This is a genomic window from Salipiger mangrovisoli (genome assembly GCF_015223355.1).
GTDB lineage: Bacteria > Pseudomonadota > Alphaproteobacteria > Rhodobacterales > Rhodobacteraceae > Salipiger > Salipiger mangrovisoli.
On the sequence record NZ_JADFFK010000007.1, the window covers coordinates 56,306 to 169,460 of the forward strand.

Here is a 113,155-nt window from a genome sequence, read left to right on the forward strand (position 1 = left end):
GCGCCAGCTCGACGTGCTGGACCGCAACCTCGCGGAGCGCCGGTTCATGACCGGCGACGACTACACCATCGCCGACATCGCGATCTGGTGCTGGTACGGCAACCTCGCGCTCGGCCGCGCCTACAGCGCCGGCGAGTTCCTCGAGGTCGAGAGCTACAAGAACGTCCAGCGTTGGGCGCGCGAGATCGATGCCCGCCCGGCGGTGAAGCGCGGCCGGATGGTCAACAAGGCCACGGGTCCTCTGGAAGAGCAGCTGCACGAGCGCCACGACGCCTCGGACTTCGAGCTGCGCACGCAGGACAAGCTGGAGGCCTGACAAGGGGGAGGGGCAACGTCCTTCGAAGGACGTTGCAAATCTCTTCAAAGAGATTTGGCCCCCGCCGCGGCGGGGGCCTTTTCGTTGATCAGACGCCGAGCATCTCGGTCAGCATGCGCAGCGCCTCGCGATCGGCCTCGGTCATCTTGGCGGTGCGCGAGCGGAAGAGCGTGGCCTGCGAGCGCAGCACCGGCTCCTCGGCCAGCACCTTGAGGTGGTTGGCGCGCAGCGTCTCGCCGGTCGAGGTGATGTCGGCGATGGCCTCGGCGGTGAGGTTCTTCACCGTGCCCTCGGTCGCGCCCTGGCTGTCGACCAGCTGGTAGTCGGCGACGCCGCCCATGCGCAGGTAGTCGCGCACCAGGCGGTGATACTTTGTCGCGATGCGCATGCGGAAGCCGTGGCGCGCGCGGAAGGCGGCGGCGGCCCCGTCGAGATCATCAAGCGTGTCCACGTCGACCCAGGCGGCGGGCACGGCGACGATGAGATCGGCCTGACCGAAGCCCAGCTCGGCAAGCTGCTCGACCTTCTGGTCCCATTGCACCAGCTTCTCGCGGATGAGATCGGTGCCGGTGACGCCGAGGTGGATGCGCCCGGCGGCCAGTTCGCGCGGGATTTCCCCGGCCGAGAGCAGCACCAGCGACACGCCGCCCACGCCCGCGACCGCGCCCGCGTACTCGCGGTCCGAGCCGGTGCGCGACAGCGTGACGCCGCGCGCGCCGAACCAGTCGAAGGTCTTTTCCATTAAACGGCCCTTGGAGGGCACACCAAGCTTGAGGGTCATCGTGCCACCTCCAGAAGGATGCCCGGCCGGATCACCCCGCCCACCGCCGGGATTTCCTGACCGCCGCCCAATCGCCGGGTCAGCGCGTCGTAGCGCCCGCCGGTGGCGACGGGGGGCAGATCCGGGCGGCTCTCGCAGAGGAAGCCGAAGGCGAAGCCGTCGTAATATTCCATCGAGCTGCGGCCATAGCTGGCCTCGAAGTCGAGTTCGCTGACATCGATGCCGCGCGCGGTGAGCGCCTCGCAGCGGCGCTCGAAGCTCTCGAGCGCGGGCAGCAGGGCAGGCATGTCCACGGCGATGTCATGAAGGTGCTCAAGCGCGAACGAACAGGTCTCGCGCACGGCGAGCACGGCGTCGATCAGCTCGACCTGTCCACGTGGCAGGGCCGGCTCGTCGGCATCGGCGCGCAACGCGGAAATGCGGGCCGCGATCTCGCGCTCGCTGCGCACGCCGATCACCGGGCCTGCCTTGGCCATCGGATCCGCCTGCGCCAGCATCGCCGCGCGGGTCGCGGGCACCGGTGTCTTGCCCGAGTAACGGTCGAGCAGGGCGCGGAAGCGGCGCGGCCGCCAGATGTGGCGCAGGAGCGCGTCGCGGCGTTTCTGCGAGGTTTGCAGCCCGGCCACTGCGGCGGTCAGAATGCCGATGTCGCCGGTCACCGGGCGCAGATTGTAGGGTTTCAGCACCTCGGCAAACAGCGCGAAGACCTCGGCGTCGAGATGCGCCTGGTCGCCGCGGTCAAACACCTCGTAGCCGACCTGGTAATATTCCGACGGGCGCTCGGGGTGCTCTTCCTGGCGGCGGAAGACCTCGCCCGCGTAGGTGTAGCGGGCGGGGTCGGCGCCGTGCGACATGTGCATCTCGACCACCGGCACGGTGAAGTCGGGACGCAGCATCATCTCGCCGCGGCTCGGGTCGTGGGTGACATAGGCGCGGGCGCGGATGTCCTCGCCGTAGAGGTCCAGCAGCGTCTCGGCCGACTGCATGATCGCGCAGTCGAGCGGCTGCGCCCCAGCCTCGGCGAAGACCGCCCTCAGCCGCTCCGCCTCGGCCTTCTCGGCGGCGAAACTCACGCCCATTGGCTCAGGATCTCGCGCACCTTGGCGACCAGTTGGTCGCGCGTGACCTCGTATTGCGAGGGCCGTTCCTTCCACTCCTCGAGGCTGGCACTCTGCGCCAGCTTCGCGCCGAGGATCAGGTCCTTGATCTGCACCACACCGCGCGCCTTCTCGTCGCCACCTTCGATGACGGCCACGGGGGATTCGCGCTTGTCGGCATACTTGAGCTGGTTGCCGAAGTTCTTCGGGTTGCCGAGGTAGACCTCGGCCCGGATGCCGTTGTTTCGCAGCTCGGCGACCATCGACTGGTAGTCGGCCATACGGTCCTTATCCATCACCGTGACCACCACCGGGCCCTGCGCGGTGCCGCCGATGCGGCCCTTGGCGCGCAGCGCGGCGAGCAGCCGGTCGACACCGATCGAGACGCCCGTCGCGGGCACCGACTGGCCGGTGAAACGCTTGACCAGATCGTCGTAGCGCCCGCCGCCCGAGACCGAGCCGAACTGCCGCTTGCGGCCCTTCTCGTCGAGGATCTCGAAGGTGAGCTCCGCCTCGAACACCGGGCCGGTGTAATAGCCGAGGCCGCGCACGACCGAAGGGTCGATCTCGATGCGGCTGGAGCCGTAGCCGCCCGCGTCGAGCAGGGTGGCGATCTGTTCCAGCTCATCCACGCCCTCGGCGCCAATGGCCGAGCCGCCGATGGCAGCGCGCAGGTTGGCCAGCGTCGCGGCGGCATCCGCGCCCTTGGAGGTCAGGAAGGCCAGCACCGGCGCCGCCTGATCGTCGGACAGGCCCACGCCGTCGATATAGGCGCCGGAGGCGTCGAGACGCCCCTTGCCCAGAAGCTCGCGCACGCCGCTTTCGCCGACCTTGTCGAACTTGTCGATGGTGCGCAGGACAGCCTGCTGCTGCGCGTCATCCGACAGGCCCATGGTCTCGAGCACGCCGTTCAGAACCTTGCGGTTGTTGACCCGCACCAGATAGTCGCCGCGCGGGATGCCGACCTCTTCCAGCGTGTCCGACAGCATCGCGCAGATCTCGGCGTCGGCGGCCACCGAGGGCGCGCCCACGGTATCCGCATCGCACTGGTAGAACTGGCGGAAGCGGCCCGGTCCGGGCTTTTCGTTGCGCCAGACCGGCCCCATGGCATAGCGCCGGTAGGGGGTGGGCAGGTCGTTGCGGTGCTGGGCGTAGACCCGCGCCAGCGGCGCGGTCAGGTCGTAGCGCAGCGCCACCCAACCGTCGTCATCGTCTTCCCAGGCAAAGACACCCTCGTTCGGACGGTCGACGTCCGGAAGGAACTTGCCGAGCGCCTCGACGGTCTCCACGGCGGAGCTTTCCAGCGCCTCGAAGCCGTAGCGATGATAGACCCCGGCGATGGTATGCAGCATATGCGCACGCTCGGTCACTTCCGTGCCGAAATAGTCGCGGAACCCCTTGGGCGTTTGTGCCCGGGGGCGGGGGGCTTTCTTTTCCTTGGCCATGGCCTCGCTCCGGCTGTCCAGATTGCGCGCATCCCATAGCCGCTTGACCACCAAGGAGCAAGCAAAGGCCTTGGGGTCCGAGGCTTTGGCGAGCCTGCCCGTGCAATTGTGGCCGCCGGGGCGCGGGCGACGGGGACGCGGGAGTGGGGTCTTGCCGAGACTGAAGCGGTATGCGCAGCCTTGCGGCTTACGGGGAGGACTATTGCGAAGCCTCCGTCGCGCTGGAAGACGAAGGAGCACCGATGGCCAAGCAGGACGACAAGGCGCTGCGGCAGAACCCCCACGCCCTGCGCGAGCAGCGCGAGAAGAATCTCGAGGTGGCGATCGGGCGGCAGGTGCGCGATCTGCGCAAGCGGCAGCGGATGACCGTGGCCGATCTGGCCACGCAGACCGGCCTGTCGGTGGGGATGCTCTCGAAGATCGAAAACGGCGTCATCTCTCCGTCGCTCACCACCATCTCGACGCTCGCCCATGCGCTGCGCGTGCCGCTGGTGCAGCTCTTCTCCGGTTACGAGGAAGAGCGTGGCTGCATGCACGTCAAGGCGGGCGAGGGTGTGGAGATCGAGCGCGCCGGCACCCGTGCCGGGCACCAGTACCACCTGCTCGGCCATATCGGGTCGAACAACTCGGGCGTTGTCGTCGAGCCCTACATGATCAGCCTCGACAGCGAGAGCGACCAGTTCCCAACCTTCCAGCACGAGGGGATCGAACTGCTCTACATGCTCGAGGGCGAAATGGGCTACCGCCACGGAGACCGGCTCTACCGCATGGAGCCGGGCGACTCGCTGCTGTTCGACTCCGACGCGCCGCACGGACCTGAGGAACTGATGTCCCTCCCGATCCGCTACCTGTCGATCATTACCTACCCACAGCAGCGGTGACTCTGCCCAATCCGCGGGCAAAAATTCCAGAGAGGAAAATATTCTTCCCCACGAGGGCGGTTTTCTTCGGGAGAATAAAGTTTTCTCTATAGTGATATTGAGCAAAGGGCGGTCCCGCCCGTTCCAGACACTATGGAGGATCCATGTGCGGCATCGTTGGCCTGTTCCTGAAAAAGGATGACCTGCGCCCCCGGCTGGGCGACATGCTCACCGACATGCTTATCACCATGACCGATCGCGGCCCGGACAGCGCCGGCATCGCGATCTACGGGGATGCGGCATCCGGCCTGAAGATCACCGTCCAGTCCGACACGCCGGACGAGGACTTCGCCGGCCTCGACGCGGCGCTTTCCGAGGCGCTCGGCACCGAGGTGACGATGCGCGTCGCCAGCACCCATGCCGTGCTGACCCTGCCGGTCGCGACGGAGACCGAGGCGCTGGCCTTCCTCGAGGCGCGCGGCATGCGGGTCATGGGCTCGGGCGAGAGCATGGAAATCTACAAGGAGGTCGGCCTGCCCAAGGACGTCGCCGCCCGCTTCGGCATCCGCGAGATGGGCGGCAGCCACGGCATCGGCCACACCCGCATGGCGACCGAAAGCGCGGTGACCACGCTCGGCGCGCATCCGTTCTCCACCGCGGGCGACCAGTGCCTCGTGCACAACGGTTCGCTGTCGAACCACAATGCCATGCGCCGCAAGCTCGCCAAGAAGGGCGTCTTCACCAAGACCGAGAACGACACCGAGGTGGGCGCGGCCTATATCTCCTCGCGCATCGCCGAGGGCGCATCGCTGGGCGAGGCGCTGGAAGGCACGCTGAAGGACCTAGACGGCTTCTTCACCTTCGTCACCGGCACCAAGAACGGCTTCGGCGTGGTGCGCGATCCCATCGCCTGCAAGCCCGCCGTGATGGCCGAGACCGAGGATTACGTCGCCTTCGCCAGCGAATACCGCGCCTTTGCGGATCTGCCGGGGATCGACGCCGCCCGCGTCTGGGAACCCGAGCCCGCCACCGTCTACTTCTGGGAGCGTTGATTCATGCCCGTTCTGGATATGCTGAAAACCGAGCTGCGCGAGGTCAACGCCACGCTCCAGTCCGCCGCCAAGGCCAAGGGCAACGAGGCCTACACCATCGAGAACCCGCGCGGCGCGCATGCGATGGCGGTGGGGCTCGACGGGCCGATCTCGGTCACCGTGAAGGGCTCGACTGGCTACTACTGCGCCGGGATGAATAAGCTTGCCACCGTGCATGTGACCGGCTCTGCCGGTCCGGGCGTGGCCGAGAACATGATGTCCGGCGAGGTGATCATCGAGGGGGATGCCAGCCAATACGCCGGGGCCACCGGCCATGGCGGGCTGCTCAACATCAAGGGCAACGCCAGTTCGCGCTGCGGCATCTCGATGAAGGGCATCGACATCGTCGTGCACGGCAACATCGGCCACATGTCCGCCTTCATGGCGCAGAAGGGCAATCTGGTCGTTCTGGGCAATGCTGGCGATGCGCTGGGGGACAGCCTCTACGAGGCGCGGCTCTTCGTGCGCGGCGCGGTGAAATCTCTGGGCGCGGATTGCGTCGAGAAGGAGATGCGCCCCGAGCACCTAGAGATCCTGCGCGGCCTGCTCGAACGCGCCGGGGCGGATGCCAAGCCCGAGGAGTTCAGGCGCTACGGCTCGGCGCGCAATCTCTACCATTTCAACATCGACCACGCCGACGCCTACTGAGGAGCGGACCATGGACAAGACACCCCAGACAACGCCCCAGACCGACCCGCGCCAATCCTGGACCTTCTCGCGCGAGGTCAACTCCGAGATCCGCCGCGCGGCGGCGACCGGCATCTACGACATCCGCGGCGGCGGGGCGAAGCGCCGCGTGCCGCATTTCGACGACCTGCTGTTCCTCGGTGCCTCGATGAGCCGCTACCCGCTCGAGGGCTACCGCGAGAAGTGCGACACTTCGGTGGTGCTCGGCACGCGCTTTGCCAAGAAGCCGATCGAGCTGAAGATCCCGATCACCATCGCCGGCATGTCCTTCGGCGCGCTCTCGGGCAACGCCAAGGAGGCGCTCGGCCGCGGCGCCACGCTCTCCGGCACCTCGACCACCACCGGCGACGGCGGCATGACCGAGGAAGAACGCGGGCATAGCGAAAAACTGGTCTACCAGTACCTGCCGAGCCGTTACGGCATGAACCCGGACGACCTGCGCCGCGCCGATGCCATCGAGGTGGTCGTGGGGCAGGGCGCCAAGCCCGGCGGCGGCGGCATGCTGCTCGGCCAGAAGATCACCGAGCGGGTTGCCGGGATGCGCGATCTGCCCGTGGGCATCGACCAGCGCTCGGCCTGCCGTCACCCGGACTGGACCGGGCCGGATGACCTCGAGATCAAGATTCTCGAACTGCGCGAGATCACCGGCTGGGAAAAGCCGATCTACGTGAAGATCGGCGGCGCGCGCCCCTATTACGACACCGCGCTGGCGGTGAAGGCCGGGGCCGACGTGGTGGTGCTCGACGGCATGCAGGGCGGCACCGCCGCGACGCAGGACGTGTTCATCGAGCACGTCGGCCAGCCGACGCTGGCCTGCATCCGCCCCGCGGTGCAGGCGCTGCAGGATCTGGGCATGCACCGCGAGGTGCAGCTGGTGGTCTCGGGCGGCATCCGCAGCGGCGCGGATGTGGCCAAGGCGCTGGCGCTCGGCGCGGATGCGGTGGCCATCGGCACCGCCGCGCTGATCGCGCTCGGCGACAACGATCCCAAGTGGGAAGATGAGTATCAAAAGCTCGGCACCACCGCCGGGGCCTATGACGACTGGCACGAGGGCCGCGACCCGGCGGGCATCACCACGCAGGATCCGGCGCTGATGGCCCGGCTCGACCCGATCGCCGCGGGGCGGCGGCTGCGCAACTATCTCAACGTGATGACCCTCGAGTGCCAGACCATCGCGCGGGCCTGCGGCAAGAGCCATGTGCACAATCTCGAGCCGGAAGACCTTTGCGCGCTGACGATGGAGGCCGCCGCCATGGCGCAGGTGCCGCTTGCCGGGACAAACTGGTGGCCGGGCAAGGGTGGCTTCTGACGGGCCGACACCTGGACGCAAACCGGCGAGGGCGGCCAACGCCCCGCCGATACCCACAGGGAATGAAAGGGACCTCCATGGCTGATCTGGCCGAATTCGCCCGTGCGCGCGGCGTGAAGTACTTCATGATCTCCTATACCGACCTCTTCGGCGGGCAGCGTGCCAAGCTGGTACCGGCGCAGGCGATCGCGGACATGCAGGAGGATGGTGCCGGTTTCGCGGGTTTTGCCACATGGCTCGACCTCACCCCAGCGCATCCGGACATGCTCGCCGTGCCCGACGCGGAGGCCGCGATCCAGCTGCCGTGGAAGCCCGAGGTCGCCTGGGTGCCCGCCAATTGCGTGATGGAAGGCGAGGATGTCGAGCAGGCACCGCGCAACGTGCTGCGCAAGCTGGTGGCCGAGGCGGCCTCGGAAGGGCTGCGGGTGAAGACCGGGATCGAGGCCGAGTTCTTCCTGCTGACCCCCGAGGGCGAGCAGATCTCCGACCCCTTCGATACCGCCGAGAAACCCTGCTACGACCAGCAGGCGGTGATGCGCCGCTACGACGTGATCGCCGAGATCTGCAACTACATGCTGGAGCTGGGCTGGGGCCCGTACCAGAACGACCACGAGGATGCCAACGGCCAGTTCGAGATGAACTGGGAGTTCGCCGACGCGCTCACCACCGCCGATCGCCACAGCTTCTTCAAGTTCATGGTGAAATCCGTCGCCGAAAACCACGGGCTGCGCGCCACCTTCATGCCGAAACCCATCGAGGGGCTGACCGGCAACGGCTGCCACGCGCATATCTCGGTCTGGGATGCCGAGGGCAAGGTCAACGCCTTTGCCGACAAGGACAAGGAACTGGGCCTGTCGGATCAGGGCCGGCACTTCCTTGGCGGCATCATGAAGCATGCCGAGGCGCTGGCGGCGATCACCAATCCCACGGTGAACAGCTACAAGCGGATCAACGCGCCGCGCACCATGTCGGGCGCGACCTGGGCGCCCAATACCGTCACCTGGACCGGCAACAACCGCACTCACATGGTGCGCGTGCCCGGCCCCGGACGCTTCGAGCTGCGCCTGCCCGACGGCGCGGTGAACCCCTACCTGCTGCAGGCGGTGATCATCGCAGCGGGCCTGTCCGGCATCCGCTCCAAGGCCGATCCGGGCAAGCGCCACGATATCGACATGTACGCCGAGGGCCACTTGGTGACGGATGCGCCGCGCTTGCCGCTCAACCTGCTGGATGCCATCCGCGCCTATGACGCCGATGCCGAGCTGAAGGGCATGATGGGCGACGCCTTCTCGGCGTCCTACAGCAAGATGAAGATGCAGGAGTGGACCTCCTTCGTCTCGCATTTCTCCCGCTGGGAACGCGACAACACGCTCGACATCTGACCCATCTCCCATTGCACGAGAGCAGAGCCATGCATTTCTCCGGCCTCCGGGTCATCAAGGAAGCCCTCACCGGGCACAGGGGTTGGAAACCGCTCTGGCGCGATCCCGAGCCCAAGCCGGCCTATGACTTCGTCATCGTGGGCGGCGGCGGGCACGGGCTCGCCACCGCCTTCTACCTCGCGAAGACCTTCGGTCAGGCGAAGGTGGCGGTGCTGGAGAAGGGCTGGCTCGGCTCGGGCAACATCGGGCGCAACACCACGATCATCCGCTCGAACTACCTGCTGCCCGGCAACGAGCCCTTCTACGAGTTCTCGATGAAGCTCTGGGAGACGCTCGAGCAGGAGACCAACTTCAACTCGATGGTCAGCCAGCGCGGGATCATCAACCTCTACCACTCCGACGCGCAGCGCGATGCCTACCGGCGGCGCGGCAACGCCATGCTGCTGGCCGGGGCGGACGCGCAGCTGCTGGGGCCCGAGGAACTGCGCGCGCGGCTGCCCTATCTCAACTTCGACAACGCCCGTTTCCCGATCAAGGGTGGCCTACTGCAGGCGCGCGCCGGCACCGCCCGGCATGACGGCGTCGCCTGGGGCTACGCGCGCGGCGCCGACATGCGCGGCGTCGACATCCTCCAGAACTGCGAGGTCACCGGTTTCCGCATCGAGGGCGGCGCAGTCAGGGGCGTCGAGACCACGCGCGGCTACATCGGTGCGGGCAAGGTCGGCGTGGCGGTGGCGGGCTCGTCCAGCCGGGTCATGCAGATGGCCGGGATGCGCCTGCCGATCGAGAGCCACGTGCTGCAGGCCTTCGTCAGCGAGGGGCTGAAGCCGCTCATCGACACGGTGATCACCTTCGGCGCCGGGCATTTCTACATCAGCCAGTCCGACAAGGGCGGGCTGGTCTTCGGCGGTGACATCGACGGCTACAATTCCTACGCGCAGCGCGGCAACCTGCCGGTGGTCGAGGACGTGGCCGAGGGCGGCATGGCCCTCATGCCGATGATCGGTCGGGCGCGGCTGCTGCGCAGCTGGGGCGGCATCATGGACATGTCGATGGACGGCTCGCCGATCATCGACGCGACGCCGGTGGACGGGCTCTACCTCAACGCCGGCTGGTGCTACGGCGGATTCAAGGCGACGCCGGCCTCGGGCTACGCCTTTGCCCATCTTCTGGCCACCGGCCGCCCGCATGAGACTGCAAGGGCCTACCGGCTCGACCGCTTCGCGCGCGGGCATCTCATCGACGAAAAGGGCGCGGGCGCCCAGCCGAACCTGCACTGAGGCCCACTCATGCGTGCCGCCCATATCCACCCGCTCGCCCCGCGTCACGCCGGGCGGCCCCACAACGCTTCACCGGACAGGCCCCAATGCTGATCCCGCACCCGCTTCTTGGCCTGCGCGACGCGCAGGAATTCACCTACCTCGGCGACGCCGCGCTGCTGGACCGCCCCTCGCCCGAGGGGGAGGGCGCCGAGGCCGCCTTCTGCGACTACGTCTTCCTGAGGGGCAACCCGGCGGGCGTGCACCGCGAACTGTGGTTCCACGAACACGGCGACCGTTCCTGGCTGGTGGTGACCCGCAACACGCTGACCCATGAAATCCTCGGGGCCGAACTGGCGTCGGAGGTGGCAAAGGCCCTGAGGGGAGCCGCCGAATGACCCGCATCCCCGGCGGCCTGATCGACCGCAGCCAGACGCTTACCTTCAGCTTCAACGGCAGAAGCTACACCGGCCACCCCGGCGACACGCTGGCCTCGGCACTGCTGGCGAACGGCGTGCGCCTGATGGGCCGCAGTTTCAAGTACCACCGCCCGCGCGGGCCGGTCTCGGCGGGCTCCGAAGAACCCAACGCCCTCGTCACCCTGCGCAGCGGGGCCCGCGCCGAGCCCAACACCCGCGCCACCGTGGCCGAGCTCTACGAGGGGCTCACCGCGCGCAGCCAGAACCACGTCGGCCCGCTCGGTTTCGACGCACTGGCGGTGAACGATCTGCTCTCGCCCTTCTTTGCGGCGGGCTTTTACTACAAGACCTTCATGTGGCCCCGCGCCTTCTGGGAAAAGCTCTACGAGCCGATGATCCGCCGCGCGGCGGGTCTCGGCGCGCTCTCGGGCGAGGCCGATCCCGACGCGTACGACCGCGGCTACCTGCACTGCGACCTCTTGGTCATCGGCGCAGGTGCGGCGGGGCTGTCGGCGGCGCTGACCGCCGCCCGCGCCGGTGCGCAGGTGGTGCTGGCCGACGAGGACTTCCGCCTCGGCGGTCGCCTGCTGGCCGAGAGCGATCCGCTGGACGAGGCCCCGGCACCCGACTGGGTGGCGGCCGTGGACGCGGAACTGCGCGCCCTGCCGAACGTGCGCATCCTCTCCCGCACCACGGTCTTCGGCGCCTATGATCATGGCATCTTTGGTGCCGTGGAGCGCGTCGCCGATCACCTGCCCGAACCGGGGGCGCTGGTGCGCCAGACGCTCTGGCGGATCACCGCGAAACGCAGCGTGCTGGCGGCGGGCGCGACCGAGCGGCACATCCCCTTTGCCGCCAACGACCGCCCCGGCATCCTGCTGGCGGGCGCCCTGCGCGCCTACGCCAACCGCTGGGCGGCGCTGCCCGTGGCAAGGCCGCAGGACCGGATCGCGGTCTTCACCAACAACGACGACGGCCACCGCACCGCGCTGGATCTGCTGGCAAAGGGTGCCAACCTGCTCGGCGTGATCGACCCGCGTGTGGATGCCCCGCGCTTCGGCGACTACCAGCTTTTTGCCGGGGCGCAGGTCACCGGCACACACGGGCGGCTGGGATTGAGTTCGATCGAGATCACCCGTGACGGCCGCGCCGACTGGCTCGAATGCCATGCGCTTGGCGTCTCGGGCGGCTGGAACCCCAACCTGCATCTCGCCTCGCACCACCGCGGACGCCCGGTCTGGAACGAGGAGCTTCTGGCCTTCGTGCCGGGCGAGGGCGGGCCGCGGGGCCTCATCCCCGCCGGTGCCTGTGCCGGGCGTGGCTCGACCTCTGCCGCGCTCAAGGATGGCGCGCGGGCGGCGCAGGCGGCCCTGTCGGAGCTTGGGATCAGCGCGGCGCTCCCCCGCCTGCCTGGGGCCGAAGACAAGCCCCTGCGCCAGTCTGCCTTCTGGCACGTGTCCGGCAAGGCGCGCGCCTGGGTAGACTTCCAGAACGACGTGACCGTCAAGGACATCGCGCTGGCCCACAAGGAGAACATGCGCCCCGTCGAGCACCTGAAGCGCTGGACCACGCTCGGCATGGCCACGGACCAGGGCAAGACCGCCAATGTCACGGCGCTCGCGGTGATGGCCGAGCTGACCGGCAAGAGCGTTGCCGAAACCGGAACCACCATCTTCCGCCCGCCCTATACCGGCGTCTCGCTCTCGGTCCTCGGCGGCGGCGACACGGGCAAGGACTTCCGCCCGACACGCCTGACCCCGACCCACCATTGGGCCGAGGCACAGGGCGCGGCCTTCACCGAGGTCGGACCGTGGTTGCGGGCGCAGTATTTCCCGCGCCCCGGCGAAACCCATTGGCGCGAAAGCGTCGATCGCGAGGCGACGGCCGTGCGCAGCGCCGTCGGCCTCTGCGACGTGACGACGCTGGGCAAGATCGACGTGCAGGGCAGCAATGCCGGGGAGTTCCTCGACCGGGTCTATTCCAACATGATGGGCACGCTGAAGGTCGGCCGAGTCCGCTACGGGCTGATGCTGCGCGAGGATGGGCATCTCTACGACGACGGCACCTGCGCGCGGATGGCCGAGGATCACTACGTGGTCACCACCACCACCGGCAACGCCGGGCTGGTCTACCGCAACATGGAGTTCGCGCGGCAGTGCCTCTGGCCGGAGCTCGACGTGCAGATCCTCTCGACCACCGATGCCTGGGCGCAAATCGCCGTGGCAGGGCCGCGCTCGCGCGAGCTGCTGTCGCGGATCGTGGACGGGTTCGACCTGTCGAACGCGGCCTTCCCCTTCATGGCCTGCGCCTCGCTCACCGTCTGCGGGGGCTTGCGCGCGCGGATCTTCCGCATCTCCTTCTCCGGCGAGCTGGCCTATGAGATCGCCGTGCCCGCCCGCTACGGCGCGGCGCTGATGCAGCGGCTGATGGAGCAGGGGGCCGACCTCGGCGTCACCCCCTATGGCACCGAGGCGCTCGGCGTGCTACGCATCGAGAAGGGCCACGCGGCGGGGGCCGAGCTGAACGGTCAGACCACCGCGGCGATGCTCGGGCTCGGCCGGATGGTCTCGGACAAGAAGGATTCGATCGGCGCGGTCATGTCGCGACGCGAGGGGCTGGCCGGAGACCGCCGCCGCCTTGTCGGGCTGCTGCCCGAGGACCCGAACGTCCCGGTGGTTCCCGGATCACATCTCTTCACGCCGGGCGCGCCGCAGGACATGGCCCATGACCAGGGCTGGATCACCTCGGCCTGCGTCTCGCCGCATGTCGGCAGGTCCATCGGTCTGGGGGTGCTCGAGGACGGCGATTGCCGCATCGGCGAGCTCATTCTCGCCGTCAACCCGCTCGAGGGCACGAAGGCCGCGCTGCGGGTCGTGCCGCCGCATTTCGTCGATCCCGAAGGAGCGCGCCTGCGTGACTGACCTCATTCCCCTCACCGTCTTCGGCGCCGAGACGCCGCGCCAGACCGCGCCAGGCGCGCTTGCCCTGGCCGAGCGTCCGGACATCGCCATCGCCTCGCTGGCCCTGCGCCGCGGCACCGCCGGGGCCGCGCCCTTCGGTCTCCTGCTGCCCGGCCCCGGTGGCCTGGCGGCGGCGCAGGCCCACCTCGCCTTCTGGACCGGCGCGGGCCAGTGGATGGTCCTCGCCGAGGGGTTGGCGGACACGGATTTCGCTGCGGCGCTGCGCGATGCCGCGCCCGGATGCTCGGTGACCGAGCAGACCGACGGCTGGACCGTGGTGGATGTCACGGCCCCCGAGCCGCTGATCGCGCGGCTCCTCGAGCGTCTGGTCAACCTGCCGCCCGAGGCCCTCGCGCCGGGCCGCGCCACGCGCTGCCAGATGCACCACCTGCCGGTACATGCGCTCCGGCTGTCGTCGTCCCGGCTCCGGCTGCTTGCCATGCGCTCTGCCACCGCCAGCCTGTGGCATGCGCTCGAAACGGCGGGACAACGGCTGGCACTGCCCTGACGCGGCGCTTTCTTCTAGGTCCAAGTATCCCCGGGGGAGGCCGCGCAGCGGCCGGGGGCGGAGCCCCCTCGGCGCGCTCCCGCAAACGCGAACCGGCCACCCCGTCGGGATGGCCGGTGCAGCTTTCCTGGACCGGGCGGCGCTCAGATCTGGCGCACGGCACCCTTGGCGGCCGAGGTGGTCAGCGCGGCGTAGGCCTTCAGCGCCTTGGAGATCTTGCGCTTGCGCTTTTCCTCCGGCTGCCAGCCCTTCGCCTCGCGGACGGCGCGGCGCTCGGCGATCACCGCGTCGTCCACCGCGAGGTGGATCTTGCGCTTCGGGATGTCGATCTCGATCAGATCGCCCTCTTCCACGAGGCCGATGGTGCCGCCTTCCGCCGCTTCCGGCGAGACGTGGCCGATCGACAGCCCCGAGGAGCCGCCCGAGAAACGGCCGTCGGTGACAAGCGCGCAATCCTTCCCGAGGCCCTTCGACTTCAGGTAGGAGGTCGGGTAGAGCATCTCCTGCATGCCCGGACCGCCGCGCGGACCCTCGTAGCGGATCAGCACCACGTCGCCCTTGTGCACCTTGCCGGTCAGGATCGCGCTGACCGCGGTATCCTGCGATTCAAAGATGCGCGCGGGGCCGGTGAACTTCAGGATCGACTCGTCCACGCCCGCGGTCTTCACGATGCAGCCGTCCTCGGCGAGGTTGCCGTAGAGCACCGCAAGCCCGCCGTCCTTCGAGAAGGCGTGCTCGGCGTCGCGGATCACGCCCTTCTGCCGGTCGAGGTCGAGGCTGTCATAGCGCATCGACTGCGAGAAGGCCGTGGTCGAGCGCACGCCGCCCGGCGCGGCGCGGAAGAAGTCGTGCACCGATTCCGAGTTGGTGCGCGTCACGTCCCAGCGGTCGAGCGCATGGGCCATGGTCTCGGCGTGGACGGTGTAGACCGAGGTGTCGAGCAGCCCGGCGCGGTCGAGCTGGCCGAGGATCGACATGATGCCGCCGGCGCGGTGCACGTCTTCCATGTGCACGTCATCCTTGGCGGGCGCGACCTTGCACAGCACCGGCACGTTGCGCGACAGCCGGTCGATGTCGGTCATGTCGAAGGGCACCTCGCCCTCGTTGGCGGCGGCCAGCAGGTGCAGCACGGTGTTGGTCGAGCCGCCCATGGCGATGTCGAGCGTCATGGCGTTCTCGAAGGCCTTCACCGTGGCGATCGAGCGCGGCAGCACCGAGGCATCGTCCTGCTCGTAGTAACGCTTGGCCAGATCGACGATCAGGTGGCCGGCCTCGACGAAGAGGCGCTGGCGGTCCGAGTGGGTGGCCAGCGTCGAGCCGTTGCCGGGCAGCGAGAGGCCAAGCGCCTCGGTCAGGCAGTTCATCGAGTTGGCGGTGAACATGCCCGAGCACGACCCGCAGGTCGGGCAGGCGGCTTCCTCGATCGCCTGGACCTGCGCGTCGGTGTACTTGTCATCGGCGGCGGCGACCATGGCGTCGACCAGGTCGAGCGCCCTCTCGGTGCCTTCCCAGTTGACCTTGCCGGCTTCCATCGGGCCGCCCGAGACGAAGACCACGGGGATGTTGAGCCGCATTGCGGCCATCAGCATGCCGGGGGTGATCTTGTCGCAGTTCGAGATGCAGACCATCGCGTCGGCGCAATGCGCGTTGACCATGTATTCCACCGAGTCGGCGATGATCTCGCGCGAGGGCAGCGAGTAGAGCATGCCGTCGTGGCCCATGGCGATGCCGTCATCGACCGCGATGGTGTTGAATTCCTTGGCGACACCGCCGGCCTTTTCGACCTCGCGGGCGACCATCTGCCCGAGATCCTTCAGGTGCACGTGGCCCGGCACGAACTGGGTGAAGCTGTTCACGATGGCGATAATGGGCTTGTTCCAGTCGCCATCCGTCATGCCTGTGGCGCGCCACAGGCCGCGGGCGCCGGCCATGTTGCGGCCGTGGGTGGTGGTGCGGGAGCGATAGGCAGGCATGGGGCATCCCCTCGGAGTTTGGATTACCGGGGGTGTTTAACGCTCTCGGGGGGCAGCGGCAAGGGCAAGGGGATGCCGCACTGCGGCGTTGCGCAAGAAGGTTGCGCCGCGTGGCTGTGTCTCTGCCCTAAAGTTCCCGTCGGTATCGGCGAAGAGGTGGTTTCTTTCCGGGTCTGCCGCGGCGGGTCTGCGCGGCCCGGACACGCGCCGGGCCCGGGGACCGCGCCGCATTACCCGGCGCTACGCTTGCCCCGGCTCTTGGCACGCGCCGGCTTGGGGGCCACCTTCGCCTCGATATGCTCGATGATCAGCCCCGAGATGTCCTTGCCCGAGACCTTCTCGATCCCTTCCAGACCGGGCGAGCTGTTCACCTCCAACACCTTCGGCCCATCGGCGCCGCGCAGCAGGTCCACGCCCGCCACGTCGAGCTTCATCGCCCGCGCCGCCTTGATGGCCACTTCGCGCTCGGTCTTGGAGATCCGCACCGGCTCGGCGGTGCCGCCCTGGTGCAGGTTCGATCGGAAGTCGTCGGGCTTGCCGCGGCGGCGCATGGTGGCCACCACCTTGCCGCCGACCACGAGGCAGCGGATGTCCTCGCCCGCGGCCTCCTTGACGAAGCTCTGCACGAGGAAGTCGGCCTTGAGCCCCTGGAAGGCGCTGATAACGCTCTCGGCGGCCTTCGGGGTCTCGGCCAGCACCACGCCCTTGCCCTGGCTGCTCTCCAGCAGCTTCAGCACCAGCGGCGCGCCGCCCACGAGATCCACAAGGTTGCCCGAATCCTTGGGGCTGCGGGCAAAGGCGGTGGTCGGCATGCCGATGCGGTGGCGCGCCAGCACCTGGTGCGCGTGCAGCTTGTCGCGCGAGACGGTGATGCCCTCGGAGCAGGCAAGGCAATAGGTGCCCATGCTCTCGAACTGGCGCACCACGGCGGTGCCGTAGCTGGTGATCGAGGCACCGATGCGCGGGATCACCGCGTCGTAGTGCGGCAGGCGGCGGCCGTCGTAATGCACCTCGCCGCCGACCGCGCGGATGTTCATGTAGCAACGAGAGGTGTCGATCACCTCCATCGTATGGCCACGGTGTTCGGCAGCCTCGATCAGCTTGCGGGTGGAATAATTGTCGGGCTCGCGGGTGAGCACCGCGAGGCGCAGGGCGCGGCGGTGCTGCTTGTGGCGCGGGATGCCGTGGTAGGCATCGAAATCGAGCTCCGGCTGCTGCAAGCGGTGACTGGGCGAGACCACCATGTCGTCAAGCAGCGCGCTGCGGCCGAGCAGCATCCGGTAGGCCATGCTGCCGCGGTCGGTGAGGGTGATCTCGATCGGCCAGCTGCGTGTGCCCATGCTGACCTCGGTCTCGATGACGAAGCGCAGCTCTGTCTCGCCGTTGGACGAGGTCACCTCGCGCCGGTCCTTGAGCGGGGCCGAGCAGATGATCTCGAGACCCGGCTCCTGCGGATCGGGGTGGATGGCGAAGCGCACCATCGGCTTGTCGGCGGAGCCGAAGGGCTCGATCGCGAAGGCGTGCAGCGCCGATGTCCGCGCGCCGGTATCGACCTTGGCGCGGATCGCGGGCAGGCCGAGGCCGGGCAGGGCAAGCCATTCTTCCCATCCAAGCGTGAACTGCGTCATGTCTACCTCCTTCGCGGGCCGGGGTCGGATTGACGGCCTCTATCCGCGCAATGTGACAGGCGCAATACGGCACGCGGCGCTCCCGCAAGGGAACGCTCAATTCGACGGTCCTTGACGTAGCGGCGGTATGGCAGAGGGCAACGCGGGCGGCACGATGTCCTTGCCGGGACCGCGCCCGCGGCGGCTCAGGCGCTGGCGATCATCTCGGACTGGCGCACGATCACCTCGGCCTGCTTGATCGAGGCGATGTCCACCAACCGGCCCTTGTAGACCGTCGCGCCCTCGCCCTTGGCCTTGGCGGCCTCCATGGCGGCGAGGATCTCGCGCGCCTCGGTCACCGCGCCCTCGGAGGGGGTGAAGACCTCGTTGGCCAGTGCCACCTGCTTTGGGTGGATCGCCCATTTGCCGACCATGCCCAGCGTCGCCGAGCGCAGCGCCTGCGCGCGGAAGCCCTCGTCATCCGAGAAATCGCCGAAGGGCCCGTCGACCGGCAGCACGCCATGGGTGCGGCAGGCGGCGACGATGGCGGCCTGCGCCCAGTGCCACGGGTCGGACCAGTGCTTCGCGCCGTCGTGCAGCATGTAGTAATTCTCCTGCGTGCCGCCGATGCCGGTGGTCGCCATGCCCATCGAGGCGGCGAAATCCGCCGCGCCGAGGCTCATCGCCTCGAGCCGGGGCGAGCCGGCGGCGATCTCCTCGACATGGGCGATGCCGGCGGCGCTTTCGATGATCACCTCGAACTTGATCGGCTTGGTCCGGCCCTTGGCGCGTTCCACCGCGGTCACCAGAGCATCGACGGCATAGAGGTCGGCGGCGCAGCCCACTTTCGGGATCATGATCTGGTCGATCCGGTCGCTGGCCTGCTCCAGAAGGTCCACCACGTCGCGGTACCAATAGGGCGTGTCGAGCCCGTTGATGCGCACCGACAGCGTCTTCTTGCCCCAGTCGATATCGCCGATGGCCTCTATGATATTGGCGCGGGCACTATCCTTGTCGTCCGGGGCCACGGAATCCTCGAGGTCGAGGTTGATCACATCCGCGGCCGAGGCGGCCATCTTCTCGAAGATCGCCGGGCGCGAGCCGGGGCCGAAGAGCTGGCAGCGGTTCGGACGGGCAGGCGCGGCGGGCTGGATGCGAAAGCTCATTCGGTGGGCTCCTTTGGGTAATGAAATTACACATGTGGTGATGCGAGGGTTATTAAATTGCGCGGTGCCGCGCAATAGAAATTTGCCGCGCTGCGGCGCAAGCGTTGCGTGGCGCGACCGGAGACCATGCACGATTCTTCGGCGGCAACGCAGAAAAGCGTGGAATTTTGGCGTCACGCCGGGTGCTGGCGTTCAAATCGAGACGAATTTGCGCGCCACACAGGGCAGAGTGAGCGTCGAGAGCCAAGGCGGGGCCGCCTCCCATCGAACGCCCCGCGAGACAGCATACACGAGTACAGGGAATACAAGAATGATCGAGACGCCGTACCTCCTCTTCCTCGGTGACGCTCCCGACGGCCTGGCCGCCAAGGTGGCCCAGGGCATCAAGGACTGGCGCCCCGAGAACTGCGTCGGCCAGTTCCGCCTCGACGGCTGCAAGGCCGACCTCGGGCTGCAGGACATGACCCTCGCCGAAGCCAAGGCCGCCGGTGCCAAGACGCTGGTGATCGGCGTCGCCAACCGCGGCGGCGTGATTTCCCAGACCTGGAAGAAGGTGCTTGTCGAGGCGCTGGAAGAAGGTTTCGACCTTGCCTCGGGCCTGCACAACCTGCTGCGCAACGAGGAAGACCTTGCCGCCGTGGCCAAGGCCACCGGCCAAACGCTGCACGACGTGCGCATCCCCTCGGTACAATACCCGATCGCCAACGGCGAGAAGCGCACCGGCAAGCGCCTGCTGGCGGTGGGCACCGACTGCTCGGTTGGCAAGATGTACACCGCGCTCGCGATGGACGCCTGCATGCGCGAGAAGGGCATGAAATCGACCTTCCGCGCCACCGGCCAGACCGGCATCCTGATCACCGGCGACGGCGTGCCGCTCGACGCGGTCATCGCCGATTTCATGGCCGGCTCGATCGAATACCTCACCCCCGACAACGATGCCGATCACTGGGACATCATCGAGGGCCAGGGCTCGCTGTTCCACGTCTCCTACTCGGGCGTGACGCTTGCGCTGATCCACGGCGGCCAGCCGGATGCGCTGGTGCTCTGCCACGAGCCGACCCGCACGCACATGCGCGGCCTGCCGGGTTACAAGCTGCCGACGCTGGAAGCGGTACGCGACACCGCGCTGGCGATGGCCAAGGTCGGCAACCCCGACTGCAAGGTGATCGGCGTGTCGATCAACACCCAGCACATGGGCGACGAGGAGGCCAAGGCCTATTGCGCCGAGGTCGAGGAAAGCCTGGGGCTGCCCTGCGTCGATCCGTTCCGCCACGGTGCCGAGCGCCTGGTCGAGGCGCTGGCCGTGGTCTGAGCCGTCTGGCAGACTGATCAAATCACCCCCGGCGGCGGCGCTTCCGGCGCCGGGGGTTGGCGTATTTATGGAACAATGAAAGGGGCAGGGTTTGAGCATCGAGGTCACCCGCGACACCTTCAGGCTGGCGCAGGTCTTCACCATCTCGCGCGGCAGCCGCACCGAGGCACATGTGATCACCGTGAAGATCAGCCGCGGCGGTTTCACCGGCTACGGCGAATGCGTGCCCTACGCGCGCTACGACGAGACGCTGGACAGCGTCGAGGCACAGATCCGCTCGCTGCCGCAGGATGTGACCCGCGCGGCGCTGCAGGAGCTGCTGCCCTCGGGCGCGGCGCGCAACGCCGTTGACTGCGCGCTCTGGGATCTCGAGGCCAAGACCGCCGGCAAGCGGGTCTGGGAGCTGCTGGGCCTGCCTGCGCCGCAGCCCGAGGTGACCGCCTACACGCTGTCGCTCGCGGCTCCGGAAGAGATGCGGGCGCAGGCCGCGAAGAACGCCTTCCGTCCGCTGCTGAAAGTCAAGCTCGGCACCCCCGAGGACCTGCCGCGGCTCGAGGCCGTGCGCGCCGGCGCGCCCGACAGCACGATCATCGTCGACGCCAACGAGGGCTGGACACCGGAGGTCTACGCCGATCTTGCGCCGCACCTTCAGCGCCTCGGCGTCGCCATGGTCGAGCAGCCGCTGCCCGCGGGCGCGGATGATGCGCTTCTCGGCATGGACCGCCCGGTGCCGATCTGCGCCGACGAGAGCTGCCACGACCGGGCCTCGCTGCCGAAGCTCAAGGGCAAGTACGACATCGTCAACATCAAGCTCGACAAGACCGGCGGGCTGACAGAGGCGCTGGACCTGCTCGAGGCGGCCAAGGCCGAGGGTTACGGCATCTTCGTCGGCTGCATGGTGGGCAGCTCGCTCGCCATGGCGCCGGCGGTGATCGTGGCGCAGGGCGCGGACTACGTCGATCTCGACGCGCCGCTGCTGCTCGGCGAGGACCGCGAGCACGCGATGCTCTACGACGCGGCGGGCGTGCACGCCCCCGAGGCGGCGCTCTGGGGCTGAGCCGAGGCGCCATAAACCCGACCGAGATGACGGGCGGTCCGCGCGGGGAAAATTGACCGGGCGGGCTTGACCCCGGGTCCGCTTTGGCGGAACTGACCCACAGCGACTTATGGAGAGAGCTGCAATGCGCACCGTTTACGTCAATGGCGAGTACCTGCCCGAGACCGAGGCCAAGGTGTCGATCTTCGACCGGGCCTTCCTGATGGCCGATGGGGTTTACGAGGTGACCTCGGTTCTTGGCGGCAAGCTGATCGATTTCGACGGCCACGCCAGGCGTCTCGCCCGCTCGCTGGCGGAGCTGGACATGAAGGCGCCCTGCACCGAGGACGAGCTGCTGGCGATCCACCGCGAGCTGGTGGCGCGCAACGAGATCACCGACGGCCTGGTCTACCTGCAGGTCACCCGCGGCTCCGCCGGCGACCGTGACTTCGCCTTCCCCGATCCCGAGACCACCGAGCCCACGCTGGTGCTCTTCACCCAGAACAAGCCCGGCCTCGCCGACAACCCGGCGGCCAAGGCCGGCATCAAGGTGATCTCGATCGAGGACATCCGCTGGGGCCGCCGCGACATCAAGACCGTGCAGCTGCTCTACCCGTCGATGGCCAAGATGGCCGCCAAGAAGGCCGGCTGCGACGACGCCTGGTTCGTCGAGGATGGCAAGGTGACCGAGGGCTCGTCGAACAACGCCTATATCGTCAAGGGCGGCAAGATCATCACCCGCGAGCTCTCGACCGACATCCTGCACGGCATCACCCGCGCCGCCGTGCTGCGCTGCGCCAAGGAAGCGCAGATGGAGGTGGAGGAGCGGAGTTTCTCGATCGACGAGGCCAAGGAAGCCGATGAGGCTTTCGTCACCTCGGCGTCGAGCTTCGTGATGCCGGTGGTCGAGGTTGACGGGGCCAAGGTCGGCACCGGCACGCCGGGCCCTGTCGCCGCGCGGCTGCGCGAGATCTACCTCGAGGAAAGCCTGAAGGCGGCGGTCTGAGGTTTCGCCTTCTGATGTGCGAAGGGCGCCGTTCCGCAGGGGGCGGCGCCTTTTCCATGTGAGGCTGACAACCGGTGGCGGCCGGCGGGAGCGGCCGAACGCGGAGATGACCTGCGGCGCTCACGCCCCGGAGCCGGTGCCCCCGCGGTACATGGTGATGCGCCGCGAGGCCTGGAAGCCGAACTTCCGGTAAAAGCGGGTCAGCGCCTGATCCTGCTCGGCCTGCGGCGTGATCACCAGCACCGTCTCGCGTGCGCCACGGTCGTGCGCCCAGTCGAGTACCGCCGCGACCAGCAACCGCGACCACCCCAGTCCCCGGTGACCGGGGCTCACGTAGAGGTCCTCGAGCTCGGCCGACCAGCCGAATTCCACGCCGAAGGTGAGGCTCCCCGAGGACATGCCGGCCAGCTCGCTGCCTGTGTCGGCCACGAAGATGCAGGCCCGCGGATCGCCGAGCATCACCGACAGGTTCCCGGCGATGGCGGGCGGTGGTGTGGCGATGCCGTCCTCGCGGAAGAAGGCGGTGTAGAGGGCGCGGAGCGCGGCGAGGTCGGACGGCTTGGCGGGCCGGATGATCATGATCTGTCCCGGGGCAAGGGCGGAAGGGGCCCGCGGAGCGCCGGGGCAGGCGCGACCGGAGCCGCGATCATGGGCCGGGCGGCGGGCAGGCCGCCAGCCTTGCCGCCGCGGCGCGCCCGGCCCAGAGGCCGGTGGCAAGGCAGCCGGTCAGCAGGTAGCCGCCGGTCGGAGCCTCCCAGTCCAGCATCTCGCCGGCGACGAAGGTGCCCGGCCGCTCCCTCAGCATCAGGCCCTGGTCCAGCGCCGAGAAGGGCACACCGCCGGCCACGGAGATCGCCTCGTCCATCGGGCGCAGGCCGGCATGCGGCACCGGCAGCGCCTTCAGCAGCGCCGCCAGCGCGGCGGGCTGATCGGGCAGGGGGCGGGCGCATTCCATCAGCAGGGCGCGGGTCGCCGCCGAGAGGTTGACGACCTTGCGCAGGTGGTTCGACAGGCTTTGCTTGCCGCGCGGCCGCGACAGCCGCTTGGACAGCGTCGCGAGGTCGATGTCGGGGCAGAGGTCGATGGCGAGCGGTGCGCCCTCGCGCAGCGCCGGCGACAGCGGATAGAGCCCGCCGCCTTCGAGCCCGCGCGCGGAAATCACCGCCTCGCCGCGCGAGACCAGATCGCCCGCGTGGAAGGCCACGCCCTTCAGCGGTGCGCCGAACTGCGGTTTCATGTGGGTTGACCATTGCACGCAGAGCCCGGCGTTGGCCGGGGCGAAGGGGGTGACCGGAAGGCCCGCGCGCGCGAAGATCTCTGCCCATTGTCCGTCCGAGCCGAGCCGCGCCCAACTGGCTCCGCCGAGCGCCAGCACGGTGACCGGGGGCGTCAGCCGCAGCGCGCCCCCCGGCGTATCCATCAGCACCGCCTCGCCGTCCCAGCCGGTCCAGCGCCAGCGCGTGTGCCGCTGCAGCCCCATGCCGTCCAGCCGCGCCAGCCAGGCGCGCAGCAGCGGCGAGGCCTTCATCCCATGCGGGAAAACCCGGCCGGTGGAGCCGGTGAACAGCGTCTGCCCCAGCCCCTCGGCCCAGTGCATCACCTCCTCGGGAGGGAAGGCCGAGAGCATGGGGCGCAGCGCGGCGGCGGCGGGGCCGTAATTCGACAGGAAGGCGGGAAAGCCCTCGGATTTGGTCAGATTGAGCCCGGACTTGCCCGCCATCAGCAGCTTGCGGCCGAGCGAGGGCCTGGCCTCGGCGAGCACCACGGGATGTCCGGCCGAGAGCAGGGCATCCGCCGCCATCAGCCCGGCGGGGCCGCCGCCGATCACGAGCGCGCCGTTCATCGCCTGCCGTCCGGGTCGCGCCATGTGCACATGGAAGATCTCCTGTCTCGTCTGCTCTGGTCTTGCCCTGCCGCGCCGCCGGGCACAAGGCCGCGGGCCGAGCGGCGCCGGCGGCGCGGCAGGGCCGGACGCAGAAGCCGTGCGTGGCCGAAGATGGCCCGCGACACTGAGCGCGATCAGAAGTTGTTGATTCTTCGAGTGAGGAAGCGTTCCTATTGCTCATGTTCTGATTGAATTCGAGTCGCCCCCGCAGGAGCGAGTCACCATTGACCTGACGATTTTTGAAATGTCTTCGCAACCGGAAGGACGACCCATGATGCGACGCATGGTATCCCTTGCACTGTCGACGAGCCTTCTCGCCTCGCCACTGTTCGCTCAGGTGACCACCGACGCGGGCACGATCTACCCCGAACAGATCGAGCGCTTCTTCAACCAGCCGGGATACTCGCCCTATGCCGGCCGCGCCTTCCCGACCCGTCCGCTCTGGGGCGAACAGCACCTGCACACCGCGTGGTCGGCCGATGCCTTTGCCGGCGGCACCCGCGTCGGGCCCGATGACGCGCTGCGCTATGCCAAGGGGGCCGAGATCACCTCGAGCACCGGCCAGCAGGTCAGGCTGTCACGGCCCTATGACTGGATGGTGGTCACCGATCACTCCGATGCGATGGGCGTGGTGGCCAACATCTACGAGGGGGACCCGGCGCTGCTGGCGGACCCGCAGATCAAGAAGTGGCACGACGGCATGCTCGAGGGCGGCGCCGCCGCCAGCGCGGTGATGATGGAGATGATCGCGGCGCAGGGCAACGGCGAGCTGCCCGAGGCAATGACCGACAACGAGGTGCAGTTCGACATCTGGAAGAAGATGACCGAGATCGTCGAGGGCCATAACGAGCCCGGAATCTTCTCGGCGATCCTCGGCTACGAGTGGTCCTCGAACTACGGCGGCGGCAACAACCTGCACCGCAACCTGATCTATCGCGATGACAAGTATTTCGCCGACCAGGTCCGGCCGCTGACCACCTTCGACACCGAGCAGCCGCGCGAGCTTTGGGACTGGATGCAGGCCTATGAGGACAAGACCGGCGGCCGCATCCTCGCCATCCCGCACAACGGCAACCTGTCGAACGGGCTGATGTTCGCGACCGAGACCCCCGACGGCAACCCGATCGACGCCGCCTGGGCCGAGAAGCGCGCCCGCTGGGAACCGCTCTACGAGGTGACACAGGGCAAGGGCACCTCGGAACAGCACCCCTCGCTCGCGCCCTCCGACGAGTTCGCCGACTTCGAGATCTGGGACAAGGGCAACCTCAATGTCGTGCCCAAGGAGCCGGGCATGATCGAGTATGAATACGCCCGCGAGGCGCTGAAGCGCGGGCTCAAGCTGGAGGACGAGTTCGGCACCAACCCGTTCAAGTTCGGCCTGCTCGGCTCGACCGATGCGCATACCGGCGTGTCCTCGACCGAGGAGAACAATTTCTGGGGCAAGTTCCCGGCCTCCGAGCCTTCGCCCGAGCGCTCGACCGGCAATGCCTTCGACTTCGACGGGCGCACGGTGAAGGACTGGAAGCTCGGGGCCTCCGGCCTCACCGCGGTCTGGGCCACCGAGAACACCCGCGCCTCGATCTGGGACGCGATGAAGCGCAAGGAGGTCTACGGCACCACGGGCACGCGCATCGGCCTGCGCTTCTTCGGCGGCTGGGACTTTGCGCCCGAGGATGCGCTGGGACGCAACCCCGGAACCATCGGCTACGGCAAGGGTGTGCCGATGGGCGCCGACCTGATGCCCGCACCGGAGGGGGCCAGCGCGCCGAACTTCCTCGTCGCCGCGATCAAGGACCCCTATTCGGGCAATCTTGATCGCATCCAGATCATCAAGGGCTGGGTCGATGCCGCGGGCGAGATGCAGGAAAAGATCTACGACGTGGTCTGGTCCGGCGACCGCGCGCCCGGCGAGGACGGCAAGCTGCCCTCGGTGGGCGACACGGTTGATGTCGAGCACGCCTCCTTCACCAACACCATCGGTGCGCCCGAGCTGATCACCGTCTGGACCGATCCCGAGTTCGATCCGGCGCTCGACGCCTTCTACTACGCGCGGGTGATCGAGATCCCGACGCCACGCTGGACCGCCTTTGACGCGGCCTATTTCGAGGAGGCCGCCTTCACCGACGATGTGCCGATGACCGTGACCGAGCGCGCCTACAGCTCGCCGATCTGGTACAGCCACGGGGAGTGATGATGACGGGCTTCGGAACAGAGGTGCCGCTCGGCCGTCCCTTCGATGGGGCGGTCGAGGCGGTGACCAGGGCGCTCGCGGCAGAGGGCTTCGGCGTGATCTCCCGGATCGATCTCGACCGGGCCTTCGCCGAGAAGCTCGACACGGAGTTCCGCCGCTACACCATCCTCGGGGCCTGCAATCCGGCGCTCGCGCTTCGCGCCGTCACGGCGCGGCCCGACGTGGGGCTTTTGCTGCCCTGCAACGTGACCATCGAGGAGGCCCCTGGCGGCGCGCTGGTCCGGCTTGTCGATGCCGGGCAGATGATGGCCATGGGCGATCTTGGGCAAGTGCCCGAGATCGCTGATCTGGCTGCGGATGCCGGGTCGCGTCTGGCCCGCGTCGCCGAGGCGCTGCGCCGGGAGGACGCATGAGGTTCGGTGCGGTCCTCCGTTCGCCGCTGCTGCATTTCTTCGTGCTCGGCGGGCTGGTTTTCGGACTCTACGCACTGATGTCACCGCCCGAGACCCGCGCGCCCGACGAACATGTGCTGCACCTGTCCGAGGCCGAGATGAACCGGCTTGCGGACGGCTTCTTCGCCGCCTGGGGCCGCGTGCCGACCGAGGCGGAGTCGCGCGGCCTGGTCCGCGACTGGGCAATCGAGGAGGTGATGGTGCGCGAGGCGCTGACGCTTGGCCTCGACAAGGGCGATGCGATGATCCGCAACCGCATGCGCGCCAAGATGGAATTCCTCGCCGAGGCCCCCGCCGCGGCCATGACGCCGGCGGAGGATGTCCTGCAGGCGTTCTACACCGAGCAGGCTGCACAATACGCCCGTCCGGCACGGTTCAGTTTCGCACAGGTGCTGCTGCCGCAGGACGCGACGGAGGCAGCGCAGGCCGCGCTGCTGGCAGAGCTCGAACAGGGGGCAGATCCGGCGGACCTTGGCCAGCCGACGATGCTGCCGCCGCGGCTCGACGACATGCCCGGTCCCTCGGTTGCGCGGGTCTTCGGCGGCGGTTTCGTCGCGGCGATCGACGCGCTTCCCCTGGGCCGGTGGTCCGGTCCCATCGACAGCGGCTACGGGCGTCATCTTGTCAGGATGGACACCCGCGAGGAGGCAGAGCTCGCACCGCTCGACAGCCTGCGCGACCGGGTGCTGGCCGATTGGCGTGCGGCCCAGGCGCGAAAGATGCGCACCGCGTTCACCGACGAGCTTCTCAGTCGCTACACGCTCGATCTGCCGCGCGAGGGGGCAGAGGCCGCGCAATGAAACCGCTCGCCCTGCTGCTGCTCGTGCTGACCTGCCTGCTGAACCCCCTGGTGGCTTCGGCCCACGCGCTTGATCCGGGGTTCCTAGAGATCTCGGTGATGGAAGGGACGCAGTGGCGGGTGAGTTGGCGCATGCCCGATGTTGAGGGGCGGCCGATGCCGATCACCCCGGTGCTGCCCGAGAGCTGCCAGAGCACACCCGCGCCGGCTCCGGCGTTCGACGGGCGCGCCTGGGTGACCTCGTTCCTTGCCAGCTGCCCGGAGGGTCTGGCCGGTGGAAAGATCAGCATCGCGGGGCTGGCGAGCACGCGCACCGACGTGCTGGTGCGCTACGAGCTGGAGCCGGGTCAGGCGCAGACCCAGCGCCTGACCGCCAGCGCCGCGGAGTTCACCGTACCCGTCGAGCCCGCCGCCGGGGCGGTTTTCACCAGCTACGTCTCGCTGGGTGTCACCCATATCCTCGAGGGGGCGGATCACCTGCTCTTCGTTTTCGCGCTGCTGCTGCTGGTGCGCCAGCCGCGGCGGCTGCTCTGGGCTATCACGGCCTTTACGCTGGCCCACAGCCTGACGCTCGCCGCCGCGACACTGGGCTGGCTGCGGTTGCCCTCGGCGCCCGTCGAGGTTGTGGTGGCGCTGTCCATCGTCTTCCTGGCCTATGAACTCGCGCTGCCGCCCGAACGCCGGGACCCGGTCGCCGAGCGCTTTCCGGCGCTGGTCTCCTTCGGCTTCGGGTTGATCCACGGGCTGGGCTTCGCGGGCGCGCTGCGCGAGATCGGCCTGCCGCAGGCCGACATTCCCCTGGCGTTGCTGTCGTTCAATATCGGCGTCGAACTCGGCCAGCTGATGTTCATCGCGCTGGTGCTGGGCTTGGGCTACCTCGCACGGCGCATGGCGCCGGTGCTCGCCGATCATGGGCCGCGCCTCAGCCGCCTGAGCAGCTACGGCATCGGGAGCATTGCCGCATTCTGGGTGATCGAACGGCTTGCAGCCTTCTGAGCCGGGCGCGCGGAAGCCGCGGCTGGCAGCGTGTTGCCGGTCTGCCCATCGCGCGCGGCGACTGACCGGCAAGGGGCGGCGTGTCGAAACAAGTGAAACACGGGCCGGCATCGGGCTGAAACCGCCACGCGCCAGGGTGAAGGGGTCGAAACACTTTGCGAAAGGCCGACCCGATGACCAAGCAAGAGACCCCCAAGCGCTGGACACCGCCGCAACCGGGCCCGCGTATGCCGACAAGCTGGCGCTTCACCGACTGGGCCTCGATCTGAGCGCCCGGGACGTCGCGCGCAGCGATCAGACCTGCGCGACGGCGAAAAAGGCGGGCGCTTCGAAAGAGATGGTCCCATCGCTGTTGCGATACTGGCCAAGCACCTCCGGGGCCCGCGCCTTCAGCGCCGCCATGGTCTCCGGAGTCGCCAGAGAGGCGAGCGTCCAGCCGCCGATCTCGGTATCGAGCCAGGCGTCCATCGAGGCATGGCGGATCTGTCCGGTCTTGTGGATGATCTGCGCGTCCTCGAGCCCGCCCTCCCGCAGCACCTTCTCCAGCGTTGCGGGGTCGCCGAGGCTGAAGGGAGGCTTGAACGCCTCGGCCGCGGCATCGCCCATGATCTCTCCCAGCAGCGGGACAAGATCGCGATATCCCGGCGAGTTTTCCCATGTGTCGAAAACCGAAACGGCCAGGTGACCGCCGGGGTGGCAGACCCGCGCCATCTCGCGCAGCGCCTGTCCGCGATCGGCAAGGAACATCAAGGCGAACTGGCAGGTCACCGCGTCGAAGCTGTTGTCCTCGAAGGGCAGCGACTCGGCGGCAGCCAGCTGAAAGCTTGCGTGCGGAGCCTTCTCGCGCGCGATGGTCAGCATGCCCTCGTTGATGTCCACGCCGGTCACGCTGGCGCCGCGCGCCAGCGCGGCGCGCGCCACGATCCCGGTGCCGGTGGCCACGTCGAGCACCCGCCCGCCGCCTCGGATCCCGGCGGCTTCCACCAGCCACGGCGCGAATTGCCCGAACAGCGCGGGTACGAAGAACTGCTCGTACACCCGCGCTGCCGCGGCGGTGATCTGGCCCGTGGCGGCGTCTTCCTGTTTCATCCCTGGAGTATCCATGCCCATGACCTCCTCCCGTGTTCAGAGCAGCGGCCCTTACAGTATAGCACAGCAGGGCGGTTTAGGGCGGACCGGCATGGCGGTGTCCGCGCGGGCGGCGCGACGAAGCGCAGCCTGCGCGGCGTGGGTCAGCGCGCGGTGTAGCCACCGTCGACCAGGTGGTAGGAGCCGGTGATGAAGCTCGCCTTGTCCGACAGCAGGAAGAGCGTCAGGTTCGCCACTTCCTCGGGCGTGCCCATGCGGTTCTGTGCCGCCTGGCTTTCGAGGAAGGCCTTGGTGTCATCGTCGAGGTTGGCATCGAGCAGCGGCGTCTTGATGAAGCCCGGCCCGATCGAGTTGATACGGATATTGTCCTCGGCGTGTTCCAGCGCCGCCGACTTGGTCAGCCCCACCACGCCGTGCTTGGCGGCGACATAGGCCGAGGAATTGGCGATGCCCACCGAGCCCAGCATCGAGGCCATGTTGACGATGGCGCCGCCGCCGGCCCGCTTCATCGCCGGAACCGCGAAGCGGACGCCGTAGAAGACGCCGTTGAGGTTCACGTCGATCACCGATTTCCAGCTGTCGAGCGGGTAGTCGCCGGTCTTGGCCGCGACACCGCTGATCCCGGCGTTGCTGACCAGCAGATGCAGTGCGCCGGTCTTCTCCTCGGCGAAGGCGACCATGGCCTCGACGCTGGCGGGATCGGCGACGTTGCCGGCGAAGCCGTAAGCCGTGCCGCCCTTGGCGGTGATCGCCGCGGCTTCTCGGTCGGCATCTTCCTGCTTGAGGTCCGCGACGATGACGGTTGCGCCCGAGGCTGCCAGCGACTCGGCGATCGCGAGGCCGATGCCGGACGCCGCGCCGGTGACAATTGCGGTCTTGCCACTGAAGAAAATGTCCATGTCAGGTCCTTTCTCACTATGGCCTGTAACTTGTATACCTTGGGATGCCGAGACAATTTGCGCCTTTGCACAGAGGCTTATGCAAAATTGACCATCACGTTTCCGAGCGTCGGGCTGGTCCTTGAGGCGCGATGCGGCGGGTGGTGCCCCCCTGCATCGCAGCCTTTCCGGCGCGACACCCTCACATTTTCGGCAGAATGGGGATAAGGCGGCGGGCAGAGAGAATCTTCCCAGGAGAGAGCGATGTCCTATTTCCCGCGATGGCGTGTCGGCACGGGCCAGGTGATCATGCCGGACGAAAGGCTGCCCGGTGCCGCGTCGCTGCCGATGGGCATCCAGCACCTGCTGGCCATGTCCGGCTCGACCATCGTCGCCCCCATCCTGATGGGCTTTGATCCCAACGTCGCGGTGTTCTTCTCGGGGATCGGCACGCTGCTCTTCTTCATCCTGACCGCCGGGCGGGTGCCGAGCTACCTCGGCTCTTCCTTCGCCTTCATCGCGGTGGTCCTGTCGGTGCTCGGGCAGGAGGGGGCGACCATTGCCCATGCGCTCGGCGGCATCATCGCCTGCGGCGCGCTCTATGCGCTGATCGGTGTCATCGTCATGTTGGCCGGCTACGGCTGGGTCGAAAAGCTGATGCCGCCGGTGGTGACCGGCACCATCGGCATCGCCATCGGCCTCAACCTCGCGCCGGTCGCGGTCGACCAGCTCAACGCCTTTGGCACGCCGACGCCCTCGCATCTGACGGTGGCGCTGCTGACCGTGCTCTGCATGGCGATGGTGTCCTGCTACGGCCCGTCCCGCACCCGGCGGCTGTCGGTGCTGCTGGCGCTGCTCTTCGGCTATGTGCTGGTGCTGGTGCTGGGCAACATCCTCGGCCTCATGCCCGCAATCGACTTCTCGAACGTCGCCGCCGCCGACTGGTTCGGCCTGCCGCACTTCCAGACGCCGGAATTCCACTGGTCGGCGATCACCCTGATCGCGCCGGTCGCCATCGTGCTGGTTGCCGAGAACCTCGGACACATCAAGGCGCTCGGGGCGATCACCGGGCAGGACATGGACCGCTACATCGGCCGGGGCTTCCTGGCCGACGGTCTGGCGACCATGGTCGCGGGCTCGGGCGGCGGAACCGGGGTGACCACCTACGCAGAGAACATCGGCGTCATGGCGATGACCAAGGTCTATTCCACGCTGGTCTTCGTGATTGCCGCCTTCGTCGCCATCCTGCTTGGCCTTTCGCCGAAGTTCGGCGCGCTGCTGCAGACCATCCCGGCGCCGGTGCTGGCGGGGCTCTCGGTGGCGGTTTTCGGGCTGATCGCCTCGGCCATGGCGCGCATCTGGATCGAGAACAAGGTGGATTTCTCGGACCCGCGCAACCTCTTCACCGCGGGCATCGCGCTGATCTTCGGGGCGGGGGACTTCACCCTGCACATCGGCGCGTTCTCGCTGGGTGGCATCGGCACCTCGACGCTGGCGGCGCTGCTGCTCTACCAGCTGCTCGGCATCGGCCGGAAGGCCTGAGCCAAGCACGGGCTCCGTGCCGCCCTGCGCGGCGCGGAGCAGGCCGCTGCGCCGGTCAGAGCCTGACCGGCTGGCCGGTGCGAATGCTCTCGTCCGCCGCGAGGCAGATGCCCAGCGAGGCGACGGCGTCGCTCATGTGCCGGGTCAGGTCCTCGTCGTCCACGATGGCGCGGTAAAGGTAGTCCTGCTCGCGGTCGCAGAGCGCCTGGTGATCGGGCTCCCCCTCCATGCTCAGCCATTCGTCCTCGCGCAGCAATGCGCCGTCCTCGCCGGTCTCGGCATGGTGGACCCGCAGGCGCGAGGTCTGGGTATGCGCGTTGATGTCGGCCGAGCCGGTCTTTTCCTCCATGACGATGGACACCGCGCCGTTGGGGGACATGACGTCCTTCACGAAATAGGCCGTCTCCGAAATCATCGGGCCCCAGCCCGCCTCGTACCAGCCGACGCTGCCGTCGTCGAAGAGCACCTGGAACTGGCCGTAGTTGTACATGCCCTCCTTCAGCCCCTTGGCGAAGGGCACGCCCATGCCGCGCACCTCGACGGGGGTGCCGTCGGTGATCTGGCACATGACATCGACGTAGTGCACGCCGCAATCGACGATGGGCGAGGTGGTCTTGAGGATCTCCTGGTGGATCTTCCAGGCGGTGCCGCTCGACTGCTGGTTGAGGTTCATGCGGAAGGCATAGGGGCCGCCAAGCCCGCGCGCCTCGGAGATCAGCCGCATCCACGAGGGGTGATGGCGCAGGATGTAGCCGACGACCAGCTTGCGGCCGTGCGCCTTCGCTGCGGCCACGACACGTTCGGCATCGGCAACATTGGCGGCGAGCGGCTTTTCCACGAAGACATGCGCACCCGCTTTGATGGCGGTGACGGCGTAGTCGGCATGGGTGTCGGTATGGGTGGCGATGGAGACCACGTCGGGCTTCAGCTCGGCCAGCGCCGCTTCGAAGTCTTGGTGCAGCGGATAGCCCGAAAGCGCCTCGGGCAGATCGCGTTTGGAGCGGTTCACCAGGCCGATGATCTCGAAGCCGGGGTGGGCGTGGTAGGCGAGGGCGTGGCTCTGGCCCATCTGGCCGAGGCCCACGACCATGACGGAGAGTTTCTTGCTGGCTTGATCGGTCATCGGGTCTGTCGTCTTTCCTGCTGCGCGGACTCGCGGAGGGGCGCGCGCCGCCGGGCCATCGCGGCCGGGCGGCGCGGCAAGAGTTGATCAGGCTGCGGCTTCGGCCACGCTGCGGCGCGCTTCGGCGATCTTCTGCGCGCCCATGCTGGCCAGCGCCACGATGAAGGGCGTGGGGTTGGTGGCGGTCACCGTGGGGATGATGCCATTGCCCGCGACATGCAGGTTCTCGAAGCCCCAGACCCGGCTGTAGCGGTCGCAGACGCTGGTGCCGTCATCCGTTTCGCCCATGCGCATGGTGCCCTGGTAATGCAGCGAGTTGCCGGTGGGGATGCGGACCGTGGCGAAGCCGTCGAGCGGCGTGCCGAGGGTGGCGGCGATCTTCTCGGCCACGGCCTTGCCCATCGCGATGCGCTCTTCGTCTACCTCGTTGACCGGCGCGTGGATCGAGAAGCTGGGCAGGCCCTTCCAGTCGAGGGTCTCGTCGTCGAAGATGATGCGGTTCTCGGGGCGTGGATCGGCGGCGACGAAGAGGCCCATCCCGACCAGCGTGCCCTCGACCTGCTCGGGGAAGGGGAACTTCGCAGGATCGTTGCCGTGGATGGTGACCGAGAAGGGGAAGTCCTCGTTGTCTACGCGCGGGATCCAGGACATCGAGGTGAGCGGTCCGGGAATGTCGGTGACGAAGAAACGGTTGATCAGGTAGTGATCGTTGATGGTGCGCCCCAGCGCCTCGGGGCGGATGCCCGACCCGTAGAGCAGCTGCGGCCCGTGCAGCGAATCCGCCGCGACGACGACCGTGCCCGCGCGCACCTGCCAGCTCTCGCCGCTGGTCATGCTGACCAGTTCGACGCCGGTGGCGATGCCATTCTCGTGCAGCACGCGGCGGCAGGCGGTCTCGGGGAGGATGCGGAACATCTCCTCGGGCTCGTTCACCATCTCGCCGAGGATGTGGTCGGTGCCATGGGTGATGACGCCGTCTTCGGTGACCGTGTAGGCCAGCGGCATGGGCTGCACCTTGCGGTCCTCGGGCCGGCCGGGGTTGAACACCTCGCCGAGCCGCCGGCGCATCTCCTCGGAGCCCTTGCAGCCGGGGAAGGGGTGTTTGTTGGAGCCGAGCAGTTCATCGGCCAGTTGCAGTGCCGCTTCCATTTCATCGGGGTCGATGAAGGGCACGCGCTCGGATTTCGACGGATGCGGGCAGCCCGAGGTCCATTGCACGCCCATGCCGCCCACCGAAGCCGCGGCAAAACCCGCAAAGGCGGTCTCGTCCGGCGTGTCGGTGTTGGCGAAGAAGAGGCCCGGACGGCGATGCAGCGAGGCATCGTGCCCGCCCGCCTTGCGGGCCTGCCACTCCTCGCGGGTGATCGGTGCGTAGGTCACGCCGCGCTTCGGACCCTGCGCCAGAAGCTGCGCCTCGGTGCGGGCTGGGTCGGGCAGGTTGTCGAGGTGTTTGCCGATCTCGGGCGTGGTCTTGGGGCCGGCCTCGACCATGAGGATACGCGCTTGCGGCCAGTCGCGGCGGATGATCCGCGCATAGGTGGAGCCGGTGGGGCCGCTCCCCACGATGACGACATCTGCGGCACGGGTGGTCATGGTCGGAACTCCGAGTGAACGTAAATTCTTTTCAGTTTGGCTGGCATGAGCGCCCGTAAATGCCGTGAAGTCAATAAGGTTGTGTAAAATTTTTTCGGGTGTTAGCGTCCCGAGAAAGCCCGCTTGCACGAGCTGCGGGCGACATGTGTTTCCATATGAAAACAGGGATTTCCCATGCAATTCGGCGTCAGCTCCTACAGTTTCCAGCCGCTGCTGCGGCGGCAGGAGATTACCCTCGAAGGCGTGTTCGAGCAGATCGCAGCGTCGGGTGGAACGCACATGGAACTGGCCACGCTCACGATTGGTCACGACCTTGAAGCGATGATGGACTACGAACTCTACGAAGATGCCGGGACGAGGGGCAGGCTGGAGGCCGCTGCCGCAAATACGGGCATTGTCCTGTCGGGCCTCTGCATCCCGGCGAGCTTCATCGGTGAGGAGACGGGCACACGGCGCGCGCAGATCGACCGCGCCAAGCGCTACGTCGATCTCTGCGCTGACATGGGCGTTGGCTTTCTGCGCACGGACGTCGTGCCCTGGGCCTTGCGGCCCGAGAGCTACGCGCAGGTCGAGGCGCTGTTTCCGGTGATCACCGAGGCCTGCATCGAGCTGGCCGATCACGCGGCGGCGCGGGGCGTGGTGACCAGCATCGAGAACCACGGCTTCCTGATGAATTCGAGCGAGCGCTGCCGCCGGCTCGTCCATGCGGTGGACAGCCCGAACTTCCGCATGACGCTGGATGTGGGCAACTTCCTTTGCGTCGACGAGGATCCGCTGATGGCCACGCAGAGCTGCCTCGACATCGCCAGTTTCGTGCACGTGAAGGACTTTCTTCGGCGCAAGCGCTATCCGGGGCCGGGCTGGCTTGAGACCCTCGGGGGGCGGCATATCGTCGGCACTGTTTTCGGGTTCGGGGACCTCGACACCCATGCGCTCGTCCGGGCGATCCTGCGCTCGGGATACGATGGCTACGTCTCGCTGGAGTTCGAGGGCAACGAGCCGACGCTCATGGGCTGCGACACCGGGCTGGCCAACGTGATCCGCATCTTCAGCGAGGTGAAGGCCGAGCTCGCGGCCTGATCGCGCGGCCTACGACGCGCGCGTTGCGGCGGATCATAGGCCGCGCAGCGCCTCGACCCGCGCCCGGATGTCCGCGAGCCGCGCGCGGCCGCCGCCGGGCACCTCGACCGAGGCCCAGCCGCTGTAGCCCACCGCGCGCAGCGCCGCGTTGACCTTTGCCCAGTCGCAATCGCCTTCGCCGAGTTCGACCTCGAACCCCTTCCAGGGACCCTCGGCATCCATCTTCGTGCGGCTGTACTCCTTGAGATCGACCCGGCAGATGCGCGCGCCAAGCACCTCGATCCAGTCGGTCGGATAGCCGTTGCGAAGGATGTTGCCGACGTCGAGATACCAGCCCAGCAGCGGATGATCGAAGCGGTCGATGAAGGCGGCCGCCTCCAACGGACTCAGCAGGAAGTTGTTCCAGACGTTCTCGATGGCGATGCGGACCCCGGTCCGCTCGGCATGGGGCAGGATCTGCTCAAGTCCGGCGATGGCGCGCTCCCAGGCGGTGGCATAGCTGACCTCGGGGCCGACCGCGCCCGGCACCAGAAGCACGGTCTCGGCCCCGATGGTGCGTGCGGTTTCCAGTGCCGCGATCATGCCCTGCACGCCGGCCGCGCGCACCTCGGCATCGGGCGAGGACAACGGGTGGCTCCAGTGACGTGCATTGATCACGCCGGGCAGGGCCACGCCACTCGCCGCGCTGGCGGCGATGATCTCGTCCAGAGGCAAGTCGCTGGGGGCGTCGATTTCGACCCCGTCGTAGCCGAGGTCGGCGAGCATGGCAAAGGTCTCGGCGATGCTCTGCTCGGGCGCGTCGATCATGTTCCACTTGAGGCTGATGCGGGCAAAAGGCAACGCGGCGGCGGGCTGTTGGGTCATCTTTTCGACGGGTCCTTTTGTCTTGCGCCGGAACGTGGCGCCGGCAGGCTTTGCGTAGATTTGGAAAATTTCTTTCATAAATCCGCGGCATTTTCGAGGAATCTATTGCCTATTTGGCGCGCTCGCGCCAGAAAAAAGAAAATCAATTTCGCGGAGTTCCGACATGACCATTCCCGGCATCCACCGTCTCGACGCAGCCGACGCCCAGGCGGGCGGACAGGAGCGTCCATTCTCCAAGGCCGTGCGCGCGGGGGATTTCGTCTTTGTCTCGGGGCAGGTGCCGACGCGGGACGGCGAGGTCGTGGTGGGCAGTATCGCGGTGCAGACCGAGGTGGTGATCGAGAACATCAAGGAGGTTCTGGCGCTGGCGGGCTGCGGGCTCGAACACGTGGTGAAGGTCGGTGTCTGGCTCGACGACGCGCGCGACTTCTCGTCCTTCAACGCAGTGTTCAAGAAACACTTCAGCCTTCATCCGCCAGCACGCTCGACCGTGGAATCGCCACTGATGGTCGATGCCAAGGTCGAGATGGATGTGGTCGCCTACAACCCGCTGAAGGGGTGATCGGCGGTGAAGGTCCTGATCCTCGGGGATGCGGAGGCGGCAGCGGGTCGCGCGGCAGAGATCATCGCAGCGCAGGTCACGGCCAAGCCGGCCTCTGTGCTGGGACTTGCCACGGGCGGCACGATGGAGGCCGTTTACGCGCGGCTGATCGCGCTGCACCGCGCCGGCAGCGCGTCCTTCGCCGAGGCATCGAGCTTCAATCTCGACGAGTACGTCGGACTCGCGGGGGACCATCCCTGTTCCTACCGCCGGTACATGGCCGAGAAGCTGTTCGGGCAGATCGACATCGCCCCCGAGGCGGCGCATCTGCCGGTCGGCGAGGCAGTGGACCCCGAGGCCGAAGCGCTGCGCTACGAGGCGGCCATCGTCGCTGCGGGGGATATCGATCTGCAACTGCTGGGGCTTGGCCTCAATGGCCATATCGGCTTCAACGAACCGACCTCGAGCCTCAGTTCAATCACCCGGCTGAAGACGCTGGAGCGCTCGACGCGCGCGGCCAACAGCCGCTACTTCCCCGACGGCGAAGAGCCGCCCCGGCTGGCGATCACCATGGGCATCGGCACGATCATGCGGGCCCGCGAGGTTCTGCTCGTGGCCACCGGCACGGCCAAGGCGCGGGCCGTGGCACAGGTGATCGAGGGACCGGTCTCGGCGCGCTGGCCGGGCAGCGTGCTTCAGATGCACCGCCACGCGACGATCGTGCTTGACCGCGCGGCGGCCAGCGAGCTGGCGCTGTTCGACTACTATCTGGATGTGCACCCCGAATGAGGCGGATGCCGCGCGTATGGGAGCCCGGCCTCAGCGCCGGGCGTCCTGCCGTTCGAGCAAGCGTCTGAGGTCCGCCACCGTGGCGGCGTCGGTGCGCCGTGCTCCTTCTGGCTGGAAGCCGAAGCGGGCAAGCTTGGGCGCGGCGGGATCGGGCTGCGAGCCAGAGGCATGGACCTCACGTGGATCGAGTGCGTCGAGCAGGTCAGGCAGGCTCGCGCTCGACACCCCCGCGCCGGGCATGATGCGGATGCGGTCCCCCGCGTGGGCCATCATTTGCCGCAGCCTGTCCGTCCCCGCGCTGGCCGACGCCGCGCCGCCCGAGCTGAGAATGCGCGAGATGCCAAGCGCCGCCGCCTGATCGATCGCTTCGAAGGGGTCCTCCATGAGGTCGATGCAGCGGTGCAGCGTGATGTCGTGTCCCTTTGCGGCGGTCACCAGGCGCTGCATGACCGGCAGGTCGAGCGAGACGCCCTGCGCCGTCGTGCGTGTCGCGCCGATGACCACCCCGGCGAGGCCGGCGCGCAGCACGGTGGCGATCTCCGCCTCCATCGCCCCGACCTCCTCGGCGCTCCAGTCGAAGCCGCCGGCGCGGGGCCGGATCATCGCCAGCACGGGCACCGGCGTGCGGGCGGCAAGCTCGATCAGCCCCTGGCTGGGGGTCAGGCCGCCGAGGGCCAGCGCCGCGCAGAGTTCGATGCGATCCGCGCCGCCGTCGAGGGCGGCGGCCAGCCCGGCGGGACTGTCGATGCAGATTTCAAGAATGCGGGTCATTGCGTCTCCTTGGCAGGGGTCATGAGATGGGACGCCAGCGTTCCAGCGCCACGAGGCCGAGCGCCCCGGCGAGACCGGCCGCGATCCCCATGACGGCGACGGTGGAATAGCCGCCGAGGCTGGTGCCGAGCCCGAACAGCGCGGCGGCGATCGCTCCGGCGAGAAAGAGGCTGAGGGAGATCAGCGAGGCCGAGAGGCCGGGCCGATCCGCGATCAGCTCCTGCAGGTAGCCAAGCGGCAGGGTGATCAGCGCCGAGGCGGCGGTGCCCCCCAGGAAGGCCCCTGCGATGATCGTTCCCGGCGAGGTGGCAAGGGCAATGGCGCCGAGGTAGCCGGTGTAGAGCACCATGGCGATGGCCAGCGTGGTGACGGTCGAGATGTAACGCGTGAGCCGCGCCCAGCCGAGCAGGAAGACCAGCTCCATCCTGGCGACGATGCCGACGGTGATGCCGACATCGCCGGTGGTGCCCCCGGCCCGCCCCGTCATGATCAGCGGCATCACCGCGGCATGGACATGGATGGCAGAGGTGATCGCCGCGGTGCCCAGAACCCTCAGCGCCACGGCGGGGCGCAGGAGCAGGCCGAAGGCGGCCAGCAGCGAGACCTTGGGCGGGCGCTGGGCCGGATCACCGCTGCCGCCGCGGGGCATGGTCAGCCTCAGCACCACCAGCACCGCCAGGGCGGCCAGCGCCGCCACGAGGAAGGCGGGCAGCATCGAGCCGCGCCCGGCCAGCGCGAAGCCGAGGATACCCGGCACGAGGATCCAGGCCGCCGAGACCATCCCGCGCAGTACCGAGGACATGGCGGCCCGGTCCGGTGCCGCAAGCCCTTCCGAGAACACCCGCCCGGCGGCGAAGAGCATCGGGGTCAGCCCGTTGAAAACCGAGATCGGCAGCAGCAGCGCAAGGACGAAGACCGCGGGATGCGGCATCAGGAAGATCGCCGCATAGCCGGCGATGCCGATGCAGGCCAGCCACATCAGCAGGCGGCGATAGCCGGTGTCCCTGTCGGCGAGCGTGCCGAGATAGATCGAGGAGAGCACGTTGACGATCGCCGCGCTCAGGGTCAGCGCCGAGAAGGCCCCATCCGAGAGCCCAAGCTCGCGGATCGCCACTACGGATTTGTAGGGGGCGGTCGCAGCGGCGGCGATGCCGCAGCAGAAGACCGCTGCGGCGCAGGCGCGCAGACCCGGCGAGGCGCGGAGCGAAGTGAGGATGTCGAACATCGGGCTCCCGGTGGATCACGGCCGACGGGCCGCGGCGATACGAAGGGCTCCTCGGCGCGGCGGCCGGATGGTCCGCGCCGAGAGGTCTTTTGCGCTGTCAGATCACGCCCGGGCGGAACGGGCGGGGGCGGGGGTGAATGCCGCATGCTGATCCCAGGGGTAGATCCCCGGCGCGCGGTGCTGGCTGGCAAGACGCGGAATGTCCTGGTTCACCACGCCATCGGTCAGCGCCATCAGGTTGGGATTGGCGATCGGCGCGAGATCGGGCGAAAGATAGCCCGATTTCACCACCAGCAGGCCCACCGTGCGCGGATCGAGGCCGAGCAGCGCGAAGTCGTCGAAGTTGTGGTAGGGTCGGCGCCGCGCCGCGAGAACCACGGTGATCCCGCCGGTCTTCACCACCGCCTGCGCAAAGGCACCGCCCGCGCCTTCGACGAGGTTCACCACGGTAAAGCGCGCCGTGGCGCTCTCGCCCGCGGGGTCGAGTTTCGCGCCGACGGTCAGAACCAGCTCTGCGCCGACACCGGCCCCGAAACAGGCCGTGACTGCCTCGGGATCGGTGATCCCGGCGATCAGCGCATCCTGCCAGTCGCGCGCGATCAGCGCCTTCAGCACCAGCCCGTTGTCACCAACTCCGCCGCCCGTGGGGTTGTCGCCGCTCTCGGCGAGGATCACCGGCGCGGTTTTCGCCTGCGCCGCGATGTCGAGCATCTCGTCCAGCGGGCCGGTCACCGGGCCGAAGGCGAAAGTGCCGCGCGCGTCCCAATAGGCCTGTGCCAGCTCGGCGGCGACGGCCTCGGCCTCGGCGGCATCGGTGCCGGTTACGATGGCAGCAGCGGTGCCGCGCGGCTCGTCGGCCCAGACGTAGCCGACCATCTGGTCGGCGGACCAGATGCCAGGGCGCGCGTCATGGACGGGCAGGGCGGCATAGAGCGATTTCGCCGGCTCGTCCTCGGTGGACGAGCGCTCGCCCGGCATCAGCACAGGGATCTTCGCCCAGGTGACAAAGGGCTTCGCGCCGGTCCGCAGGCAACGCAGGAGCATGTCCCAGGCGCGCTGCATGGTCTCGGCCACGTCGATATGCGGCGCGGTGCGATAGGCGGCGAACATGTCGATCTGGTCGATGATCCGCTGGCTGACGTTGCCATGCAGGTCGTAGCTGACCGAGATCGGAACCTCGGGGCCGACCAGATCTCGCACGGCCTTGATCCAGTCGCCCTCGGCATCCCACATGCCATCGACATGCATCGCGCCATGCATGGCAAGGTAGACCCCGTCGAGCGGCAGCGCGGCCTCGAGCCGCGACAGCAGGTCGGCCTTGAAAGCCTCGTAGGCCGGACGGTCCACCGGCCCGCCCGGCACGGCACGGGCGTGCAGCAGCGGCAGGAGTTCCACATCGTCCTGCGGCAGGAAAGCGAAATAGGCCGAGGCAGTCAGCTCCGCGCCGCGCATCACGGTGAAATCCTCTGCGCGGATGAGCACGGGGTTGTAGGTCGAGCATTCGGTGTGGATGCCGCCGACGGCGATCCTTTGCTTCGTGGTCATGGTGGTCTCTGGCCTGTTGGTCTGGCGTTGCGGGGCGGGCCGCTTGCGGTGCGGCCTCTTGGGAGGAGGGGGTCAGTCGCCCAGAAGCTGCCGGTCGTCGCCGTCGCGGTGGCGGATCAGGCTTTCCTTGATCCGGCGCAGGGTCGCGGCGCTCGCGGTGCGGTCGGTATAGGCGACGAGATTGGCGAGGATATCGACCACGGCAAGCATGGCATAGCGGGTCGAGGTGGGGCGGAAGATGTTCTCTCCCTCGGGCAGGTCAACGGCGAGCACGATGTCGGCGGCCGTGGCCACCGGGGAGCGCGACTGGGTGAGCGCTATGGTCTTCGCGCCCTGGTCGCGGGCCAGATCAAAGGCGCGTACCAGCTCGGCATTGCGCCCCGAGAAGGACGAGCCGATCACCACGTCGCGCTTGGTCAGTGCCGAGGCCTGCATCATCTGCATGCCATGGTCGGTCGAGGTGGTGATGCGTGCGCCGAGGCGGAACAGCCGGTTCTGCAGTTCGCTGACGATCATCGACGAGTTGCCGCCAGAGCCGAAGGCATAGATCATCTCGGCCCGCGCGACGGTTTCCGCCGCGGCCTCGACCGCGGCCATGTCGAGCGTATCGTGCATGACGAAGAGCGCCTTCTGCGCCTTGGTCACGATGTCCTCGGCCACCTCGACGGGCGTCGTGGACCGGGCCTCGGGGCGCAGGTAGCGCAGGCCGACGTAAGAGGACTTGGCCAGGGTGACCTTGAAGTCGGAGAAGGAGTTGCAGCCCAACCGGCGGCAGAAGCGGGTTACCGTCGGCGGAGACACTTCGGCCCTTGCGGCCAGGTCGGTGATCGAGGCATTGGTGGCAAAGTCGATGTCTTTCAGCACCAGGTCGGCGATGCGCTGCTCGGACTGCGAGAGTTTCAGCCCCTCCTGCATCAGGGTTGCAAAGATATCCATCGCCCGTCCCCTCCGGCGGTTTCATCGGCTTCTAAGCGTCGCGGAAAAATGCGCCAGATCCGAAAATCATTTTCTTATTTTCGTTGACACTCTCGCATGGGACCGGGAGACTGGCCAGTGTTTTCGGCATATGACGAAAATAATTTGCAACATTCCAAGAGAAGAGGCCGCAGGAATGCGTGATCCGATGCAGAACCCCTTCGGGCCCGAGGACCGCGCCCGCCATGCCATTTGGCAGATGCTCGTGTCGCGCGACATCGATGCCTTCATCGGGGCCGACTGGGGCATGATCGAGGCTGATTTCATCCCCGAGAACTTCATCGGGATGAACGGCAACTTCGATGCCGATCCGCAAAACTGGACGCTCTCCTTCGCCGCGCTCGACGCCTATCGCGACGAATGGCTGCGCCAGGCCGCCGAGGCGCAGAAAACCGTCTATGCCGAGGACCAGCGCGCCGGCATCTTCCGGGCGACGAAGCTCGAGGAGATCGAGATCGACGGGCCGGTCGCGCTGGTGCGCAAGAAGTTCGACGGCACGATCAAGCGCGCCGATGGCGGCGAGGACCGGCTGCTGTGGCAGACCCTCTACACCTGCCGCGAGACGCCGCACGGCTGGAAGATCGCCGGATTCGTGGGCTACCTGCCCTACGGGGGGCACTGATGTCTGAGATCGCGAACATCTGGCCCGCCCCCGGCACGCCGCTCACCCAGCTTCTGACCCCGCTGCCGGTCATTGACGAGGCGCGCATGGCCGCCAACATCGCCCGCGCGCAGGCACATATGGACAGCCTCGGCCGGGCTTTCCGTCCGCATATCAAGACCCACAAGCTGCCGCAGGTCGCGCGTGCGCAGGTCGAGGCGGGTGCGGTGGGGATCAACTGCCAGAAGGTGACCGAGGCAGAGGTCTTCGCCGAGGCGGGCTTCGACGATATCCTGATCACCTACAATATCCTTGGCACCGCGCGGCTGGCGCGGCTCAAGGCGCTGAACACGAAGGTCGGGCACCTGTCGGTGACGGCGGACAGCTCCGAGGTGGTGGCCGGGCTTGCGGCGACCTTCGGAGCCGAAGAGCCTCTCACGGTGCTGGTCGAATGCGACACGGGGGGCAAGCGCTGCGGCGTGCAGACACCCGAGGCGGCGGCGGCGCTGGCGGGCGAGATCGCGGCAGCCGAAGGGCTGCGCTTTGGCGGGCTGATGACCTACCCGGCCCCCGGCGGGGCGGCGGCGGTCGAGGGCTTCGTGACCGGAGCCAAGGCGCTGCTGTACGCGGCCGGGCTCGATTGCCCTGTGGTGACGGTTGGCGGCACGCCGGACTTCTATGCCGCCGGAGACATCCCCTCGGCCACCGAGCACCGCGCCGGGACCTATGTCTACAACGACCGCGCCATGGTGCGGGCGGGCCACGCCAGCCTTGACGACTGCGCCATGCACATCCTCGTCACCGTGGTCTCGCGCCCGACGCCGGACCGGGCGGTGATCGACGCGGGATCGAAGGCGCTGACCTCGGACCTGCTGGGGTTCGAGGACCACGGGCTCGTCGTCGAATACCCCGGTGCGCGGATCACCGGCCTGTCCGAAGAGCATGGCGTGGTCGACCTCTCGGGCATAGCGGGCGACGGGCCGAAGGTGGGTGACGTGCTGCGGATCGTTCCCAACCACACCTGCGTGGTCACCAATCTCTTCGACCGCATGGTGTTTCACGACGGCGCGGCCGTGACGCGGGTGCTGGAGGTGGCGGCGCGCGGCACCGTCTGGTGAATGCCCATGTGCCGGGCGGCAGGCGGAAGCATGGACCATCCGGACGAGTTCGCACTTGAGGACGCGGCCGTCGCCCGCCTGTTGCGCGCGCAGGCGCCGGGCTGGGCCGCGTTGCCGGTGCGCCGGATTGGCTCCTCGGGGACCGACAACGCGATCTACCGGCTGGGAGAGCGGCTTTGCCTCCGGGTGCCGCGAAGGCCGTCCGCGGTGGGCCTGCTGGCCAATGAGATGGACTGGCTGCCGCGTCTCGGCAGCCTGCCGCTGGAGGTGCCGCACCTCAGGCTCCGCGGGCGCGGGGACACGGCCTCGGTGCCCGATTTCGCCGTTTTCGACTGGTTGGAGGGCGGTATCGCCTCGATGGCGGCAATTGCCGACTGGCCAGAGGCGGCGCGGCGGCTCGCGGCCTTCCTCGGTGCTTTGAAGAAGAAGGATACGCGGGCCGCGCCGCGTGCGGGCGAGAGCAATCACAGGCGCGGCGTGGCGCTTGGGGACCTGAGCCCGGTGACGCGCGATTGCATCGACCTTCTGGCGGACGAGATCGACGCTGCGCGTGCCCGGCGGCTCTGGGAGTCGGCCTGTGCCGCGGTGTTCCGGGGGCCGGCGGTCTGGCTGCACGGCGATCTCAAGGCCGACAATCTCATCGCCCGCGACGGCGCGCTTTGTGGCGTCATCGACTGGGGGCTGGCGGCGGTCGGCGATCCGGCGGTGGACTGCGCGGCGGCATGGTCCTGGGTCGCCCCCTCGGCCCGCGATGTCTTTCGCGACGCGCTGAATGTCGATGATGCGGAGTGGCTTCGCGCGCGGGGATGGGCGCTCTACGCTGCGGTCGTTGCGTTGAGCCACTATCGCGGCGGCGGCAACGAGGCGCTATGCCGCCAGTCGCGGCAGACCCTCGCGCGGCTGGACCTGCTGCGCTAACCATCGCGCCGGGGACGGGTGCCCGAACGGCGAAGCCCCCGCTGACCGAGCGGGGGCTTCTGCCTTTTCCTTGCCTTGCCGGCAGCGCAGGTGGTTACGCGATGGCCGCGTCGGGGATCGGCATGGCGCTGTCCACCCTGCGCGGGAGCGCGGTGCCGTCGGCATCGAAGAGGTGGCAGTCGGCGGCGACGAAGGACAGAGTGGCGGGGGTTTCCGGGGCCACTGCAGAGGCACCGGGCAGCAGCGCCGAGACCGTGCCCACGCCTTCGAGTTCGGCATAGGCCACTGTGTTCACGCCAAGCCTTTCGACGACGGTCGGCACCACGTCGATCGACAGGTCTCCCGCGGCCTGGGTCAGGTGCTCGGGGCGGATGCCCAAGGTGATCTGCGTTCCCTCGAGGCCCAGCGGCGCCGCCACCGGCACGGTGATCGTGCCGCCGGTGACAAGGCTCACCGTGGCGCCCTCTGGGCCGACCGCGGTGCAGGTGCCGGGGATGAAGTTCATCCGCGGGTTGCCGATGAAGCCCGCGACGAAGAGGTTGTCGGGCTTGTGGTAGAGCTCCAGCGGGGCACCGACCTGGCTGATGCTGCCGCCGTCGAGCACCACGATGCGGTCGGCCATGGTCATCGCCTCGACCTGATCGTGGGTGACGTAGATCATCGTCGCCTTGAGCTTCTGGTGCAGCGCGGTCAGCTCGATCCGCATCTCGGCGCGCAGCGCGGCGTCGAGGTTCGACAGCGGCTCGTCGAAGAGGAAGATCGAAGGTTCGCGCACGATGGCGCGGCCGATGGCGACGCGCTGGCGCTGGCCGCCCGAGAGGTTGCCGGGCTTCTGCTGCAGGCGGCTTTCGAGTTGCAGCACCCGTGCGGCGCGCATCACGCGGTCCTTGATCTCGGCCTCGGGAAGCCGCTCGACGCGCAGCGGAAAGGCGATGTTCTCGAACACCGACATATGCGGGTAGAGCGCGTAGCTTTGGAACACCATGGCGATGCCACGCTTGACCGGCGGCAGATCGTTGACGCGCTGCCCGTCGATCGTGCACTCGCCCTCGGTGATCTCCTCCAGCCCGCAGATCATCCGGAGCAGCGTGGACTTGCCACAGCCCGAGGGGCCGACGAAGACGACGAATTCGCCATCCCGGATGTCGAGGTCGATCCCGTGGATGACCTCAAATTTGTTGAAGCGTTTCTTCACACCGCTCAGGGCAAGCTGTCCCAAGGGAGATTCCTTTCCTATTCAAGCGGTCCGGACCCGAGGGTCCGGACCATGAGAACCCGGACGGGCTCAGATCACTCGAGTTCGTTGAGCGCGGCGTCGGCCTTGGCCAGCGCGTCGGCGGGCTCGGCGGCGCCGGTGACGACCGATTGCACCATCTCGATCATGACGTTCTGGAAGCCGCGGTAGTCGGTGAACAGCGGCTCCGGACCGCCGAACTCGATGCCATCGATATAGGGTGCCCAATAGGGGTTCTCGGCGACCAGCGCGTCGATCTTGGCCGAGGGGCGCAGCGGGGTCAGGCCCTCGGCGAGGTCATACTCTTCCTGCGCTTCCGGCGCGGTGAGGAACTTGGCCAGTTCCATCGCCTTTTCCTCGTAGCCGGTGCCCGAGAAGACGGCGAGGCTGTCGGTGATCAGCAGCGTGCCGGGGCCCTGGGCTTCGGGGCCAAGCGGCAGGTTGGCGACACCCCAGTCGATGTCGGTGTCCTGCAGGCGCGAGACGGCGCCGATCGAGGCGTGCATCATCGCCACCCCGCCGTCGAGGAAGATCGCGCGGACCTCGTTCTGCTCGTAGGCGGTCGGGCCTTCCTCGGAATAGGGGACCAGCGCCTTGTAGGCTTCCAGCGCCGCGAGGTTCTGCGGCGAGTTCAGGACGATGTTGCCCTCGGCATCCACGATCTGGCCGTTGTTGGTGTACACCCAGTGCAGGAACTGGTGCATGGTGTTGTCGAAGGTCTTGGCGACGAGGCCGAAACCGGCGCTGTCGGTCTTCTCGGTCACGGCCTTGGCGGCATCGATCACCTCGGCCCAGGTCGCGGGCGGGGTTTCGGGGTCGAGCCCGGCTTCCTTGAAGAGGTCCTTGTTCCAGTAGAACGCCTTGGTCGAGAAGGCGACGGGCACGCCCCACTGTTCGCCTTGGTAGGTCACCGTGTCGACCACGTTGGGGAAGTAGGAGGCCTTCTCCTCGTCGCTCATCGGCACCGGCTCGATCAGGCCGAACTCGGCGAATTCCTTCAGCGTGCGCGATCCGACATAGGCCAGGCCCACCGGGGTGCCGGCGACGGCGAGCGTGGTCACCTTGTCCTGGCACTGGCCCCAGCCGACGACCTCGGGGGCAACGGTCCAGCCCTCGTTTTCGGCTTCCCATTGGTCGATATACTTCTGCTGGACCGGGTTCATGTTGTCGCCGCAGACGATCATCGTGATCTCTTCGGCCATCGCGGGCATCGCTGCGGTCAGCGCGACGAGCGCGGCGCCGGTGCGAAGAAGGGTCTTGGTCATTGCTTTTCTCTCCTGTTGGTGCCCTTCGGGGGCGGGCCGGGTTTCTCCGCTCCGGCGGCGGGCCTTTCTGGCGTCCCCTCTTGCGAGGTGGTCTTTCGCTGCCCCCTTGGCCGGGAGCAGCCGGTCACCCCCTCCCTGGGGGCCTTGGTGGGCCTCCGCGCGCAGCGCGGCAGCCGGGCCTTGCGCCGCCTACTGCTTCACCGCACCGGCGGTCAGGCCGGCCACGAGGTAGCGTTGCAGCGCGAAGATCAGGATCATGGCCGGCGTGATGCCGACGAAGCTGGCGGCCATGAGCTCGTTCCAGATCACCTCCTGGCGACCGAAATAGGCATAGAGCCCGATCGGCAGCGGCATGAACTCGGTCTTGGAGTTGAAGGTCAGCGCGAAGATGAACTGCTGGGCGTAGGCGCCGATGAAGGTGGTGATGGCGACCACGGTGATCCCCGGCATCGCCAGCGGCAGGATCACCCGGCGCAGGATGTAGAAGTGGCTCGCGCCGTCTACATAGGCGGCCTCGTCCAGCTCGCGCGGGATACGGCGCATGTAGGTCGAGAGCAGCCAGATCGCGGTGGGGATGAGGAAGGCCACGCCCGGCACGATCATCGCCCAATAGGTGTTGAGCATGCCGTAGGCGCGCATCAGCCGGAACAGCGGGATCAGCAGCACCGCGCCCGAGAACATGTTCACCGCCAGGAAGGCACCGAGCAGCGTGCCCGAGCCGCGGAAGCTGATCCGGGCAAAGGCGTAGGAGGCGGGCACCACGAGCAGCAGCACCACAACGGTGATCACCGTCGAGATGAAGAAGGAGTTGAAGATGTAGCGGCCGAACTCCGGCACGCTTTCCCACATGGTGAAGTAGGCCTTGAACGAGCCGTTCTCGGGCAGGAACTTGTAGGGCGTCGAGAACAGCAGCCCGAGCGGCTTCAGCGAGACCAGGAAGCCCTCGATGAAGGGGGCCAGCACGAAGAACAGGAACACGAAGATGCCGCAGTACATCAGGACCACTTCCCACCAGCGGTAGCGGTCGATCATGGCGTTTTTCTTCATCATGTCGTCATCCTCTTCGACAGCTTGGTGATGGCGCGGAAGTAGAGCAGCGCGAAGGCCGACAGGAACAGGCAGATGACCACCGCGCGCGCCGCACCCTCGCCGAATTTCTTGGAGCCGAGCGCGGTCGAATAGGTGTCGATGATCATTGTCGTGGTCGATCCCGAGGGGCCGCCCTGGGTGAGGATCCAGATCGGATCGAAGGAGTTGAAGGTCGAGATCAATGAGATCATCGACATGGTGATCGCCGCCGGGAAGATCATCGGCAGGGTGATGCGGCGCATCCGGTAGAAGCGGCTGGCACCATCTGTCCAGGCGGCCTCGTGCAGGTCCTGCGGCACCGATTGCACGGCGGCGAGCATGTACATGGTCACCATCGGCACGCCGATCCACACGTCGGTGATGATCGTCGCCCAGAAGGCGGTGTTGCCATAGGCCAGGAAGGCCACCGGCCCGTCGACCAGCCCGAAGCGCTGGAGCAGGCCCGAGATCATCCCGAACTGGCCGTTGTACATCCAGCCCCACATGAAGATGCCGATTGCCATGGGCACGATCCACGGCGGCATGGTCAGGATGCGAAAGAGCGCGCGGCCGGGCAGGGCGGCGTTGAGCAGCATCGCCCCGCCGGTGCCGATGATCATCTTGATCGAGACCGACAGGAAGGTCCAAAGGAAGGTGCGGCCGATGATGGTCGCGAACTCCGCGTCGAAGATCTTGGCGTAATTCTCCCAGCCGATGTAGTCGGTCGTGCGGCGCAGCGAGGCGTTGGTGAAGGACAGATTCACTGTCTGGAGCAGGGGGTAGACGACGATGGCGGCGACATAGGCAAGCGCGGGGATCAGCAGGATCCAGGCAAAGATGACGGCTGACTTCTGTCCGGGCATCAGGCGAGAACCTTCGCGTTCAGGGCCTCGTCGAAGAGATCCCAGGTTCCCGACATCTCGATGACGCTGCGCTTCGCGCGGGCCTCGTCCATGGCCATGGCCAGCAGCCCGGCCTCCAGCGCGTCGATCACCGAGACCGGCTGCTTCGCGCCGGTCAGCACCGAAGCGATGACGCCCTTGGCCATTTCCTCGTCGGCGCCGTAGTGCTGCGAGAGGTCGCTGGCCTGGTAGGTCTTGCGCTCGAGCGGCTGGCGGGTGTGGCTGTCGGTGACATGGAGGAAGCCGCGGACAAAATCGCCCTCGGCCATGCCGCGCGTGCCGATCACCGCGAAGCGGCGGAAGTCGTCGGGCACGTTGAGGTTGGTGTGGAAGTTCAGTGCCGCGCCGTTCTCGTATTCGACGATGGCCACCTGGTAGTCGATGATCTCGGCATCGCTGTCGAAGACCTTGTCCGAACCATTCCAGCCCGAGGGCTTCTGCGTGTAGACCCCCAGATCGTTGATGCCGCGGTTGCGCGGATCGTTGGCGGGCACGAAGCTGCGGCGGCCGCCGAAGCTGCTCACCCGCTCGGGGCGCGCGCCGATGACACCGTTGTAGAGGTCGATGTCGTGGCAGCATTTCTCCAGCATGAAACCGCCGGCCCAGCGGTCGTAGCGGCGCCAGTCGCGCATGAAAAAGGCACCGTGATAGGGCGGGATGTGCTCGCTCGCCTCGATCGAGACCACGTCCCCCAACTCGCCGCGTGCCTGCGCCGCGCGCAGGTCGGTGTAAAGCGGCGCATAGCGCAGCACGAGGCCGATCAGCAGATTGTCAACGCCGTACCGCGCGAGCAGCCGCGCCAGCTCGAAACTGTCTTGCTTGGTGGTGACGACCGGTTTTTCGGAAAAGACCTTCACACCGGCCTCGAAACCCGCGCGGATGTGTTCGAGGTGCATGTAGTTGGGCGAGCCCACCATCAGCAGATCGAGGTCTTCGGCCTTGAGCAGGTCTTGCACTGTCTCGTATTGCGTGCCCGCCGATATGCCCTTCTCCACCAGCAGGCCCATGCCTGCGGGGGCGGGATCGACGTAGCCCGCGATCTCGAAACCGGGATGCATTTGCGTGAAAACCTGGCTCAGGTAGCCTAGACGATACCCAAGACCGACGATGCCGACTTTCATACTTGATCCCTGTCCTTGGTTCGGGCGCTTCAGCCTCTGGCAGCCGATGATGCCGCCCTGCGCTCGCCCGATTTACGTAATTTATTTTCGTAGACTGTGGGTCGGTTTCGTGACAGTCAATATAAAAATGCGAAAGACAGCGACTATGGTGAAATTCATTTTCAGGACCTGCCTCAGGCGCGGGCAGCCGGCACCGGCGTCCCGCAGCCTGTGCAAGCCTTGGGGGCTTCGGAACGCATGACGGCAGGGATTTCCCCGGTCGCGCGCCGGGTTTTCGACGGCTGGGACTGGCATGAGAACGCGGCAGTGGCCCATGACGGCGGCAGGGTCACCGGGGTGATTCCCGGCACCGCGCCCGAGGTCGATCTGCTGGTGCCGGGTCTTGTCGATCTCCAGGTCAACGGCGGCGGCGGCGTGCAGTTCAACGACACCACGACTGCCGCGGGTCTGGCGTCGATCTGCGCGGCGCACCGCGCGCTTGGGACCACCACGATCCTTGCCACGCTGATCACCGATACCGCAGCGAAGACCTCCGAAGCGCTGGCGGCCTGCGCCGAGGCGCGCGCGGCGGGTCAGGCGGGGCTTGCCGGCTTGCATCTCGAAGGGCCGCATCTCGATCCGCGGCGCAAGGGCACCCATGCGGAGGCGCTTGTCCGGCCGATGGGCGAGCCCGACCTCCGGCGCATCCTCGCGGCCGGTGACAGCTGCGGACATCTTCTGGTGACGCTGGCGCCCGAGGCCGCGACACCCGAGCAGGTGGCGCGGCTGGTCGCCGAAGGCGTGCAGGTCTCGCTCGGCCACAGCGATTGCAGCGCCGAGACAGCCGCGACCTATTTCGCCGCCGGGGCGAGCATGGCAACCCACCTCTTCAACGCCATGAGCCAGATGGGCCACCGCGCACCGGGCCTCGTGGGGGCGGCACTCGACGCGGGCGCGGTGAGCTGCGGGCTGATCGCCGACGGCCATCACGTAAGCGACGTGGCGATGCGCGTCGCGCTGCGCGGCAAGCGCGGGCCGGGGCGGGTTTTCCTGGTCTCCGACGCGATGGCGGCAACCGGCTCGGACCTGAGTGAGATCACGCTCAATGGCCGCACAATCTACCGCAGCGACGGCCGGCTGACGCTGGCCGACGGCACGCTGGCGGGGGCGGACATCTCGATGCTCGACGCGCTGCGCTACTGCACCGCTGCGCTTGCAGTGCCGCTCGACGAGGCGCTGCGCATGGCCACGCTCTACCCCGCCGAGGCGGCGGGCCTTGCCGGGGCCGGGCGATTGACCAAAGGCGCACGGGCCGATTTCCTTGCCCTCGATCGGGATCTCGGGGTGCAGGGCGTCTGGGTCGGCGGGCTCCGGTCCCGGAACGGTGCGGCATGATCGTCTGTTTCGACATCGGCGGCACCTCGGTGAAGAGCGCGGTGGCGACCAGCGCCCATGACGTGCGCGCGCTGTCGCGCCGTCCGACGCCGGGACAGGACTTCGACGCTTTCGTCGCCACCCTGTCCGAAGCCCTTGCCGAAGCGGGCGGGCGGCCGGATCGGGTCGCCATCTCGATCGCCGGGGTGGTCGATCCCAAGACCGGGCGGGCGACCGTCGCCAATATTCCCTGCCTGACCGGGCGCCGCCTGGCCCCGGAGCTGTCGGCCCTGCTGGGCCTCGAGGTGCTGGTGGCCAACGATGCGGACTGCTTTGCGCTGGCAGAGGCCGCGGTCGGTGCCGGTCGCGGCCATGAGGTGGTGTTCGGTGCGATCATCGGCACCGGCGTCGGCGGCGGGCTGGTGGCCGACGGCAGGCTGATCGGTGCCGGCAGCGGCTATGCCGGGGAATGGGGCCATGGGCCGGTGGCGAAGCGCCTGCTCGACTGTCTCGATCATCCGCTGCCCGCCTATCTCTGCGGCTGCGGCCTTCGGGGCTGTCTCGACGCCATCTGCTCGGCGCGCGGCATCGAGCGGCTGTACCGTGACATCGCGGGGGCGGAGTTGCCCTCGACCGAGATCCTCGCGCTCTGGCACGCCGGCGAAACTGGCGCGGCCCGCACCGTCGCCGCCTGGCTGGAGCTGATCTCGGGACCGCTGGCCATGGTCGTCAACATGACCGGAGCCACCGTGGTCGCGGTGGGCGGCGGACTGTCGAACGATGCCGCGCTCATGGCGGCGCTCGATGCCGCGACGCGGCCGCTGACGCTGGCGAAGCCGACGCAGCCGCTGGTGGTTCAGGCGCAGTGCCGGACCGAGCCGGGGCTTGTGGGTGCCGCCATCCTGGCCCTGCGCGCCCGGTCGCGCGACGCCGCCTGAAGGATTGGCCCGGCGTGCGGCGACAGTTTTTTACAAAGGCGGCCCCGCGCCGGTCCGCCGCAACGCAAGGAGGGTCGCCGCGTGAGGGTGTTTACCGCGTCTCTGGCCACTGAAACCAACACGTTCTCGCCGCTGCCGACGGACCGGGCGGCCTTTGAGGCGGCCTTCTACGCTGGCCCCGGCGAGCACCCGGAGACGCCGACGCTCTGCTCCTCGCCGGTGCCGATCCTGCGCCAGCGGGCGCGCGACGAGGGCTTCACGGTGATCGAGGGCAGTTCGACCTGGGCGGAGCCCGCGGGGCTGATCAAGAAGGAAACCTTCGAGGAGCTGCGTGACGAGATCCTCGGGCAGTTGCGCGCGGCGCTGCCGGTGGATGGCGTGGTCCTCGGGCTGCATGGTGCGATGGTGGCGCAGGGCTACGATGACTGCGAGGGCGACCTGCTGGCGCGGGTGCGCGAGATCGTCGGGCCGGAGGTGCTGGTCGCGGCCGAGTTTGACCCGCACAGCCATTTGACGCGCAAGCGCGTGGCACAACTCGATCTTGCGGCGACCTTCCTAGAATTCCCGCATACCGACTTCCAGGAACGTGGCGCGCATGTGGTGGATCTAGCGCTGCGCACCCTTCGTGGCGAGATCAAGCCGGTCATCTCGACCTTCGATTGCAAGATGATCGACATCTACCCGACCAGCCAGCAGCCGATGCGTGGCTTTGTCGATCGCATGAAGCTGCACGAGGGGCAGGGGCGGATCCTGTCGTGCTCGGTCATCCATGGCTTCATGGCGGGCGACGTGCCAGAGATGGGTACGAAGATCATGGTGGTCACCGACGATGCGCCCGAGGAGGGCGCGGCGCTGGCCCGGAACCTGGGCGAGGAGCTTTACGCGCTGCGCGGCAAGACCGCCATGCCGATCCTCGAGTATGAGGACGGCATCGACCTGGCTCTCGCGGTGCGCGCGCAGGAGCCGTCTCGGCCGGTGACCATCGCCGACACCTGGGACAATCCGGGCGGGGGCTGCGCCGGGGATGGCACCTTCGTGCTGCTCTCGTTGATCGGGCGGGGCGTCGGCAAGGTCGCCGTGGGGGCGATCTGGGATCCGGTGGCGGTGAGCTTCTGCCATGCCGCGGGGCTCGGCGCGACGCTGCGCCTGCGCTTCGGCGGCAAGGCCGGTGCCGAGGCCGGCCCGCCGATCGATGCCGAGATCGAGGTGATCCATCTCGCGCAGGAGGGCCACCAGAGCTTCCGCGCCAGCCGGGTGACGCTGGGCCGTTCGGCCACGGTGCGCATTCTCGGCACCGAGATCGACATCGTGCTGATCTCCAGCCGGACGCAGACCTACGAGCCGACGCTGTTTTCCAACCAGGGCGTGGACTTCGCCGGGAAGGAAATCCTGCTGGTCAAGTCCACCAACCATTTCCACGCCGGGTTCGATCCGGTGTCCTCGCGGATCATCCACGTGGACAGCCCGTCCTCCTACCCGACGAAACCGGCGCAGACCGACTACCAGAAGGCGGGCCGGGATTTCTGGCCCAAGGTGGCGGACCCGCTGGGCCTCGATGCCGTGACCGCCGAAGACGAGGACGCCTGACCATGCTGCTGAACGGAAAACGCGTTGTGCTGACCGGGGCCGGGGGCGGCATCGGCACCGCTATGATGGCGGCGTTGAGGCAGGCGGGCGCGCATGTGGTGGCCTGCGACAGGGCAGGCAGCGGCGTGCAGGGCGACGAGGTGGTCGAGTTCGACATCACCGACACCGCGCAGACCGAGGCCGCGGCGGCCAAGATCGCCGCGGTGCCGGTGGATGTGCTGATCTCCAACGCGGGGGGTACCCGCGTCGATCTGATGGAGGCGACCGACACCGCGGCGATCCTGCACGACCTGCAGCTCAATTTCACCGGGGCGGCGGTGTTCAGCCGGGCGCTCCTGCCGGCGCTGCGCGACCGGCCCGAGGGCGCGGCAGCGGTCTTCGTCGCCTCGGTCAACGGGCTCGCGCATTTCGGCAGCCCTGCCTATTCCGCGGCCAAGGCCGGGATCATCGCCTGGGCCAAGGCGCTGGCCACCGAGGAGGGCAAGCACGGGCTGCGTGCCAACGTGGTGGCGCCGGGATCGGTGCACACGCCCGCCTGGGACGAGCGCAAGGCCCGCCAGCCCGACATCTTCGCCAAGGTCACGTCGCTCTACCCGCTAGGGCGGCTGGTGAGCCCCGAGGAGGTGGCCAAGGCGGCGATCTTCCTCGCCTCGCCGATGGCCAGCGGCATCACCGGCGCGGTGCTGCCCGTGGACGCGGGGCTGACGGCGGGCAACCTGCCGTTCATCGACATCATCACCGCCTGAGCCATCGCGGCGCGTGCGGTCAGAGCGGAAAAAGCAGGGCGCTGGCCCTGCCTCTTCCGCTATGCCCGCCGCCGGGCTCAATGCCCGAGACGGAACCGGCGCAGCGAGGGGAGCACGTGGCCCAGATCACAGGGGGTCCCCTCGCCGAAGGCGAAGTAGACGTCACGGAAGAGATCGGTGAGTTCGGCGTAGGCCCCGGCGGTTTCGGGCCGGGGCGAGAAGACCCGCGTGGGCGGGCACATGGCCGCCTGCGCCTCGGTGAGACCCGCAAAGGTACCGGCGGCCATGGCGGCAAAGACACAGGCCCCGACACCCACGGGCGAGCGCTCGGGCACATGCACCTCTCGTCCCAGCACGTCGGCGTAAATCTGGTTCAGCACGTCGTTCTTCTGCGGGATGCCGCCGGCGTTGATCACGCGGGTGAACTCCGTGCCGCCCGAGCTCATGCGGTCGATGATCAGGCCGACGTGCATCGCCATACCCTCGATCGCCGCGTGCATCTCGTCGGCCGGGGTATGGGCGAGGTCCCAGCCCAACGTGATGCCGCCGAGGTCGGGGCGCACCAGCACCGTGCGGTCGCCATTGTCCCAGGGCAGGCGCAAGAGGCCGCTGCTGCCCGGCGCGCGCCCGGTGAGGCCCGCGCAGAGGCTGGCGACATCCGTGCCCGCGCGCCGCGCGATGGCGTCGAAGAGATCGCCCGTGGCCGATTGCCCGGCCTCGATGCCGATGGCACCGGGGGCGACGCTGCCCGGCACCGCGCCGCAGATGCCCGGAACCGGGCGGCTCTGCGGGTCGGCGAGGGCGATGATGCAGGTCGAGGTGCCGACCACGTTGACCACGTCGCCGGGGCGGCAGCCGGTGCCGATGGCGTCCCAATGCGCATCGAAGGCCCCGAAGGGCAGCGGGATGCCGGGGCGCAGGCCCATCTTTGCCGCCCACTCGGGGCTGAGCCGTCCGGCCTCTTGCAGCGAATGGCCCCAGCGGCCGGTGATCTTGTCGTTGACCCCGTCCAGCAGCGGATCGACGCGGCTCAGGAAGTCTTGCGGCGGCAGGCCGCCCCAGCGCGCGCCCCACATCCACTTGTGCCCCATGGCGCAGACGCTGCGCGGCATCGCAGCCGGGTCGGTGATGCCGCAGAGCGTGGCGGCGATCATGTCGCAATTCTCGGCGGCGGTTGCGAAGCGCGCGCGCTGTTCGGGGTTGTTCCGAAGGAAGTGCAGCAGTTTCGAGTAGCCCCACTCGTGGCTGTAGGTGCCGCCGCACCAGTCCAGCGCCTCGATCTTCTCGGTTCGGGCGCGGGCGGTGATCTCGGCGGCCTCGGAGTGGGCGCTGTGGTCGCACCACAGGTAATAGTCGGCCAGCGGTTGCAACTGCGCATCGAGCGGGATCACGCTCGACCCGGTGGTGTCGGCGGCAAAGGCGGCGATCTCTGTCCCGTCGATCCCGGCCTCGGCGATGGCATCGCGCATGGCCTCGCAGAGCGCCGTCATCTGGTCGTCATGCGACTGCCGCGCGACCAGCGGGTCGGCGGGGTCGCGGTGCAGCGGATAGGCGGCGGAGGCCGAGGCGAGCGCCGCGCCGCTGCCGGTGTCCATGATGGTGACGCGCACGCTGAGCGTGCCGAAATCGGCTCCGGCGACAAGGGTCATCGGCGTCTCCTCCCTGAGAGTGGGGTCCGGTTACTGCCCGTAGGTGGCGTTGGCACCGTGCTTGCGCAGGTAATGGCGGTCGAGCAGGGTCTGCGAGATCGGCGGCGGTACGGCGTCAAGCGCGGCGCCATGCCAGGCCATCTTCGCCACCTCCTCGAGGATCATGGCGTTGAGCACCGCCTGTTCCGGATCGCGTCCCCAGACGAAGGGACCGTGCCCGGCGACCAGCACCGCCGGGATCGCCAGCGGATCGCCTTTGCCGACGGTCTCGGCGATGACCTCTCCGGTCGCTTCGACATAGCGTTCGGTGATCTCCTCGGTGGTGAGGTCGCGGGTGACCGGGATCGTGCCGTGGAAGTAATCCGCATGGGTGGTGCCGAGCGGCGGGATCGGACGGCGGGCCTGCGCCATGATCGTGGCATAGGTCGAATGGGTGTGGATGATCGCGCCGACGGTCGGAAAGGCGCGGTAGAGCACGAGATGCGTGTCGAGATCCGAGGAGGGCCGGAAGCGGTTGTCGAACGTCCTGCCCGCAAGGTCGGTGACCACCATGTGATCGGCGGTCATCTCCTCGTAGGGCACACCCGAGGGCTTGATGGCGATGCGTTCCGAGCCGCGGTCGATGCCGCTTGCATTGCCGAAGGTGGCCTTGACCAGCCCGTGCCGCACGGTGGCGAGATTGGCCTCGAGCACGGCCTGTTTGAGTGCAGCAAGCGTCATCGCTGGTCCTCTCGGTGGTGTCGGGTCTTCTGGCGCCGGGCTGTGCCCGGGGCCGGGGGAGGACGGCGCCCGGAGGGGCACCGTCCCGTTCTGGCGGTTCCGGTGCGGCTCAGCGCGGGTCGGTCCAGCCCTTGTAGCCGTCGAGGTTGTCGGCGGTGATCAGCTCGGGCTCGAGCAGCACGGTATCCTTGTCGGGCGTATTGCCGAGGAACATGTCGTAGCCCATCTTCAGCGCTTCGCCGGCCATCACATAGGGGTCCTGCGAGGCCGAGGCGCGGATCAGAGAGCCGTCGCCCTTGGAGAGCTCGTCCTCGATCACCGGGGCACCATCGACACCGGTGATGATGAATTCGTCGCGGCCCAGCTGCTTGGCGGCCAGCGCCGCGCCGACGGCGGTGGGGTCGTTGATCGCGAAGACGCCGTCGATGTGGTCATAGCGGGTCAGGATGCCCTGCATCACGTCGAGGCCGCCATCGCGCGAGGCCTGTCCGTTCTGGTCATCCGACAGCACGTTGATGCCGGGGTTGGCGCTGAAGACCTCCTGGCACCCCTTCACCCGGTCGATGATCGACGAGCTCTGCGGGCCGTTGATGATGACCACGTCGCCGCTGCCGCCCTCGAGGTTGTCGACGATGTACTGACAGGCCTTGCGCCCGGCATCGACGTTGTCGGTCATCACCGTGACATCCGCACCGGGGGCCGAGACGTCGAAGGCGGCGACCACGATGCCGGCGTTCTTGGCGCGCTTCACCGCCGGGGCGATGGCGGCGGCGTCGACCGCGTTCAGCATGATGATGTCGACGCCGGAGGCGATGAAGTTGTCGATCTGGCTGGCCTGCTTGTTCAGGTCGTAGTCCGCCGAGACCGAGGTCACCTGCACGTCGGGGTTGATCTCCTTGGCGCGGTCCTCGATACCCTTGATCGTGGCGACGAAGAACGGGTTGCCGAGCAGGCCGACCGAGATGCCGATGCTCTCGAGCGTCTTGTCCTGCGCCTGCGCTCCGCCAGCGGCCAGCACGGCCGCGCAGGTGACGGTGGTCAGAAGTGTGGTGATCTTACGCATGGTTTCCTCCCTGAAATGCGTGAGTTCGTCTTCGGCGCGGGCTGTCAGGTCCGCGCCCCTCCCTTCAGCCGGTAGCGGTCGAGCGCCACGGCGGCGATGATGACCAGACCCTTGATGATGAACTGCCAGATGTCCGACACGCCGGTCAGGATCAGTCCGTTGGACAGCACCGCGATGATCAGCGCGCCGATCAGCGTGCCCCAGATCGAGCCGACACCGCCGACGAAGGACGTGCCGCCGAGGATCACCGCCGCGATGGCGTCGAGCTCGTAGGCCTGACCCAGTTGCAGCCCGTTGGCGGCATAGAGCCGGGCGGCGGACATCACCCCGCCGAGCCCCGACAGCAGCCCCGACATGGCGTAGACGAAGAGCAGCACCAGGCTGACCTTGATGCCGGTCAGGCGCGCCGCCTCCTGGTTGCCGCCGACCGCGTAGATCCAGGTGCCGAGCACGGTGCGGCGCAGGATGAACCACGAGACGACCACCGTGGTCAGCGCGAAGATCGCCAGCCAGGGCACCCCGAAGAGGCTGCCGTTGCCGATGAATTCGAAGGGCAGGTCGGCGTTGAACACCGTGGTGTCGCCGCCCATCAGCCGCGCGACGCCGCGCACCGCGGTCAGCGAGCCGAGCGTGACAATGAAGGGTGGCAACCCGAGGTAGGCGACGAGGCAGCCGTTGGCGAGCCCGAAGACCAGCCCCATCGCCAGCCCCGCCGGAATGCCCAGCAGCCCCCAGTCGGGGATCAGCGAGACGCTGACCGCCGCCATGGCCGAGGCGGCCAGCACCGAGCCGACCGAAAGGTCGATGCCGCCGGTCAGGATCACGAAGGTCATCCCTGCCGCCAGCACCACGTTGATCGAGGCCTGCTGCATGACGATCGACAGGTTGTTCACCGACAGGAACTTGCCGGTCATCAGGTGAAAGCCGATCGCCAGCAGGATCAGCACCGGCAGCATGCCGAGCGCCATGATGGTGCTCTTCATCCGGGCGGCACTGCCGGCAGTTTGCGAGCCCTTCCGGTCTGATGCGGTCACGTCTTGCGCGTCGCTCATTCTTTCCTCCCTTGCGGTCGCCGGGCTGCCGTCAGGCGGCGGCCCCGGTCGACAGCGTCATGATCTCTTCCTGCTGCACCGGGCGGCCCGGCGCGGCGCGGACCTCGCCTGCGATGCGCCCCTCGCGCATCACCAACACGCGGTCGGCGACGCCGACGATCTCCGGCAGTTCCGACGAGATCATCACCACCGCCAGCCCCTCCCGGGCGAGCGCGTCGATGAGCCGGTAGATCTCGGATTTTGCCCCCACGTCGACGCCGCGCGTCGGCTCGTCGAGGATCACCACCTTCGGTTTCGCCTCGAGCAGCCGCGCCAGCAGCGCCTTCTGCTGGTTGCCGCCCGACAGCGCGCCGACGTTGAGCTTTGCCGAGGGGGTCTTGATCGCCAGGTCCTTGATCGCCCTGGCGGCCCGGCTCGCGGCGGCGCGGAAGTTCAGCGTTCCGGCCGTGCCCGCGTCCTCTTCAAGCACGCACATCGAGATGTTCTGCTGGATGCTCATGTCGAGAAAGAGACCCAGCGCCTTGCGGTCCTCGGTGAGGTAGACGATGCCCCGTTCCAGCGCCTCGCGCGGGCTGCGCGGGGTGACCTCCTCGCCGTTCAGCCAGACCTCGCCGGAGGTGGCCGGATCGGCGCCGTAGATCAACCGTGCCAGCTCGGTCCGGCCCGAGCCGACCAGTCCCGAGACGCCCAGCACCTCGCCCTCGTGCACCTCGAAGCCGCACTCCCGCACCAGCCGACCGTCGGACATGCCCGCGACCTTCATCACCACGTTGCGGCGGCCCTCCGTGGCGACATGCTCCTTCTTGTAGAACGAGCTGAGATCGCGCCCGACCATCATCGCCACCAGCTTCTGCGCCGAGAGTTCCTCGCGGTCGAGCGTGCCGACATAGCTGCCGTCGCGCAGCACCGAACAGCGGTCGGACAGGCGGTAGACCTCCTCCATGCGGTGGCTGATGTAGATGATCGCGATGCCCTGCGCGGTCAGCGCGGTGATCACGTCGAAGAGCTTCTCGGTCTCGCGGCTCGACAGCGAGGTGGTCGGCTCGTCCATCACGATGATCCGCGCCTCCGAGGCGAGTGCGCGGGCAATCTCCACCAGTTGCCGCTCGCCCAGCGACAGGCCGGCGACGCGTGTGTCGGGGCCGAAGTCGACGCCGAGCCGGTCCAGCACCGGCCGGGCGCGGCCCATCATGCGGGCGCGGTTGACCATGCCCGAGCGCGAGGGCTCGCGGCCGAGGAAGATGTTCTCGGCGACCGTCAGGTTCGGGGCGAGCGACAGCTCTTGGTAGATCACCGCGATGCCGCGGGCGCGGGCCTCTTTCGGATCGCCGGTGGGAACGGCTGTGCCATCCACAAGCACCTCGCCGCCGCGGTCCGCGACATAGGCCCCCGAGAGCACCTTCATCAGCGTCGACTTGCCCGCGCCGTTCTCGCCCATCAGCGCGTGCACCTCGCCGGGCCAGGCGGTGAGCGAAACGTTGTCGAGCGCGCGCACGGGGCCGAAGGTCTTGGAGATGTTGCGCATTTCTAGAAGGGGTGTGTCGTCGCGGCGGGTCACGGCGCGGCTCCTGAGGTCGCGGCGATGCTGAAGGCGACACCCTCGTCCTCGAGCATGGCGGCATCGCGGTCGGACAGGCCGTCGTCGGTGATCAGCCGGGTCACCCGGCTCAACGGCAGCGCCACGCTCGACGGGCGTTCGGCGAATTTGCGGCTGTCGACCAGCACGATGATCTCGTTGGCCAGCCCGCACATGTCGTTGATGAAGCGCACCAGCAGCGGGTGGTTTTCCAGCAGCCCCTCCTGGCTGACGCCAAGCGCGCCGACGAAGAACTGCGAGGCGTAGAATTCATAGCCGCCGCGCGCCGGGTCGTAGAGGATGCCCGGCTCGCGGTGCAGATCACCGCCGCCGACGGTCAGCTGGCAGGTGCCATGCTCGCTGAGATAGCCGGCGAGCGGCATGGAATTGGTGAAGACGCGGACGTTGCGATTGGCGATGCGGGTGCCGAACTCGAAGCAGGTCGAGCCGCCGTGCACGATGATCAGGCTGCCGTCGCGCACCAGCTTCGAGGCTTCGGTGGCAATGGCCCGCTTGGCTTCCACCGCGATGTCGCGGTTTTCGACGAAGGGCAGCGACACGGTCTTGCGCCGGGGCCCACCCTCTGGTGCGGCAAGCCCGCCGTGCACCTTGCGCGCCGCGCCAGCCTCGTCGAGCTTGTCGATGTCACGGCGCACGGTGGCGGCGGAGACGCGCAACATGAGCTGCAACTCCTTCACCGAAACGAAGGGCCGCTCCTCCAGCAACGTGGTGATCACGTGATGGCGATGCGATTCACTCATCGTCACCTCCTCCTCTTTCCAAGAGTGAAGATGATTGAAAAGCATCATTTTGCAAACTGAAACGCAAATGCGTAACAAAAATGCGTTAAAACAACTGGTTGACGAGGTTTTTCAACCTTCGAAACAGCGTCTTTGTGCGCATTTATTGCCGCATGGAGAGCGAATCACGTCATGAGCGTGAGCATTTATGCGCATGCAGCATTCCGGGATGCTTGTTTCTGCGCGTGCACGGGATCCACAGGTCAGGTGCCGTAGATGCTCTCGGCGCAGGCGATGACCGCGCCGTCGCTGGCGCGTTTGGCGTGGCTCTGCACCGTCACAGCAGGATTGGGCGCGAGGCTGTGAACGCTGGCCCTGGCGGTGACTTCCAGCCGGTCGCCGACATCGAGATTGCCGAAGAAATGCGCCCGTCGGTTGCGCATCGGGAACCGGCAGAGGATCTCGGGGGCGGCATTTCTTTCGGCGCGTTCAATCATGTCGTGGATGCTGGCGAAATACACCAGTCCAACGCCGTTCAGATGGTCGTCCTCAAGGATCTCGAAGGAGATGTGCGGCGGCGCGTTCTCGCGCTGCGCCCGGTCGCGATCGTGGCGACCGAGCGTGCGCAACAGCGCCGCCCGGCGCGCGGCCGCATGGCCGCGATCCGCTTGGAACATGGCCTTTAGGTCGGGGACGCCCAGCTTGACGTTGGACCGGCCGTTGCGCCGCGCGAAGCTGGTGAGGATTTCCGCGCATAGGAGCTTTCCGGGGGCGCGCAGCTGAAGTTGGCTGCGCCAGCCGTTTTGGGCGGACGGCGGCTCTGTCATCACGAATTGGCACAGATCGTCCTCGCGGAAGGCGGCGGAATCTCCCTTGAGGGTGCAGGCCACGACCGAGGCCATGACCCGCGCGCCGGTCAGGTCGCGCAGGTCCGAGGGTGTCACGCCCGACTGCGCGGCAATCGACAGCCAATGCCGGTGGCAGGCTTCTCGCAGCACCCAGGATCTCCGCACGCCGGAGGCGCTCATGTGGGGCATTCCGAGCCGAAAGCAGACCGGCGACAGGGCGGCTGCGGCGGGCGTCTCGATATCGATGGTGGGCAACATGGCTGGAACCTTCTTGCTGCAATTCGCGGGGTCCGCAGCGGCCACACCGGGCGTGTGGCACATCGCATGCGGTGCGGTGGCGCGGGCGCATGGCAAAGTCTCCATCAGAATGTTGCAGCAGTGTTAGAATGGCGAAGATCGCTGCGGCGGCTCCGGCATCTGCAGACCCTGTGACCGTTGGATGGGCAGGTGACCGGCAATGATCTCGGGAAGGGGCGTCGGAGAAAACTTCGGCAGGTGGGATGCGAAGCTGTCACGTTCGAGCCAATGCGGGTGCTCGAAAAGATAGCGCATCTCGGAAAATTCACGCGCCAGTTCCCAGACCGGGGACAGCAGGCGCAGGGCTGCCCACGGAAATCGGCTGATGCGCAGCGGGCGCCCGGTCTGGCGGGTGATTTCAGTGGAGAGCTCGGTCAGGCTGAAGCTGTGGCCGGGGAAGGGGATGTCGGCAAATCGCGGCAGGTCGTCCCGCTGTGACAGCGCCACGGCTGCGCGGGCGAAATCCGGCAGGAAGGCATAGGCGCGCCGCACGTCCGGCGCGCCGAGCGCTGTAATCCGGCCCTTGTGCAGGCCCGTCAGGACGACGCGCCCCATCGTCAGGCCCGGCTGCGCCCCGTCAAGGAAGTCCCCGGCGCGCAGGATCGTGACCGCAAGACCGGAGTCGCGCCAGGCGGCTTCCATCTCGGCCCGGATGGCGCCCTTGCGGCTGCAGGGCAAATGCGGCGTGGCGGCGCTCCAGGGGGCGGGCTGGCGGCCGTAGACGTAGACGTTTCCGGGGATCAGGACACGCGCGCCGCTGGCGCGGGCGGCGGTCATCGCGAGCCGGGTGATGCGCGGGATCTGGGTCTGCCAGTCGTGGTAGTCGGGCGGGTTCATCGCGTTGACGATCAGGGCGACGCCGCGCGCGGCTGCGACGGGATCGGTGCCGCGCACATAGGTCCGGACCTGCCAGCCGGCCGCGGCGAAGGCACGGGCAAAGGCGGTGCCGGAATGGCCGGAGCCGCCGAGGATGAGAACGTCGCGTGTCATGGGGCCTCCAGGTGCCGGCGGATCAGGGGACGGGAGATCAGGGATTGGGCATCGATTTCGAAGGAGGATGTCGCACGGAAGATATCGCATGGGGATTGCCAAAATCTGCAGGTCAGCCATTCATGGATGTATGGATATGCGCGCGCTCGACTGGTCTCTTCTGCAAAGCTTCCTGCGCGTTGCCGCGGCGGGCTCGCTGTCCGCGGCGGCGCGGCGCCACGGCGTCAGCCAACCGACGCTCGGGCGCCACGTCCGGGCCTTGGAGGCGGCGCTGGAACAGCCTCTGTTCACCCGCCGCCCCGAGGGGCAGGTGCTCACCGCCATGGGCCATCAGTTGCTGGCCCACGCCCGCGACATGGAGGCGGCGGCGGCGCGGCTTTCGCTGACCGCGGCCGGGGCCAGCGAAAGGCTCGAAGGCACGGTGCGGGTGACCGCCGCGCGGGTCGTCGCGCATTGGCACCTGCCGCGGCTGCTTGCGCGGCTGCGCCTTGAGGAACCCGGAATCCGCATCGACCTCGTGGCCTCGGACGTGCCCGAGAACCTGATGCACCGCGAGGCCGACATCGCCCTGCGCATGTTCCGCCCGGAGCGCGGCGACCTCCTGGCCCAGAAGGTCGCCGAGCTGCCGCTGGGGCTCTACGCCGCGCGCAGCTATCTCGACAGGGTCGGGCGACCGCAGACGCTGAAGGCGCTTCAGGCCCTGGATTTCGTCGGCTACGGTCCCTCTGACCTGATGCAGCGGGTGATGGCCGAGAACGGCTGGCAGCCGCGCCGCGAGACCTTCCCGCTGCGCTGCGAGGACCAGCTGGTCAACTGGGCGCTGGTCTGCGCGGGATGTGGTGTCGGTGGCTTCCAGAGGAGCATCGCGGACAGCGACCCGCGCGTCGAGCGCGTCGCGGATTTCGTCCGCCTGCCGGTTCTGCCGGTCTGGCTGGTGGTGCCAGAGGCGCTGCGTCACGTCCCGCGCGTTGCGCGGGTGCGCGCGGCGCTGGCCGAGGAGATGGCGCGCATCGGCGCGGCGGGCAGCGCCGGATGAGCGATCAGTCCGGTCCGTCCGGCGCGCTGTCCTGCGGATCCGGCACCTGCGGGGCGGGCGCGGATGGCTTCGGGTCGTCGACGCGATGGGCAAGGTTCTCTGGCCTGTAGCCGGGGTCACTCTGCATCCGTGCCACGACCGAGGGATGAAGGTCGGCATCCGGCGGGATCGGGCGCGGCTCGCCGCGCGGAAGGTAGAGCCGGGCAAAGCCGCGGCGGAACGGCCATTCCCGGAAGCGCAGGCATTTCGGAAGATATTCCAGCACCGGCCAGAGGCCGATCATCGACGCGTTCACCGGCTCCGCCAGCGAGCGGTCCTCGGCCCCGCCGCCGGACCTGTCGGGCTGCCGGGGCGCGGGGATCAGCTGCGCCATCGCGCGCGCGTCGACGCGAAGCCCCTCGGCCACCGCCTCGTCGATCATCCAGCGGAGCGCGAGTCTCGACAGGCCACTCCTCGGCTCGGGCCAGCCACCGCCCACGTCCGAATGGGTTCCGGCGAACCAGACCTGCTTCGTGCTGTGGCCAAGGTCGGTCTTGCCGAAAGGGTCGGGATTGAAGCGCGACGGCGCGACCCATCTGTTCAGCCGGAACATGCGCCGCCGCTCGTCGATCGAGAGCGCGTGCCGGAAGGCGCGGACGCCCGGATTGCTGCGCGTGTAGGGCAGCTTCTGGAACGAGGGCAGGTAAAGCCGGTCCGGTCTCGGCACGATCACCGAACTCACAGTGTCCCAGGCCCCGAGGAAGTGGATCGGCACGCGCCGGGTCCTCAGGACCTGGCGCACCCGCCAGCCGTGCCGCAGGCTGTTCTGGCTGCTGGCCCGCTTGTAGGCCACCAGCGCGGGGCCGCTGAGGTTCCTCTGCTCGGGGGAAAGCAGTCCGACGAGGTAGATCATCCCCGCCAGCGCGCGCACCGTGTAGGCCCCCCGGCTGAAGCCGAAGAGGAAGATGCGGTCGCCCTTTTGCCAGTGTTCCACCAGGAACTGGTAGGGTTCGAGGATGTTGTCATCGAGCCCCCAGCCGGTCGCCAGGCCGAAGACCAGCCGAAGGCTCTGCCGGATCTCGGCCCAGCTGTCGGAACTCGACAGCGTGCCGACGCCCGGATCGTAGAACACGCGTTGCCCTGCGTCGCGCGGCACACAGCGGTAGAGCTTGAGCACGTTGGACAGCGTCTCACCGATCTCGTTGCCCGTCCCGTCGCAGCAGATCACGATGTTCTTTGCCATACGGGCGCGCTCCCCGGTGCTCTGCGGATCAGGCAGAGCTGTCCTCGATGTCATACTGGATGAACAGATCCGAGACTTGGAGCCGTCCGGTGAAACGCAGCCACTCCGGCAAGGGCAGGTCGGGCGGCCGGTCCGGCGCGCCCTTGTCGATCTCCAGGACGCGGCCCTGCGCCTTGCGCATCAGCGCGCTCCTGATCGACGGCAGCGGGTGATCCCAGCCTGCCGTGTTCAGCGCCCAGTCGCGATGCGCCGGGATCATCGCGGTGAATTCCTCGGCGGCCCCGTCGGCGGTCGCCATCCACCACAGGTTCGGATAGTCGCTGCTGGCCTCGCCTTTCAGCGTCGCATTGTGGCTGCCGTGGTGCCCGACCTTGTAGAGCACCGTCCTGCCGAGCAGGTCCCGCACGGTGATCTTGCGGCCCGCCACCGTCCAGCTGCCGTCATCCCAGGACATCCAGTTGCCGTATTGCGCGTCCGCCGCGAGCAAAAGCACCTTCTTCGAGACCGGCAGCTCGATCGCCAGCACGAGGCTGGTGTTGTTGACCCCGGTGTTCAGCTTGAGCGCGAAGCTTTCGGCCGAGTAGAGCCACTCCTCGTCGATGCGCCGCCAGTCGGCGCCGTCGGGGGTCTCGTCGGCGCGGTGATCGTCGTTCGGGCCGCTGCCGTAGTAGCTGCGGAAGAAACTGTCGGGATCGCTCTCGTCGAAGGCGGTGTCCTTGGCAACGCCGTAGGTCAGCGCAAAGGGCGCGCCCCGGCTTTCCACCTCGGTGCCCTGCGTTGCGGCGGCGAAGAACGACAGCGAGCTGGTGCCGAGGGCCATGTGGCCGGGAAAGGCGGCGTCGCCGCGGGGGTCTTCGTCCTTCAGCAGATCGGCGTCGCGTGGCGGGCCCAGTACGTAGATCCGTACCCCCTTGCTGCCGGGCAGGACAAAGGACGGCGCGTGCGGCGAGAGGAAGCGGTGGATCCCGGCCGCGTCCTTGATCACCTTCATCGCCTGCTTGTTCTGCGAGTTGGCCGGATCCGCCGCCGCCCCGAACCCCAGAACCTGAACCGGGGCTGGTGGCAGCATCTCGGGCAGCAGCACGTCGTTGCCGATCTCCAGCTCGAGCAACTGGTCCAGTCGCGACACTGCGGCACGGCCCTCGGCTTCTGCCCCGGCGAGCATCTGCAACTGGTTGCGCGCTTCGATGAGCCCAAGAAGCTGGTCCTGGTGACGGGCGCGGAACTCCTTGGCGAGCGGATCGTCCGGATCCTCGGTCCAGGCGAACCAGGCTTCCGAGATGGCGAACCCCGCGAATTTCTTCAGCCCGTTCACATGGTCCTGATGCTCGTGGGTGACGGCCACCACGTCCAGTCTGTTGGCGGTGGCGGCGGCGATGTCGTTGACCACCTCGTCCAGCTGGACCTTGCGCGCGCCCACGTCGATCTGCGAGCCGGGCTTGTAGCCGCAATCGACCATCATGTAGACCGGCGGGCCGCCGCTTTCACGCGGGAAGGCGAGCAGCAGGCAATCGCCGTGTCCCTGCCGGTACATGCGGACCGAGACGCCGTCTGCCGGGGGCTCTAGCTGGGGCATCGGCATCAGGGCTCCTCGTGCAGCAGGGCAAAGGGCTCGTCCCGCAGACCCGCCGGGCTGCCCGCAAGCCGCCTTAGTCCGGAGTCGAAGGCATTGGCCCGCGGCACCCGTTCGCCGGTCAGGAAGCCGCGCATCCGCTCCAGCTCGGCATCGTCGGCAACGGTCCCGGCGGTGGGGATGACCCAGTCGATCTCGAAAGAGACGGGATCGAGAAAAAACGTCGATCCCGCGCGATAGGTAAAATCGCCGCGCTCCGGCAGGTAGACGTCGCTCTCGTCCCATTGGCGCTGCCGGTCCGCGTCGAAGGCGCCCCGGCGGCGCTGGGTCACCTCGACCACGTAGAAGGTCTCTTCCGACAGCCTGTGCCGCCGTCGCTGGATGGGCCGTACCGCGTGGACCTCGACGGTGGGGTCGCCCGAGGAGTTGCGATAGACGCTGCGCGGCGCGTCCTCGGATCTCAGCACAAGGTTCAGCGCCTCGGCGATGTCGGCATTGGCGACGTCGTTCAGCCAGCGCCAGATCGGATAGGTGCTTTCTTGCATCGCCCGCCAGATCAGGTCGCGATCATCCCAGGGGCGGATCGGCTGGATCCGCAGCCGCTTGGCATTGGACGACGGATCCGCCCGCACCGAGGTCATCGAGCCCGGCGCAGCGTCGGCACCGGCCTCGTCAGAGACCTCGAACCCCGACTTGAGCTTGCGCTTCTTGCTGTTCAGCGCGCTGCGATATCGGTCCTGCTCGTCGCGCAGCATCCGCGCGTCGATCCCGGCCATGCCGGGGGCGCGCGCCCGGAGCTTGGCGCGCAGAGCGGACTTGGCCCCCACGGTCTCGAAATCGTCCCAGACCAGCGCGTCCACCGACATGGCGCGCACACCGGACGGCGCGATGCCCCATTCGCGGAAGCTTTGCACGAATGCGACCCGGCAGCGGTCGGCATCGTCGGGGTCGATGTCGAGGTCGGCGGTGATCACTGCCCGCAGGTAGTCGCCGAATGTCAGGTCGACCGGCGGGCAGTAGTCGAGCCCGCGCATGCACATGCGCAGAATGCGCGAGGCGGTTTCGCGGGCCTCGACCGCGAGACGGGTCACGAGATCGGGATGGATCGCTCCCTCGGGCAGGATGCCGCTGCCGCCGGTGGACAGGCGGAACAGGTCGGCGACCCGGCGATGGTAGACCAGCGTGAAGGCGCGGAACACCGCCGCGACAAGGATCGCGCCGCGCTTGTGCGGCTCGTAGACCTGTTCGAGCGCGCGCGGGTCGGGATCGCGCGGCGCCCACTTCCCGGTTTCCGGATCGATCCCGCCAAGCGCATCCCGCAGCGCGGAGTTGCGGCCCGTGGCACGGCCGAACTGCTGCGCGAGCTGCGCCAGCATGTTCTCGCTGCCAAGATCGCCACGGGTCTCGCGCAGCTGGCTTTCGAGGATGCCGGGATAGGAGAAGCGCTGGAAGATCGCGACGATATCGGCAAATGCCTCGTGAAAGGCGTGGACGTCGGGATTGCTGGGCTCATTGAAGCGCGGATGCACGCCGTCAAGAAGCGCGTGGCTCATCTCATGAACGATGATGTCATGGGAGAGGCAGGAAAACACGGTGGTTCCGGGCGTGTTTTTCTTGTCCTTCGAGGTTACCGGGAAATATCCGAAGAGCAGCGCTTTCTTTCGCGGACTGTAATAGGCATTCCGCGCGCGCAGCGCATGCGGATATATTCTCAGCCGTCGCACGAATTGCAGGCGGTAGCTGCCGTCGCGGATCACCCGGCTCGACCAGAGCACCTTGCGGCCGACCGCATTCTCGAAGTGGTCGATGGTCGCCATGGCGACGGCATAGACCATCTGCTGGTGGAACTGCGGGTTGTTCTCCGAGGCGGAAAGCCCGTCCTGCACAAGGATATCGGGGTGTTCAAGGTCGACGGGCTTGTAGAACAGGCGGCTCGCCGGATCGACGTCCAGCACCTCGATGTACTCGCCCACAGGACCGGGCCGGAGACCGGGCTTGCCCTGCGCATCCAGCTCGCGGGGTATCTCGATGAGAATTTCGTTGATGTCCCATGTGCCGATATCCCCGGCGAGGCTTGGATCAAAGGAATAGCAGCGAAGTCGCCGCTTCGGGGGAAATGGCGGGCGCACTGAAATGATCCGTCTGAAAAGAGCTTTCAACGGGTTATATCATGGATGCCGGAATTCTTAGAGATCTAATTCGCCTCCTCCCTCCCGGCACCCTGCGGCGCGGGGAGGGGCGCTATTTGGCCCGCAGCCCCTCTAGGAACACGTCGAGCAGGACCTCCGAGCGCGCCGGATCGGCACCCGGACCATAGTTCAGCCCGAGCAGCACACGAAGCAGATCCTCGCTGGTCACATCCGCGCGCAACCGCCCGTCGGCGACGGCGCGGTCATGCAGCGCGGAAATGGCGCCGCGCAGCCGTTGCGATTGGTCGCTGAAGAAGGTCGACTCGGGCTCGAACACCGGCGCGAGCGCGGCCACCATGCCTTTCTTCGTCGCCATGAGCTGAAGTGCGCCGCGCATCCAGTCCTCGAGCCCGTCCTCGGCGGCGCGGCGTTCCAGCGTCTCGACCTCGCGCGCATAGACCGCCTGAAAAAGCGCCTCGCGTGAGGGGAAGTGCCGGTAAAGGGTGCCAATTCCAAGGCCGGCGGTCCGCGCTACCGCCTCAAGGCTTCCGCCTTCCTCGCGGAACACCTCCCGTGCGGCATCGAGCAGCCGCTCGCGGTTGCGCAACTGGTCGGCACGCGGCTTCCTCGCCGTCGGCTTTTCGTGGCCTATTTCACGGTTCATAGGTTAACCCACTTGAAAACGGAGGGTGCCTCCGTATTTAATCATCCATGGCCGGGCTCCCCGGCTTCCCACCAGCTTATTGCAAGAGAGGGAAAGATGACACCGACACTCAATCTTACCATCAACGGAGTGCCGCAGCAGATCGCCCTCGACGATCCGCGCGCCACGCTGCTCGACGTCCTGCGCGAGAGGCTGGGCCTGACCGGCACCAAGAAGGGCTGCGACCGTGGCCAGTGCGGCGCCTGCACGGTGCTCATCGACGGAATGCGGATGAACTCCTGCCTGGCTCTGGCGCTCTCGCATGACGGTGCCGAGATCACCACCGTCGAGGGGCTCGCACAGGGCGATACGCTGCACCCGGTGCAGGCGGCCTTCATCGCGCATGATGGGTTCCAGTGCGGCTATTGCACGCCGGGTCAGATCATGTCCGCCGTCGGGCTCATCGCCGAGGGCGAGGCCGGGCTCGACCCGGAGCGGGTGCGCGAGGGTATGAGCGGCAACCTCTGCCGCTGCGCCGCCTATGCCGGGATCACCGAGGCGGTGCTCGACGCCACGCGCGAGATCACCGCGGGGCGCGAGGAAAGGGAAACCGCATGAACCGCTTCGATTACGTCCGCGCCGAAACGCTCGGCGCCGCCATCGGGGCCGAGGGGGCGCTGCTGGCCGGGGGCACCAACCTGCTCGATCTGATGAAAATCGGGGTCGCCACGCCGGATCGGCTGATCGACATCTCGCGCCTGCCGCTGGACAGGATCGAGCAGAGCGGCGGCGGTCTGCGCATCGGCGCCATGGTGCGCAACGCCGAGATCGCCCGCGACCCGCAGGTGCTGGCGCGCTACCCCGCGCTCGCCGAGGCGCTGCTCTCGGGGGCCTCGGCGCAACTGCGCAACGCCGCGACCACGGGGGGCAACGTCATGCAGGCCACCCGCTGCAGCTACTTCCAGGACCCGCTCTCGCCCTGCAACCGGCGCGAGCCCGGCAGCGGCTGCGGCGCGCTCGGCGGCGCAACGCGGAACCATGCGGTGCTCGGCTGGACCGAGGGCTGCATCGCCGTGCATCCCTCGGACATGTGCGTGGCGCTGGCCGCCTATGACGCGGTGGTCGAAATCACCGGGCCGGGCGGGCTGCGCGAGGTGGCGATGGAGGAGTTCCATCCGCTGCCCGATGCCGATGGAGCCGGAAAGCCGCCGCTCATGCCGGGCGAGATCATCACCCACATCCGGCTTCCCGACCCCGGCGCGCTGGCGCGCAACGCCCGCTATGTGAAGCTGCGTGAGCGCACCTCCTTTGCCTTTGCCATCGTCTCGGCCGCCGCCGCGCTGGCGATCGAGGATGGCGTGATCACCGAGGCGCGGCTGGCGCTTGGCGGCGTCGCCGCCCGTCCGTGGCGGTGCCGCAAGGCCGAAGAGGCGCTGAAGGGCCAGCCCGCGTCTGCCGAGAGCTTTGCCCGAGCAGCCGAACTGGCCACAGAAGGCGCCCGGCCCTCGGGTGACAACGCCGCGAAAACTCCCCTCGCGCAGCGCATCGCCCTGCGCGCTTTGGAACGGGCCGCTGCCGGAACACCCGAGCGGTTGCCCGCGCTTCCCGCCTCCGTCTTTGCAGGAGATGACAATGGATGACTTGATGAACATGCAGGGCCAGGGCCATGTGCGCCTCGGCTCGAGTGCCGGACAGGCGCTGACGCGGCGCGACGGGATGCTCAAGGTCACCGGCGCCGCCACCTATGCCGCCGACAACCGTCCGGACGGGCTGCTGCACGCGGTGCTCGCCACGGCAGGTATCGCCAAGGGCAGGGTGACACATCTCGATGTTGCCGCCGCTGAGGCGCATCCCGGGGTGGTCAAGGTCTACACGCCCGCCAACGCGCCGCGCACGGCCCTCAGCCCCGACGAGAAGATCCACCCCTTCGTGTGGCGGATGGAAACTCTGACCGACGACAGCGTGCGCTACGCCGGCCAGCCGATCGCGCTGGTGCTGGCCGAGACGCTAGAGGCGGCGGCCGAGGGCGCCCGGCTGCTCGCCCCGCGCTACGAGGCCGAGGTGCCGAGGGTCACGCTGGACGACGCCGAGCCCTTCGAGACCGACACAACCGCCTTCGGCCGCCCCGCCGGGCACGCCTCGGGCGACGTGGACGCGGCCCGCTCGGGCGCGGCGCGGCACGTGACGGCGACGGTCGAGACCTCGCAGCAGTATCACAACGCCATCGAGCCCCACGCCATCACCGCCCGCTGGGATGGTGACCGGCTGGAGATCGACACGCCCAATCAGGCGATCGGCCTGTCGAAGCAGACTTTCGCGGCCTTCCTCGGCATCGACCCGTCGCAGATCCTGCTGCGCAGCCCCTTCCTCGGTGGCGGCTTCGGCTCGAAGGCGATCCTTTACGGCGGTCAGTTGCTGGCAATCCTGGCCGCGCGCGATCTTGGCCGCCCGGTGAAGCTGGTGCTGCGGCGCGACCAGATGTACGGCCCGGTCGGCCACCGCGCGCCCACCCGGCAGTCGTTGCAGATCGACCTCGACGCAGAGGGTAATATCGCGGCGCTGGAGCATGACACGGTCACGCTGACCTCGACCTTCGACCAGTTCCTCGAGAGCGCGTCCAACGCCTCGCACAGCCTCTATGCCGCGCCGAACCTGCGCACCTCGCACCACGGTCGGCGGGCGGATGTGGGCACACCGGGGCCGATGCGCGCACCGGGCGAGGCACCGGGATCGGCGGCGCTCGAGATCGCCATGGACGCCGCGGCGCAGGCGGCGGGCATGGACCCGCTGGAGTTCCGCCTGAAGAACTACGCCGAGACCGATCCCTCGACCGGCATGGCGTTTTCCTCGAAGGGCCTGCGCGACTGCTACACCGAGGCGGCGAAGCTTTTCGGCTGGGCCGAACGCTCCGCCGCGCCGCGCAGCATGCGGCAGGGGCGGCTGTTGAAAGGCTGGGGCATGGGCACGGCGCAGTTTCCCTGCCCGATGTTCCAGGCCGCGGCCCATGCCACGCTGCGCGCCGATGGCACGGCGGTGATCGAGACCTCGGCCGCCGACATGGGGCAGGGTGCCTGGACCGCGCTGGCACAGATCGCCGCCGACGGGCTGGGGATCGACATCGACAAGGTCGAGTTCCGCTCCGGCCACTCGGACCTGCCCGACGCGGGGGTCGCGGGGGGCTCGGGCCACACCGCCACCGCCGGGACCGCGCTGTTCAACGCCGGGGCGGATGCGGTGCGTCAGCTGGCCGAGCTGGCCACCAATGATCCTGCCTCGCCGCTCTTCGGTGCGGGCAACGCCGGGGTCACGGCGCGCTCGGGGCGGCTTTATCGCAACGATGACGAGCGCTCCGAACCCTACGAGGATATCCTCGCCCGTGCCGGGCTGGACCTGGTTCGCGGCGAGGGCAAGGGCGCGCGCGAAGGCGAGCCAGACCGCGCGATGTTCTCGCACGGGGCGGTTTTTGCCGAAGTGCTCGTCGATCCCGATCTGGGGCAGGTGCGGGTCAGCCGCTTGATCGGCGCCTTTGCCGCGGGCCGGATCGTCAACCCGCGGCTGGCGCGCAGCCAGCTGCTCGGCGGGATGATCTGGGGCATCGGCATGGCGCTGCAGGAAGAGGCCGTGCACGACCGGCGCAGCGGGCGGCTGACCAATGCCGACCTCGCGGGCTACCACGTGCCGGTGAATGCGGACGTGCCGATGATCGAGGCGCTGACCGTGCACGAGGACGATCCCTATGTGAACGCGCTCGGCATCAAGGGCGTGGGCGAAATCGGCGTGACCGGCACCGTCGGAGCCATCGGCAACGCAGTCTGGCACGCCACCGGCATTCAGCCGACCCGTTTACCGATCCATCCCGAGAGCCTGATCTGACGGGCACACTCCCGGCGCGCCCTTGCGGCGCGCCGGGGCGAAGGCTTGCCCTGAGGCGCAAGGGCGTAGGATAGTGGCCGCAACGCTGCCAATCGCACCCCAGAGCTGCCGCATGACCATCGCCCGACAACTTCCCGACGACCGGCCCTTCGTGCGCGCCACCGCGCTCGCGCCGGTGCTGCGGCATTTCGAGGAGCGCGGCGAGGACCTCACCGGCATCCTGCAGGCCGAGGGGATCACTGCGGGCACCGTGCGTGATCCCTACGAGGAACTTTCGCTGCCCGCCTACCTGCGCATCTTCGAGGCCGCTGCCCGCGCCACCCATGACCCGGTGCTTGGTGCGCGGCTCGGACGGTCGATCACCCCCGCAGACCTGGGACCCACGGGCCTTCTCTTGGCGCAATCGGCGACGCTGCGGCTCGGGATCACCCGCTTTCTCGGCGCGCTGGCGGCGCTGCAAAGCGCCACAGAGATGATCTTTTCCGACGCCCCGGACGAAAACGGCTGGCTGGGTATCAGCTACCAGATCCGCGGAGCCAACAAGACTTCCGGCGCACAGGACGCCGAGTTCTCGTTCGCCGCGCTCTGCCAGTTGCTGCGCCAGTCCTTCGACCGCCGCTGGAGCCCCGCCGAGGTGCATTTCACCCATGCGCCCTCGCGTCGCCCCGACCTGCTGGAGCGCCTCTTCGGCGCGCCCGTCCGCTTCGAGCAGAGCGCCAACATGCTGCTCTTCGGCGCGGAGGGGCTCGACACGCCGCGCCGCACCGAGGATGCCGGGCTCATCGCAGTGATCGAGCGGCACGTGTCCGACCTCGTGCGGGCGCAGGATCCCGAGATGAACGTGGCGGACCGGGTGCAGATGGTGGTCAGCCGCAACCTTGGACGGGCGCCGGTGGACCTCGCCTCCGTCGCCGGCGCGCTCGGGATGGCGCCGCGCAGCCTGCAGCGCCACCTCGCGCTCGAGGGGACCTCGCTGCGCGCGCTGGTGCAGGATGTGCGGCGACAGATTGCCGAGCAGCAGCTCGCCCGGCCCGGAACCCGCCTGAAATCCGTGGCGGCAACCCTGGGCTATTCCGACGAGACGGTGTTCTGGCGCGCCTGGCGCAGCTGGACCGGAGAAGCCCCCTCGCGCAGCCGCGGCTAGGCGACTCACCCCAGCGGCCCGCACGCGATGATCCGACTCGGCCACCGCCGCGCTCGGAGCCTGCGAAAAATCGCCCATCAAACATGCAGCCGGAAGACAGGTTTCGCGAAAAACCGCGCCGACGTGCTGTCCGGAGACCCGTCAAACTGATGTGCGGCGCCGCGTTTGGCGCAAATTATCGAGTTTATGGCGCATATCGCAATAGATGCACGGCGCGCGCCTCTTCAGCCTTTCGGAAACCGCGCAACCCGAGAGGACGAGATGAGCGACACAATCACCGAAACCCCGCCCGCCGAGGTCGCCGCTGCGCAGACCGTCAAGCACCCGCTGGACCCGATCACGGCACGCGAGATCACCACGCTGAAGTCCGTACTCGCGGCTGCCGGTTTCGCCGGGGAGAGCATCCGCTACTCCTATGTCATGTTGCGCGAGCCCGCCCGCGAGACACTGGCCGCCTTCACCCATGGCGGCGCGGTCCCGCGTGAAATCGGCGTGCTGGTCACCGACCTTGCCGCCGGGGCGCTGACCGAGATCATCGTCGACATCCCCGCCAAGCAAATCCTCCACCAGCGCAGCCTCGACCCCAAGGTGGACGGCTGGGGACCGGTGCTCGACGAGGACTACGTCGCCGCCGAGGAGATCGCCAAGGCCGACCCGCGCTTTGTCGAGGCGCTGGCCAGGCGCGGCATCCTTGATCTCGACACCGTGTTCTGCTGCCCGCTCTCGGCCGGTGTCTTCGGCTTCGAGGAAGAGGAAGGCCGACGCATGCTGCGCGTGCTCAGCTTCCAGGCTCCCAGCGCCGATGCCATCCACGCGCTCTGGGCGCACCCCATCGAGGGCGTCGTTTGCCACGTCGATCTCACCGAGCGCAAGGTGCTGCGCTTCGTCGACACCGGCTTCCCGACCGTGCCCGCGCAGAACGATGACTACCTCGACCCGGCCATCGAGAAGCGCACGACGATGAAGCCCCTCAACATCACCCAGCCGCAGGGTGGGTCCTTCACCATGAAGGACAACGTGCTGAGCTGGCAGAACTGGTCCATCCGCGTCGGCTTCAACGGCCGCGAGGGGCTGACCCTGCACGACATCCGCTTCAAGGACGGCGGGCGCGAGCGCTCGATCCTCAACCGCGCCTCGGTGTCCGAGATGGTGGTGCCCTACGGCGAGCCGCAGCCGACGCACGAGTGGCAGAACTACTTCGACGCGGGCGAGTACCAGTTCGGGCGTCTGGCGAACTCGCTGGTGCTGGGCTGCGACTGCCTGGGCGAGATCCACTACGTCGACGCCACCGTGGTCGATGACTTCTGCAACCCGATCGAGATCAAGAACGCCGTCTGCATCCACGAGGAAGACTTCGGCACGCTCTGGAAGCACACCGACATTTTCACCGGACGCTCCGACGTGCGCCGTCAGCGCCGCCTCGTGGTGTCCTTCTTCGTCACGGTGGGCAACTACGACTACGGCTTCTACTGGTACTTCTACCTCGACGGGAAGATCGAGCTGGAGTGCAAGGCGACCGGCATCGTCTTCACCTCCGGTCGCCCCGAGGGCGACTACGAATGGGCCACCGAGCTCGCACCGCAGCTCGGCGCGCCGCAGCACCAGCACATGTTCTCGGCGCGGCTCGACTTCGCCATCGACGGGCTGAAGAACCGGGTGGACGAGATCGACGTCAAGCGCGTTCCGATGGGGCCGGGCAACCCGGTGGGCAACGCCTTCACCCGGCAGATCACCCGGCTGGAGACCGAAAGCGAGGCGCAGCGCGTGGCTCGCAACGAGGTGGGCCGGGTCTGGCGCATCTCCTCGGCCGAGGCGACCAATTACCTCGGCGAGCCCACCGCCTACGTGCTGGCGCCCGAAGGTCTGCCGCTGCTGCTGGCGGATGACGCGGCCTCGATCGCTAAGCGCGCGGGCTTTGCCACAAAGTCGCTCTGGGTCACCCAGTTCGACCGCGACGAGATGTGGGCGGCGGGCTACACGCCGAACCAGCATCCGGGCGGCGCGGGGCTTCCGGCCTATGCCGCGGCGAACCGCTCGGTGGACGGCGAGGACATCGTGGTCTGGCACACTTTCGGCCTGACGCATTTCCCGCGCACCGAGGACTGGCCGGTGATGCCGGTGGATTACGCCGGCTTCAAGCTGCGCCCCGAGAACTTCTTCGACCGCAACCCGACGCTGGACGTGCCGAAGGATCCGAACGGCGCCAAGTGCTGCCGGTCGAACAAGGTCGCGGCGGAATAGGCCGTGTCCGGCTGGCACCTCTCCCTGCTCGCCCTCGCGGCGCTTGGCACGCTCGGCTGCATGGCGGGGGCAGGCCCGGCGCAGCGCGGGGCGGCCCGTGCTTCGCTGGCGGCCATGGCGCTGGCCATGGCAGGCGGGACCTCGGGATTGGTGCTGGGGGCAGGGGCCCTGCTGGCGCTGGTGCCGCTCGCGGCCCGTGGCGCGGCTCCGGCGCTCTGCGCGCACCGGGCGGCCTCGAACCTCGTGATGGCGCTCGTGTTGGGGGCGCTCTTCGTCCTCAACGGCAGCGCGATCTGCGCCAACGGGGCCATACCCCTGCTGTCGGCGCAGGGGCTCTCCCGTCTGCCGATGGCGGGGCCGGATCTCTACCTGCGGAGCGCGGCGCTGGCGTTGGGGCTCTACGCGGCCTTCGGCCTGCTGCTGAGCCTGCGCGCGCTCCGGCACGGCCAACTCGCCCGGCTGGGCGAGATCATCCCGATGACCCTGGCCACCGCCGGAATGGGCGTGGGCCTCAACTGAAGAACAATAAGAAAACCACCACATCCAACAGGAGAAAACCATGACACGCATTGCCCCACTTGCCCTGACCGGCGTCCTCGCGGCCCTTCCGATCGCGGCGCTGGCGGACTACCCGGAGAAGCCGGTCGAATTCGTCATTCCCTTCCCGCCCGGAGACCTCGAGGACATCCTGACCCGGATGATCGCCGACGCGTTCCAGAAGGAATATGGCGTCGCCGCCGCGGTGGTGAACAAGCCCGGCGGCGGCGGTGGCCCGTTCCCCGGCGCCGTGGAAGTCGCAGGCGCCCCGGCGGATGGCTACACCATCGGCTCCTTCGTGTCGGACGTGCCGCTCTCGGGCCCCGAGATCGGCATCCCGCAGCTCGCGCCGAACCCCTTCGAGCCGGTTGGCATCTTCGTCACCTATCCCTTCGTCATCGCCACTTCGGGCGACGCGCCCTATTCCTCGCTCGACGAGCTGGCGGACTACGCCCGAGAGAACGAGGTCGCGCTTGGCCATTTCGGCGCCATGCTGACCCCGACGCAGATCACCTTCGCAGTGGCCAAGGCGAAGGGGTTCGACTTTGCCTATGAAAGCGCCTTTGACGCGCTCGACTGCAACACGCTGGCCTCGGGCGACGTCGACGTGATGAACACCACGCTCCAGCAGGTCTTCCCCTGCCTCGGCGACATCAAGGTGCTGGCCTCGATCGGCTCGGAACGCATCCCGCTGACCCCCGAGACCCCCACCGTGGGCGAGGTGCTGCCCGAGCTGAACCTTGCGCTCTGGAACGGGCTGTTCGTGAAGTCGGACGTGCCGCAGGAGGCGCGGGACAAGATCGCCGCGGTGGCCGAGAAAGTCATGGCATCGGACGCCGCGAAGAAGCTCGCCGCTGACACCGGGGCGCTGATCTACTGGCAGGACGCGGGGGAGTCTGAAGCTCAACTCGAGGCCGACATGGCGGCGCGCGCAAAGATCGCCGAGTTGCTGGATGAGTGAGCGCATCGCGGAGCCGGTGCCGGGCGTGGACGTTCCGCCACGTCCTCGCCAACCGGCAGGCACGCGCTTTCAGCGCGTGCTGCGCACCATCAGCCCGCGCATCGTCACCGGCGGCGGCGGCGGCGCGCGCCGCGTCGCGGGGCCGGGCGAGGTGGTCTTCGCCGCGGGCTTCTTCGGCCTGTCGCTGCTGCTCCTGCTTCTGCTACCCTTCCAGACCGACTGGCTGCCGAGCACCAAACTCGTCGTGCAGCCGCGCTTCTGGCCCGCCGTGGCGATCGGGGCCATGCTGGTCTTCTCCGGCGGCCACCTGCTTCGGGCGCTGGCGGCGCATCCGGCAGGCGGCGCATGGGCCGAGATCAAGGGCTGGCTGCGACCGCTGGAATTCGCCCTGTGGTTTCTCGCCTACGTGTTGCTGGTTCCGTGGTCGGGCTACCTGCTGGCAACCGTCGCCTTCACCTCTTCGCTGAGCTGGCGGCTCGGCTACCGCTCGGCACGCTGGGTGCTCGTCGCCACGTTTTTCGCGCTCTGCGTCGTGCTCGTGTTCCGCAGCCTGCTGGGCGTCAACATCCCCTCCGGCGCGCTTTACGAGCTGCTGCCGCCGGGCGGCTTCCGCTCCTTTCTGATGACCCGTTTCTGAGGCCCCGCCATGGACATGCTCCTTTCCGGCATCGGCATGCTGATGCATCTCGACGTTCTGCTTGCCCTGCTGATCGGCTCGGTGGGCGGCGTCATCATCGGTGCCATCCCCGGCGTCGGCCCCGCCGTCGCCATCGCCATCCTGCTGCCGGCCACCTTCGCGCTGCCGCCGCTGGTGGGCCTCGTCATGCTGCTTGGCATCTACGGCTCGTCGATGTTCGGCGGCGCGCTTCCGGCAATCCTGATCAACACGCCCGGCACCGCGGTCAACGCGTTGACCACCTACGACGGCCACCCGATGACCAGGCGCGGCGAGGCGCTGAAGGCGCTGGGGCTGGCCTATGGTGCCTCGTTCGGCAGCGGCATCCTGTCGATCCTTGCGCTGATCGTGCTCTCGCCGGTGTTGGCAAAGGTGGCACCGATGTTCGGCTCCAAGGAAATCTTCCTCGCGGCGCTGCTCGGCCTCGTGCTGGTGGTCATCGCGCACCGCGGGCAGGCGCTGGCGGCGGGCATGCTGGCGGGGTTCGGGGTCTTCCTCGGCACGGTCGGGCTGGAGCCTCTGAAATACACCCAGCGTTTCACCTTCGATCAGCCGTGGCTCGCCTCGGGGTTCGATCTGATCGTCGTGGTGCTGGGGCTCTTTGCGCTGAGCCAGGCCTTCGTGCTGCTCTCAGGACCCGACGAGTCCCCCGACGCGAAGCCGATCCGCGGCTCGATGGGACGCGCCATGCTGGGCACCCTCCGCCACAAGCGCATCGTCGCGGCGGGCACCGGGTTTGGCGTGCTGATGGGGATGATCCCCGGCGTCGGCGAATTCACTGCGCAGTTCCTGAGCTACACCTACGCGCAGAAGACCTCGGCCGACCCGGACGCCTTCGGCAAGGGCAGCCCCGAGGGGCTGGTCGCCTCGGAATCGGCCAACAATGCCGTACCCGCCGCCGCGATGATCCCGCTGCTGGCCCTCGGCATCCCCGGCGAGGCGCTCACGGCGATGATGCTCTCGGTCTTTTACGTGCACAACGTCATCCCCGGCCCGCAGCTCTTTCAGGGGCAGATCGATTTCGTCTACGCGCTTTACGTCGCGATGATCCTGCTCAATGTGATCGTCGTGCTGTTCATGATGGTCTCGTCGAACCTGCTGCTGAAGATCATCCGCATCCCGACGCGCTTTCTTGGCGTGATGATCCTGACGATGAGCTTTGTCGGGGTGTACAGCCTGCGCAATTCGATCACTGACTGCGTGATTGCCGCGGTCTTCGGCTGGATCGGGCTGGTGTTGAAGCGGCAGGATCTTCCGCCGGTGCCGATCATCCTCGGGCTGGTGCTGGGCGGGATCATGGAGGTGAAGTTTCGCCCGGCGATGGCGCGGGTCGAAGTGCTTGCCGATTTCTTCCAGCGTCCAGTGGCGGCCGTCCTCGGGATGGCCATCCTCGCGCTGATCGTCGGCCAGCTTGCCGCGCTCCGCCGGCAGGCGATGGAACGGAACAAGGCCTGAAGCCGGGGGCGGGGCGCGCTCTCGTCACAGGTCGCGCCCCGAGCATCGCGGCGACGCGGCCGGTCTCAGCGCGCGGTGGAGAGGTCGATCGGTCAATCCCGCCCTCGAAGCTGCGCAGCGCGTCCTGGGGTTCCATGCGCCGGTGGAAACGCTCCATCTTTGCCGCCCGTCCCGACAGCTGGAAGGCATGGACAGGCAGGCCGCTGGTTGCCGCCTCCGGGACCATGTTGACGGAATCGTCCTATACAAGCACCGCCCCGGCCAGTCCGAGCAGGGCCGGTTAGGGGATCTGCCCTCGGCTGTCCCAGAGCCGGGCTGTCGGCAGAAGCGCACCGCGCAGCCGTGCCAGAAAGCCGCGATCGCGGCGCGCCGAGGGGGGATCCGCAACGACCAGCGCGCGGCCGCGAGCGCATCGAGCTCCACGCGGGCAGCCGCCGGCCCCGGCACCCTCGTCCGTGCCACCCCGCGCGGGCCGGCGACATGCCGCGCGGACCAAAGAGATTTCGCCGCAGCCGACCGGAGCGCCGCAAATCCGGACGGGACACGCTTGCGCTTTGCGGGCGATCGGCAATCCTGAGGGTCCAATTTCCAGACAGCCATTCTTCAGCCCTGCCTCGCAGTCCGCGTCGGCACGGCTTGCGAGGTCATCTTGACCGCGAGGCCCAAGGACGATTGTCCTGGGCAGCAACATTGATCGTATCCTTGTCCTGCTGGACGGGCGGGCGCGACGTCGGCTCTGGCAGGTGCTCGTGCTGAGCATCGGCTTTGGGGGCGGCGGATATGGCCGCGGTGTCGTCAATCGCGTCTTTCCTGAGGATCGCGGCGAGCCCGTGGAAAGCACGCGATCCCCCGGCGCTGGCGGCTCTGCGCGAGGCGGTCGGGTTCGACGGCGAGACGGGGTTCCCGGTTCCTCTGGCGCTCGGCGCGATGGCGATGCTGACCGCCGCCAGCGTGTTTCGAATCTGGGGCTTCACAGACCTGCGCGGTTTCGTGCGCGGCCAGAGCGTCGGCCTCGCCTCGCGGCTTGTGGCGCTCCATGGCTTTACAGCGGCGCGTCTTTTCCCGGCCCTTCAGCGCATCCACGCTTCGGCGGCCGCGTTGCGCGGCGATCTTCCGGCGGTCGAGGGGGCTTTCGGACGGATTGGCCGGCGCGGGGTTGCCACTGAACGAGCCGCAGGAACAGCGGGGGGTGAGCCATGACTCTCCCGACGGGCAAAGCAAGCTGATCCGCGATCTCGACCTGTGCGTGCCTGCGGGGCGGATCATTGGGCTGGTCGGGGCCACCGGCGCAGGCAAGAGCACGATTTCAGCCATGCTGACCGGGCAAATCGCCGAGCTTCCACCGCTCGGCGAAGGCTGCCGAAGCCTTTCGGTCGGCAAGCGCCAGCGGATCAGCATCGCGTGGGCAATCGATCGTGACCCGGCGCTGCTGGTGGTGGATGCAGCCACCTCGGCGCTCGATACGATCAGCGAGGCCGAGCTGACGTCCGCCGTGCAGGGACTGCGCGGGCGCACCACGGTGGCGGTCGTTGCTCATCGGCTGAGTTCGGCGCGCAATTGCGACCTGATCTACCTGATCGGCGCGGGCGGGGTGTTGAAGCAGGGCAGTCACGACGGGTGGACCGGGCACAAGTCGCAGGTTCACGCCTTCCATAGGGCCGGGGCATGACTCCGCCTCGGGCCTCGGTCCTGCCGCGCACCGGGACTGGGTCTTGGCCGGGAAGACCCCAGTGAAGCCCTGTCCACTGGAGAGGAGGAGCTGACCACATATGAAACAGCAACAAGATCGGGCGGAGTGTGACATCGGCGTGGCAGGGCCCCGAAAGAGGTGTTCAGAGGTCAGCGATGAATTGAAATCTGATTTTTTGCTTACTGTTATGGGCGAAAATTCATGTATTGAGTGCAGCAGCCGTGGGAAGTCCGGGTGCCGTTCATCGGCGATTGCAAGGACCTCGGCGTCGGCAACATCCGGCTTTGTGGCGGCGCGCCGATTTTGCACCGCGACTCCGACAAGTTCGTCGCGCGCATCCGCGGCCGTGGCATGAACGTGTGGGTCACCATCAAGGGTCTGCTGCTCGATAAGACGCCGACAAGCTGGTTGAGGCGGGGCTCCGCAAGGTCTCCATCCATTTCGACGGGCTGGGGCAGGGTTGCGACGACCACGAGCAGGGCCGGGGTGCCTTCAGGCTGGTGAAGACGTCGCTCACCGAGACCCGCCGCCAGCACGATGCCGACAGGCTGCCGATGAACCTCGACTGGCTTGTGATGCGCGCCAAAGGCAAGCCCGTGACGGTGCGCGACACGGCGCAGCTATGTTTCGTGATTGCCAGGATGGGCAATCTACACGAGCGGCGGCTGACCGAGATGCTGTCCAACGGGACGCACAAGCGGCTCGCCCGCGATGCGGTCATCCTCGATTGTCCGGACTGCAACTGCGGCCTCGACACGCAGGTCAACCTGCACCGGCCCTCGCGGGCGCTTCATGCGGTGTGCTAGCAAGGAACCCTTGCCAGAGGGTGTCCGGCCCGCGACCGCTCGGCGCATCTGCCTGTGCTGCGCGGCCTGCTCGTAGAGCGCGGTTCTGCTTTTCAGGCTCAGCCAGTCCAGAGCCAGGGCCAGCGCGATGAGCGCGATCATCACGTGCCAGGGCGGCGGGTCAGCGGTTGCGCGAGGGTAGCCGGCGCGGCTGCGGCTGGCCGGTGACCTCTTCCCAGAAGGCATCTGCGCGCTTTTCGAAGGTTGCGGCGTCGCGTGCGTCGCTCTGGTAGAAGGCCCCCTTGCCAATGCCGGGGGCATAGACCTGCTCGACCCAGCCGCGCGGGTCGTCGTGCGGGAAGAGGTAGCCGACATGGCCCAGCTTCTCGGCCCCCTTGTAATGCGTATCGCGCAGGTGCAGCGGGACCGAGGCAGGCGGCTGACTGGTGACATGGCCGAGCGCCGCGCCGATGCCCCGCGTCACCGAGCCCGATTTCGGTGCGCGCGCCACGTGCAGCGCGGCATGTGCGAGGATGATCTGGCTTTCCGGATAGCCGATCTTCTCCACCGCCTGCGAGGCGGCGACGGCGGTTTGCAGCGCCGTGTTGTCGGCCAGCCCGACGTCCTCGGAGGCGTGGATCATGATGCGGCGGGCGATGTAGCGCGGATCCTCGCCGGCGTGGATGAGCCGGGCCAGCCAGTAGAGCGTCGCATCCGCATCCGAGCCGCGCATCGATTTCACGAAGGCCGAGACCACATCGTAATGCTGATCTCCAGAGCGATCATGGTTGATCGCCGCAGAGGCATAGGCCTCTTCGAGCATCGCCTCGGTGATCTCTACCGCACCGCCATCCTGTCCGATCCCGTGGCCGATGGCGAGGCTTTCCAGCGTGGTCAGCGCGCGGCGCGCATCGCCCCCCGAACGCCCGGCGATCAACGTCACCTGTTCCGGCTTCATGCTCACTTGGACGCCTTGCGAGGCCAGGTGGTCGATGCCGCGCCGGACCACCACTTCCATGTCCTCGAGGCTCATCGGCTCCAGCTTGAGGATCGTCGAGCGCGAGACCAGCGCGGGCGGCAGTGCGTGGTAGGGGTTCCCGGTCGTGGCGCCGACGAAATCGGCGGTGCCTTCCTCGCAGATCGACAAGAGGTCGTCGGCCTGCGTTGCGGAGAAACGATGCACCTCGTCGACGAAGATCAGCAGCGGGCGGATGCGCGCCTCGTCGGCGATCTTGCGCAGTTCCTTGACCCCGTCGCGGGTGGCGTGCAGCGGGCGGAACTCCTTGCCCAGCATGTTGCCCACGGCGCGGGCAATCGTGGTCTTGCCGATGCCCGGCGGGCCGTAGAGGATGATGCTGCCGAGCGCATTGGCGGCAATTCGGCGGCGCAGGATCGAGCCGGGCGCGGTGATTGCCTGCTGCCCCACCACGTCGTCCAGCGTCTCGGGCCGCAGCGCGGCGGCGAGGGGCACGTGGCCCCGGAGGGGCGCGGCGTCGAAGAGATCGCTCATGGTCGGGCCTGTGGTTTGGGCGTTGCCCAATCCGCTAGCAGATCGCGAGGGCGCGGGCAAACGCCGGGAACTCCGGACGCTGATCGTAGCATCATTCTTTCTTCTACCCGCTGGTCTTGTCCGCTGGGCCTGCTAGACATTCCCGCAACTTGACCCGCCCGTACCGGCGCGCAGACCACCCCAAAGAAAGGACCCCCCATGACCGATTTCGTCTTCGCCCCGCAGCCGCAACCCTCGGTCGCCGTCACCGGCAGCGAGGCCCGCTTCCCGCTGCGCCGGATTTTCTGCGTCGGTCGCAATTACGCCGAGCATGCGCGCGAGATGGGCCATGATCCGGATCGCGAGCCGCCGTTTTTCTTCGACAAGCCGATCGACACCATCGCCGAGGCCGGGGATGCCATCCCTTACCCGCCCGCGACAGCCGACCTGCACCACGAGGGAGAGCTGGTCGTGGCACTTGGAAGCGGGGGCGTCGATATCCCGGAGGATGAGGCGCTGGAGTGCGTCTGGGGCTATGCCGCCGGCATCGACTTGACCCGCCGCGACGTGCAGGCGGAGGCCAAGAAGAAGGGGCGGCCCTGGACCATGGCGAAAGGGTTCGATTACTCGGCGGTCTGCGGCCCGGTGCACCCGGTGGCCGAGGTCGGCCATCTCGACAAGGGCACGCTGCGGCTCGCGGTGAACGGCGAGGAGCGGCAGAACGGCGACATGGCGCAGATGATCTGGTCGGTGCCCGAGGTGATTTCCTACCTGTCGGGGCTGGTCGAGCTCAAGGCCGGCGATCTCATCTACACCGGCACCCCCGCTGGGGTAAGCGCGCTGGAGCGCGGTGATACCTGCGTGGTCGAAATCGGCGGGCTTGCGCCGCTCAGCATCAGCATTGCCTGAAGCAGCAATGCCTGCGATGGCGCGGCCCGGGGCCGCGCCATCACTGGTTCCGGGTCAGTCCTCCCAGTCGCCGGAAAACCCTTTGGGGATCATCAGGATATCGCGATCCACCGTGTTGATGTCGGTGCGCCCGCAAAGCGCCATCGACACGTCGAGCTCCTTGTGGATCACCTCGAGCGCGCGGGTCACCCCGGCCTCGCCCATCGCGCCGAGCCCGTAGATGTAGGCGCGGCCGATCCAGCAGCCCTTGGCGCCCATGGCGACGGCCTTCAGCACGTCCTGGCCCGAGCGCACGCCGCTGTCGAGATGCACCTCGATCTTGTCACCCACCGCGTCCATGATCGGCGCCAGCGCGCGGATCGAGCTGAGTGCGCCGTCCAGCTGCCGCCCGCCGTGGTTCGACACCACGATGGCATCGGCGCCGACGTTGCAGGCTTCCAGGGCGTCGCGCGGGTCGATGATGCCTTTGATGATCAGCGGGCCGTCCCACATCTTGCGGAACTCGCGGATGCGGTCCCAGTCGAGCGCCTGGTCGAAGCTCTGCGCGGTCCAGGTGGTCAGCGAGGAGGGATCCGTGACGCCCTTGGCGTGACCCACGATATTGCCGAAGAAGCGCCGCTTGGTCTGCAGCATCTCGAGCCCCCACGGCACCTTGGTGGCCATGTTGGCGATCGACTTCGGGGTCAGCTTGGGCGGGGCCGAGAGACCGTTCTTCAGGTCCTTGTGACGCTGGCCGAGCATCTGCAGGTCGACCGTGATCACCGCCGCCGAGCACTTGGCGTCCTTGGCCCGGTCGAAGAGCCGCTTCATGTAGTCGTCGTCCTTGAGCGTGTAGACCTGCATCCAGAACGGCTTGGAGGTGTTCGAGGCCACGTCCTCGATCGAGCAGATCGACATGGTCGAGAGGCAATAGGGCACGCCGAACTTCTCGGCTGCCTTCGCCGCCTTGATCTCGCCGTCGGCGTTCTGCATCCCGGTCATGCCGACCGGGGCGAGCGCCACCGGCATCGCCACGTCCTGGCCGATCATCTGCGTCGCGGTGCTGCGCCCGGTCATGTCGATGGCGACGCGCTGGCGCAGGTAGAGCTTGTCGAAGTCCGAGCTGTTCTCGCGGAAGGTTTGCTCGGTCCAGCTGCCGGACTCGCAGTAGTCGTAAAACATCTTGGGCACCCGGCGCTTGTAGATGCGCCTCAGGTCTTCGATCTCGGTGATCACGGGCATGGGCCGGGCTTTCTCCTTGGACTGGTCAGGTTTCCTTACCGCTTCCGGCATGTTCGCGCAATAACCCGCGCTTGTATCTGCTGCGGCTAGACAGTTTAGTGCGCCGCAGCACATCGGAGGCATCATGCAGGACATTCTCTGGGGCGTCGGCGGCGGTATGGTCGCGGCGCTGGCGACCACGGCCGGGGCGATCCCGGCGCTGATCGGGCGCAAGATGACCCAGGCCACCTCGGACATGATGCTGGGCTTTGCTGCGGGGGTGATGCTCTCCGCCTCCTATTTCTCGCTGATCATCCCCGGAATCGACGTGGCGCAGGAACAGACGGGCTCGGTCTGGATTGCCGCAGCCATTGCCGCCTTCGGCATCGCTTTCGGCGCGGGTTTCGTCGCCTGGCTCAACCATGCGATCCCGCACGAGCACTTCAAGACCGGCCCGGAGGGCGGCGCCGACCAGGCGACCTTTGCGCGCATCTGGCTCTTCGTGCTGGCGATCTCGATCCACAATTTCCCCGAGGGGCTGTCGATCGGTGTGGCCTACGGGCTTGACCGGGCGAACGGGGTCTCGGTGATGACCGGCATCTCGCTTCAGGACATGCCCGAGGGGCTGGCGGTGGCGGTGGCTTTGGTGGGGCTGGGCTACTCGCGCACGCGGGCGCTGTTTTACACGGCGTTGACCGGCATGGTCGAGCCGCTTGGGGCGCTGCTGGGCGTGGTCGCGGTTTCGGTCAGCGCGGTGCTTCTGCCCTGGGGGCTGACCTTTGCCGCCGGGGCCATGCTTTACATCATCAGCCACGAGATCGTCCCCGAGACCCATCGGAACGGCCACCAGAGGCGGGCGACGACAGGGCTGATCTTCGGCCTCGTGCTGATGATGTTCCTCGACGTCACGCTGGGGTGAGGCGGCGCCGGTGCGACCCGTGCCGGGGCGCGACGCCGGCGGAGGAGGTCGGCGCTTGCGTATTTTCGGAACAATGAGGGGCCGGGCGCGGGCACCGGGGTGGCTCGCTCTTCCGTGAGGGTGGCAGCGCTGCCACTGGACCTTGCGGGCGCGCGGGCATAGGGTCCGCGCAACTTTCGAAGGAGACACGACCATGGCAACCGGCACGAACATCCGCACATATTTCCAGGGCACCTGGCACGATGGCGACGTGATGATCATGCGCGGCGCGGACCACGCCGCCTGGCTGGGCAGCTCGGTCTTCGACGGGGCGCGCTACGTGAACGGCATCGCGCCCGATCTCTACGCCCATTGCGCGCGCATCAACCGTTCGGCCAAGGCGCTGATGTTGACCCCCTTCGTCTCGACCGAGGACATGGTGCAGATCGTCTGGGAAGGGCTCGCCGCCTATCCCAAGGAGGCGGCGATCTACATCCGCCCGATGTACTGGGCGACGCAGGGCGACGCCACCGCCATCGTGCCGGGTGAGGAAGGCACCGCCTTTGCCATCTCGCTCGAGGAGATCCCGATGGCCCCCGAAGGCGCGGCCACCCATCTTGGCCGCACCCGCTTCCGCCGCCCGGTGCTGGAAAGCTCGGTCTGCAACGCCAAGGCGGGCTGCCTCTATCCCAACAACGCCCGGATGCTGCGCGACGTGCAGTCGCGCGGTTTCGGCAATGCGCTGGTCGCCGACGCGCTCGGCAATGTCGCCGAAAGCGCCACGGCCAACGTCTTCATGGTCAAGGACGGCGCGGTTTTCACCCCCATTGCCAATGGCACGTTCCTGTCGGGCATCACCCGGGCGCGCCACATCCAGAACATGCGCGCCGACGGCATGGAGGTGCATGAGGCGGTGCTCTCCTTCGAGGATTTCGAGGGTGCCGACGAGGTCTTCCTGTCGGGCAACCTGCAGAAGGTGACGCCGGTTTCGGGCTTCGAGGATATCAGCTACCAGATCGGTCCCGTGACGCGCCGCGTGCGCGAGCTCTACTGGGACTGGGCGCTGACCGCAGGCTGAGCCTTGCGCCGCGAGCCGCCGCTTCGCGCGACACGCCCCGCCGAGCCGCAGCGCGCCGTGCTGCGGGCCGAACGGCGCTTTGATCCCGCGGCGGGTCAGGGCGCGCCGCGGGTCGAGATGGCGCAGGGGCCGGCCGCCGGGCGCAACCCTGACGCGGCGGGTCGGGGCGCCCGGCGCGGGCCCCGGCGGCTGCCACGGATCATCCGGGCACTGCCGCTGCTCCTCAGTCTCGCGCTCGGCATATGGGCGCTGTCCACCAATCCCTTCGCGCAGCCCTTTCTGACCGCCAGCGAGGCCGAAGTCCGCCGCGCGCTCGACAGGGCGCTGGCGCATGTTCTGACGCCGGCGCGGCTCGAGCAGGAGATCGGCGCGGCGCTGGCCGCAGAGGACCTCGACCGGATCGACACGCTGCTGCCGGTGGCGGCGCGCGTCGGGATCACGCCGAGCCTCGAACAGGGCGAGGAGATCGCCGCGCTGCGCGAGGCCAAGGACAGCGTCTGGGGCAAGGTCGAGGCCTGCGGCACCTGCGCCGCCGACATCGCCAACTGCCCCTCTCTGCAAATGCTGGCCTATTGCGGCATCCCGCTGGAGCTGACGCCGATCGGCGATCTCAACGCGCTGCGCCGGGCGGGCGGAGACTATCTCAGTGGTGCTGAGGTGGACAGTGTCGAGGTGACGCTGGCGACCGTGGGGCTCGCCGCCACCGGCACGCTGGCGCTGACCGGGGGCACCTCGGCCACGGTGAAGGCCGGGGCCACGGCGCTGCGCATGGGGCGACGGCTGCGCACGTTGACGCCCTCCTTCCTCGACGAATTGGCCCGGCTGGCCGATCCCGCGATGCTCCGGCGGCTGGTGTCCGGCACCGGGGAGGCCGCCGACACCGCGCGGTTGGCGCGGGCAGAGGCGGTGGCGGGAGATGTGAGCCGGGTGGTCCGCAACACCTCGATGACCGACGGCGTGATGCTGCTGCGCCACGTGGACAACGCCGAGGATGCGGCGCGGCTGGCGCGGGTGTCGGATGTGGCGGGCAGCGAAACGCGCGGCGTGATGGACGTGCTGGGCAAGTCGCGCAGCTTCCGGACGCTGGTCCGCCTGTCGGATACCGCGATCGCCGCAGCGGCCCTGGTATGGCTGGCCGTGGCGCAGGCGCTGACAGCGCTCGGTGGCTGGCTCGGCGCGCGGTTGCTGCGCCCGGTGGCGCGCGGCGTGGCAGCGCGTCTCGAACGCTGATTTTCGACGGTCCCAAAAGGGCGTTGCCTGCGCCATGCCCCTGCGCCAATATCGCCGCGAAGGAGACCTAGGGATGCGCAAGTTTCTCGTCGTGCTGGATGACAGCCGCGAATGCCTCAATGCCATGCGGTTCGCCGCGATGCGGGCCGCCAAGACCGGGGGAGGGGTGGCGATCCTGTCGGTGATCGCGCCGGATGAATTCAACCATTGGATCGGTGTCGGCGACATCATGCGCGAGGAGGCCCGCGAGCGGATCGAGGCGCATTACGAGGTCTTTGCCAAGTGGATGCGCGACCGGCAGGGCGTGGACCCCGAACTGGTGATCCGCGAGGGCGACCCGGTGACCGAGATCCTCGGGCAGGTGAGCGATGATCCGGATATCGGCGTTCTGGTGCTCGGGGCCGCTGCCGACAAGAAGGGACCGGGGCCGCTGGTCACCGCGATGACCCGCAGCTCGGGCAGCCTGCCGATTCCGTTGACCATCGTGCCCGGTGACATGTCCAAGGAACGGCTGGAGGCGATCACCTGAGGGAACCCACCCTCTGTCGCCCTCGGAAACGGATTTAGAATCGTTCCAAAACTTGACGTCTGCGCGGCGGCGGCGCATATAGGGAGCAGCCCGCAGAAAGGAATTTCGCAGATGTTCATCCAGACCGAATCCACCCCGAACCCCGCGACGCTGAAGTTCCTGCCGGGCCAGACCGTGCTCGATGCCGGCACCGCGGACTTCCCCACACCCGAGGGCGCCGAGACCTCGCCGCTCGCCAAGCGCCTGTTCGGCGTGACCGGCGTCACCGGCGTGTTCTTCGGCAATGACTTCGTCACCGTGACCAAGGACGAAGCCGCCGACTGGGATCATGTGAAGCCCGCCGTTCTCGGCGCGATCATGGAGCATTTCCAGTCCGGTGACCCGGTGATGGCCGGCGAGGCACGCGCCTCGGGTCATAAGGAGTTCACCGGCGAGGACGCCGAGATCGTCGGCCAGATCAAGGAACTGCTCGACAGCCGCGTGCGCCCGGCCGTGGCACAGGACGGTGGCGACATCACCTTCCACGGCTTCGATCGCGGTGTGGTCTACCTGCATATGCAGGGCGCCTGCGCCGGCTGCCCGTCCTCGACGCTCACCCTGAAGATGGGCATCGAGAACCTGCTGCGCCACTACATCCCCGAGGTCACCGAGGTGCGCCCGGTCGCCGTCTGAGCGCCGCGCCTGCCTCATGAGTGATCTGCTGATCCTTGCCTTCGACACATCGGCCGCGCATTGCGCGGCCGCTTTGCTGCGCGGCGACGCGGTGCTGGCTGCCCGCGCCGAGGAGATGGGCCGTGGACAGGCCGAGCGGCTGATGCCGCTGCTTGAAGAGGTCCTCGCCGAGGGCGGCGCAAGCTGGGACGATCTTGACCGCATCGCGGTGGGCGTCGGGCCGGGGAATTTCACCGGCATCCGCATTTCCGTCTCGACCGCGCGCGGGCTCGCGCTGGGGCTGGGCAGGCCGGCGGTCGGGGTCAGCACCTTCGAGGCCATCCATCTCGACGCGCCCGAGGCGCTGGCGGGTGTGCCCGCGCCGCGCGGGCAGATATATGTGCAGCGCCATCTGGGCACGCCGGAGCTGTTGCCTGCGGAGGGTGTCGAGGTGATCCTGCCACCCGAACCGCGCGCGCTGGCGGTCTGCATCGCCCGCGCCGCCGCACGCAAGGAGCCGGGCCCGCGCCCCGCGCCGCTCTATATCCGCCCGGCGGATGCCGCTCCCTCGCGCGATGCCGCGCCGCGGCTGCTGGATTGAGCCGGTGAGCCTTTCGGCCGACGAGCTCGCCGCCCTCTCTGCGCGTGCCTATGCGCATATGGAGCCATGGAGCGCGCGTGCCTTTGCGGGCACGCTGGAGCAGCCGGGTCACCTGCTGGTCGGCGAGGCGGGCGGCTTCGTTCTGGGCATGGTTGTGCTGGACGAGGCGGAGATTCTCGCCCTGGCGACCGATCCCGCGGTGCAGCGGCAGGGTCTGGGGCGCAGGCTTCTCGCGACCTTCGAGCAAGAGGCCGCGGCCCGCGGCGCCACGCAGGTATTTCTAGAGGTCGCCGCCGCCAATGCGCCTGCGCTCGGCTTTTACGAGGCCTGCGGCTACAGGGTGACCGGACGGCGCAAAGCCTATTATCGTCATGCAGATGGCAGCCGCGACGATGCGCTGCTCATGTGCCGGGCGCTGACCTAAGGTTAGATGTCACGCCGGGCCAACCCTGTGCGCGGACTTGCAAAAACCTGTTGACCCTCCGGTAGGGCACAGGATTAATCGGGCATGATCTGCCACAGTGCAGTCCAATTCGCGGGACACGAGAACGACGCCCGCAATTCCAGATCCGGGAGCAAGACATGACCTTCATGAAATCCATCCTCGGCACCGCCGCGACGCTGGCCCTGACCGCCGGCGCTGCGCTGGCGGATCCGGCGCTGATCTACGATCTCGGCGGCAAGTTCGACAAATCCTTCAACGAGGCCGCCTACAATGGCGCCGAGATCTACGCCAAGGAGACCGGCGGCGCGTATAAGGACATCGAGCTTCAGTCCGAGGCACAGCGCGAGCAGGCCCTGCGCCGCTTCGCCGAGGCCGGGTTCAACCCGGTGGTGACCACCGGCTTCTCGATGTCCTCGCCGATCGCCTCGGTTGCCGCGGATTACCCGGACACCAAGTTTGTCACCATTGACGGATTCGTCGATCCGGCCGAGCACCCGAACGTGTTGTCGATCCTCTTCTCCGAGCATGAAGGTTCGTATCTCGTCGGTATGCTGGCGGCGATGGCCTCGAAATCCGGAACCGTCGGCTTCGTCGGCGGCATGGACATCCCGCTGATCCGCAAGTTCGCCTGCGGCTACGCCCAGGGTGCCAAGGCGGTGAACCCCGACCTCAAGGTGATCTCCAACATGACGGGCACCACCCCGGCCGCCTGGAACGACCCGGTGAAGGGCTCGGAGCTGACCAAGGCGCAGATCAGCCAGGGGGCGGACGTGGTCTTCGCCGCCGCCGGTGGCACCGGCCTCGGCGTGCTGCAGACCGCGGCGGACGAGGGCATCCTCTCGGTCGGCGTCGACAGCAACCAGAACTACCTGCATCCGGGCAAGGTGCTGACCTCGATGCTGAAACGCGTCGACGTGGCCGTGGCCGAGGCGATGACTGCCGGCCCCGAGCTCGAGACCGGCGTGAAGGTGCTGGGCCTTGCCGAAAGCGGCGTGGGCTATGCGCTGGACGAGAACAATGCCGAGCTGGTGAGCGAAGAGATGAAAGCCGCCGTGGACGAGGCGAGCCAGAAGATCATCGCCGGCGAGATCGAGGTTCACGACTACTCGGCGGATGACAGCTGCCCCGCCCTGAACTTCTGAACCGGACTTGACGAGCGGGGGCGCGGCTGTTGCCGTGTCCCCGTTTTCTCTTTCGTGTGGCCCGGTTCCTCGGTTACAGCAGGCCGGGCCGTACTTTCAAATGCCGCGAGGCTTCGCATGACCGACACCCCCGCCATCGAGCTGAAGGGCATCTCCAAGGCCTTCGGCCCTGTCCAGGCCAACAAGGATATTTCGATCCGCGTGATGCCCGGCACCATCCACGGCATCATCGGCGAGAACGGCGCAGGGAAATCGACGCTGATGTCGATCCTCTACGGCTTCTACAAGGCCGACGCCGGCGAGATCTGGGTCAACGGATCGCACAAGGACATCACCGACAGCCAGGCCGCGATCTCGGCCGGCATCGGCATGGTGTTCCAGCATTTCAAGCTGGTGCAGAACTTCACCGTGCTGGAGAACATCATCCTCGGCGCCGAGGATGGCCCGATGCTGCGCCCCTCGCTGGCGCGCGCGCGCGGCGTGCTGAAGCAGCTCGCCGAGGAATACGAGCTCTCGGTCGATCCCGACGAGCTGGTCGAGAACCTTTCGGTGGGTCACCAGCAGCGCGTCGAGATCCTGAAGGCGCTCTATCGCCAGGCCGACATCCTCATCCTCGACGAGCCGACGGGCGTGCTGACCCCGGCCGAGGCCGATCACCTGTTCCGCATCCTCGACCATCTGCGCGCCGAGGGGAAGACGGTCATCCTGATCACCCACAAGCTGCGCGAGATCATGGAGATCACCGACACGGTCTCGGTGATGCGCCGCGGCGAGATGACCGCCACCGTGAAGACCGCCGAGACCTCGCCCGAGCAGCTCGCCGAGCTGATGGTCGGGCGCAAGGTGCTGCTGCGGGTCGACAAGACCCCCGCGCGGCCGGGCGCGGTGCTGCTCGACGTTCAGAACCTGCGCCACGTCGACGACGCGGGGGTCGAGCGGCTGAAGGGCGTGTCGCTGCAACTCCGCGCCGGTGAGGTGCTGGGCATCGCCGGGGTCGCCGGCAACGGCCAGTCCGAGCTTCTGGAGGTGCTGGGCGGTTATGCGGATGCCACCGGCTCGGTCACCATGAAGGGCGCGCCGCTGCCGCTGTCGGGCGCGGGCTCCGATGGCAGCGCCCGCCGCGCCGCCGGTATCGGCCATGTGCCCGAGGACCGGCAGGAAGAGGGGCTGATCATGCCCTACACCGCTTGGGAGAACACCGTCTTCGGCTATCACCGCGACCCGCGCTACCAGTCGGGCCTGCTGATGAACAATGCGCTGATCAAGCAAGAAGCGCAGGACAAGATGACCCGCTACGACGTGCGCCCGCCGAACCCCAACCTCGCGGCGCGCAACTTCTCGGGCGGCAACCAGCAGAAGATCGTGCTCGCACGTGAGATCGAGCGCGACCCCGACGTGCTGCTGATCGGCCAGCCGACCCGCGGCGTCGACATCGGCGCCATCGAGTTCATCCACCAGGAGATCATCCGCCTGCGCGACAAGGGCAAGGCGATCCTGCTGGTCTCGGTGGAGCTTGACGAGATCTTCTCGCTCTCGGACCGCATCGCGGTGATGTTCGACGGGCAGATCATGGGCGAGCGGATGCCGGCCGAGACCGACCAGACCGAGCTTGGCCTGCTGATGGCCGGCGTCACCGAGCGCCCCGAAGGCTCCCTGATCGCGGCGGTGGACGCCTCGCTGCACGAGAAGGAAGCGCGCGAGGCCGGCCAGCATGACTGACCGCGCCGTTTCATTGTTCCCCCAATACGCCCGCCGGAGGCAGCAGCGCCCGCAGGGCGCTCCCCGGACCGAAAGGAAGAACGAGGTTCCGAATGGATAAGATGCCCGCCTGGGCCGACGCGGTGCTCGTGCCCCTGATCTCGATCCTGCTGGCAGCGATCCTGTCGGCGCTGGTGATCCTCGCCATCGGCGAGAACCCGGTCGAGGCCTTCAAGCTGATGGTCGATGGCGCGCTGATGCGCAGCACCGGCTGGGGCTACACGCTCTATTACACCACCAATTTCATCTTCACCGGCCTCTGCGTCGCCGTCGCCTTTCACGCCAAGATGTTCAACATCGGCGGCGAGGGTCAGGCGATGGTCGGCGGACTCGGCGTGGCGCTGGCCTGCCTCTTCATCCCCTTCCCGCACTGGTCGGTGGCGCTGATCGTCGCAACGCTCGCCGCAGCCGCCTTCGGCGCGGCCTGGGCCTTCATCCCGGCCTGGCTGCAGGCGAAACGCGGCAGCCACATCGTGATCACCACGATCATGTTCAACTTCATCGCCGCGGCGCTGCTGAACTACGTGCTGGTCAACCTGCTGCGCCCGGTCGGCGCGATGGAGCCGGCGACCGCGGGCTTCCCGGCCGTGACGCATCTGCCGACCTTCCAGGACATGTTCGCCTCCGAGGGCAACCCGCTGTTCCGCGGCTCGCCCGCCAACGTGACCTTCTTCCTCGCCGTGGCGGCCTGCATCGCCTTCTGGTTCCTGATCTGGCGCACCAAGCTCGGCTACGAGATCCGCGCCTTCGGCCATTCCGAGAGCGCCGCGCGCTACGCCGGAATCTCGCCGGTGCGTATCACCGTCATCGCCATGCTGATCTCCGGCGGGCTCGCCGGGATGATGGCGCTCAACACCACCATGGGCGAGGCCGAAAGGCTGGTGCTCAACGCCACCGAGGGCGCGGGCTTCATCGGCATCGCCGTGGCGCTGATGGGCCGCTCGCATCCGGTGGGCGTGTTCCTCGCGGCGCTGCTCTTCGGCTTCCTCTACCAGGGCGGCGCGGAACTGGCGCTCTGGACCTCGATCCCGCGCGAGCTGATCACCGTGATCCAGGCGCTGGTGATCCTCTTCACCGGGGCGCTGGACAACATGGTGCGCATGCCGCTCGAAAAGCTCTTCCTTGCCACGCGCCGGAGGTCCTCGTGATGGATTACGCGACGCTTCTTCAGGTGCTCGACTCGACCGTGCGCCTTGCCACGCCGCTGCTGCTGGCCTGCCTCGCGGGTCTCTTCTCGGAACGCGCGGGCATCGTCGACATCGGGCTCGAGGGCAAGATGCTGGCGGCGGCCTTCTTCTCGGCGGCCATCGCCGCGGTCTCCGGCTCGGTCTGGCTCGGCCTGCTGGCGGGCATCGCCGCCTCGATGGTCATGTCGGGCATCCACGGCCTGGCCTCGATCACCTTCCGCGGCAACCAGCTGATCTCGGGGGTGGCGATCAATTTCCTCGCCTCGGGCATCACCGTGCTGATCGCGCAGGACTGGTTCAGCCAGGGCGGGCGCACGCCCTCGCTGATGGGTGGCGGCCGCTTCGAGAGCATCACGCTGCCTTTCGCCGAGGCGCTGCGCGGCGTGCCGGTGATCGGCCCGCTCTACTACGAGCTGATCTCTGGGCATTCGATCCTCGTCTATGTCGCCTTCCTGATGGTGCCGCTGACCTGGTGGATCCTCTTCCGCACCCGCTTCGGCCTGCGCCTGCGCGCGGTGGGCGAGGCCCCGGAGGCGGTGGACACGGCGGGCGTCTCGGTGGTCGGGCTGCGCTTTGCCGCCATCGCCATCTGCGGGCTGCTGACCGGTCTTGCCGGGGCCTATCTGGCCACCGGCCTGCAGGCCGGCTTCGTGCGCGAGATGACCGCCGGCCGCGGCTACATCGCGCTGGCGGCGCTGATCTTCGCCAAGTGGCGGCCCTGGTACGCGCTCTACGCCTGCCTGCTCTTCGGCCTGCTGCAGGCGGTGGCGCTGCGCTACCAGAACATCGACCTCGGCGGGTTCATCATTCCCGTGCAGGTCATGGACGCGCTGCCCTACATCCTGACCGTGGTGATCCTCGCCGGCTTCGTCGGCAAGGCGATCCCGCCCCGTGCCGGCGGCGAGCCTTACGTCAAGGAGCGCTGAGGCCGCGGACACCTGCCCGCCGCCCCGCCGGGCGGCGGCGCCGCGCGGTGCGTATTTGGAAAGAGAAGAAGGGGGCGCCGCGACGCGCCCCTTTCGCGCGCCCCGCGGGCTTCTTCTCTTCCAAAATACGCAAATCCCGCCGTCGCCGAGGGCGCCGCGCCGGGGCTGTGGGAAAACCGCCGCGGCGCAGCATCATCCGTGCGCGGCCGGTGCCGCGCCAGTTGCCAAATCACCCCCGCACACGCAAAGTCGGCCCATGCAGATCTACCTCCCCATCGCCGAGGTTTCGGTCAATGTCTTCCTGCTCTTCGGTCTGGGCGGGATGGTCGGTGTCCTGTCGGGCATGTTCGGGGTCGGCGGCGGTTTCCTGATCACCCCGCTGCTCTTCTTCTTGGGCATCCCGCCGGCGGTCGCCGTTGCCACCGGGGCGAACCAGATCGTCGCGAGCTCGATCTCCGGCGTGCTGGCGCATTTCAAGCGCAAGACGGTGGACCTGCGCATGGGACTGGTGCTGCTGGCGGGGGGGCTCATCGGCGCGGCGCTGGGGGTCTGGATCTTCAACCTGCTCAAGGGCCTCGGCCAGGTCGACCTGCTGGTGCGGCTCTGCTACGTGGTGTTCCTCGGCATTATCGGCGGGTTGATGTTCGTCGAGAGCGTCAATGCGATCTTCAAGTCGCGCAAGGGCGCGGCCCCGAAACGCCGCCATCACGGCTGGGTGCACGGGCTGCCCTTCAAGATGCGTTTCCGCACCTCGGGGCTTTATATCTCGGCGATCCCGCCGATGCTGGTCGGCCTGTCGGTGGGCGTGCTCTCGGCGATCATGGGCGTCGGCGGCGGCTTCATCATGGTGCCGGCGATGATCTACCTGCTGGGCATGCCGACCAAGGTGGTGGTCGGCACCTCGCTGTTCCAGATCATCTTCGTCACCGCCTTCACCACGCTGCTCCACGCCACGACCAACTACACGGTGGACATCATGTTGGCGCTGGTCCTGATCCTCGGCGGCGTCATCGGCGCGCAGATCGGCACCGCTTTCGGCACCCGGCTGAAGGCCGAGCAGCTGCGCATCGCGCTCGCGTCGCTGGTGCTGCTGGTGTGTGGCAAGCTGGCGCTTGACCTGTTCATCACGCCTGCCGAGCTCTACGAGCTGGTGGCGGGATGAGGCGGCTGGCGTCACTCGCGGTCCTGCTGCTGCTGGCCGCTCTGCCCGCGCGGGCCGAGGAGGTGGTGTTGGGGCTGAGCCAGTCGAATGTCTCGATCACCACGGACTTCGACGGCTCCGACATCCTGATCTTCGGGGCGGTGAAGCGCGAGGTGGCGATCCAGTCCGACCCGCCGCTGCAGGTGATCGTCACCGTCGAGGGCCCGCTCGAGCCGGTCACCGTCTGGCGCAAGGCGCGCAAGCTCGGCATCTGGGTCAACGCCGAGGCGGTGGAGATCGACAGCGCGCCGGGCTTTTACGCGGTGGCGACCTCGGCCCCCTGGTCCGAGAGCATCTCGGCGGTCGAGGATCTGCGCCACAAGGTCTCTATCCCGCGTGCGATCCGCTCGGTCGGCGCGCCCATGGACATCATGGACAGCGAGGCTTTCACCGAGGCGCTGATCCGGGTCCGCGAACACCAGGGGCTCTACCGGGTCGAGGAAGAAAGCGTAGAGCTTCAGGAGTCCACGCTTTTTGACACCTCGATCTCGATGCCGGCGAATATTTCCGAGGGGCGTTACCTGACGCGGGTCTTCCTCACCCGCGCCGGCAAGGTGGTCTCGGTGCATGAAAGCGAGATCCAGGTCGGCAAGGTCGGGCTGGAACGCTGGCTCTTCACGCTCTCGCGGCAGATGCCGCTGGCCTACGGGCTGCTGTCGCTGGCCATCGCCGCGCTGGCTGGCTGGGGCGCCTCGGCGCTGTTCCGGGCGATCCGTTCGGGATGAGCCGCAAGCCGCCGGGAACCCGCGCCGACTATTGCGCCTTCTACCCCATCGCGACGCGCTGGAAGGACATGGATGCCTATGGGCATCTCAACAATGCCGCCTACCTGTCGTTCCTCGACACCGCGGTCACGCTTTGGCAACTGGATGCCGGAATGGAGATCGAACGCCCCGGCGGGCTGCGCTTCCTTGCGGCGCAGAACGGCTGCACCTACCATGCGGAAGCGCGCTTTCCCGACCTCCTGCACGCGGGGGTGCGCTGCGGCCATCTCGGGAACAGTTCGGCGCGCTTCGAGGTGGGCTTCTTCCGCAACGACGACCAGACCGCCTGCGCCGAGGGCTTCATCCTGCACGTCGCGGTGAACCCGCAGACCCGGCCAGAGCGGATCCCCGATCGGTTCCGCCCGGCCATCGAGGAGATCCTGCGCCTCGGCTGAACGGGGCGCGGCCGGACCAAGGAGAGACAGATGTCCAGCTTGCCCATCGATCCCGAACGCTTTCTGGCGGACCTGCACAGGCTGCGCGGTTTCGGCGCTTCGGGAGTCGGCAAGGGCGTCTGCCGGCCAGCGTTTTCCGAGGCAGACATGGCGGCGCGCGACTGGCTCGCGGGACGCATGGAGGAAGCGGGGCTGCGCACGCATTTCGACCCCCTGGGTTCGCTCTTCGGGTTGGTCGAAGGACCATCGCTGCTGATTGGATCGCATTCCGACAGCCAGGTCGAGGGCGGCTGGCTCGATGGCGCGCTGGGGGTGATCGCCGGGCTCGAGGTGGCGCGGGCGGCGCAGGAGGCGGGCGGACCTCCGGTGTCCTGCGTGTCTTTCCAGGACGAGGAGGGGCGCTTTGGCGTGACCACCGGCAGCGCGGTCTGGGGCGGCGCCCTCTCGCTGGCTCAGGCGGATGCGCTGGAAGGGCCGGACGGGGTGCCGCTTGCACAGGCGCGCAAGGCGCTCGGCGCGCGGGTCGGGGCCTTTCTCGACCCCGACCGGTTCACCGGCTTTCTCGAGATGCACATCGAGCAGGGGCCGGTGCTCGACACCGAGGGCGCGCGGCTTGGGGTGGTCGAGGCGATCGTGGGGCTGCGCAATCTGACGATGACGCTGAAGGGCGCGCAGAACCACGCGGGCACCACGCCGATGCACCTGCGCAAGGACGCTTTCCAGGGGCTCGCGGCCTTCACCACGGCCCTCAACGAGCGGTTCCGCAACGTTGTGACCCCGGCGACGGTCTGGACCATTGGCCATGTCGAGCTGCATCCCAACGCCCATGCCATCGTGCCGGGTGAAGTGCGCTTCACGCTGCAGTGGCGCGATGGCTCGATTGACCGGCTCGACCGGATGGAGGCCATCGCCCGCGACACGGTGCAGGAGGTCTGTGCCGAGCGCGGGCTGGGCCTGGACATCGCGCCAAAGCTGGAGCTTGCGCCGGTGAGCATGGACCGGCGCCTGCGCGCGGCGCTGGAGCAGGGGGCGGAGTTCGCCGCGCCCGGTGCCTGGCGGCTCATGCCCTCGGGCGCGCTGCATGATGCGACCAACCTGTCGCGGCTGATGCCGGTGGCGATGCTCTTTGTGCCCTCGATCGGCGGGATCAGCCACGATTTCGCCGAGGACACGGCCGAGGAAGACCTGGTCACCGGGCTTCGCGCCTTGGCCGCGGCGGTCAGCGCGCTCGGCTGAGACCGGGGAACCGAGGCGGGGCGGCGGCGTTTGTTCCGAGACATGTGACCGGAGGACCCGACATGAAGGATACGACCAGCGACCCGAAAGTGGTGACCGCAAGCCCGCGCCAGCTCGAGCTTCTGTATCACCTCCAGGCGCGCAGCATCGGCGCGCGCGGCTGGTTCGATGAAATGGTCGAAAAGGCCGATCCCGAATTCCGCTTCGTCGCGGTGCGCTTCCATGGCCTGCACGTGGAGCAGGTGCAGCGTCTGACAGCGCTGATCACCGCGGTTGGCGGCGATGCCGACCCCTCGGACAACCTGAGCGCCGCGCTCAAACGTGCGAGCCTGTCGGTGCGGGCGGTGTTCGGTGACATCGACGGTGACATGATGTCCCGCATCCGCGAGTCCGAAGCCAAGGTGTTGGCCGGGTTCACCGAGGTGATCAAGGCGATCGAGCCGTCCCGCTACCGAGACGAACTGGTCCAGATGCAGGCCGAATTGCAGGACCTTCTGCGGGTCGTTCAGGGCGAGGAACGCTCGCTTCCGGAGAATCCGAAAGAGGAGTAGGCGCGGCCTGTCTTCGCGCCTTGTCTTCGCGCCTTGGCCGATGCAACCTTCAAGGGAGTTTTCCTTGAAGGCATGTGCATGGCGCAAGCGGTCTTCATCCGGAACCCGGAGTCGATCTACCGCGACGAGCCCGGACTACGGTACAACTTGCCCAATCAGTGCCTCGGAATGGTCAAGGATACCCTGGGCGATTGGGTCGTGGTCTATGAGGGCAAGCGCGGGGCATTCGGTAATGTCGCTGTCCAGAAGGTCGTCGCGGTCGAACCAGACCCGTTGCGTGTGGGATGGCATTTCGCGGTCTTTGCGCCAGAAACGCTTTTGCAGTTCGAAACCACTGTGCCGCGTGCCTCGGCTGACGGGCTTCTCTACGAGCGGCGGCTTCAGGGACCGGACGGGCGCGCCTATTCAGGCGGCCTCAACACGTCTGCGGTCCGGCGTCTGACACCGGCAGAGTTTGCCGCGATCGTCAACGCCGGGCTGGCCGAGATCGAGGGTGCCGATGCGCTGCCGCGCTTGGCGGAAGAGGAACAGGCACAGGCGTTTCAGGGGTTTGCCGAGGAGACCGCGCCCTTCGGTGCACCGCCTCTGAAGCACGATCGCACCAAGCTCTTGGGGTACCGCCCGTACCGCGAGCAGGCATTCCAGCGCATGGTGAAACGGGCCTACGACAGCCGCTGCGCGATCTCCGGCCTGCAACTGCGCAACGGTGGTGGGCGTCCCGAGGTGCAAGCCGCGCATATCCGCCCGGTGAGGGACAAAGGGCCGGACATCGTTGCCAATGGCCTTGCGCTGTCGGGCACCCTGCATTGGATGTTCGACCGCGGCCTGATCGGCATTGCCGAGGACCACACCATCCTGATCTCACACAACAAGGTGCCCGAGGATGTGGTGCGTCGGCTCATCGTGCCGGGGCAGAAGCTTCTCCCCCCGGCGTCGCGGCGCGACTACCCGCATCCAGAGTTTCTGCGCTATCACCGCGAGCACATCTTTGGCCAGATGGGCTGAAAGTCAGACCCAGTCCACGTCCCCAAGGAAGATATACCCCGCGCCGTAGATGGTCTTGATCAGCCGTGGGTTCTTCGGGTCCTCCCGAAGCTTCGTGCGCAGTCTCGAAATGCGGACATCCATCGCCCGGTCGAAGCTCTCGCCGGCCGCACCGCCCAGGCTTTCCTGCATGTGCGCGCGGGTGATCAACCGTTTCGGGCTTTCCAGAAACAGCCTCAGCACCTCGCCCTCGGCATGGGAGAATGGCGTTTCCTGGCCTTCGACATCCTCAAGCGCGTAGCGGTCGAAATGGGCGGTCCAGCCGGCGAAGCGCGCGGTCTCGCCATGGGAAGGCGCGCGCGGGCTGCGCAACCGGGCACGCACGCGGGCCACCACCTCGGCCGGATCGAAGGGTTTGATGATGTAGTCATCCGCCCCGAGTTCGAGCCCGGTGACCCGGTCCTGCACCTGCGCGCGGCCCGAGACGATGATCACCGTCGCCCCCTGCTCAAGCGCGAGCCGGTGCACGAGGCTCAGCCCGTCCCGGTCCGGAAGACCAAGATCGACAAGGCAGACGTCGGGCGTTGCGCGCTTCAGCGCTGCCTCGAACTCGGTGGCGCGCGCGAAGGCCACGGTGCGGAAGCCCGCTTCGGTCAGCGCCTCGGAGAGGATCGCCCGGATCGCCGGCTCATCGTCGAGGATGGAGATCAGCGGCGCGCTCATTCGGGCACGCCGCCCAGGAATGCCGCGAGCTGGCCCTCGGTGAAGGGCTTGGCAATCACCGGCGCTGCGGCCTCGGCGGCCTGACGGCGCGGATCGCCAGGCGGCAGCGAGGTCATCAGGCGCACATCGAGGCCGGGCAGGGCGGCCGGCAGCGCCGACCCCGGCTCGTCGCCCTCCAGCAGCAGGTCCGACAGAACGAGGTCGAGAGCAAGCCCGTCTGCCAGGACCCGCGCCTCGGCGACCGAGCTGGCCTCGACCACCGCATGGCCCAGCCCGGTGAGCATCTCGCGCAGCTGTTCGCGCAGGTCCTGATCGTCCTCGACCAGCAGCGCCAGCCCTCTCGGCCTGCCTGGCTCTGCAATGGCGCGGCGCAGGGGCAGCCGCAAGGTCACCCGCGCGCCGGGGTTGTCCTTTGGGCCGTTGCCGATCTTGATCGTGCCCCCCGCGAGCTTGACCATGTCGTAGACCATGGCCAGCCCCAGCCCGGAACCCGCGCCGCCCTTGGTGGTGAAGAAGGGGTCGAGCCCGTGTTCGAGCGCCTCTGCCGAGAACCCCGGCCCGCTGTCGCTGACCGCCAGTTCGAGCCAGGTGTCCTTGACCGTGCGCAGCGCGATGCGGATGCGCCCGCCGGCCCCGCCGCAGGCATCCCGCGCGTTCAGAACGAGGTTCAGCGCCGCGTCCTGCAAGAGCCCGCGGTCAAGCAGGAAAGACCCCTCTGGCGCGGTCGCGATCTCCAGCGTCATCTGCTCGGGCAAGGCGGGCCGGGTGAGCAGTTCGAGGTCGTGCAGGAACTCCGTGGCCACCACCGCCTCGGGCGTCCAGGCGCGGTGCGAGGTGATCCCGGCGATCCGGTCGAGCAGGTCGCCGCCGCGCCGCGCCGCCTGCAAGGTGCCGGCGGCGAGCTGCGCCGCCTCGGGCGGCAAGTCCAGCCGGGCGAGCTTCGACTGCATGCCGAGGATGATGGTCAGCAGGTTGGAGAAGTCATGCGCCAGTCCCGAGGTGAGCTGCGCCGCCAGCTCGCGCCGCCGCGCGTGTTGCAGCGCCGCACGGGCCTGGGTCTCCTCCGTCACGTCGAGCGAGAGGATATAGACCCCGCGCTCGGCCGGGTCGGGGGTGAAGACCGCGCGGATGCGCCGCGATGAGCCATCGTCGGTGAACTCGAAGATGCTCTGCTGACCGCCAAGCGCGCGCTCGAGGTGCGGCCGCACCTTGGCATAGGCCGGCCCAAGGGCTTCGGAGATATGCAGCCCGGCGATCTCCGAGGGCCGCCCCGGCATCACCTGCGACAGGCGGCGGTTGGAATAGGTGTAGCGGCCCGCCGCATCGACCCGCGCGATATGGGCCGGCATCATCTCGGTGGTCAGCCGCGTGCGCGCCTCCATCTCGGTCAACTCGCGCCGCGCCTCCTCGAGCGCGGCATTGGTCGCAGCGAGCTGGCGGTTGCTGGCCGCCAGCGCCTCGGCGCGCCGGATGACCTCTTCCGACAGCAGCTCGGAACGGGTGCGCAGCAGCTCCTCCTGCGCCTTCACCGCGGTGATGTCGGTATAGACCGTGACCCAGCCACCCTGCGGCAGCGGCGCGCCCTCGACCGAGATCACCCGGCCGTTGGCGCGGGTGCGCTCCATGTAGTGCGGCGCGAAGGCGCGCGCCTGATCGACCCGCGCGCGTATGAAATCCTCGGGCTCGTCCACCGTTCCGTATTCGCCCGCGTCCACCAGGTGACGGATGGTGTCTTCGAAACTGGCACCGGGCCGGGTCAAGCGCTCGGGCAGGTCGAACATCTTCGCGAAGGGGCGGTTGCAGACAGCCAGTGTCAGCTGCCGGTCATAGATCGACAGCGCTTGCTGGATCAGGTTCAGCCCCGCCTGAGTGAGCGCGTCCTTGTCCATGAAATCTCCTCCGCCCCAAGCGCTAGCACCTCGCCGCGCCGGAGAGAAGCCCGCCGCGACGTCGCAGCGCGCGTCCATCGCGTCTTCTCGTGTCACATACGCCCACCCGATGCTGCCAGGGGACGACCGCCGGGCAGAGACGCGCGGACCCGCCGTTACAATTCGTTAGATTCGCGCAAAGATCACGAAAACATTGACGCTCAGGCTGGGCGAACCCCTTAATGGGGCTGACTCGCAAAATGCGCGTCCCGAGCTGCGGAGGAGGTGGCTCGGGACGTCCGGCAAACCGGGAGCCTAGGGAGGAGACACTTTGGCTTACATGTCCGAGGGCGCAGCTGGTCTGCGCTCCGTTCCGGCCCTGTTGAAGCGCAACGCCGAAAGCTTTGCAGACCGTCCCGCCTATCGGGAGAAGGAGTTCGGCATCTGGCAAAGCTGGAGCTGGGCCGAGACGCAGGAAGAGATCGAGGCTTTTGCGCTGGGGTTGATCAACCTCGGCGTGGCACGGGGCGACCACATCGCGGTGATCGGGCGCAACCGGCCGACGCTCTACTGGTCGATGGTCGCCGCGCAGATGGCCGGAGCCGTGCCGGTGCCGCTTTACCAGGATGCCGTCGCCGACGAGATGGACTACGTCCTGAAGCACTGCGGCGCGCGCTTCGTCATCGCCGCGGATCAGGAACAGGTCGACAAGGTGATCGAGATCCAGCCGGGTCTGCACCAGTTCGAGCACATGATCTACGTCGACCCGCGCGGCATGAGGAAATACGACCACCGTGCATTGCATGACTACGCCCATGTGCAGGCGCAGGGCCGCGCTGCCCGTGACGAGCTGATCGGCGAACTCGAGGCGCGGCGCAGCGCGCTTGGCTATGATGACACCTGCGTGATGCTCTACACCTCGGGCACCACCGGCAAGCCCAAGGGCGTGGTGCTGTCGAACCGCAACATCATCGAGACCGCCAAGGCCTCGTCGGAGTTTGACCACCTGACCCCCGGCGAGGAAGTCCTGGCCTATCTGCCGATGGCCTGGGTGGGCGATTTCATCTTCTCGATCGGTCAGGCCTATTGGAATGGCTTCTGCGTCAACTGCCCCGAGTCCGCCGAGACGATGATGACCGACCTGCGCGAGATCGCACCGAGTTATTATTTCGCGCCGCCAAGGGTTTTCGAGACACAGCTCACCCAGATCATGATCCGGATGGAGGATGCGGGGGCGGTCAAGCGCAAGCTCTTCCACCACTTCCTCGGCCATGCCAAGGTGGTGGGTCCGAAGATCCTCGACGGCAGGCCCGTCGGGATGATGGAGCGGCTGAAATACGCGCTTGGCGAATTCATGGTCTACGGGCCGCTGAAGAACACCCTCGGCTTTTCCCGCGTCCGCGTCGGCTACACCGCAGGCGAGGCGATCGGGCCGGAGATCTTCGATTTCTACCGCGCGCTGGGGATCAACCTCAAACAGCTCTACGGCCAGACGGAGGCCTCGGTCTTCATCACCCAGCAGCCCGACAACGAGGTGCGGCCCGACACCGTCGGCGTGCCGTCGCCCGGCGTCGAGATCCGCATCGCCGAGAGCGGCGAGGTCTTCTATCGCTCGCCCGGTGTCTTCGTCGAGTATTACAAGAATGCCGAGAGCACCGCGGGCACCAAGGACGCCGAGGGCTGGGTCGCCACCGGCGACGCGGGCTTCATCGAGGAGGCGACGGGTCACCTGCGGATCATCGACCGTGCCAAGGACGTGGGCAAGATGGCGGACGGTGCGCTCTTTGCGCCGAAATACGTCGAGAACAAGCTGAAGTTCTATCCCAACATCCTCGAGGCCGTGGTCTTCGGCAATGGCCGCGACCGCTGCACCGCCTTCATCAACATCGACCTGACGGCGGTGGGCAACTGGGCCGAGCGCAACAACATCGCCTATGCCTCCTACCAGGAGCTGGCGGGGCATCCGAAGGTGCTCGACGCCATCCAGAGCCATGTCGAGGAGGTGAACGCCTCGGTGGCGCAGGACGAGATGCTCTCGGGCTGCCAGATCCACCGCTTCCTCGTGCTGCACAAGGAGCTGGATGCCGACGACGGCGAGTTGACGCGCACCCGCAAGGTGCGGCGCAACATCATCGCCGAGAAATACGCCGACCTGGTGACCGCGCTCTATGACGGCTCGGAGAGCATCTACACCGAGACCGAGGTCACCTACGAGGACGGGCGCAAGGGACGGATCAGGGCGACGCTGGCGATCCGCGATGCGCAGGTGGTGCCGGTGGCGCCCATGCGGGTGGCGGCGGAATGATGGACGGGTCGGGTCTGAGTATTTCCGGGAAAGATGAAAGGCAGGGTGCCGTGAAAGATGCCAGCAAGGACGGGGGCTACGTCACCGAGGACGGGCGGCAGATCGGCGGCGTGCTGATGGAGCTGCGCAACATCACCCTGAAGTTCGGCGGGGTGGTCGCGATCAAGGACATCTCCTTCGACATCCGCGAGGGGGAAATCCGGGCGATCATCGGGCCGAACGGGGCGGGCAAGTCCTCGATGCTCAACATCATCTCGGGGTTCTACACGCCGTCCGAGGGCGAGCTCTGGTACAAGGGAGCGAAGCGCCCGCCGATGAAGCCTTACGAGGTGGCACGGCTGGGCGTGGCGCGGACCTTCCAGAACATCGCGCTCTTCGAGGGGATGACGGTGCTCGACAACGTCATGACCGGGCGGCTCACGCACATGAAGGCGGGGATTGCGAGCCAGGCGCTCTGGTGGGGCAAGGCGCGCGACGAGGAGATCGCCAATCGCGAGATCGTCGAGAAAGTCATTGATTTTCTTGAGATACAGAGCATTCGCAAGACGCCGGTGGGGCGGCTGCCCTACGGCCTGAAGAAGCGGGTGGAGCTGGCGCGGGCGCTGGCCGCCGAGCCCTCGCTGCTGCTGCTCGACGAGCCGATGGCGGGGATGAACGTCGAGGAAAAGGAGGACATGAGCCGCTTCATCCTCGACGTGAACGACGAGTTCGGCACCACCATCTGCCTGATCGAACACGACATGGGCGTGGTCATGGACCTCTCGGATCGGGTGGTGGTCATGGACTACGGCAAGAAGATCGGGGACGGCCCGCCGGGCGAGGTGCGGAGCAATCAGGACGTGATCGACGCCTATCTCGGCGTGGCGCATTGAAGGAGCAGGCGACATGCTGAACGACATCTTCATAAAGCCCTTTGCCGACATGTTCGCGGCACCGGACTTCCTGCTGCAGGTGCTCTGGGAAGGGCTCGTCTCGGGCATTCTCTACGCGCTGATCGCACTCGGCTTCGTGCTGATCTTCCGCTCGAGCCGGATCTTCAACTTCGCGCAGGGGATCATGGTGGTCTTCGCGGCGCTGACCCTCGTCGGCTTGCATGCCATGGGAATCCCCGCCTGGATCAGCGTCGGGCTGACGCTGGCGGTGATGTTCGTGCTGGCGGTGACCATCGAGCGGGTTGTGCTGCGGCCACTGGTCGGCCAGCCGGACATCATCCTCTTCATGGCCACCATTGGCATCACGCTCTTCCTGATCGGCTTCGGCGAGATCATCTTCGGGGGCGAGAACAAGGTGATGATCACCGAGGAGCTGGGCATTCCCACGGACTCGGTGGTGCTGGAGCCCTGGGGCGGGCTGCTGATCCTCGAGCAGAAGGACATCACGGCGGTCGTGGTCGCGGGGCTGCTGGTGGTCGCATTGCTCCTGTTCCTGGGCAAGACCCGCATGGGCCGCGCCATCCGCGCGCTTGGCGACGACCACCAGGCGGCGCTCTCGGTCGGCATCTCGCTGCAGACGATCTGGGTGCTGGTCTGGTTCATCGCGGGCATCATCGCGCTGGTCACCGGCATCGCCTGGGGGGCGCGTGCTGGGGTGAGCTTCGCCTTGGAAGTCATTGCTTATAAAGCGCTTCCTGTTCTTATGTTGGGCGGGCTCGAAAGCATCACCGGGGCGATCATCGGTGGGCTGATGATCGGCATGCTGGAGAAACTCTTCGAGATCTACTGGGGCCAGCCGCTGATGGGCGGCAACACCGAGACCTGGTTCGCCTTCGTGCTGGCGCTGATCGTGCTGCTGTTCCGCCCGCAGGGGCTGTTCGGAGAGCGCATCATCGAAAGGGTGTAGACGGGCTCCCGCCGGGGGACTCGAGAGGGAGCCTCCGGCGGGAGTATTTTGGGAAAGATGAAAGCCGGCGGGAGGCGGGCTTTCGCGAGGACCGAGCGGAGGACGGCGGAATGGCGAAACTGGTGGCGATCCTGAACGTGGTGGCCTGGGCGGGCTTCTGGGCCTTCGGCTATCTCGCCCTGACCGGGGCCGAGGGCCGCGTGCTTCCGGCGCTCTTGCTGGCGGCGGTGGGCGGCGGGGCCGGTCTCTGGGCCTGGTTCTGGCTGGTGCGGCACTCGGAGGTGACGGGCTATGCCGTGCCGCCGAAGCGCGCCTACCCGGAGGAGACGCACGGACCCGCCTGACGGCGTTCCGGCAGAGACAAGAAGGCCGCGTGATCGGGGAAGAGGAGCCCCGGACCCGCGGCAGGGCCTGAAGGAGCGGCGCAGAGGCGCCGGGAGAGGGAGAAACCGATGCTCTATCGCACGGCGGGGCAATTCAAGACGAGCTACAAGTCGGACATGGCGCTGTTCCCGGTCCGCCAGGACGCGGTGCTGCTGATGGTGATCCTCGGCTTCGCCTGGGTGGTGTTCCCGCTCACGGCCAGCGAGTTCGCCTTCCAGACATTGCTGATCCCGATCCTGATCTACGCGCTGGCGGCGCAGGGGCTGAACATCCTGACCGGCTACGCCGGGCAGCTGTCGCTGGGCACCGCGGCCTTCATGGGGGTCGGTGCCTATGCCTGCTACAAGCTGGTGACGCTGTTCCCCTGGATGAACCCGGTGATTGCCATCCTGCTGTCGGGCATCTTCAGCGCGGGCGTGGGGGTCGCCTTTGGCATTCCCTCCTTGCGGATCAAGGGCTTCTACCTCGCAATTGCCACGCTGGCGGCGCAGTTCTTCCTGGTCTGGCTGTTCGAGAAGTGGGGCTGGCTCTACAATTACAACGCCTCGGGCGCGATCCAGGTGCCGAACCTCGACATGTTCGGGCTCTACGTGGCGGGGCCGCAGGCCAGCTCGATCGTGCAGTATTACGTGGTGCTTGCGGTGGTCACGCTGATGACCCTGCTCTGCATCAACCTCACCCGCGGCACCCTGGGGCGGAGCTGGAAGGCAACGCGCGACATGGACATCGCTGCCGAGCTCATCGGCATCAACCTGATGCGCTCGAAGCTCACCGCCTTTGCCGTCTCGTCCTACGTGGTGGGGGTCGCGGGCGCGCTCTTCGTCTTCATGTGGCGCGGCGCGGCCGAGCCCAATCTCTTCGACATTCCGCTGAGTTTCCGCATCCTCTTCATCGCCATCATCGGCGGGCTTGGGTCGATCCTCGGCAACTATCTGGGCGCGATCCTGATTGTCGGCCTGCCGGTGATGCTGGGCACGGTGCCGCAGGCGCTGGGGCTGCCGATCAGCTCGGCCACGGTCGAACATCTGAACATCATGATCGTCGGCGCGCTCATCGTCTTTTTCCTGATCATCGAGCCGCACGGGCTGGCGCGCCTCTGGGCGCTGATCCGGGAGAAGCTGATCATCTGGCCCTTCCCGCATTGAGGAGGTGCGGGCCGGGCTTTCCACATCATCGAAGATCTCAGGGAGGAGACAGGATGAAGACGTTGACCAGACTGGCGGGGGCCGCGGCGCTGGGTGCGCTGCTCGCCGGAGGCGCCATGGCCGAGGGGCTCTACGCGCCGAACCTCGCCTACCGCACGGGTCCCTTTGCCGCCACCGGCATCCCGCTGATGAACGGGCAGAAGGACTACATGGAGCTGATGAACGCCCGTGACGGCGGCATCGGCGGCATCGCCATCGACTTCGACGAGTGCGAGACCGGCTATTCCACCGAGAAGGGCGTCGAGTGCTACGAGAAGACCAAGGGCAAGGCGATCGTGACCCAGCCCTGGTCCACCGGCATCACGCTGCAGGTGCTGCCGAAGACCAACGTCGACGAGATCCCGATCCTCGCGCCCGGCTACGGCTTCTCGCCGATGGCCGACGGCAAGGTGTTCCAATGGGCGTTCAACACGCCGCTGAGCTACTGGGACGGGGCTTCGATCCTGATCAAGTACCTGGGCGCGCAGGGCGATCTGAAGGGCAAGAAGATCGCCTTCCTGCACCTCGACCACCCGTTCGGCAAGGAGCCGCTGCCCTATCTCGAGGCGGCCGCCGAGGCGCAGGGCTTCGAACTGCTGCCGATCCCGGTCGGTCTCAAGGAGATGCAGAACCAGTCGGCGCAATGGCTGCAGATCCGCCGCGAGCGGCCCGACAACGTGATCATGTGGGGCTGGGGCGCGATGAACGCCGGCGCCATCACCGAGGCGGTGAAGACCAAGTACCCGATGGAAAACATGCTGGGTGTCTGGTGGGCCGGTCATGATGCCGACCTCAAGATCGTCGGCGAGGCCGGCAAGGGTTACAAATCGGTGAGCTGGTCCTTCCCCAACCCCGAGGCGCCGATCATGGCCGACCTGCAGAAATACGTGGTCGAGCCGGGCAAGACGCAGAGCAACGCGGAAGAGATGTCGGGTGTCTTCTACTCGCGCGGCCTCGTCATCTCGATGATCCTCGGCGAGGGCATCCGGGTGGCACAGGAGCACGCCGGCAAGCCCGAGATCACCCCTGCGGACCTGCGCTGGGGGCTCGAGAACCTGAACATCACCGAAGAGCGCCTCGATGAACTCGGGATGACCGGCATGGTGCCGCCCTTCTCGACGTCCTGCGACAACCACACCGGCCACTCGGGCGGGTGGATCCTCGAATGGGACGGCGAGAAATTCGTCAAGGCGACGGATCTCATCATGCCCGACGCGGATATGATCGCCCCGCTCGAGACGAAGGCGGCGATGGAATACGCCGATGCCAACCAGCCCTGGCCGGTGAACGACGCCTGCGGCGGCTGACCTGACATGCCCGGCGGCGGCGCGGGTGTCGCCGCCGGATTTCGCGTATTTGGGAAGAGAAGAAGATG

At 67.8% G+C, this 113,155-nt stretch carries 105 protein-coding genes and 1 pseudogene (2 of these 106 cut by a window edge); 67 read left to right on the forward strand and 39 right to left on the reverse strand.

The genetic code is table 11. The features are described 5' to 3' along the window. Positions 1-316: the end of a glutathione-dependent disulfide-bond oxidoreductase gene (gene yghU, locus IQ782_RS10685; RefSeq protein ID WP_194134625.1), read on the forward strand. 542 nt of this gene lie to the left of the window's left edge; only the last 316 of its 858 coding nucleotides appear in the window; its start codon lies beyond the left edge, outside the window; it ends in the stop codon at positions 314-316. An 88-nt stretch (positions 317-404) separates the two neighbouring features. On the opposite strand, the gene hisG is transcribed toward yghU, so the two are convergent. Genes hisG through hisS form a run of 3 tightly spaced genes read right to left on the reverse strand, consistent with a single transcriptional unit; the run spans position 405 to position 3,639 of the window. Beyond that, positions 405-1,097: an ATP phosphoribosyltransferase gene (hisG, locus tag IQ782_RS10690; RefSeq protein WP_194134626.1), complete on the reverse strand. Its 693-nt coding sequence runs from the start codon at positions 1,095-1,097 to the stop codon at positions 405-407. Beyond that, positions 1,094-2,176 (reverse strand): ATP phosphoribosyltransferase regulatory subunit, encoded by a 1,083-nt coding sequence (locus IQ782_RS10695; protein ID WP_194134627.1) that lies wholly within the window; start codon positions 2,174-2,176, stop codon positions 1,094-1,096. The genes hisG and IQ782_RS10695 overlap by 4 nt, the downstream gene beginning before the upstream one ends. After that, positions 2,167-3,639, reverse strand: a complete 1,473-nt coding sequence (hisS, locus tag IQ782_RS10700) for a histidine--tRNA ligase (RefSeq protein ID WP_194134628.1) — start codon at positions 3,637-3,639, stop codon at positions 2,167-2,169. The genes IQ782_RS10695 and hisS overlap by 10 nt, the downstream gene beginning before the upstream one ends. Before the next feature lie 242 nt (positions 3,640-3,881). On the opposite strand from hisS, the gene IQ782_RS10705 reads away from it, so the two are divergent. From IQ782_RS10705 to IQ782_RS10745, 9 genes are all read left to right on the forward strand, one after another. Further along, a complete protein-coding gene (locus tag IQ782_RS10705; RefSeq protein WP_092419414.1) occupies positions 3,882-4,520 on the forward strand; it encodes a helix-turn-helix domain-containing protein in 639 nt (212 codons plus the stop codon). A 143-nt stretch (positions 4,521-4,663) separates the two neighbouring features. Continuing rightward, positions 4,664-5,551 carry a class II glutamine amidotransferase gene (locus IQ782_RS10710; RefSeq protein WP_194134629.1) on the forward strand — a complete coding sequence of 296 codons (888 nt, stop codon included), beginning with the start codon at positions 4,664-4,666 and terminating at the stop codon, positions 5,549-5,551. A gap of 3 nt (positions 5,552-5,554) precedes the next feature. Next, complete coding sequence (locus tag IQ782_RS10715; protein WP_194134630.1) at positions 5,555-6,238, forward strand: GltB/FmdC/FwdC-like GXGXG domain-containing protein; 684 nt, start codon at positions 5,555-5,557, stop codon at positions 6,236-6,238. Between the two features lie 10 nt (positions 6,239-6,248). Next, the gene (locus tag IQ782_RS10720; protein ID WP_194134631.1) at positions 6,249-7,586 is read left to right on the forward strand and encodes an FMN-binding glutamate synthase family protein; all 1,338 of its coding nucleotides are present in this window, start codon (positions 6,249-6,251) and stop codon (positions 7,584-7,586) included. Between the two features lie 77 nt (positions 7,587-7,663). After that, positions 7,664-8,968, forward strand: a complete 1,305-nt coding sequence (gene glnT / locus IQ782_RS10725; protein ID WP_194134632.1) for a type III glutamate--ammonia ligase — start codon at positions 7,664-7,666, stop codon at positions 8,966-8,968. A gap of 29 nt (positions 8,969-8,997) precedes the next feature. Beyond that, positions 8,998-10,248 (forward strand): sarcosine oxidase subunit beta family protein, encoded by a 1,251-nt coding sequence (locus tag IQ782_RS10730; protein WP_194134633.1) that lies wholly within the window; start codon positions 8,998-9,000, stop codon positions 10,246-10,248. Between the two features lie 86 nt (positions 10,249-10,334). Then, positions 10,335-10,625 carry a sarcosine oxidase subunit delta gene (locus IQ782_RS10735; protein WP_194134634.1) on the forward strand — a complete coding sequence of 97 codons (291 nt, stop codon included), beginning with the start codon at positions 10,335-10,337 and terminating at the stop codon, positions 10,623-10,625. Continuing rightward, positions 10,622-13,567 carry a sarcosine oxidase subunit alpha family protein gene (locus tag IQ782_RS10740; RefSeq protein WP_194134635.1) on the forward strand — a complete coding sequence of 982 codons (2,946 nt, stop codon included), beginning with the start codon at positions 10,622-10,624 and terminating at the stop codon, positions 13,565-13,567. Before IQ782_RS10735 ends, IQ782_RS10740 begins: the two co-directional genes overlap by 4 nt. Beyond that, positions 13,560-14,114: an aminomethyltransferase family protein gene (locus tag IQ782_RS10745; RefSeq protein ID WP_194134636.1), complete on the forward strand. Its 555-nt coding sequence runs from the start codon at positions 13,560-13,562 to the stop codon at positions 14,112-14,114. Before IQ782_RS10740 ends, IQ782_RS10745 begins: the two co-directional genes overlap by 8 nt. A gap of 143 nt (positions 14,115-14,257) precedes the next feature. Here IQ782_RS10745 and ilvD read toward each other — a convergent pair whose 3' ends face one another. The 3 genes from ilvD to IQ782_RS10760 form a co-directional block, all read right to left on the reverse strand. Then, positions 14,258-16,087: a dihydroxy-acid dehydratase gene (gene ilvD, locus IQ782_RS10750; protein WP_194134637.1), complete on the reverse strand. Its 1,830-nt coding sequence runs from the start codon at positions 16,085-16,087 to the stop codon at positions 14,258-14,260. A gap of 230 nt (positions 16,088-16,317) precedes the next feature. Next, the gene (rimK, locus tag IQ782_RS10755; RefSeq protein WP_194134638.1) at positions 16,318-17,715 is read right to left on the reverse strand and encodes a 30S ribosomal protein S6--L-glutamate ligase; all 1,398 of its coding nucleotides are present in this window, start codon (positions 17,713-17,715) and stop codon (positions 16,318-16,320) included. Between the two features lie 185 nt (positions 17,716-17,900). Continuing rightward, on the reverse strand, positions 17,901-18,860 hold the full coding sequence (locus IQ782_RS10760) for an L-malyl-CoA/beta-methylmalyl-CoA lyase (RefSeq protein WP_194134639.1): 960 nt from the start codon (positions 18,858-18,860) through the stop codon (positions 17,901-17,903). A gap of 310 nt (positions 18,861-19,170) precedes the next feature. On the opposite strand from IQ782_RS10760, the gene dgcN reads away from it, so the two are divergent. The 3 genes from dgcN (at position 19,171) to IQ782_RS10775 (ending at position 22,214) form a co-directional block, all read left to right on the forward strand. Then, positions 19,171-20,172, forward strand: a complete 1,002-nt coding sequence (dgcN, locus tag IQ782_RS10765) for an N-acetyltransferase DgcN (protein ID WP_194134640.1) — start codon at positions 19,171-19,173, stop codon at positions 20,170-20,172. A 91-nt stretch (positions 20,173-20,263) separates the two neighbouring features. After that, positions 20,264-21,229: an N-acetyl-D-Glu racemase DgcA gene (gene dgcA, locus IQ782_RS10770; RefSeq protein WP_194134641.1), complete on the forward strand. Its 966-nt coding sequence runs from the start codon at positions 20,264-20,266 to the stop codon at positions 21,227-21,229. 124 nt (positions 21,230-21,353) lie between these two features. Next, complete coding sequence (locus tag IQ782_RS10775) at positions 21,354-22,214, forward strand: D-amino-acid transaminase (protein WP_194134642.1); 861 nt, start codon at positions 21,354-21,356, stop codon at positions 22,212-22,214. A gap of 120 nt (positions 22,215-22,334) precedes the next feature. On the opposite strand, the gene IQ782_RS10780 is transcribed toward IQ782_RS10775, so the two are convergent. Together IQ782_RS10780 and IQ782_RS10785 are read right to left on the reverse strand one after the other, a co-directional pair. Next, positions 22,335-22,793, reverse strand: coding sequence for a GNAT family N-acetyltransferase (locus tag IQ782_RS10780; protein ID WP_194134643.1), 459 nt, complete (start codon positions 22,791-22,793; stop codon positions 22,335-22,337). Between the two features lie 67 nt (positions 22,794-22,860). Further along, the gene (locus IQ782_RS10785) at positions 22,861-24,081 is read right to left on the reverse strand and encodes a TIGR03862 family flavoprotein (RefSeq protein WP_240989232.1); all 1,221 of its coding nucleotides are present in this window, start codon (positions 24,079-24,081) and stop codon (positions 22,861-22,863) included. 301 nt (positions 24,082-24,382) lie between these two features. Here IQ782_RS10785 and IQ782_RS10790 point away from each other — a divergent pair, with 301 nt between their 5' ends. Genes IQ782_RS10790 through IQ782_RS10805 form a run of 4 tightly spaced genes read left to right on the forward strand, consistent with a single transcriptional unit; the run spans position 24,383 to position 28,537 of the window. Continuing rightward, positions 24,383-26,290, forward strand: coding sequence for a DUF3604 domain-containing protein (locus IQ782_RS10790; RefSeq protein ID WP_240989233.1), 1,908 nt, complete (start codon positions 24,383-24,385; stop codon positions 26,288-26,290). A 2-nt stretch (positions 26,291-26,292) separates the two neighbouring features. Beyond that, complete coding sequence (locus tag IQ782_RS10795) at positions 26,293-26,703, forward strand: DUF302 domain-containing protein (RefSeq protein WP_194134644.1); 411 nt, start codon at positions 26,293-26,295, stop codon at positions 26,701-26,703. Continuing rightward, positions 26,700-27,542: a peptidyl-prolyl cis-trans isomerase gene (locus IQ782_RS10800; RefSeq protein ID WP_194134645.1), complete on the forward strand. Its 843-nt coding sequence runs from the start codon at positions 26,700-26,702 to the stop codon at positions 27,540-27,542. The genes IQ782_RS10795 and IQ782_RS10800 overlap by 4 nt, the downstream gene beginning before the upstream one ends. Further along, positions 27,539-28,537: a HupE/UreJ family protein gene (locus IQ782_RS10805; RefSeq protein WP_194134646.1), complete on the forward strand. Its 999-nt coding sequence runs from the start codon at positions 27,539-27,541 to the stop codon at positions 28,535-28,537. The genes IQ782_RS10800 and IQ782_RS10805 overlap by 4 nt, the downstream gene beginning before the upstream one ends. A 294-nt stretch (positions 28,538-28,831) precedes the next feature. Here IQ782_RS10805 and IQ782_RS10810 read toward each other — a convergent pair whose 3' ends face one another. Together IQ782_RS10810 and IQ782_RS10815 are read right to left on the reverse strand one after the other, a co-directional pair. Further along, a complete protein-coding gene (locus IQ782_RS10810) occupies positions 28,832-29,641 on the reverse strand; it encodes a class I SAM-dependent methyltransferase (RefSeq protein ID WP_194134647.1) in 810 nt (269 codons plus the stop codon). Between the two features lie 128 nt (positions 29,642-29,769). After that, positions 29,770-30,525: an SDR family NAD(P)-dependent oxidoreductase gene (locus IQ782_RS10815; RefSeq protein WP_194134648.1), complete on the reverse strand. Its 756-nt coding sequence runs from the start codon at positions 30,523-30,525 to the stop codon at positions 29,770-29,772. A gap of 243 nt (positions 30,526-30,768) precedes the next feature. Between IQ782_RS10815 and IQ782_RS10820 the strand changes: the two genes are divergently transcribed. Further along, positions 30,769-32,046 carry a solute carrier family 23 protein gene (locus tag IQ782_RS10820; protein ID WP_194134649.1) on the forward strand — a complete coding sequence of 426 codons (1,278 nt, stop codon included), beginning with the start codon at positions 30,769-30,771 and terminating at the stop codon, positions 32,044-32,046. Between the two features lie 55 nt (positions 32,047-32,101). Here the strand turns inward: IQ782_RS10820 and IQ782_RS10825 are convergent, their stop codons facing one another. Both IQ782_RS10825 and IQ782_RS10830 read right to left on the reverse strand, forming a co-directional pair. Next, positions 32,102-33,169: a Gfo/Idh/MocA family protein gene (locus tag IQ782_RS10825; protein WP_194134650.1), complete on the reverse strand. Its 1,068-nt coding sequence runs from the start codon at positions 33,167-33,169 to the stop codon at positions 32,102-32,104. 87 nt (positions 33,170-33,256) lie between these two features. Further along, positions 33,257-34,762, reverse strand: a complete 1,506-nt coding sequence (locus tag IQ782_RS10830; protein WP_194134651.1) for a GMC oxidoreductase — start codon at positions 34,760-34,762, stop codon at positions 33,257-33,259. Positions 34,763-34,936: 174 nt separating this feature from the next. Between IQ782_RS10830 and IQ782_RS10835 the strand changes: the two genes are divergently transcribed. Next, positions 34,937-35,842, forward strand: coding sequence for a sugar phosphate isomerase/epimerase family protein (locus IQ782_RS10835; protein WP_194134652.1), 906 nt, complete (start codon positions 34,937-34,939; stop codon positions 35,840-35,842). Positions 35,843-35,875: 33 nt separating this feature from the next. Here IQ782_RS10835 and IQ782_RS10840 read toward each other — a convergent pair whose 3' ends face one another. Next, complete coding sequence (locus IQ782_RS10840; protein ID WP_240989234.1) at positions 35,876-36,706, reverse strand: sugar phosphate isomerase/epimerase family protein; 831 nt, start codon at positions 36,704-36,706, stop codon at positions 35,876-35,878. A 163-nt stretch (positions 36,707-36,869) separates the two neighbouring features. Between IQ782_RS10840 and IQ782_RS10845 the strand changes: the two genes are divergently transcribed. Together IQ782_RS10845 and nagB are read left to right on the forward strand one after the other, a co-directional pair. Continuing rightward, positions 36,870-37,268, forward strand: a complete 399-nt coding sequence (locus IQ782_RS10845; protein WP_194134653.1) for a RidA family protein — start codon at positions 36,870-36,872, stop codon at positions 37,266-37,268. Positions 37,269-37,274: 6 nt separating this feature from the next. After that, positions 37,275-38,036 carry a glucosamine-6-phosphate deaminase gene (nagB, locus tag IQ782_RS10850; RefSeq protein WP_194134654.1) on the forward strand — a complete coding sequence of 254 codons (762 nt, stop codon included), beginning with the start codon at positions 37,275-37,277 and terminating at the stop codon, positions 38,034-38,036. Positions 38,037-38,066: 30 nt separating this feature from the next. Here nagB and IQ782_RS10855 read toward each other — a convergent pair whose 3' ends face one another. The 4 genes from IQ782_RS10855 to IQ782_RS10870 all read right to left on the reverse strand — a co-directional run bounded on the left by IQ782_RS10855 (position 38,067) and on the right by IQ782_RS10870 (position 42,513). Then, on the reverse strand, positions 38,067-38,807 hold the full coding sequence (locus IQ782_RS10855) for a copper homeostasis protein CutC (RefSeq protein WP_194134655.1): 741 nt from the start codon (positions 38,805-38,807) through the stop codon (positions 38,067-38,069). Between the two features lie 19 nt (positions 38,808-38,826). Further along, positions 38,827-40,032: an MFS transporter gene (locus tag IQ782_RS10860; RefSeq protein WP_194134656.1), complete on the reverse strand. Its 1,206-nt coding sequence runs from the start codon at positions 40,030-40,032 to the stop codon at positions 38,827-38,829. Positions 40,033-40,134: 102 nt separating this feature from the next. Beyond that, positions 40,135-41,577 carry a M81 family metallopeptidase gene (locus IQ782_RS10865; RefSeq protein ID WP_194134657.1) on the reverse strand — a complete coding sequence of 481 codons (1,443 nt, stop codon included), beginning with the start codon at positions 41,575-41,577 and terminating at the stop codon, positions 40,135-40,137. A 72-nt stretch (positions 41,578-41,649) separates the two neighbouring features. After that, positions 41,650-42,513 (reverse strand): MurR/RpiR family transcriptional regulator, encoded by an 864-nt coding sequence (locus tag IQ782_RS10870; RefSeq protein WP_194134658.1) that lies wholly within the window; start codon positions 42,511-42,513, stop codon positions 41,650-41,652. A gap of 175 nt (positions 42,514-42,688) precedes the next feature. On the opposite strand from IQ782_RS10870, the gene IQ782_RS10875 reads away from it, so the two are divergent. The 3 genes from IQ782_RS10875 to IQ782_RS10885 are packed head-to-tail and all read left to right on the forward strand — an operon-like array spanning position 42,689 to position 45,189. Then, positions 42,689-43,174: a hypothetical protein gene (locus IQ782_RS10875; RefSeq protein WP_194134659.1), complete on the forward strand. Its 486-nt coding sequence runs from the start codon at positions 42,689-42,691 to the stop codon at positions 43,172-43,174. Next, a complete protein-coding gene (locus tag IQ782_RS10880; RefSeq protein WP_194134660.1) occupies positions 43,174-44,271 on the forward strand; it encodes a D-TA family PLP-dependent enzyme in 1,098 nt (365 codons plus the stop codon). Before IQ782_RS10875 ends, IQ782_RS10880 begins: the two co-directional genes overlap by 1 nt. 30 nt (positions 44,272-44,301) lie before the next feature. Then, positions 44,302-45,189 carry an aminoglycoside phosphotransferase family protein gene (locus tag IQ782_RS10885; protein ID WP_194134661.1) on the forward strand — a complete coding sequence of 296 codons (888 nt, stop codon included), beginning with the start codon at positions 44,302-44,304 and terminating at the stop codon, positions 45,187-45,189. 94 nt (positions 45,190-45,283) lie between these two features. On the opposite strand, the gene IQ782_RS10890 is transcribed toward IQ782_RS10885, so the two are convergent. The 5 genes from IQ782_RS10890 to IQ782_RS10910 all read right to left on the reverse strand — a co-directional run bounded on the left by IQ782_RS10890 (position 45,284) and on the right by IQ782_RS10910 (position 50,779). Beyond that, complete coding sequence (locus IQ782_RS10890; RefSeq protein WP_194134662.1) at positions 45,284-46,408, reverse strand: ABC transporter ATP-binding protein; 1,125 nt, start codon at positions 46,406-46,408, stop codon at positions 45,284-45,286. A gap of 71 nt (positions 46,409-46,479) precedes the next feature. Next, positions 46,480-47,688, reverse strand: a complete 1,209-nt coding sequence (locus IQ782_RS10895) for an ABC transporter substrate-binding protein (protein ID WP_194134663.1) — start codon at positions 47,686-47,688, stop codon at positions 46,480-46,482. Between the two features lie 189 nt (positions 47,689-47,877). Further along, the gene (locus tag IQ782_RS10900; RefSeq protein ID WP_240989235.1) at positions 47,878-48,738 is read right to left on the reverse strand and encodes a carbohydrate ABC transporter permease; all 861 of its coding nucleotides are present in this window, start codon (positions 48,736-48,738) and stop codon (positions 47,878-47,880) included. After that, on the reverse strand, positions 48,735-49,619 hold the full coding sequence (locus IQ782_RS10905; protein ID WP_194134664.1) for a carbohydrate ABC transporter permease: 885 nt from the start codon (positions 49,617-49,619) through the stop codon (positions 48,735-48,737). Before IQ782_RS10905 ends, IQ782_RS10900 begins: the two co-directional genes overlap by 4 nt. Continuing rightward, a complete protein-coding gene (locus IQ782_RS10910) occupies positions 49,619-50,779 on the reverse strand; it encodes a Gfo/Idh/MocA family protein (RefSeq protein WP_194134665.1) in 1,161 nt (386 codons plus the stop codon). The genes IQ782_RS10905 and IQ782_RS10910 overlap by 1 nt, the downstream gene beginning before the upstream one ends. A gap of 237 nt (positions 50,780-51,016) precedes the next feature. Here IQ782_RS10910 and nagA point away from each other — a divergent pair, with 237 nt between their 5' ends. The 4 genes from nagA (at position 51,017) to IQ782_RS10930 (ending at position 55,403) form a co-directional block, all read left to right on the forward strand. Further along, on the forward strand, positions 51,017-52,153 hold the full coding sequence (gene nagA / locus IQ782_RS10915; protein WP_194134666.1) for an N-acetylglucosamine-6-phosphate deacetylase: 1,137 nt from the start codon (positions 51,017-51,019) through the stop codon (positions 52,151-52,153). Further along, positions 52,150-53,070 (forward strand): ROK family protein, encoded by a 921-nt coding sequence (locus IQ782_RS10920; RefSeq protein ID WP_194134667.1) that lies wholly within the window; start codon positions 52,150-52,152, stop codon positions 53,068-53,070. The genes nagA and IQ782_RS10920 overlap by 4 nt, the downstream gene beginning before the upstream one ends. An 81-nt stretch (positions 53,071-53,151) precedes the next feature. Beyond that, positions 53,152-54,657, forward strand: coding sequence for a M81 family metallopeptidase (locus IQ782_RS30295; RefSeq protein WP_194134668.1), 1,506 nt, complete (start codon positions 53,152-53,154; stop codon positions 54,655-54,657). Positions 54,658-54,659: 2 nt separating this feature from the next. After that, positions 54,660-55,403: an SDR family oxidoreductase gene (locus IQ782_RS10930; protein WP_194134669.1), complete on the forward strand. Its 744-nt coding sequence runs from the start codon at positions 54,660-54,662 to the stop codon at positions 55,401-55,403. Positions 55,404-55,480: 77 nt separating this feature from the next. Here IQ782_RS10930 and IQ782_RS10935 read toward each other — a convergent pair whose 3' ends face one another. From IQ782_RS10935 to IQ782_RS10970, 8 genes are all read right to left on the reverse strand, one after another. Next, on the reverse strand, positions 55,481-57,052 hold the full coding sequence (locus IQ782_RS10935; protein ID WP_194134670.1) for a ribulokinase: 1,572 nt from the start codon (positions 57,050-57,052) through the stop codon (positions 55,481-55,483). Between the two features lie 30 nt (positions 57,053-57,082). Next, positions 57,083-57,772 (reverse strand): L-ribulose-5-phosphate 4-epimerase AraD, encoded by a 690-nt coding sequence (araD, locus tag IQ782_RS10940; RefSeq protein WP_194134671.1) that lies wholly within the window; start codon positions 57,770-57,772, stop codon positions 57,083-57,085. Between the two features lie 109 nt (positions 57,773-57,881). Further along, complete coding sequence (locus IQ782_RS10945) at positions 57,882-58,835, reverse strand: ABC transporter substrate-binding protein (RefSeq protein ID WP_194134672.1); 954 nt, start codon at positions 58,833-58,835, stop codon at positions 57,882-57,884. Between the two features lie 44 nt (positions 58,836-58,879). Next, positions 58,880-59,887, reverse strand: coding sequence for an ABC transporter permease subunit (locus IQ782_RS10950; RefSeq protein ID WP_194134673.1), 1,008 nt, complete (start codon positions 59,885-59,887; stop codon positions 58,880-58,882). A 31-nt stretch (positions 59,888-59,918) separates the two neighbouring features. Then, the gene (locus tag IQ782_RS10955) at positions 59,919-61,445 is read right to left on the reverse strand and encodes a sugar ABC transporter ATP-binding protein (protein ID WP_338092572.1); all 1,527 of its coding nucleotides are present in this window, start codon (positions 61,443-61,445) and stop codon (positions 59,919-59,921) included. Beyond that, positions 61,442-62,224, reverse strand: coding sequence for a DeoR/GlpR family DNA-binding transcription regulator (locus IQ782_RS10960; RefSeq protein WP_194134674.1), 783 nt, complete (start codon positions 62,222-62,224; stop codon positions 61,442-61,444). Before IQ782_RS10960 ends, IQ782_RS10955 begins: the two co-directional genes overlap by 4 nt. A gap of 242 nt (positions 62,225-62,466) precedes the next feature. After that, the gene (locus IQ782_RS10965) at positions 62,467-63,309 is read right to left on the reverse strand and encodes an LnmK family bifunctional acyltransferase/decarboxylase (protein ID WP_194134675.1); all 843 of its coding nucleotides are present in this window, start codon (positions 63,307-63,309) and stop codon (positions 62,467-62,469) included. 123 nt (positions 63,310-63,432) lie between these two features. Then, positions 63,433-64,338, reverse strand: a complete 906-nt coding sequence (locus tag IQ782_RS10970) for a Rossmann-fold NAD(P)-binding domain-containing protein (protein ID WP_194134676.1) — start codon at positions 64,336-64,338, stop codon at positions 63,433-63,435. Between the two features lie 136 nt (positions 64,339-64,474). On the opposite strand from IQ782_RS10970, the gene IQ782_RS10975 reads away from it, so the two are divergent. Continuing rightward, complete coding sequence (locus IQ782_RS10975; protein ID WP_194134677.1) at positions 64,475-65,374, forward strand: LysR family transcriptional regulator; 900 nt, start codon at positions 64,475-64,477, stop codon at positions 65,372-65,374. A 4-nt stretch (positions 65,375-65,378) separates the two neighbouring features. On the opposite strand, the gene IQ782_RS10980 is transcribed toward IQ782_RS10975, so the two are convergent. The 4 genes from IQ782_RS10980 to IQ782_RS10995 form a co-directional block, all read right to left on the reverse strand. Beyond that, positions 65,379-66,596 (reverse strand): DUF2235 domain-containing protein, encoded by a 1,218-nt coding sequence (locus IQ782_RS10980; RefSeq protein WP_194134678.1) that lies wholly within the window; start codon positions 66,594-66,596, stop codon positions 65,379-65,381. 28 nt (positions 66,597-66,624) lie between these two features. Beyond that, entirely contained in the window at positions 66,625-68,178 is a 1,554-nt protein-coding gene (locus IQ782_RS10985) for a ComEC/Rec2 family competence protein (protein ID WP_194134679.1), read from the reverse strand. Next, the gene (locus IQ782_RS10990) at positions 68,178-70,298 is read right to left on the reverse strand and encodes a gluzincin family metallopeptidase (RefSeq protein WP_194134680.1); all 2,121 of its coding nucleotides are present in this window, start codon (positions 70,296-70,298) and stop codon (positions 68,178-68,180) included. The genes IQ782_RS10985 and IQ782_RS10990 overlap by 1 nt, the downstream gene beginning before the upstream one ends. A 112-nt stretch (positions 70,299-70,410) precedes the next feature. Continuing rightward, complete coding sequence (locus IQ782_RS10995) at positions 70,411-70,962, reverse strand: TetR/AcrR family transcriptional regulator (RefSeq protein WP_194134681.1); 552 nt, start codon at positions 70,960-70,962, stop codon at positions 70,411-70,413. A gap of 96 nt (positions 70,963-71,058) precedes the next feature. On the opposite strand from IQ782_RS10995, the gene IQ782_RS11000 reads away from it, so the two are divergent. The 9 genes from IQ782_RS11000 to IQ782_RS11040 all read left to right on the forward strand — a co-directional run bounded on the left by IQ782_RS11000 (position 71,059) and on the right by IQ782_RS11040 (position 81,828). Continuing rightward, positions 71,059-71,559: a (2Fe-2S)-binding protein gene (locus tag IQ782_RS11000; protein ID WP_194134682.1), complete on the forward strand. Its 501-nt coding sequence runs from the start codon at positions 71,059-71,061 to the stop codon at positions 71,557-71,559. After that, a complete protein-coding gene (locus tag IQ782_RS11005; RefSeq protein WP_194134683.1) occupies positions 71,556-72,581 on the forward strand; it encodes an FAD binding domain-containing protein in 1,026 nt (341 codons plus the stop codon). The genes IQ782_RS11000 and IQ782_RS11005 overlap by 4 nt, the downstream gene beginning before the upstream one ends. Then, positions 72,574-74,814, forward strand: coding sequence for a xanthine dehydrogenase family protein molybdopterin-binding subunit (locus tag IQ782_RS11010; protein ID WP_240989236.1), 2,241 nt, complete (start codon positions 72,574-72,576; stop codon positions 74,812-74,814). The genes IQ782_RS11005 and IQ782_RS11010 overlap by 8 nt, the downstream gene beginning before the upstream one ends. Before the next feature lie 112 nt (positions 74,815-74,926). Beyond that, entirely contained in the window at positions 74,927-75,958 is a 1,032-nt protein-coding gene (locus tag IQ782_RS11015; RefSeq protein ID WP_194134685.1) for an AraC family transcriptional regulator, read from the forward strand. A 261-nt stretch (positions 75,959-76,219) separates the two neighbouring features. After that, complete coding sequence (locus IQ782_RS11020) at positions 76,220-78,199, forward strand: primary-amine oxidase (RefSeq protein ID WP_194134686.1); 1,980 nt, start codon at positions 76,220-76,222, stop codon at positions 78,197-78,199. Between the two features lie 3 nt (positions 78,200-78,202). Then, on the forward strand, positions 78,203-78,718 hold the full coding sequence (locus IQ782_RS11025) for a hypothetical protein (RefSeq protein WP_194134687.1): 516 nt from the start codon (positions 78,203-78,205) through the stop codon (positions 78,716-78,718). A gap of 40 nt (positions 78,719-78,758) precedes the next feature. After that, complete coding sequence (locus IQ782_RS11030; RefSeq protein ID WP_194134688.1) at positions 78,759-79,697, forward strand: tripartite tricarboxylate transporter substrate binding protein; 939 nt, start codon at positions 78,759-78,761, stop codon at positions 79,695-79,697. Next, positions 79,690-80,334 carry a tripartite tricarboxylate transporter TctB family protein gene (locus IQ782_RS11035; RefSeq protein WP_194134689.1) on the forward strand — a complete coding sequence of 215 codons (645 nt, stop codon included), beginning with the start codon at positions 79,690-79,692 and terminating at the stop codon, positions 80,332-80,334. Before IQ782_RS11030 ends, IQ782_RS11035 begins: the two co-directional genes overlap by 8 nt. 9 nt (positions 80,335-80,343) lie before the next feature. Then, entirely contained in the window at positions 80,344-81,828 is a 1,485-nt protein-coding gene (locus tag IQ782_RS11040; RefSeq protein WP_194134690.1) for a tripartite tricarboxylate transporter permease, read from the forward strand. Positions 81,829-81,928: 100 nt separating this feature from the next. Here IQ782_RS11040 and IQ782_RS30390 read toward each other — a convergent pair. Then, positions 81,929-82,054 (reverse strand): annotated as a pseudogene (locus IQ782_RS30390) (ELM1/GtrOC1 family putative glycosyltransferase); the annotation flags it as partial. A gap of 554 nt (positions 82,055-82,608) precedes the next feature. Here IQ782_RS30390 and IQ782_RS11045 point away from each other — a divergent pair. The 4 genes from IQ782_RS11045 to IQ782_RS11060 all read left to right on the forward strand — a co-directional run bounded on the left by IQ782_RS11045 (position 82,609) and on the right by IQ782_RS11060 (position 84,324). After that, entirely contained in the window at positions 82,609-83,028 is a 420-nt protein-coding gene (locus IQ782_RS11045) for a hypothetical protein (RefSeq protein WP_194134691.1), read from the forward strand. Next, positions 83,018-83,497 (forward strand): ATP-binding cassette domain-containing protein, encoded by a 480-nt coding sequence (locus tag IQ782_RS11050; RefSeq protein ID WP_194134692.1) that lies wholly within the window; start codon positions 83,018-83,020, stop codon positions 83,495-83,497. The genes IQ782_RS11045 and IQ782_RS11050 overlap by 11 nt, the downstream gene beginning before the upstream one ends. A gap of 255 nt (positions 83,498-83,752) precedes the next feature. After that, entirely contained in the window at positions 83,753-84,022 is a 270-nt protein-coding gene (locus tag IQ782_RS11055) for a GTP 3',8-cyclase MoaA family protein (protein WP_194134693.1), read from the forward strand. Beyond that, entirely contained in the window at positions 84,019-84,324 is a 306-nt protein-coding gene (locus tag IQ782_RS11060) for a hypothetical protein (protein ID WP_194134694.1), read from the forward strand. Before IQ782_RS11055 ends, IQ782_RS11060 begins: the two co-directional genes overlap by 4 nt. Positions 84,325-84,484: 160 nt before the next feature. Here IQ782_RS11060 and IQ782_RS11065 read toward each other — a convergent pair whose 3' ends face one another. Continuing rightward, on the reverse strand, positions 84,485-85,813 hold the full coding sequence (locus IQ782_RS11065) for a replication-associated recombination protein A (RefSeq protein WP_194134695.1): 1,329 nt from the start codon (positions 85,811-85,813) through the stop codon (positions 84,485-84,487). A gap of 198 nt (positions 85,814-86,011) precedes the next feature. On the opposite strand from IQ782_RS11065, the gene IQ782_RS11070 reads away from it, so the two are divergent. After that, positions 86,012-86,701 (forward strand): fumarylacetoacetate hydrolase family protein, encoded by a 690-nt coding sequence (locus IQ782_RS11070; protein WP_194134696.1) that lies wholly within the window; start codon positions 86,012-86,014, stop codon positions 86,699-86,701. A 54-nt stretch (positions 86,702-86,755) separates the two neighbouring features. On the opposite strand, the gene IQ782_RS11075 is transcribed toward IQ782_RS11070, so the two are convergent. Further along, positions 86,756-87,922, reverse strand: a complete 1,167-nt coding sequence (locus IQ782_RS11075) for an alpha-hydroxy acid oxidase (RefSeq protein WP_194134697.1) — start codon at positions 87,920-87,922, stop codon at positions 86,756-86,758. A 124-nt stretch (positions 87,923-88,046) separates the two neighbouring features. On the opposite strand from IQ782_RS11075, the gene IQ782_RS11080 reads away from it, so the two are divergent. From IQ782_RS11080 to IQ782_RS11160, 17 genes are all read left to right on the forward strand, one after another. Then, complete coding sequence (locus tag IQ782_RS11080) at positions 88,047-88,820, forward strand: ZIP family metal transporter (protein ID WP_194134698.1); 774 nt, start codon at positions 88,047-88,049, stop codon at positions 88,818-88,820. Between the two features lie 193 nt (positions 88,821-89,013). Beyond that, positions 89,014-89,877 carry a branched-chain amino acid aminotransferase gene (locus tag IQ782_RS11085; RefSeq protein WP_194134699.1) on the forward strand — a complete coding sequence of 288 codons (864 nt, stop codon included), beginning with the start codon at positions 89,014-89,016 and terminating at the stop codon, positions 89,875-89,877. 3 nt (positions 89,878-89,880) lie between these two features. Then, the gene (locus IQ782_RS11090; protein WP_194134700.1) at positions 89,881-91,107 is read left to right on the forward strand and encodes a hypothetical protein; all 1,227 of its coding nucleotides are present in this window, start codon (positions 89,881-89,883) and stop codon (positions 91,105-91,107) included. Positions 91,108-91,180: 73 nt separating this feature from the next. Then, positions 91,181-91,636 carry a universal stress protein gene (locus tag IQ782_RS11095; RefSeq protein WP_194134701.1) on the forward strand — a complete coding sequence of 152 codons (456 nt, stop codon included), beginning with the start codon at positions 91,181-91,183 and terminating at the stop codon, positions 91,634-91,636. A 111-nt stretch (positions 91,637-91,747) separates the two neighbouring features. After that, positions 91,748-92,308 (forward strand): NifU family protein, encoded by a 561-nt coding sequence (locus tag IQ782_RS11100; protein ID WP_194134702.1) that lies wholly within the window; start codon positions 91,748-91,750, stop codon positions 92,306-92,308. Positions 92,309-92,324: 16 nt separating this feature from the next. Continuing rightward, positions 92,325-92,888 (forward strand): tRNA (adenosine(37)-N6)-threonylcarbamoyltransferase complex dimerization subunit type 1 TsaB, encoded by a 564-nt coding sequence (gene tsaB, locus IQ782_RS11105; RefSeq protein ID WP_194134703.1) that lies wholly within the window; start codon positions 92,325-92,327, stop codon positions 92,886-92,888. A 4-nt stretch (positions 92,889-92,892) separates the two neighbouring features. Then, positions 92,893-93,312, forward strand: coding sequence for a ribosomal protein S18-alanine N-acetyltransferase (gene rimI / locus IQ782_RS11110; protein WP_338092573.1), 420 nt, complete (start codon positions 92,893-92,895; stop codon positions 93,310-93,312). 158 nt (positions 93,313-93,470) lie between these two features. After that, positions 93,471-94,475: a BMP family lipoprotein gene (locus IQ782_RS11115; protein ID WP_194134704.1), complete on the forward strand. Its 1,005-nt coding sequence runs from the start codon at positions 93,471-93,473 to the stop codon at positions 94,473-94,475. A 117-nt stretch (positions 94,476-94,592) separates the two neighbouring features. Beyond that, entirely contained in the window at positions 94,593-96,194 is a 1,602-nt protein-coding gene (locus IQ782_RS11120; protein WP_194134705.1) for an ABC transporter ATP-binding protein, read from the forward strand. Positions 96,195-96,286: 92 nt separating this feature from the next. Next, positions 96,287-97,381, forward strand: a complete 1,095-nt coding sequence (locus IQ782_RS11125) for an ABC transporter permease (protein WP_194134706.1) — start codon at positions 96,287-96,289, stop codon at positions 97,379-97,381. Beyond that, entirely contained in the window at positions 97,381-98,346 is a 966-nt protein-coding gene (locus tag IQ782_RS11130) for an ABC transporter permease (protein WP_194134707.1), read from the forward strand. Before IQ782_RS11125 ends, IQ782_RS11130 begins: the two co-directional genes overlap by 1 nt. Positions 98,347-98,602: 256 nt before the next feature. After that, positions 98,603-99,508: a sulfite exporter TauE/SafE family protein gene (locus IQ782_RS11135; protein ID WP_194134708.1), complete on the forward strand. Its 906-nt coding sequence runs from the start codon at positions 98,603-98,605 to the stop codon at positions 99,506-99,508. After that, the gene (locus tag IQ782_RS11140) at positions 99,505-100,272 is read left to right on the forward strand and encodes a TIGR02186 family protein (RefSeq protein ID WP_194134709.1); all 768 of its coding nucleotides are present in this window, start codon (positions 99,505-99,507) and stop codon (positions 100,270-100,272) included. Before IQ782_RS11135 ends, IQ782_RS11140 begins: the two co-directional genes overlap by 4 nt. Continuing rightward, entirely contained in the window at positions 100,269-100,706 is a 438-nt protein-coding gene (locus IQ782_RS11145) for an acyl-CoA thioesterase (protein ID WP_194134710.1), read from the forward strand. The genes IQ782_RS11140 and IQ782_RS11145 overlap by 4 nt, the downstream gene beginning before the upstream one ends. A gap of 39 nt (positions 100,707-100,745) precedes the next feature. Further along, complete coding sequence (locus IQ782_RS11150; RefSeq protein WP_194134828.1) at positions 100,746-101,942, forward strand: hydantoinase/carbamoylase family amidase; 1,197 nt, start codon at positions 100,746-100,748, stop codon at positions 101,940-101,942. A 62-nt stretch (positions 101,943-102,004) separates the two neighbouring features. Continuing rightward, positions 102,005-102,493, forward strand: a complete 489-nt coding sequence (locus IQ782_RS11155; RefSeq protein ID WP_194134711.1) for a DUF2383 domain-containing protein — start codon at positions 102,005-102,007, stop codon at positions 102,491-102,493. A 78-nt stretch (positions 102,494-102,571) separates the two neighbouring features. Further along, the gene (locus IQ782_RS11160; RefSeq protein ID WP_194134712.1) at positions 102,572-103,498 is read left to right on the forward strand and encodes an HNH endonuclease; all 927 of its coding nucleotides are present in this window, start codon (positions 102,572-102,574) and stop codon (positions 103,496-103,498) included. A 3-nt stretch (positions 103,499-103,501) separates the two neighbouring features. On the opposite strand, the gene IQ782_RS11165 is transcribed toward IQ782_RS11160, so the two are convergent. Together IQ782_RS11165 and IQ782_RS11170 are read right to left on the reverse strand one after the other, a co-directional pair. Further along, entirely contained in the window at positions 103,502-104,200 is a 699-nt protein-coding gene (locus tag IQ782_RS11165) for a response regulator transcription factor (protein WP_194134713.1), read from the reverse strand. Continuing rightward, a complete protein-coding gene (locus tag IQ782_RS11170) occupies positions 104,197-106,089 on the reverse strand; it encodes a PAS-domain containing protein (protein ID WP_194134714.1) in 1,893 nt (630 codons plus the stop codon). The genes IQ782_RS11165 and IQ782_RS11170 overlap by 4 nt, the downstream gene beginning before the upstream one ends. A 319-nt stretch (positions 106,090-106,408) precedes the next feature. Between IQ782_RS11170 and IQ782_RS11175 the strand changes: the two genes are divergently transcribed. The 7 genes from IQ782_RS11175 to IQ782_RS11205 all read left to right on the forward strand — a co-directional run. Next, positions 106,409-108,373, forward strand: coding sequence for an AMP-binding protein (locus tag IQ782_RS11175; protein WP_194134829.1), 1,965 nt, complete (start codon positions 106,409-106,411; stop codon positions 108,371-108,373). 116 nt (positions 108,374-108,489) lie between these two features. Next, complete coding sequence (locus tag IQ782_RS11180; protein ID WP_420832641.1) at positions 108,490-109,245, forward strand: ABC transporter ATP-binding protein; 756 nt, start codon at positions 108,490-108,492, stop codon at positions 109,243-109,245. 13 nt (positions 109,246-109,258) lie between these two features. Continuing rightward, complete coding sequence (locus IQ782_RS11185) at positions 109,259-110,212, forward strand: branched-chain amino acid ABC transporter permease (protein WP_194134716.1); 954 nt, start codon at positions 109,259-109,261, stop codon at positions 110,210-110,212. A 110-nt stretch (positions 110,213-110,322) separates the two neighbouring features. Then, on the forward strand, positions 110,323-110,556 hold the full coding sequence (locus IQ782_RS11190; RefSeq protein ID WP_194134717.1) for a hypothetical protein: 234 nt from the start codon (positions 110,323-110,325) through the stop codon (positions 110,554-110,556). A 108-nt stretch (positions 110,557-110,664) separates the two neighbouring features. Beyond that, complete coding sequence (locus IQ782_RS11195; RefSeq protein WP_194134718.1) at positions 110,665-111,741, forward strand: branched-chain amino acid ABC transporter permease; 1,077 nt, start codon at positions 110,665-110,667, stop codon at positions 111,739-111,741. A 53-nt stretch (positions 111,742-111,794) separates the two neighbouring features. Then, positions 111,795-113,087, forward strand: a complete 1,293-nt coding sequence (locus tag IQ782_RS11200; RefSeq protein ID WP_194134719.1) for an ABC transporter substrate-binding protein — start codon at positions 111,795-111,797, stop codon at positions 113,085-113,087. Positions 113,088-113,152: 65 nt separating this feature from the next. Further along, on the forward strand, positions 113,153-113,155 hold the 5' end (the start) of the coding sequence (locus tag IQ782_RS11205) for an ABC transporter ATP-binding protein (protein WP_194134720.1). The gene runs 852 nt beyond the window's last position; 3 of the gene's 855 nt are visible here — the first part of the coding sequence; the start codon lies at positions 113,153-113,155; the stop codon falls past the right edge of the window.

Coding starts and splice junctions, on each gene's coding strand:
- IQ782_RS10855 (WP_194134655.1), bottom strand. CDS start 38,807: ATGACCCGCATTCTTGAAATCTGCATCGACAGTCCCGCCGGGCTGGCC.
- IQ782_RS11195 (WP_194134718.1), top strand. CDS start 110,665: ATGCTCTATCGCACGGCGGGGCAATTCAAGACGAGCTACAAGTCGGAC.
- dgcN (WP_194134640.1), top strand. CDS start 19,171: ATGATCGAGACGCCGTACCTCCTCTTCCTCGGTGACGCTCCCGACGGC.
- IQ782_RS10775 (WP_194134642.1), top strand. CDS start 21,354: ATGCGCACCGTTTACGTCAATGGCGAGTACCTGCCCGAGACCGAGGCC.
- rimK (WP_194134638.1), bottom strand. CDS start 17,715: ATGACGCAGTTCACGCTTGGATGGGAAGAATGGCTTGCCCTGCCCGGC.
- IQ782_RS10885 (WP_194134661.1), top strand. CDS start 44,302: ATGGACCATCCGGACGAGTTCGCACTTGAGGACGCGGCCGTCGCCCGC.
- hisS (WP_194134628.1), bottom strand. CDS start 3,639: ATGGCCAAGGAAAAGAAAGCCCCCCGCCCCCGGGCACAAACGCCCAAG.
- IQ782_RS10785 (WP_240989232.1), bottom strand. CDS start 24,081: ATGGCGCGACCCGGACGGCAGGCGATGAACGGCGCGCTCGTGATCGGC.
- ilvD (WP_194134637.1), bottom strand. CDS start 16,087: ATGCCTGCCTATCGCTCCCGCACCACCACCCACGGCCGCAACATGGCC.
- IQ782_RS11080 (WP_194134698.1), top strand. CDS start 88,047: ATGCAGGACATTCTCTGGGGCGTCGGCGGCGGTATGGTCGCGGCGCTG.
- IQ782_RS11180 (WP_420832641.1), top strand. CDS start 108,490: ATGGAGCTGCGCAACATCACCCTGAAGTTCGGCGGGGTGGTCGCGATC.
- IQ782_RS10705 (WP_092419414.1), top strand. CDS start 3,882: ATGGCCAAGCAGGACGACAAGGCGCTGCGGCAGAACCCCCACGCCCTG.
- IQ782_RS11070 (WP_194134696.1), top strand. CDS start 86,012: ATGACCGATTTCGTCTTCGCCCCGCAGCCGCAACCCTCGGTCGCCGTC.
- IQ782_RS11125 (WP_194134706.1), top strand. CDS start 96,287: ATGGATAAGATGCCCGCCTGGGCCGACGCGGTGCTCGTGCCCCTGATC.
- IQ782_RS11200 (WP_194134719.1), top strand. CDS start 111,795: ATGAAGACGTTGACCAGACTGGCGGGGGCCGCGGCGCTGGGTGCGCTG.
- IQ782_RS11175 (WP_194134829.1), top strand. CDS start 106,409: ATGTCCGAGGGCGCAGCTGGTCTGCGCTCCGTTCCGGCCCTGTTGAAG.
- IQ782_RS10995 (WP_194134681.1), bottom strand. CDS start 70,962: ATGAACCGTGAAATAGGCCACGAAAAGCCGACGGCGAGGAAGCCGCGT.
- IQ782_RS10835 (WP_194134652.1), top strand. CDS start 34,937: ATGCAATTCGGCGTCAGCTCCTACAGTTTCCAGCCGCTGCTGCGGCGG.
- IQ782_RS11000 (WP_194134682.1), top strand. CDS start 71,059: ATGACACCGACACTCAATCTTACCATCAACGGAGTGCCGCAGCAGATC.
- IQ782_RS10910 (WP_194134665.1), bottom strand. CDS start 50,779: ATGAAAGTCGGCATCGTCGGTCTTGGGTATCGTCTAGGCTACCTGAGC.
- IQ782_RS11005 (WP_194134683.1), top strand. CDS start 71,556: ATGAACCGCTTCGATTACGTCCGCGCCGAAACGCTCGGCGCCGCCATC.
- glnT (WP_194134632.1), top strand. CDS start 7,664: ATGGCTGATCTGGCCGAATTCGCCCGTGCGCGCGGCGTGAAGTACTTC.
- IQ782_RS11020 (WP_194134686.1), top strand. CDS start 76,220: ATGAGCGACACAATCACCGAAACCCCGCCCGCCGAGGTCGCCGCTGCG.
- IQ782_RS11010 (WP_240989236.1), top strand. CDS start 72,574: ATGGATGACTTGATGAACATGCAGGGCCAGGGCCATGTGCGCCTCGGC.
- IQ782_RS10795 (WP_194134644.1), top strand. CDS start 26,293: ATGACGGGCTTCGGAACAGAGGTGCCGCTCGGCCGTCCCTTCGATGGG.
- IQ782_RS10780 (WP_194134643.1), bottom strand. CDS start 22,793: ATGATCATCCGGCCCGCCAAGCCGTCCGACCTCGCCGCGCTCCGCGCC.
- IQ782_RS11130 (WP_194134707.1), top strand. CDS start 97,381: ATGGATTACGCGACGCTTCTTCAGGTGCTCGACTCGACCGTGCGCCTT.
- IQ782_RS11185 (WP_194134716.1), top strand. CDS start 109,259: ATGCTGAACGACATCTTCATAAAGCCCTTTGCCGACATGTTCGCGGCA.
- IQ782_RS10730 (WP_194134633.1), top strand. CDS start 8,998: ATGCATTTCTCCGGCCTCCGGGTCATCAAGGAAGCCCTCACCGGGCAC.
- IQ782_RS10740 (WP_194134635.1), top strand. CDS start 10,622: ATGACCCGCATCCCCGGCGGCCTGATCGACCGCAGCCAGACGCTTACC.
- IQ782_RS10790 (WP_240989233.1), top strand. CDS start 24,383: ATGGTATCCCTTGCACTGTCGACGAGCCTTCTCGCCTCGCCACTGTTC.
- IQ782_RS11120 (WP_194134705.1), top strand. CDS start 94,593: ATGACCGACACCCCCGCCATCGAGCTGAAGGGCATCTCCAAGGCCTTC.
- IQ782_RS10715 (WP_194134630.1), top strand. CDS start 5,555: ATGCCCGTTCTGGATATGCTGAAAACCGAGCTGCGCGAGGTCAACGCC.
- IQ782_RS11135 (WP_194134708.1), top strand. CDS start 98,603: ATGCAGATCTACCTCCCCATCGCCGAGGTTTCGGTCAATGTCTTCCTG.
- IQ782_RS10965 (WP_194134675.1), bottom strand. CDS start 63,309: ATGTTGCCCACCATCGATATCGAGACGCCCGCCGCAGCCGCCCTGTCG.
- IQ782_RS10895 (WP_194134663.1), bottom strand. CDS start 47,688: ATGACCAAGACCCTTCTTCGCACCGGCGCCGCGCTCGTCGCGCTGACC.
- IQ782_RS10830 (WP_194134651.1), bottom strand. CDS start 34,762: ATGACCACCCGTGCCGCAGATGTCGTCATCGTGGGGAGCGGCCCCACC.
- IQ782_RS10865 (WP_194134657.1), bottom strand. CDS start 41,577: ATGACCACGAAGCAAAGGATCGCCGTCGGCGGCATCCACACCGAATGC.
- hisG (WP_194134626.1), bottom strand. CDS start 1,097: ATGACCCTCAAGCTTGGTGTGCCCTCCAAGGGCCGTTTAATGGAAAAG.
- IQ782_RS11190 (WP_194134717.1), top strand. CDS start 110,323: ATGGCGAAACTGGTGGCGATCCTGAACGTGGTGGCCTGGGCGGGCTTC.
- IQ782_RS11040 (WP_194134690.1), top strand. CDS start 80,344: ATGGACATGCTCCTTTCCGGCATCGGCATGCTGATGCATCTCGACGTT.
- IQ782_RS10810 (WP_194134647.1), bottom strand. CDS start 29,641: ATGGATACTCCAGGGATGAAACAGGAAGACGCCGCCACGGGCCAGATC.
- IQ782_RS11065 (WP_194134695.1), bottom strand. CDS start 85,813: ATGAGCGATCTCTTCGACGCCGCGCCCCTCCGGGGCCACGTGCCCCTC.
- IQ782_RS10710 (WP_194134629.1), top strand. CDS start 4,664: ATGTGCGGCATCGTTGGCCTGTTCCTGAAAAAGGATGACCTGCGCCCC.
- IQ782_RS11165 (WP_194134713.1), bottom strand. CDS start 104,200: ATGAGCGCGCCGCTGATCTCCATCCTCGACGATGAGCCGGCGATCCGG.
- IQ782_RS10815 (WP_194134648.1), bottom strand. CDS start 30,525: ATGGACATTTTCTTCAGTGGCAAGACCGCAATTGTCACCGGCGCGGCG.
- IQ782_RS11100 (WP_194134702.1), top strand. CDS start 91,748: ATGTTCATCCAGACCGAATCCACCCCGAACCCCGCGACGCTGAAGTTC.
- IQ782_RS11085 (WP_194134699.1), top strand. CDS start 89,014: ATGGCAACCGGCACGAACATCCGCACATATTTCCAGGGCACCTGGCAC.
- IQ782_RS11145 (WP_194134710.1), top strand. CDS start 100,269: ATGAGCCGCAAGCCGCCGGGAACCCGCGCCGACTATTGCGCCTTCTAC.
- IQ782_RS10845 (WP_194134653.1), top strand. CDS start 36,870: ATGACCATTCCCGGCATCCACCGTCTCGACGCAGCCGACGCCCAGGCG.
- IQ782_RS10735 (WP_194134634.1), top strand. CDS start 10,335: ATGCTGATCCCGCACCCGCTTCTTGGCCTGCGCGACGCGCAGGAATTC.
- IQ782_RS10900 (WP_240989235.1), bottom strand. CDS start 48,738: ATGATGAAGAAAAACGCCATGATCGACCGCTACCGCTGGTGGGAAGTG.
- IQ782_RS10860 (WP_194134656.1), bottom strand. CDS start 40,032: ATGTTCGACATCCTCACTTCGCTCCGCGCCTCGCCGGGTCTGCGCGCC.
- IQ782_RS10805 (WP_194134646.1), top strand. CDS start 27,539: ATGAAACCGCTCGCCCTGCTGCTGCTCGTGCTGACCTGCCTGCTGAAC.
- IQ782_RS10720 (WP_194134631.1), top strand. CDS start 6,249: ATGGACAAGACACCCCAGACAACGCCCCAGACCGACCCGCGCCAATCC.
- IQ782_RS10825 (WP_194134650.1), bottom strand. CDS start 33,169: ATGACCGATCAAGCCAGCAAGAAACTCTCCGTCATGGTCGTGGGCCTC.
- IQ782_RS10760 (WP_194134639.1), bottom strand. CDS start 18,860: ATGAGCTTTCGCATCCAGCCCGCCGCGCCTGCCCGTCCGAACCGCTGC.
- IQ782_RS10800 (WP_194134645.1), top strand. CDS start 26,700: ATGAGGTTCGGTGCGGTCCTCCGTTCGCCGCTGCTGCATTTCTTCGTG.
- nagA (WP_194134666.1), top strand. CDS start 51,017: ATGACGGCAGGGATTTCCCCGGTCGCGCGCCGGGTTTTCGACGGCTGG.
- IQ782_RS10920 (WP_194134667.1), top strand. CDS start 52,150: ATGATCGTCTGTTTCGACATCGGCGGCACCTCGGTGAAGAGCGCGGTG.
- IQ782_RS10695 (WP_194134627.1), bottom strand. CDS start 2,176: ATGGGCGTGAGTTTCGCCGCCGAGAAGGCCGAGGCGGAGCGGCTGAGG.
- IQ782_RS11095 (WP_194134701.1), top strand. CDS start 91,181: ATGCGCAAGTTTCTCGTCGTGCTGGATGACAGCCGCGAATGCCTCAAT.
- IQ782_RS11115 (WP_194134704.1), top strand. CDS start 93,471: ATGACCTTCATGAAATCCATCCTCGGCACCGCCGCGACGCTGGCCCTG.
- IQ782_RS10870 (WP_194134658.1), bottom strand. CDS start 42,513: ATGGATATCTTTGCAACCCTGATGCAGGAGGGGCTGAAACTCTCGCAG.
- IQ782_RS10820 (WP_194134649.1), top strand. CDS start 30,769: ATGTCCTATTTCCCGCGATGGCGTGTCGGCACGGGCCAGGTGATCATG.
- IQ782_RS10945 (WP_194134672.1), bottom strand. CDS start 58,835: ATGCGTAAGATCACCACACTTCTGACCACCGTCACCTGCGCGGCCGTG.
- IQ782_RS10970 (WP_194134676.1), bottom strand. CDS start 64,338: ATGACACGCGACGTTCTCATCCTCGGCGGCTCCGGCCATTCCGGCACC.
- IQ782_RS10985 (WP_194134679.1), bottom strand. CDS start 68,178: ATGCCGATGCCCCAGCTAGAGCCCCCGGCAGACGGCGTCTCGGTCCGC.
- IQ782_RS11030 (WP_194134688.1), top strand. CDS start 78,759: ATGACACGCATTGCCCCACTTGCCCTGACCGGCGTCCTCGCGGCCCTT.
- IQ782_RS10875 (WP_194134659.1), top strand. CDS start 42,689: ATGCGTGATCCGATGCAGAACCCCTTCGGGCCCGAGGACCGCGCCCGC.
- araD (WP_194134671.1), bottom strand. CDS start 57,772: ATGACGCTTGCTGCACTCAAACAGGCCGTGCTCGAGGCCAATCTCGCC.
- IQ782_RS10960 (WP_194134674.1), bottom strand. CDS start 62,224: ATGAGTGAATCGCATCGCCATCACGTGATCACCACGTTGCTGGAGGAG.
- IQ782_RS10905 (WP_194134664.1), bottom strand. CDS start 49,619: ATGCCCGGACAGAAGTCAGCCGTCATCTTTGCCTGGATCCTGCTGATC.
- IQ782_RS11045 (WP_194134691.1), top strand. CDS start 82,609: ATGGCCGCGGTGTCGTCAATCGCGTCTTTCCTGAGGATCGCGGCGAGC.
- IQ782_RS10880 (WP_194134660.1), top strand. CDS start 43,174: ATGTCTGAGATCGCGAACATCTGGCCCGCCCCCGGCACGCCGCTCACC.
- IQ782_RS11140 (WP_194134709.1), top strand. CDS start 99,505: ATGAGGCGGCTGGCGTCACTCGCGGTCCTGCTGCTGCTGGCCGCTCTG.
- IQ782_RS11075 (WP_194134697.1), bottom strand. CDS start 87,922: ATGCCCGTGATCACCGAGATCGAAGACCTGAGGCGCATCTACAAGCGC.
- IQ782_RS11015 (WP_194134685.1), top strand. CDS start 74,927: ATGACCATCGCCCGACAACTTCCCGACGACCGGCCCTTCGTGCGCGCC.
- tsaB (WP_194134703.1), top strand. CDS start 92,325: ATGAGTGATCTGCTGATCCTTGCCTTCGACACATCGGCCGCGCATTGC.
- IQ782_RS11155 (WP_194134711.1), top strand. CDS start 102,005: ATGAAGGATACGACCAGCGACCCGAAAGTGGTGACCGCAAGCCCGCGC.
- IQ782_RS10980 (WP_194134678.1), bottom strand. CDS start 66,596: ATGGCAAAGAACATCGTGATCTGCTGCGACGGGACGGGCAACGAGATC.
- IQ782_RS10950 (WP_194134673.1), bottom strand. CDS start 59,887: ATGAGCGACGCGCAAGACGTGACCGCATCAGACCGGAAGGGCTCGCAA.
- IQ782_RS11035 (WP_194134689.1), top strand. CDS start 79,690: ATGAGTGAGCGCATCGCGGAGCCGGTGCCGGGCGTGGACGTTCCGCCA.
- IQ782_RS10935 (WP_194134670.1), bottom strand. CDS start 57,052: ATGACCCTTGTCGCCGGAGCCGATTTCGGCACGCTCAGCGTGCGCGTC.
- IQ782_RS10840 (WP_240989234.1), bottom strand. CDS start 36,706: ATGACCCAACAGCCCGCCGCCGCGTTGCCTTTTGCCCGCATCAGCCTC.
- IQ782_RS10930 (WP_194134669.1), top strand. CDS start 54,660: ATGCTGCTGAACGGAAAACGCGTTGTGCTGACCGGGGCCGGGGGCGGC.
- IQ782_RS11170 (WP_194134714.1), bottom strand. CDS start 106,089: ATGGACAAGGACGCGCTCACTCAGGCGGGGCTGAACCTGATCCAGCAA.
- IQ782_RS10975 (WP_194134677.1), top strand. CDS start 64,475: ATGCGCGCGCTCGACTGGTCTCTTCTGCAAAGCTTCCTGCGCGTTGCC.
- IQ782_RS11160 (WP_194134712.1), top strand. CDS start 102,572: ATGGCGCAAGCGGTCTTCATCCGGAACCCGGAGTCGATCTACCGCGAC.